Consider the following 106,213-nt stretch of genomic DNA (forward strand, 5'->3'; position numbering starts at 1 on the left):
GCACGGCATTCGAGCATCGCTAGTCTGTCCTTCGTCGTCCGATCTCTCGGACACGGTATCCGGTTCTCAGGGTGCCCCGCGGCGTCCGTCCGTGTGGGGGGTGCGCCGCGCGAGGAAGTAATATACGCCCCCCGGAGGCCTGGGGGAAGGGGTAGCGCGCGTCTACACGGTTCCTGCACATTCGGGCTCAGGCGCCGGCGCGGACCATGCCGCAGGAGGCGTCCAGGAGGCGGTCGCGCTCGCCCTCTGTGGGGGCCTCGGAATAGACCCTGACCACGGGGTCTGACCTCGAAGGACGCATGAGGACCCAAGAGCCGTCGTCGAACTGGAGGCGCAGACCGTCTGCGTGGCTTACCTCAACAGGCCGACGCCCGGCAACCGAACCGGGATTCAGCCCCGGCAACACGTTCCGGAACGCTTGCGTTGCCGCGGGGTCAAGCCGAACGTCTCTGCGCGTATAGCGCATATGGCCGATCTTGTCGCCCATGTCGCTTACCAGCTGACGGACCGTCCGTCCGCTCTTGGCTGCCAGTTCCACCACGAGAAGGCAGGCGAGCAGCCCATCCCGCTCGAGCAGATGAGAAGGGAATGCCAGACCGCCGTACTCCTCAGCGCCTAACACCACGTCTCCCTCGAGCATTTCTCTATATATGCGAGAGAAGCCAACGGGAACCGACGTGAGTTGGCACCCAAGGCGTTCGGCCTGGCGCGCAATTCTTGCGGAGCACGTGAGCGTAACTATTACTCGCCCAGACTCCCCGCGGTTCTCGACAAGGTGGCCAAGGACAAGCGGAGAGAGTTCGTGTGGCAGCAAGATGTTGCCATTCTCGTCCACCACGCCCGCTCGGTCGCCATCACAGTCGAGCAGGAATCCCATATCGGCGCCTGTCGACGAGACGGTCTCTTCGCATTCGTCCGCCCACGGATCGGCGGGTTCCGGGTGAAGGCCGCAGAAGTCTTCACAGGGGCCAGCGTGGATCTCGGTTACGTTGCAACCAAGGCGCTCGAGTGCGTTGGCAAGCACGCCTGTGCCCGCACCGTACATGGGGTCAACTATGACCCTTGGGGTAGCGGCCGCTATGGCCGCACCGTCCACAAGCGTGACGAGGTCATCAAGGTACGGATCTACGAAGTTCTCAACCCGGAGCTCTCCGCAATCCGTGGGAGGCTCCAAAGATATGTGCTGTTCTACGATGTCTAGGAACTCACGCGACACTGGGCCGCCGTCCGCACCGCGAACAATAAGGCCACCATACTCGCAGGAGCGCTCGCTCGCCGTAAGCATAACAACGCCTACCGCGTCATCCCTCCTCGAGCAGCACCACGACACAACGGGCGTGGGGCACGGTCTATCAGAGACAACAGCGCGCAGGCCAAAAGACGCAAGGACGCAGGCAGCCGCACGTGCATACTCTGCGGAGTTGTGTCGCGTGTCATAGCCAACAAGAACTGTGGCGCCGGGATGGGCTTCTGCCCAGAGCAGACCGAGCGAATCGGCAACGCGCCTGACGCCAGCCTCGTCAAAGCCGTCATCCAGGCGCGCCTGCCAGCCATCTGCACCAAAGCGGATTATGTTGGAACGTCTATCCAAGTGCCTTGTCTCCAAATGCCTCATGGAAGGCCTCCGCCGTCTGGGGGCTCTTGAGCGCCATGCGTGCGTTTGTCGCCGCCCAGGCCGCGGGGGTTCCAGTGTCACATCCCTCTGCGGGGTCAACTACCAGCGCGAACATCTCCTCCTCGGCAAGGAGGCGCTGCATGGAATCGGTAAGCTGAATCTCATTGCCGGCACCGGGTGCCTGCGTGGCGAGAAGCTCCATAATGCGCGGAGAGAGCAGATAACGCCCCACAATGAAAAGGTGTGAGGGGGCATCCTCGGGCTTTGGCTTCTCGACAAGCCCTGTCACTTTCCAGACAGCGCCTTCCTCCTCCTCGCCGTCCTTTGCGCCATCAAGATGACCAACGCACTGGCCGGCAATAATGCCATAGCGGCTCACTTGGTCTTCAGGCACCGGCGCAACGGCGATAACCGAAGCGCCATCGTGCTCGCGAGAGACCTGCGCCATGCGCACGCACATCTGCTTGTCTGGCACAAAGTAGTCGCCTAGAAGTACAAAGAACGGCTCGCCGTCGATCTTGTCCGCCGCACAGTGAACGGCGTGGCCAAGGCCACGTGGGTTGTCCTGGTAGACAAAGGAGACCGGCAGAGTGGATGCCTCGTGCACGCGATCCGCCGCCTCACCCTTGCCCCGCTCGCGAAGCATGTTCTCGAAGTCCTCGTCGACAGAGAAGTACTGCTCAATCTGGGGCTTCTCGCGAGAGTTCACAATCACGACGCCATCGACGCCCTCGGGCTCCAGGGCCTCCTCGACAACGTACTGGAGGATGGGCTTGTCGAGGACGGGCAGAAGCTCCTTGGGCATGCACCTTGTTGCGGGCAGGAAGCGCGTGCCGAGGCCTGCTGCCGGAATGATTGCCTTCATAGTGGTCGTGTTCCCTTCAATAGTTTGCACTTGTGGCCAAAAGCGCCAGACACACCATACCCCTGCGTATGCGTCGATTGCCCCGCCTTCTCTTAGCGGCAGACCTCCGCCGGACTGCGGACGTATTCCAGTTCGCCGTCACATGGCGCACACACCTAGTGCATCAAATGGCCATGATGCTAATCGGGAATGGTCACGCCCTGCTTTGCAAGGTAGTCAATCAGACGCGACATGGTGTCGGCAGAGAGCACGTGCTCCATGAGGCATGCCTCCTCGTCCGCACGCTCCGCCTCAACGCCAAGGCCCGCTTCGAGAAAGGCTCGCAGCGCGCGATGAGCGCGCCACACGATGGCGGCGTACTCCTTGCCCTCGGGGGTTAAGGTCACGCGGCCATAGCGGCTTTGGTTGACCATGCCCTCCTCTTTGAGCATAGAAAGCGCCTTGTTAACGCTTGCCTTCGACACCTCGAGCTGCTCGGCAACATCGACGGAGCGAACGCTGCCATCGGAATCACCCGACTCTTTAGACAGCCTGTATATGGACTCGAGATAGTCTTCGCCTGCCCTTGTAAGGGCATGGTCTTGGTTTCCGTCACCCGTTAGAGCCATGAGAAGTCTCCCCCATCTTGCTTTACGCGCCCCCGGCGCGTGTCCTGGAGACATTATCCCCAAGTAATCAATTCTTTGGCGCCGAGGTAGACGAGGAAGCCGTAGATTCGGCAGACTGCGAGGATGTTGTCGCAGTTGATGTGGCCACAGGGGAAGAGTTCGCAGAATCCGTGGCTCCATCTGCGCCGGCATCCGCACTTGTGGACGAGGAGCCCTCATCGACATAGCCGTACTGGTCAACGTCAAGGGACGAGGGGTCCTCGCCCGCATCGATGACCTTCATCATCTCGTCAAGCGCATTCCAGTCGGCAACAACATATGCGACGCCGTCAACATCTTTTGGCTCGGAGGGAACATAGGCGGTGTAAATGTCGCTCTCCGTATCCATGCCTACCATCTCGGATGCCAAGGTCACAATGTCCGAGACGGAGAGGTCGGTGGAGATGACGTCTGCGGTAGCGTCAACAAGGCTCACGATCTTTGTTGGGTCGTTGGTTGCCAGAAGCTGGTTGAGCATGGCTTTGATAAAAGTGCGCTGATGGCGCATGCGGGTGTAATCACCATCTGGAAAGTGGCGGCACCTGCAGTAGAAGAGTGCCTGCGCACCATCAAGTGTCTGGACGCCGGGTTCAAGCTCGGTGACATCGTCAAAGTTCTCGGTGTCTTTCATGTACTGGTCGACGTCAACCGTCACGCCACCCATGGCATCGGTAAGCGTCGAGAGGCCGTCAAAGGCAATCTCTGCATAGTGAGAGATCTGAACGCCACACTTCTCGCTCACAATTTGCACCATACCGGCAGCACCATCGTAGGTGTGGACGCCGTTGATCTTCATGGTCGTTCCCTTCCACTCGACCATGGTATCTCGCGGAATCGAGAGGAGCGTCACACGCTTGTTGGGCGGATCAATGCGGGCGAGGATGATGGTGTCGGCACGGTAGTCCGTCTCGCCGGGACGGCCATCGGTTCCAAGGAGCAGTACGTAATAGGGGTCGTTCGGAGTATCGGGCGTGTTGTCAGCGGAGGCGTCTGCCAGACTCTGCTGAAGCTCGGGGGTAATGACCTGGCTGTTGTTCATGCGGGTCTGGACGTTGTTAATCCAGAAGGCAAACGCAACCCCTCCACCAACGAGAATCGCCACCAAGGCAATGACTATGCCGCGCACGACACTCTTGCGGAGACTGTGCTTACGACGCTTATTGCTGTAGCGCTCAACGTTGTCGCGGCTGTACTCGTCAGGCGCATCGATACCGGAGCCATTCTCCTCGGTCCTCATGTGCTTGCTCATCAGCCGCTCCGTATCCTGTCCGCGCGAGGGAACTAGTCCCTGATCGCATCCTCGTCATCGGGAACCGTGTCGCGCTCTGCCTTGGCACCAAGCGAGACAAGCTTGCTCACGAAGCCCTCATACCCTCGCTCAATATGGTGGATGGCAGAAACGGTTGTGACTCCATCGGCCACGAGGCCGGCCATGACAAGCGCGGCGCCACCGCGAAGATCCGGCGACTTTACCTGCGTGCCCGAGAAGCCCGGCACGCCATGCACGATGGCGTGATGGCCCTCAATGGTAATGTCGGCGCCCATGCGCTGCAGTTCGCTTGCAAACATGAAGCGGTTCTCAAATACGTTCTCGGTGATAACGCACGAGCCCTTGGCAAGCGCGAGAAGGCACATGGTCTGTGCCTGCATGTCGGTGGGAAAACCGGGGAAGGGCAGCGTCTGAATGTCTGTGGGAAGAATGGGTCCCTCGCGCCAGACGGTGCAGCCGTGTGCCTCGCGCTGGACAGCAAGGCCCATCTTCTCAAACTTCTTGAGAACAAGTCCCAGGTGGATGGGGTCGAACCCATTCACGGTAACAGGCTTGCCGCAAAGGCCGCCAATGGCGAGGAAGGTACCTGCCTCGATACGATCGCCCACAACGGTATGAGTGACGGGATGGAGCTCCCCCACGCCCTCGATCTCGATGACCGGCGAGCCCGCACCCTTAACCTTTGCGCCCATCTCGTTGAGCATGTTTGCCAGGTCGACGATCTCCGGCTCGCGTGCGGCGTTGTCAATGATGGTGGTTCCCTTTGCGTGAACCGATGCCATCATGAGGTTCTCGGTGGCACCCACACTCGCAAAGGCAAGCGTAACGGTATTGCCCGTAATTCCATTGGGTGTAGTGGCATGGATGTTGCCGTGTTTGACGTCAAACTGGACGCCAAGCTCTTCGAGCCCAAGGATGTGCATGTCGATCTTGCGGGCACCAATGTTGCAGCCACCTGGCATTGCCACAACAGCCTTGCCAAAGCGCGAGATGAGGGGACCGAGAACTGCCGTCGATGCGCGCATCTGGGCAACCAGCTCGTAGGGGGTCTCCCACTTGTCGACGTTCGAGGTGTCAATTACGAGGGTGTGCTTGTCCAGCACGTCGATAGTGGCGCCAAGACGCTTGAGCACCTTGCCCATAACGTGGACGTCTGCAATGTTGGGGACGTTCTTCAGCGTGGTGACGCCGGGAGCCATAATTGTTGCTGCCATGAGCTTGAGCGCAGAGTTCTTGGCGCCCTCAACCGTGACCTCGCCTGTTATTTCGTGCCCGCCCTCAACCTTAATAACGTCCATGTTCCTCCTGCATACAGCAAGCGACCCCGCTTTCGCGGGGCCGCCTGGGTCTTAGTTCTGCTTATGCTCCGCCGCTTGTTTGAGCAGTAGATTACACCACTTTACCTTGTTCTCCCAATACGCACGACGTCCATCCGATTTATCGAGGCCGTTCAGCGTGTCGAGAGCAGTATCACGGGTCTCACGAACAACATCTGGCTCGATGTCGTCGACAAGTCGCGCGTGATCGGCAAGGATGATGACGCCCTTCTCGTCAATCTGGGCGTAACCGCCCGAGATGACAACCTTAGTGGTGCCGCCGCCGTCCTCCTCGCGAAGGTGCAGGCGAACCACGCCGTCACCCAGCGAGCAGATCTCTGGCGCGTGTCCGGGCCACACGCCCAGCTCGCCAGAGTGGGCGACCAGGATGAGGCTCGCGACGGGTCCCTCATAGAGGAGCCTGTCCGGGCGGACGAACTGACAATTGAGCTCGGCCATGTGTCTTCCTAGCCCTCGGACTTCTCGCCCGCGGCCTGCTGCATCTTCTTGGCACGCGCGCGAACGTCCTCGATGTTGCCGGCGAAGCGGAACGCCTGCTCGGGGATGCCATCGCACTTGCCATCGATGATCTGGGCGAAGGAGCGAACGGTCTCGTCGACGGTGCAGTACACGCCGGGAACGCCCGTGAACTTCTGGGCCACGTGGAAGTTCTGCGACAGGAACTGCTGGACCTTGCGGGCACGCGCGACCGTGAGCTGCTGCTCCTCGGAAAGCTCGTCCATGCCCAGAATCGCGATGATGTCCTGGAGGTCGGAGTACTCCTGAAGGATCTCCTGGACCTTCATGGCAACGCGATAGTGCTCCTCGCCCACGATGGACGGGTCGAGCGCGGAGCTCGAGCTGGCCAGCGGGTCGACGGCAGGGTAGATTCCCAGCTCGGTGATGGAACGGGAGAGAACCGTCGTGGCGTCGAGGTGGGTGAACGTGGTCGCGGGGGCCGGGTCGGTGAGGTCGTCGGCGGGGACGTAGACGGCCTGGACCGAGGTGATGGAGCCCTCCTTGGTGGAGGTGATGCGCTCCTGCAGCTCGCCCATCTCGGTTGCCAGCGTGGGCTGGTAGCCAACGGCAGAAGGCATGCGGCCGAGAAGGGCCGAGACCTCGGAGCCCGCCTGCGAGAAGCGGAAGATGTTGTCGATGAAGAGCAGGACGTCCTGCCCCTGGTCGCGGAAGTACTCGGCGGTGGTGAGGCCGGCCAGCGCGACGCGCATACGTGCTCCAGGCGGCTCGTTCATCTGGCCGTAGACCAGGCAGGTCTTGTTGATGACGCCAGACTCGCTCATCTCAAGGTAGAGGTCTGTGCCCTCACGCGTACGCTCGCCAACGCCGGTGAACACGGAGGTGCCGCCGTGCTGCTGGGCGAGGTTGTTGATGAGCTCCTGGATGAGGACCGTCTTGCCCACACCTGCGCCGCCAAAGAGGCCGGTCTTGCCGCCGCGGACGTAGGGCTCGAGAAGGTCGATGGCCTTGATGCCGGTCTCGAAGATCTCGGTCTGGGTGGTGAGCTCGTCGAACGCGGGCGCGGGGTGGTGTATGGGGTAGTACTGGACGTCGTCGGGGACGGGCTTGCCGTCGACCGGCTCGCCCATGACGTTCCAAACGCGGCCGAGGGTCGAGGGACCGACGGGCATCATCATAGGGTGCCCGGTGTCCTTGACGCGAAGCCCGCGCTGGAGGCCATCGGTGGACGACATCGCGACGGTACGAACGACGTCGCCAGCAAGCTGGGACTCGACCTCGAGAACCGTCTTCACGCGTCCGATGGGGGTGTCGTCGTCGACGAGCAGGGCCGTGTAGATCGAGGGGACCCTGCCGTCGAACTTGACGTCGACGACGGGCCCGACGATGCGGACGATACGCCCTTCGCCGACGCTCTGGTTGAGCTTGTTGTAGGTGGCCTCCTCGAGAGGGGTGCGCACCTGTTCGGTGGTTTCTGCCATTAGTAGCTGTCCTCCAATGCAGCCGCACCGCCAATGATCTCGGTCAGCTCGGTGGTGATGGCGCCCTGGCGCTCGCGGTTATAGGTGCGGCCGAGCGAGCTCAGGACCTCTTTCGCGTTGTCGGTGGCCGACTGCATGGCACGACGACGGGCGGCGTGCTCGGCAGCGGCCGAGTCGAGAAGCGCGTGGAAGATGACTGTCTTGATGTAGGCGGGCATCAGGTACCCCAGGACCTCCTGGGCGGAGGGCTCGAAGGAGTAGTCGGAGATGAACTTGTGGTCGACCTCCGAGAGGGCCTCCTTCGAGCGCGGCGCGTTGGGCATCATGAGCTTCTCCTGCGTGACCGGCAGAAGCTGCTCGGTGACCTGGGTCTGGTCGACGCGGTTCTTCGCGTGCCAGTAGCACAGAACGGCACGGTCGATGCGACCGGAGGCGTATGCGTTCATCACATACGTGGCGATGCGGTCGGCCTCGTCCTGGTTTGGCTCGGAGGAGATGCCCACGAACGACATGACCGGCTTCACCTTGCGGAAGGTGAAGTACTCGGTAGGCTTCCTGCCGCAGGTGATGACCTCGGACGAGACGCCCTTCTCCTTGAGGGTGGCCATCTCGTGCTCGACCGTGCGCTGCTGAAGCAGGTTGAAGCCGCCTGCGAGCCCGCGGTCGGACGCCACGAGGATGAACAGGACGTTCTTCTCGGACGTGCGGCCGCGAAGCAGGGGCTGCGAGTCATCGAACCCAGCGCTCGCGACGTTCGCGAGCATGTTGGTGATAGCGTCCTTGTACGGGGTGGCCTCCTCTGCCCTCTTGAGCGCAGAGCGGATGCGCGCGGTGGAGATCATCTCCATGGTGCGCGTGATCTGCATGGTGCTCTTGATGGAGGACATGCGCCGCTGTATTTCGCGAAGGTTGGCCATAGATTGCTATTCCTGGCCCTTCTCCGCACCGTTGCCACGCATGTCGTCGCCCTCGGGGGCCTCGGTCTTCTCGGCGGCGTGCTCGACGTCGCGGGCCTTGGCCTTGTTGGGGTGCTCGAGCATGAACTGCGCCTTGTAGTGGGCGATGTGCTCCTTGAGACGACGCTCCTGGTCCTCGGAGATCTTGCCCTCGAGGAGAGACGCGCGAAGCGCCGGGTGCCTGTCGGCCATGTACTTTGCGAGCCCGTCGCGGAACAGGCCCACGTGGTTGAGGTCGATGTCGTCGAGGAAGTCCTCCTTGCCGGCGAAGACCGAGATGATCTCGTCGGGCGCCGCGAGGGCTGCGAAGCGGCCCTGCTTGAGGAGCTCCATCATGTGCGCACCGTGGTTGAGCTGGTACTGCGTGGTTGCATCGAGGTCAGAGCCAAACTGCGCGAAGGCCTGCTTGTCGCGGTACGCGGCAAGGTCGAGGCGCAGAGTGCCGGCAACCTGCTTCATCGCCTTGTACTGGGCGTCGCCACCAACCCTGGAGACCGAGATGCCTACGTCGACGGCAGGGCGCTGACCCTGGAAGAACAGGTTGGTCTGCAGGTAGATCTGGCCATCGGTGATGGAGATCACGTTGGTCGGGATGTAGGCGGAGACGTCGCCCTCCTGCGTCTCGATGATGGGCAGTGCCGTGAGCGAGCCGCCGCCGTTCTCGTCGGACAGCTTGCAGGCACGCTCGAGGAGACGCGAGTGCAGGTAGAAGATGTCGCCGGGGTATGCCTCGCGCCCAGGCGGACGGTGCAGCGTCAGCGACATCTGACGGTAGGCCACTGCCTGCTTGGAAAGGTCGTCGTAGACCACGAGCACGTGGGCGCCGGGGTGCGTGGCATCCGCGGGGTTGCCGTTAGCGTCGTTGTACATGAAGTACTCGCCGATGGCCGCGCCGGCCATGGGGGCGATGTACTGCAGAGGCGCGGAGTCTGCGGCGGTGGCGGCAACGATCACCGTCTTGTCGAGGACGCCGTGGCTGGCGAGGGACTCCCTGATCGTGGCGACAGTCGAGGCCTTCTGGCCGATGGCCACGTAGATGCAGAGCATGTCCGTGTCGCGCTGGTTCACGATGGTGTCGATGGCGATGGCCGTCTTGCCCGTCTTGCGGTCGCCAATGATGAGCTCGCGCTGGCCACGACCAATGGGCACCATGGCGTCGATGGCGAGAAGACCTGTGAGCACGGGCTGGCAGACCGGCTGGCGTGCCATGATGCCGGGGGCCTTGAACTCGATGGGACGGCGGTGCGTGGAATCGATGGGGCCGAGGCCGTCAATGGGCTGGCCAAGCGGGTTCACCACGCGGCCGAGCATTGCGTGGCCAACGGGGATGTCCATAACGCGCCCGGTGGTGCGGCACTCGTCGCCCTCCTTGATGGAGTCGATGTCGCCAAAGAGGACGGCACCGACCCTGTCCTCCTCGAGGTTCTGCGCGAGGCCATAGACGCTGCGCCCCGTAACGGAACTCGTGAACTGCAGAAGCTCGCCGGCCATAGCCGTCTTGAGGCCCGAGATGTACGCGATGCCGTCGCCCACCTGCGTGACGACCGACGCCTCCTGGCGGTCGACCGTTGCGTTGATGGCCGAGAGCTGCTCGCGCAGGGTGCTCATGATGCGCTCCGAGCTGATCGGGGCGTCAATTGTGGACTGCTGGTTCTCTGTCACTGCTCTTCACCTCCGATGAATGCTGAGGAGAGCGACTTCCTAATGTGCGAGAGCTGGGCGCGCACCGAAGCATCCATGCGCTTTCCGCGCGCCTCGAGAAGGACGCCGCCCAGGATGCTGGGGTCTACGCGCTCAACGAGATAGACGGGTGCGTTAAGCAGCTTCTCCGACTGGGCGCGCACCTTGTCGCGCAGCGCGTCGTCCATGGGGACGGCCGTGGTGACGGTGACCGAGACGGTCTTGTCCTCGGTGTCCAGTAGCTCCTTGTACTGCTTGGCAACCTGGTCGATGAGGTCTGCATCATCCTCGGCCTGCATGGCGGAGAGGGTCTCCAGCACCTCGGGCGAGAACTTCTTGGCATGCTGCCACTGGACCAGGTCGGCGTTCGCGCGGCCCTCCTGACGGGCGGCCTCGAGCAGCGCCCTGGTGTAGGCCTCCGCCTTCTCTTCGTCGGCTCGCTTAATGCTCATCGGGGGCGCTCACTTCCGCGAGGTACTTCTCAGCAAGCCTGCGCTGCTGGTCCTCGGTAAGGTCGTTGCCAATGATCTTGCTCGCGATCTCGACGGAGAGGTCGACGACGGAGCTAGAGAGCTCGATCGTTGCCTTGCGGCGCTCGGAGTCCACGGCACCATGCGCCTTGGCGATGATGTCCGAAGCCTCGTGCTGCGCCTTGGCGAGAATCTGCGAGCGCTCCTCCTCGGCCTCCTTCTTGGCAGCGGAGATGATCTCCTCTGCCTTGTGGTTGGCCTCGACGAGCTTGTCCTCGTAGCTCTGCGCCTCGGCGGCCGCCTTAGCCTTGGACTTCTCGGCGGAGTCGAGATCGTCCTGAATCTTCTGCTGGCGCTTCTCCATCATCCCGAGGATCGAAGGCCAAGCGAGCTTGGCCATGATGAGCCAGATGACGAGGAAGGCAATGAGCGCGGGGATGAACTCCGCGGGCTTGGGCAGAAGGAGGTCGGCGCCGCTGGGACCTTCGGCGAGGGCGACGGTGGGCAGCGAGAGGACCGTGCCCAGCATGAGACCCGCGACGGTCGCAATGCGCGCGCTCCCCTTCATGTTCCTGTTCATACGTCCCTCCAACTCAGCTTGTACGTCGTGTCGTGCCATGCAGCTAGGCGATCAGCGTCACGACGAAGCCGATGAGGGCCAGTGCCTCGACGAATGCGGAGCCCAGGATGAACACCGTAAACAGGCGCCCCTGGACCTCAGGCTGACGCGCCATCGACGTGGTTGCGCCGTAGGCAGCAAGACCGATACCGATGCCGGCGCCGATAACACCGAGACCATAACCAATGACTCCCACGATTCCTCCTTTGTCACTCGCCTGGACCCAGGCGAACTCTGACGTCGTGCTATGCAAAGCGGTCGTGTTCCGCTAGTTGCCCTGTTACTCTTCCTCTTCCACGAGCTGGATGTAGACGGCCGAGAGAAGCGTGAAGACATACGCCTGGATGACGGCCACCAGAATCTCGACCAGGTAGATGACGATGAGGATGAGCACCCAGAAGACCGAGACGGCCGCCCCGCCGAGCGCCGCCACCGAGAAGCTCTGCAGCAGCGGCTCGAAGAAGAGCGATGCGAGAATTGCGAAGGTGCCCATGACCACGTGGCCGGCGAACATGTTGCAGAAGAGTCGGACGGCCAGGGTGATGAGGCGCAGGAAGGTCGAGAAGAGCTCGATGACCCACACCATGATCGCCATGGGGAGAGGAAGGCCCTTGGGGGCAAAGCTCTTGAGGTAGCCGAGCACGCCCATGCGCTTGATGCCCACGGCGATGAAGTAGACGAACGAGACGAGGGCAAGCGCGGCGGTGACGCCAATGGTGCCGGTGCCCGGGTGGCAACCAGGGATGATGCCCACGATGTTGTTGAAGAGGATGAAGAAGAAGAGAGCCGCAATGAACGGGAAGTGCTTCTTCCAGGTGTCCCCGAGGATGGACTTGCACATGTCGTCCCGGGTGAACTCCACCAGGTACTCCATGCCGTTCACGAAGAAGCCCTGCGGGACGAGGCTCTGGGCCTGCTTCTTCTTGAACACGAACATGACGACAAAGAGCAGCGCGATGGCGACGAACATCCAGAAGATGTACTGCGTGAGGCCGACCGTGGTGTCTCCTACCACGGCATGGGTCATGAAGCCGTCAAGCAGCTCATTCATCGCATCGGGCAACTTGGAAAGCGCGTCCACTATTCGTCCTTCCTTCCACACTTCGCCTCCGCGTGGCCGAGGCAGTCCCTCTCGGGGGCCCGCGGATGTGCGCACGGGTCATATTCTACCCGCCTTATGCAGGGAACCATTCACGGCTCCCCCGTGCGGCAACGAGCCTGCACCCGCTGACGCCGCCGCATCTTTCGCACGCGAGCGAGGCGAATGCCCGGGTGTCCAAAATGCAAAACGGGATATTAGCACTTTGGGAGTATGCGGGAATCAGGTTCCTGCATTTTTTTGAACTTGGTTCAATTAGTTGTCTCTGTAATAGCGTTTACCTGCGATGATGCAGAATCATCGCTTGCCATGGAATTGTGCCGAGACGGCCTTCGCGTCATCAAATCCGCACGGATGACACAATTCGGACTTCTCGGCACTACTACCAATGGAGTAGATACGACCGCCCTATTTGTGGGGAGCCTTTCGCCACGCGAGAAGCCCCGCAACGGTCACGAAGACGAGAAAAGAAAGTGCGGCGGCTCCGCCGAACGGTAGGGTGGCGGCCGGTCGAGCCAGGTGAACGGCAAGCGTGAGGAGCTGAATCCCGAAGAACGACGAGAGGATGCTTCCCAGGCCCGCCGCCATAGATGGCTTGTCTCCCCTCGCGACGCGATGGAGGACGTAAAGGACAGGCGTGGCGGCGAGAAGCCCCGCCGCCACGCCCAGCGCAACCCAGGGCGTCATGCTACTTGGTGCCGTAGATGCGGTCGCCAGCGTCACCCAGACCGGGCAGGATGTAGGCGCTCTCGTTGAGGCATCTATCGACAGAGCACGTGAAGAGGCGTACGTCGGGGTCGTAGTCCAGAACGGCCTTCACGCCTTCCGGGCATGAGACGATGGTGAGGCAGCGGATGTCCTTCACGCCGGCCTCGCGAAGGAACTGGATTGCCGCCGTGAGCGAGCCGCCCGTGGCAAGCATGGGGTCGACGACGAGGCAGGTGCGGTTCTCGACGTCGGGCGGGAACTTGCAGTAGTACTGATGCGGGACGTGGGTCTCGGGATCGCGGTACATGCCAACGTGGCCCACGCGCGCGGAGGGAACGAGAGTGAGGATGCCGTCGACCATTCCCAGGCCAGCGCGCAGGATGGGGATGATGGCGACCTTCTTGCCGGCAATGCGCTTGCAGGTGGTCTTCTCAAGCGGGGTCTCCACCTCGACGTCCTCGAGCGGGAAGTCGCGCATGGCCTCATAGCCCTCGAAGATCGCGAGCTCCGTCACGAGCTCGCGGAACTGCTTGGTTCCGGTCCCCTTGTCCCTCAGGATGCTCAGCTTGTGCTGGACCAGGGGGTGGTCGACAACCGTGAGCCTGCTCTCGTCGTAATCTGCCATGTGTGTCCCTTCTCGTAATGAGACAAGGGGACTGCCCCCTTGTCTCATGGTCTTCCCCGAAAGACCTTAACACTTAGGAACGAGACAAAGGGACTGCCCCTTTGTCTCGTTCGCCCCGCTAGAGCTCTGGATAGAGGGGGTGGGCCTGCAGGAGCTCCTTGACCTCGCCGGCAACGCGCTCCTGAATGGTGTCGTCCCCCAGGTTGGTCACGACGTCGCCGATGAGCTCGCCGATGCGCTCGCACTCCGCCTCGCCAAAGCCGCGGGTGGTTGCCGCCGCAGAGCCCACGCGGATGCCGCTCGTGACGAAGGGCGAGCGCTGCTCGCCGGGAATGGTGTTCTTGTTGACGGTGATGCCCACGGCGTCGAGCGCGGTCTCGGCATCGCGGCCAGTCACGTCACCGGCGGGCGTGAGGTCAACGAGGAGCAGGTGGTTGTCGGTGCCGCCGGTCACGAGCCTCAGGCCGCGGGACTCCATGCCGCGACCGAGCGCCTTGGCGTTGGCGAGAATGGCATCGGTGTAGGCGGCGAACTCGGGCTGCAGCGCCTCGCCAAAGGCGACGGCCTTGCCGGCGATGACATGCTCGAGCGGTCCGCCCTGCGTGCCCGGGAAGACCGACGAGTTGATCTTCTTGGAGATGGCGGGGTCGTTGCAGAGGATGATGCCGCCACGCGGGCCGCGCAGGGTCTTGTGCGTGGTGGAGGTCACGACGTCTGCGTAGGGCACGGGCGAGGGGTGGCGGCCGGTGGCCACGAGGCCGGCGATGTGGGCCATGTCCACCATGAGCGCCGCGCCGTTGTCGTGTGCGATCTGCGCGAAGCGCTCGAAGTCGATGGTGCGCGGGTAGGCAGAGGCGCCGGCGATGATGAGCTTGGGCTGGTACTTCTCGGCCTTTGCCGCCACGTCGTCGAAGTCGATGCGCTCGGTCTCGGGGTCCAGGCCATAGGAGACCACGTTGAAGAGCTTGCCCGAGAAGTTCGCGGGCGAGCCGTGGGTGAGGTGGCCGCCGTTGTCGAGGGCCATGCCCATGATGGTGTCTCCCGGCTTGGCGAAGACCGCCTCGGCGGCGTAGTTTGCCTGGGCGCCCGAGTGAGGCTGGACGTTTGCGAAGCCAGCGCCAAAGAGCTTCTTCACGCGGTCGCGCGCGAGGTTCTCGACCTCGTCGACCGCCCAGCAGCCGCCGTAGTAGCGGTGGCCCGGAAGGCCCTCTGCGTACTTGTTGGTGAGCGGGGACCCAACGGCCTCCATCACAGAGAGCGAGACGAAGTTCTCGGAGGCGATGAGCTCGATGGAGTTGCGCTCTCGCGTGAGCTCGTCGCCGATGGCGGAGGCAAGCTCGGGGTCGGTGGCGCTCAGGTGCTCGAGGTACATGGCATTCTCCTTCTTGGGCCGGATGGTCCGCGACAACGATGGCTGGCAGATGGTTACTACATGCGTGCTACAGGCCGAACTCCTCGGGGACGCCGGTGAACGCCGGATCGTCCTCGCGCATGATCTTCTCGACGCGGGCGGCATGACGTCCGCCGGCGAACTCGGTGGTGAGGAAGGTGTCGACGATCTGCTCGTTTGTCTCGAGCGAGACGAAGCGGCCCGAGAGGCCTATGACGTTGGCATTGTTGTGCTCGCGAGCAAGCTGGGCGAACTGGACCGTCTGGACCGGCGTGGCGCGGATGCCGGGGACCTTGTCGGCCGTCATCGAGATGCCAAGACCGGTGCCGCAGATGACAACGCCGCGCTCGGCCTTTCCGGAGGCGACATAGCGGCCGACCTTGTCGCCAAAGTCCGGGTAGTCGCAGCGCTCGCCCGATCTTGGGCCAAGGTCGATGACGTCGTAGCCCTCCTCGCGGAGGTGCCGCACGATGGGCCCCTTCTGATCGAAGCCAGCGTGGTCAGAGGCAATGGCAACGCGCATGGAGGCTCCTCTCTGCTCTGCGTGGACGCCCGCGCGGGACACCCTGTCTAGAGGATAGCGCGAGGGGACGCGCTGCGCGGCAACCATTCGTCCATGCGAAACACGCCTTTGCGAAACGTTGCGAAAACGGCCACTTCTTTGGCTGCCGGAGAGAGGGATTTAGCGCCGAGAAGGCCTAGACCTCCGCAACGCGCATGACGTCCTTCTCGGCAATCGCGCCCTCGCGAAGGACGCGGGGGACGGACCCCGTGCAGTCCACGATGGTGGACGCCACCGCGATGGGCGCAGGGCCGCCGTCAAGGGTGAGGTCTACGGCGTCGACTATCTGGGGCTCGATCGAGGCGCCGGAGGTTGCCGACGGCTCGCCGTGCGTGTTTGCGCTGGTCTGGGCAAGGGGTCCCACGCGGCGGGCCAGCTCGCGCACAAGCTGGGAGTTGGGGCAGCGGAGCGCAACGGTGCCGGTTGGCGCAAGGTACTCCGCAGGAAGGGCATCCGTGGCGGTGACCACCAGGGTGAGCGCGCCCGGCCAGTAGGCATGGGCGAGGGCGAAGGCCCAGGAGGGAATGGTTGCCGCGAAGCGCAGAAGGTCCTCGGGGTCTGCCACGAACAAGGGGAGCGTCTGGGTGGCGGGACGGTTCTTGATGGCAAATATGCGCTGGTGGGCAGGGTTGCCTGTCGTCGCCGCGCACACGAGGCCGTAGACGGAATCCGTGGGCGAGACAATCACGCCACCGTTCTTGAGGATCTCGGCCGCGGCGTCAAGCGCCTCCGCCGAGGGGTTGTCCTGGCTTGCCTGCATCACACGACCCATGGTTTCTCCTCCTGTTTGACGTGGCTTGCGCCGGAATGACCGGCGCGCGGCAGGCCACCGCGATGTCTGGGCGGGCGTCGGCTTTACCCCCCCCGCAGGTCGACATCCTACCCCTCGCGCATGGCGACAAGGACGCGAGGACGGTGCGTGAGGTCTTCTCGCACCTCGGCGCTAGCCCAGCCGCCCTGGGCGCGCACAAGCTCGGCAGCGGTTCCCACGTTGTCCTCGAAGAGCTCACAGCAGAGCATGCCGCCTGGCGCCAGCGCCTGCGGCGCCAGCTCGAGGATGCGCCGGAAGACGTCCAGGCCGTCCTCGCCACCGTCGAGCGCAAGACCCGGCTCGTAGCCGATGACCTCCTGCGGAAGCGTGGGCACCACGGCAGAGGGGATGTACGGCGGGTTCGAGACCAGCACCGAGAAGGTGCCCATGAGGTCCGGGTCCACAGCGGAGGCCAGATCGCTCTCGACCACGGTGACCGCATTCTCGAGACCCAGGGCATCGCGGTTGCGCGTTGCAAGCGCCACGGCCTGGGACGAGAGGTCCGTTGCCACCACGCGGGTACCGGGGCGCTCGCTCGCGATGGAGAGCGCGATGCAGCCGGTACCGGTGCCAATCTCCAGCACGCGGCAACCGGGTTCCACCAGCACTGGGGGTTCTGCGGGTTCTGCCGGCTCGGCGGATTCTGCCGGGTCGGCGGGTTCGGCCGGGTCGGTGGGTTCTGCCGGGTCGGTGGGTTCTGCCGGCTCGGCGTCCGACTCGGCGGAGGCACTTTTCTCGAAAGATGCGCCGCCCGAAGGCGAGGCGCCCTTGACATCCTCGCCCACGGCCTTGTTCTTGGTCGACTCGGGGACCTCCCCAAGAATTGCCGGGAAGGTTACCGGGGCAGCATCCACCCCCTCGAGAGCGGCATCGACGAGGACCTCAGTCTCGGGACGCGGGATAAGCACGCCGCGCTCGCAGTGCAGCACGATGTGGCGGAAGGGCATCTCGCCGGTCACGTACTGCAGGGGCTCTCCGCGGCCCCGTCGAACCACGGCATCGTGCATGGCATCGAGCTCGGCCGGGGTGAGCGGCTTGTCGAAGTTCATGTAGATCTGAACGCGAGAGAGCCCTGTGACGTCGCTTATCAGCCACTCCGCAGAGAGACGCGGGTGCTCGTCGCCCTTGCGCTCGAGGTACCCGCGCGTCCACTCAAGCATGCGCTTGACGGTCCAGGTCTCCTGTCCAGTTTGGGACACTCTTCCTCCCTGATCGCGTGTTAAGTCCCCGAATCATAGCGCAACGAAGGAAAAGGGCCAGACGGGGACCCCTCTTGCCGCCTACGGAGGATGCGCGTGCACAGAATTTGCGGTTGCCGGTCCATTTTTGGCGAATCGCCGAGTACGATAGCTCTAACTTTTTGCGGAACCGCAGGTAGGGAAATGGCACTAGCGGGGTGATACTAGGCGAAACCCTGAAAAACGACCGGCAACCGCAAATTTTGGGCAGAGCAGCAGGACGCAACAATGTTATCCGCTCAGGTTCCCACCGGCTGCTGTCCGCGAAGGCACACGACCAAAGACAGGGTCTTGCTGGCCGTGCTGGGCATGCGCCCCACACACAAAGCGCGCCAGCAGACTCGGTCCAGCTGGCACGCAAGTTGATGCTCTTTGATACGAAACTTCAGAGGGAGTGGGAGCCTCCGCCTTACACCGCCTGCGCGAGCTTCTCGGCGCGGTCAGCCGCAGCAAGGGCATCAATCACGGTGCCTAGCTGGTCACCGAGAAGCACGCCGTTGTACGTGGAGTTGAAGCCAATGCGGTGGTCCGTGACGCGGTCCTGCGGCTGGTTGTACGTGCGGATCTTCTCGGAGCGGTTGCCGTGGCCGATCTGCGAGAGGCGCTCGGCACCCTGCTCTGCCTGCTGCTTCTCGAGCTCGGCCTCGTAGAGGCGGGCGCGCAGCATCTGCATGCAGACCTCGCGGTTCTGGATCTGGGAGCGCTGCTCCTGCGACTGCACCACCGTGTTGGTGGGGATGTGCGTGATGCGCACGGCCGAGTACGTCGTGTTGACGCCCTGGCCGCCGGGGCCGGAGGAGCAGTACGTGTCGATGCGCAGGTCCTCGGGCTTAATCTCGATGTCGATCTCGTCAGCCTCGGGCAGCACCGCGACGGTGGCCGTGGAGGTCTGGATGCGGCCTTGACTCTCGGTCTTGGGCACGCGCTGGACGCGGTGGACGCCACTCTCGTACTTCATGACGGAGTAGACCTTCTCGCCCGTAACCTTGAACTCGATGGTCTTGAAGCCGCCTGCCTCGCCGGGGCTGGCGTCGAGAACCTCAGTCTTCCAACCGCGAGACTGAGCAAAGCGCTGGTACATGTTAAAGAGGTCGCCGGCAAAGATGGCCGCCTCGTCACCGCCCACGCCCGCGCGAATCTCGACGATGGTGTCCTTCTCGTCATTGGGGTCACCGGGGATGAGCATGTACTTGACGTCTTCCTCGAGGGCGGGAAGCTTGGACTCGTTCTCGGAGATGTCCGCCTGGAGCATCTCCTTCTCCTCGGCGTCGGACGCCTCGTGGAGCATCTCCTTTGCGGCCTCGATGTCATCGAGGGCCTGGAGGTACTCGCGGGCCTTGGCCACGAGGGCAGCCTGGTCGGCGTGTTCCTTTGCGATGCGCGCGTACTCCTTGGGGTCGGAGACGACGGCCGGGTCGACCATCTTCTGCTCCAGCTCCTCGTACGCGGCAATGATCTTCTCGAGCTTGTCGCGCATGGCAGTTCTCCTTGCAGGTGGGCCGCGGCGCACGGCGGACGTGCGGTGACGCGGCATGATTAGTCAGCATTGCAAAGTCTACCACCGCAGGGGTGTTTCGATTCAGGCGGGCTCTCCCCACACGCGCGGCGCACATGAGACAAAGGGGCAGTCCCTTTGTCTCATCGCTCGACGAACTCGTAGCCGTAGCGGGAGCGCAGCCAGGCAACGGTATGGGGCGTAGCGCCCTCGCTGAGGTAGATGGTCGTATCCGCAGAGTCCTCGTCGGGCGTCGTTGAGGAGAGGCTCACACTCGCAAGGTACGGGGTATCCACCGTTGCCCCCAAAGAGTTGCTCGTGGTTGTCGAATACTGATACGTGCCGGCGGAGTCATACAAGCTGGTCGTCAGCTGATACAACGGCATCGCGCATGCCGCACCATGCTCGTCAATGTCCTGGTTGAGCGCATTGCGGAGGGCAGCGTAGTCCGCAGGCAAGATCTCCTCGCTGCGCCAGGGAGCGTCCTCCTGGGAATCTGGCGCGTATTCCTCATAGGCAATCGTCACAGACGACAGGTCTGCGTCGAGAAGGACCGCGTCAACCTGGGAGCGGAGCGCCTCCTCGGTTGCAGGGTCGCGGGCGAAATCCATGAGTGCCTGAGCAGCCTTACTGCCAGCGCTTGGCTCGCCGTCACTGTTGAGGGGAATGGCGTACTGGCGAGAAATACTGGTACCGTCCTTCATCTGGTACGAAATCATCTCTGAGTAGATGTTTGATGGCACTGGCTCGTCGCCGGAGCAGGGGGAGCCCATCAGTGTGCTGTGCAGCTGGGTCACGCGCTCCACGCCCTTCTCGTCTTCGAAGGGTACGGAGACGCAGGAGACGGCTGCGCGTTGGACGTCTACGGGGTTGGGCACGTAGGCCGCAGCATCCGCAGCGAGGCCCACACAGACAATGCTCGCCACAAGCGCGACACCTGTTGTTGCCACAAGCGCCGGGACGCGTTTGCGCAGGGCCTTGACGCCGTGGCCCATGATGGCCTCGACAATCGCAAAGGTCAGCGCCGAGAAGACCACCGGCAAGACACATGCCAGCTGGGGAGAGACGCCATAGAGCATCGCGGCCATCTGTGCAGGGATTTCATGGCGGTTCGAGAGCAACGTCGCCAGCACAAGGTCCGTGGCAGCAAACCCAACAAGGGCGCTGACAAACGCGTTCACCACGGTTCGCACGGCGGGGCTCACGTAGGCGTCTCCGGCCCGCTCGAGGTTGCGGCGGGAAAAGGCCAGCATCGCCAGCGCCGTGCAAGCAAGGCCTACGATTGCATAGATGACAAGGACTTGCGTCAGGGCAGCTTCAAGATTGGAAACGGGGAAGGGAAAGGTAGTCGCCCAGGAGGAGACGAGCTGCACAAGGCGTATGAGCGGGCTTGCCCAATCGAGCGCCTCGACAGACGCAAACGACACCGACGGTGCTACGAGACTGTAGAGGGCCTCCGCAAACTGTCGCGCAGCAAACGCGTAGAAGTTGACGAGCAGATAGCACAGCAGGGCAAAGACGGTCCTCCCGACCAGCTGCACGCACAGGGCAGAGATGCCGCCGAAGGCCACAACGAGCAGGGCGTGCCCCGCCATCCAGGGAAGAATCGCTGCCGCGTCCTGTCCAAACCCGAGAACCGCGGCAAAGACAAAGCCGGAGATGCCCACGGCAATCAGAAGCGGAACCACGCCCGCCAGGATAAGCGCCAGGAAGATGGTCCCCCTCCGAAGCGGGAGCAGGCCGTAGAGCTGTATTGCCTTGCGATCGTAGATCCACGAGAATGCGCCGCTGACCGCAACAAACGAGACGGCCGCAGAAAGCACCACGACAGCCATGCCAGATTGTGCAAGCTCATGCGCGGGGTCTGCGGGCGGGGTTGGCCCGGCGATTCTCAGCGCCAGCGGGACAAGCCAGAAGAGCCAGACGATAAGGTAGCCCACCCCCAGGTACGCGTACCGCTGGCAGGTGTCGAGAAAGAGCCCGAACGCCGGCAAGGGAGCGCGGCGCCCCTCCTGCATCTCACATGATGCCATCGTCATCGCCTCCAAGCTCGCAGATGAACCTCTCCTCAAGCGAGAGCGGCAGGACCTCGAGGTAGGACGGGTGCAGAGCGGCGAGCGCCTCTCGCACCTCGCCCGCACTCCCGCGCACGAGCAGCGTGAGCACACGACCCTCATTGGATTGCCGGATAACGTTGAGGCCAACGGGCGGGACCATGCCCTCGGGCAGGACCACCTGCACCTTTGCGACGCCATCCGAGGGCTGGGAGAGGTCGACCTCCTCGCGCATTGTGCCCTTGGCCATGATGCCCAGGTGGTCGCAAACGCCCTCGAGCTCGCGCAGGTTGTGGCTGGTCACGAGCACCGTGAGGCCGCGCTCGGCTACCTCTTCGAGCACCAGGCGCCACATGCGCCTTCTGGCGAGAGGGTCGATGCCGTCCATGGGCTCGTCGAGCAACAGGACGTCCGCGCGAATGGAGAGCGCAAGCCAGATGGCCGCCTGCGCCCGCATGCCGCGGCTGAGCTTGCGGAGCGGCTTTGTGTGATCAACCTCGAAGTGCTTCTCCAGCCCTAAGTAGCGCGAAAGGTCAAAGGTGGGAATCATCACGCGGTAGAAGCCCGCCATGCCGTCTGCGCTCTCCGAGCCAATGAAGTAGGGCTCGCTGGGGACGCAGGCGATGCGCACCTTGACACCGGGATTCTCGAAGACCTTCTCGCCCAAGACAAGGACGTCGCCCGAGGTAGGGCGCATGACGCCGCTCAGGTGCGAGACGAGCGTTGACTTGCCGCAGCCGTTGGGCCCAACGAGCCCGTAGACTGCGCCTGCGGGGACGGTGAGACTCACCCCGTCGAGCGCGGGCGTACCGTCGAAGACCTTCCGCAGGTTTCTTACCTCAATGGCCGATGCCATCACCCCTCGCCTCCCCCAACTCTTTGCCCAAGCTCCTCGGACGTCACGCCCAGGGACTCGAGCTCTTGGACAAGCTGGTCGAACTGCTCCAGAAGCTCGCGCCGGCGCGCCTCCGCGGCGCCCGACACGTCTGCGACGAAGCTCCCCTTGCCCCGCACCGAGGAGATGCAGCCCTCCTGCTCAAGCTCGCGGTAGGCGCGCTGGATGGTGTTGGGATTCACGGCAAGGCGAGACGAGAGCTCGCGAACAGAGGGGAGTTGCTCTCCCGGTGCGAGCACGCCCGCGAGGATCTGCTGGCGGTACGCGTCGCGCACCTGCTCGTAGATGGGGCGCGGGTCCTGGTAGCTGATATGGATCACGGCACCTCCCGTCCCTCGATGGACAGACGGACGGCAGCACGGGCGAGGTGCTCGGACGCTTGCATCCGTCCTAACTGTACTAGTTAGTTTAATACAGTTTGGGATGAGAAAAACATCGCCGCGCAGCGCACCGGCAGGCGGTGGCTACGCAGCGGCGAATGAGACAAGGGGAAACTCCCTTTGCCTCACCTACTTGTCCCTGTCGGCGAGGTTCTCGCCCATGAGCAGACCCATCACGGAGGCCATCATGAGGCCGCGGGTCCAGCCGGAGGAGTCGCCCAGGCAGTGGAGGTGCTGGACGTTAGTATCGAAGTTCTCGTCCATCTGGACTCGGTTGCTGTAGAACTTGACCTCCGGCGCGTAGAGCAGCGTCTCGTACGAGGCAAAGCCCGGCACGACCTTGTCGACGGCCTTGATGAACTCAATGATCTCGACCATGGGGCGCATGGGCATGGCTGCGGTGATGTCGCCGGCCTCGGCGTCGGGGAGCGTGGGCACCACGTTGGACTGGGCGAGCTCCTTGGGCCAGGTGCGCTTGCCGTCGAGAATGTCACCAAAGCGCTGCACCAGGATGTGGCCCGCGCCCAGCATGTTGATGAGCTCGCTCACGCGCTGCGCGTAGGCGATGGGCTGGTTGAAGGGGTGCTTGAAGTTAAGCGTGCAGAGCACCGCCACGTTGGTGTTGGGGCTCTTGCGGTCCTTGTACGAGTGGCCGTTCACCACTGCCAGGCCACCGTCGTAGTTCTCCTGGCTCACAAAGCCGCCGGGGTTCTGGCAGAAGGTGCGCACCTTGTTCTTATACGGATTGGGATAACCGATGAGCTTTGACTCGTAGAGCACGTCGTTCACGCGCTCCATGACCTCGTTGCGCACCTCCACGCGCACACCCACGTCAACCGGTCCCGCCACGTGCCCAATGCCATGCTCCTCGCACATGGAGTCGAACCAGCTGGCGCCACGACGGCCGGTGGCGACGATCGTCTCGCCGGCCTCGACGCGCGTCTCGCCGTCACGGTTGCGCACCACAAGGCCACGGCACACGCCATCCTCGATCACGACCTCCTCGCACTCGGTCTCGAAGAGGATGTTCACGCCGGCGTCAAGCAAGTGCTTCTCGATGCGCGCGTAGAGCTCCTGGGCCTTCTCGGTGCCAAGGTGGCGGATGGGGCAGTCCACGAGCTTGAGGCCCGCGCTAATGGCGCGGCGGCGAATCTCCGCAACCTCGTCGGCGTGGCCGAGGCCCTCGACGTGCGGGTCGGCGCCAAAGTCGAGATACATCTGGTCGACGCGGTCGATGGTGTCCTGCGCAAACTGATGGCCGATGAGCTCGGGCAGGTCGCCGCCCACCTCGCGCGAGAGCGAGAGCTTGCCGTCCGAGAAGGCGCCGGCGCCCGAGAAGCCCGTGGTGATGCGGCACGGCTGGCAGTGGATGCAGTGGCCCACCTTGGCCTTGGGGCAACTGCGCTTCTCGACAGGCAGCCCCTTCTCGACGATGGTGATGGAGCGCGTGTCCCCCTTGCCGAGAAGGCCCAGCGCAGTGAAGATGCCAGCCGGACCAGCGCCGACAATCGCGACGTCTGTGTGGATGGTTGTGGTTGTGTCCGCCATGTTCCCCTTGTTCCTCTCCGCAAGGGGCCCGTACCGTGGGCGCATCCCTTGCGTGCTCATTTTGCCCCAATTGGGGGAAGAAGTCTTCGCTGCGGGGCCACCCTGACAAACCTCGGCTTTGTCCGGCAACTCCGCCCCTATAAAAGTCAAGCTTCGCATCAATCGGCCATCCACCGAGAAGCCCTAGTGCCTAGTAAATGGTTGGCGCGCTATAGTTCCTTAGGCAGGTTCTTGTATACACCCTGCCTGTGCCCCACCCGAACAACCTCAATGAGCAGCTTCCCCTCGTTGATTGTCGCCAGAATCCTGTAGCTACCAACCCTGTATCTCCAGCCATTCTTCGTTCCCTGGAGCGCCTTGGATCCAGGAATTGCTTTGGGGTTCTCGCAACCTGCAAGGTTGTCCTCGACCCATTTGAGAATCATTAACCGCTGTTTTTTCTCGATGGAAAGCAGCTCCTTTGCAGCGGAACGCGACCACTCGACCTCGTAGCTCATTCGGCTTCCATAGCCATGCGCTTGACTTCATCCATCGAGTAGCGCATGCCATCATCTACGGACAGAGCGTCCTCATACGCCTGGCAGTCAGCAGCGTCTTCGACCATTTCAAGAGCAGCCTCGCGCACCACATCAGAGAACGTCCTGCCGACAAAGTCGGCATACGCCTGAATCCAGGACTTCTCCTCCGGCTCGAAGCGGATTGTTGTTGCTTCCATTGCCATAGTCGCTCTCCTCCAATCGTATTTCGCTGTAATACGATTATACCCAGCCGTACTCCGCTAAACGTAAGCTTTAGCTGAGGCGAATGAGCCGATCGTATCAACTAGGGAATTGGTACCGAGGGACGTCCTCTTGTAGAGACGTTAGAAAGATGGGCATACTGGCCAGAAGTCAGCCGCGCGCACGAGTCAGTCGCGCAGTCAGGAGGATTCATGACCATCCAGAAGCCCGAGCCGCTTGTCATTGGGAACAGGGCGTTCTACACCCTTACCTCGTATGGGCCGGTAGACGTTGAGGTGCGCGTTGTTCGCACGACAGACGAAGAAGTCGAGCTTGCAGTCCAGACGCTGGTGCGCGAGGCGGGCGGCACCGAGAAGGACCTTGCCAATCCCGCGTGGGTTGCAAGCCACTTTGACGGCCTCGAGAACGAGCAGCGCCTACGCGAGCAGACCCGCGCATACCTCAGCTCCCTGAGCGAGGACTCCGCCGAGGAGCAGAAGGCCAACGCATGTCTCGACGCACTTGCCGAGCGCCTGTGCCAGTCGGTACCGGCCGCGCAGGTCTCGCAGGTGAAAGACGCGCTGTTCCAGGACATTGCGCAGCAGATTGCGACGACCGGTCAGCCGGTGGAGGCGGTTCTCGCACAGATGGGCATGCGGCCAGACCAGCTTGACGCGATGCTCCAGAACGAGGCCGTGAAGGAGGCCGAGCACGAAGCGGCGCTCGACGCGTACGCAAGCGAGAAGAAGATCAAGGTCGACGAGACCGAACTGCCTCACCTGCTGCAGCTCTCCCCCACCGACGCGCAGGCGCTCATCTCCCGCGCGAAGGCGGCCGGGCAGATGGACCAGCTTCTCGACGCCGCCCGCCGCACCAAGGCACTTGGGGCCGTGGTGTCCGAGTGCAGCTGCACCTACGTGCAGGAGACCGAGGCAGAAGCCAAGAAGCGCCTGGGCGAGGTCGCGGCGGTCATGCAGCACCGAGAGGAGCTGGCGCGCAAGGCGGCCAACGCGGCCGAGAAGGACAGCCCTACTGGCAGCGGCGCAAACGGCGACTCCGGGCTCAAGCTCGTGTAGCGCGCGTCCAGCACCGACAGCGGTAACGCAACGGGGAGGCCGACCGATGTCGACCTCCCCGTTTTTGTTGCGCTATGAGCGAGTGCTACTCAGCTGCGGGAGCCTCGGCAGCGGCCTCAGCGGCCTCGGGCTCTGCAGGAGCCTCGGCGGCCTTGGCGGCAGCCTTGGCAGCCTCTGCCTCGGCCTTCTTGGCGTACTCAGCGGCACGCTTGGCCTTCTCGGCAGCCTTGGCCTCCTTGGCGGCCTTGCGGGCAGCCTCGAGCTCCGCGGCCTTCGCGGCCTTGGCAGCCTTGGCGGCCTTCTCGGCATCAAGCCTGGCCTGCGCGGCGCCACCGAACTTGTTGGCAAAGCGCTGGACGCGACCGCCGGTGTCGACGAGCTTCTGCTGGCCGGTGTAGAACGGGTGGCACTTGTCGCAGAGGTCGATGACGAGCTCGGGCTTGGTGGAACGCGTCTTGAACGTGTTCCCGCAGGTGCAGCGGACGGTGCACTCCACGTAGTTAGGATGAATTCCTTGCTTCATTGCAGGACTCCTTTTGTCGGTCCTGGTTTCCGACCAGGACAGGGGTGGTGATGTCTTGGCGCGGATAGCTCCGTCCAAGACGGTCAAGCTCTCGGAGTATAGCAAATCGCGCGTCGACGGTGTGTGGAGAATCGCTGACCACGGGCGGAGCGCGGCCGCGGCGTTGGGTTTCTCGGCGCGCGGGCTCCGGTACCCGTCGCGGCACCGGGGTCTCGCCTACGGACCCCAGCGCCTGCCACGGCGTTGGACTTCTCGCCTTCCCATGCGCGGAGAATAGCCCCTTTTCTTAATCTTGCCCGACGTTTGCCCAGGTAGCGCTTATCGCCATTAAGAAAAGGAGCTAAACTCCGCGACGAGGGGCCCGCAGGTGGGAGCAAGGCCCCCCAAGCCGAGATCCTGCCGCAGCGCCCCTCCAAAAGTGAACACGTTTTCAATCCGTGGGCCACCGGCGCGACGTTTCCCCAGGGGTCGCAAGGCACCCATTGAAAACGTGTTCACTTTTGGGCGAGGGGAAAGGGGCGGGAGCAAGGGCGAGCGGGGGCGGGCCGTAGCGCGCCGGGGGGGCACCGCGTGCGGGGCAATCGCGAGCAGACCGGCCCCGCGTGTGTTCTAATGGCATCGGGGATCAAACGCGCCGTGAGCCGAGATGTGCCCGCTGCCGCCCCAGCAGCTCTTGCCAGGAAGGACGCCCATGTTTCTCGCGATTGACGTTGGCAACACCCAGACCACACTCGGCCTCTTTGACGAGGACGGCAGCGTGGCGCACGGCTGGCGCATGGCGACGAGCCACACGGACACCTCGGACATGATCGACGCCCGTCTGCACGGGTACTTCAACAAGGACGGCCTGGACCAGGCACGCGTTACGGCCGCGGGCATTGCGTGCGTTGTCCCCGTGCTCACGCGCGCCTGGTACAAGTGCCTGCTCGACCGCACGGGCACAGAGCCGCTGGTCGTGACCCCCCAGACGGACTCCGGCATGCGCATCGACATGCCCGACCCCACCCAGGTGGGCGCGGACCGCATTGCCAACGCCGTGGCCGCGCGCCGCACCTACGGCGCGCCGGTCATCGTGGTGGACTTTGGAACGGCGACCAACATCGACGTCGTCGATGCCGCGGGCTCCTATCGCGGCGGCGCCATCTCCCCGGGCCTTATGCTCTCGGCAGCGGCGCTCTTCTCGCGCGCCGCAAAGCTCTCCAGCGTGCCCATCGAGGCGCCCGCCCACGCCCTTGGCGAGACAACCGAGACGGCCGTGCAGTCCGGCATCGTCGTGGGTGCGGCCGCCCAGGCGGAGGGCCTGGTGGCCCGCATTAAGCGCGAGCTGGACATACCAGACGCACCCGTGGTGGGAACCGGTGGCCTGGCCCGCACCGTAAGCGCGGCAACGGACCTCTTCTCGGCCGTGGACCCAGACCTCACGCTCCGTGGCATCCGCGAGATCTGGCTGCACCAGCAGGGGTAAAATTCACCGCAACCGCGAAGGCCCGTGAAAGTTCTTCTCCCACGGGCCGTATTGATTAGCAGATACCACAGAATAAGTCGTTTACGCCCAACCTATGCGTGGATGCGCGTGCCAGACAGGCCAGCCATGGCCTCTGCAGCCTTCTCAAGAGAGCCAATAATGCAAGTGCGCCCTGGCCTGCTCCCCGCGAATTTAACGGCAGCGCGAACCTTTGGCTCCATAGAGCCTTTCCCAAACTGCCCCTCCTCGAGGTAGCGATTCGCCTCGTCGACCGAGATGTCGACAAGGTCTTGCTGGTTGGGCTTACCAAAGTTGATGGCAACGTGATCCACTGCAGTCAACAATACCAACCTGTCTGCATGGCAGTCCTCAGCAAGCAACTCGCCGCCCATATCCTTATCGATAACTGCGGCGACCCCCTTGTATGCACCCTTGTCGGAATAGTCCCTGACAACGGGGATTCCTCCGCCGCCACAAGCGATAACAATGAACTCATTGTCGAGCAGGTTCAGGATGCTCTCGCTCTCGACGATCTTCTTTGGAACGGGGGAAGCAACCACCCTGCGCCAGCCGCGTCCGGAGTCTTCAATGAATGTCCAGTCTGGATGTTTCGCATTCTCCGTCATGGCTTCCTCATGGGAGAGGAATGCTCCGATGGGTTTTGTGGGCTTCTCAAAGGCCGGGTCTTCGGGATCGACCTCAATTTGAGTTACAACTGTCGCCACGTGCCACCGCTTGTACGCCTTGTGCATCGCTGCGCCAATTGCTTGCTGAAGCTGGTAGCCTATGTAACCCTGGCTCATGGCTCCGCACTCGGGCAGGTCCATATCTGGAATCTTCTGCGGATTGTCCTTGTGGGCTAGTTCGAACGCGCTCTCAATCATCCCAATCTGAGGGCCGTTCCCGTGGGTAATGATAATCTCGTTGCCCTGTTCAATCACGCGAAGTAGCGTAGGGGCAGCAGCACGCAGGCGAGTCATCTGCTCTTCCGGCGTTTTACCAAGCGCGTTGCCGCCTAAAGCGATCACCACACGGTTGACTGGCAGGTTCCAGCTCATCTCTTTTCTCCCCTTCCAGAGCACTGCCCTTGTTGGGCTCACCCCGATGAGCCCAACAAGAATATCTACGATCTAGAAACACAAACGAACGGCCGATAATCAGTTATCGGCATCGAAAACAGACCGATTAATTCCATCGCTGTAGTCGGCCGCAACCATTAGGGCGCAGTACACATCCGAATTCACGTTGAGAATCGTTCGTATAGCACCCACTGGATAAGTAAGCCCAGCGAAAATGCCAATACTATCAAGCGGCAGCCCAAGTTGCGGAACAATCATGGTCAGCGAAACCAAGTCGGCACCAGGTGCAACGGCATTTGCAAGCGAGAGAAGCGTGCAAATTACCGTTAGCGCAATCAGGTCTGCTCCCGCATAAGTAACCCCGTAGATCTGCGCAATTGTCAGCGATGTCACCGCAAGATGGATTGAGGCACCATTGGAATTGAGTGGCATGCCAAGAGGAAGCACAAGGTCTGCGATGTCCTCGCGAAGGCCGAGCCGTTCTTTGGCATCCTGCATCTCAATGGGAAGCGTCACGGCACTCGACGTAGTGGAGAGCGCCATTACGCTCATACGCCACATCTTTCGAATCAGGCGCGCCGGGGACAGCCTGCATCGCACGCACACGAGCGCGATCCACAGAATCATAAACACGAGGACCGCACCGCCAAGGACGAGCAGGTACCGCAGGAGCGGTATAACGACCTCGGCACCCATGGATCCCACCATCGCGGATACGTAACAGAAAATGCCAACGGGGGCGACCTTCATGACCACTCGGATGATGTTGAGAATAAGAGCCCCGAGCTGAACAGTGAAGTCATAGACCACGCACTTGTTGTCATGAGCCTGCCGCCAGCCAGAGCAGACCAGACCCAGAGCGATTGCAAAGACAATGCACTGGACCATCGAACCATTGCCCATCGATGCAACGATATTGGATCCGAAGAAGCCAGAAACGGTGTCCTGCCAAGTTCCGCTCGATGCTTCTGCCGTAGTCATCGCATTCTGGACCAGAGCAGAGTCAGCTAGACCGGCACCCGGCTGAAATAGCAGCGTGCAGGCAATACCAAATGCAGACGCCAGAATGGATGACGCAGCAAACCAAATGATGCCCTTTATTCCAATATCAGAAAGGTCCTTTGCGGTAAGACCACCGATGGCCTCGATGATGGTACACATGACAAACGGTACGATGCCCATCTGTACCAGGTGGAAGAAGATGTCGCCTATGAACTTAACGTTGTTCATCGGGTTACCGACAAGTAGACCCACGATGAAGCCGGCGACCATCGATATGACAATGAGAAGCGTCGGGGATACTCTCTTGGACTTTTCAGCAGCCATGGCTCACTCCTTCTTGTAATCGAAGGGGAGAGGCGCGGTGCCCCGTCGCACCTCTCCGTTACACACGCTCTCCCTCCTCGGGGACCCGCGTACTTTCCTATGCCTCGACCTGAGGCTCAGAGCTCTCCTTGTCGTAGAAGATTTCGGGATGGAGCTTGCCCTCGCTAGCAGAGACCATCAGGCAGGTGTACACATCGCCGTCGACATTGAGGATGGTGCGAAGTGCACCGGTGGGGTACTCAAGACCAGCAAAGATGGCAATGGACTCCATGGGCAGACCAAGCTGAGGAACAATCATGGTCATAGAGACCAGAGATGCGCCCGGAGAAACTGCGTTGGCCAGGGAGAGCAGGAAGGAAACAATCCACACGTAGACAAGCTGGCCACCGCTGAAGGTCACTCCATAAATCTGAGCAATCGTCAGGGCCGTCACGGCAAGGTGAATAGCAGCGCCGTTGGAGTTGAGCGGCATGCCAAGAGCCATAAGGAGGTCGGCGATTTCAGGATCAGCGCCAAGCTTGGACTTGGTATCCTCGAGGGCAGTCGGCAGGGTTACGGCAGAGGAGATTGTGCCCAGCGCAAGGGCGCTCATGGGCCACATCCTCTGGATAAGACGGATGGGATTGTACTTGCAACGGACAGCCACGAGGGTAATCCAGATGGCGAACATGATTGCAACTGCAATGGCCATGACAACGAGATACATTGCAACAGGAATGAGGACGGCAAGGCCAAGGCTGCCAATCATTGCGCTCACGTAGCAGAAGATGCCAATGGGGGCGATCTTCATAACCGCTCGGATGATGTTAAGGATGAGCTTGGAGAGCTGGCTGCAGACGTCGTAGACAAGGCACTGGTTGTCATGGGTCCTACGCCAAGCTGAGCACGCAAGGCCAAGTGCGATGGCGAAAACGATGCACTGGACCATCGAGCCGTTGCTCATAGAAGAAACGATATTCGAGCCGAAGAATCCGCTAATCGTGTCCTGGAAGGTAACACTTGAAGACTGATAGTCGACAGAAGCAGTTGCCGCCTCAATGCCTGCGCCAGGCTGGATAAGGATTGTAAGGACGAGACCGATGCCAGCGGCGAGAAGCGACGAAGCGGCAAACCAGCCGATGCCCTTCAGCCCATAGCCGGAAAGGGCCTTTGCATCAAGAGCACCAACTGCCTCGATAATGGTGCACATCACGAAGGGAATGATGCCCATCTGAACCAGATGGAAGAAGATATCGCCTATGAACTTTACGTTGTTCATCGGCTCACCGACAATGAATCCGACAACAACTCCTAGCACCATAGAAATGACGATGAGCGTCGTCGAGCTAACTCCCTTTTTCTTCTCTGCCATCGTTCTCACTTTCCTTTCACATGGTCTGTCGTACATGTCTTATGTGCCAAATGCGTCTGGGGGCCGAACAACCTCCTCCCAGCTCAGCTCTCAACGCGAGCTCAAGACCCCAAAGTCCGTCGGCTCCCGAGGTGTGCCCGACCGCGAGGAGCCGCCTGATTGTTCCCCCAACCAACGCTCCATTCTTCAACCCGCTTGCCAGCTCGATGAACTCTTGATTCGCATATCCTTCGCTCGTCGCCCTGAGGTATGCCGCACTGACATCAGTGGTGCGTTCAAGGTCCTCCCCGGCTATCGCCTCGCAGAATTCGTTGCCAACCCCTCCCATGAGAAGGCCGATGCCATAGCCCACGAGCACGTCATCTCCCGAGGGAGTAAGGCCGAGTCCACGACCCAGCAGATACGAGATACTGGCCTGGCGTAGTTCGTCGGTATCCGCCCCTTCTGACAGGACTCGCGCCACTCGCTCTAGCGTTTCGTCTGCCGGTAAGCCTAGGCGTCCTTCAAGCGAAAGCCCCTCGAGCTTGCAGAGCAGATCACCTCTCTGAACGACATCCAGATACGGGACGCGACAGGGGACAACCTGTAGCGCGCCCAGGTGCACCTGAAGAACAACTCCTGCTCCATACACTCGCAGGACACCATCGCGAACCGTTGCTCTTCCACCAACTTGAGCGCATCCCAACAGCGAATGCAGGCATTCCTCAGGCAGGGCAATCCCAAGAACCGAAAGTCCATCTCTCGTAAGCCCAAGGTGAAGAAGCAAGCCCGGCAGGCTCACGTTCAGACTCGACGAGAACACACTGTGCACTGACCCGCTGATCTGACCTCTCATGCGGGCGAGGGCGTAATCGCTGACGGTGCCCTCGCCCGTCCAATCTATGAGCCCGGCGCTCACGCGTTACTCGATACCGAGCTTGGCACAGTACGCTTCAAGCGCCTTCTCGAAGCATGCGAGGGGAGCCCTCACGGTACCTGCGCCGACCTGTCCGACACCGGCGTTCTTATGGGCGATGCCCGTATTGATGAGGGGCGTAATGCCCGTTGCCACAACCTTTCGAATATCAATGCCGAGACACGTACCCTTGAAGTCCCATGTGGGAATTGTCCAGTTGGGGTTGTGAGTCACGCAGATGCGCTCCATTTCGTTGGAAATGTTCAGTGCGTCCTCAAACCCGCCTGCGCCCACGAATCGGGTTACGCCAGGTGCCGCCACCATCGCCATGCCACCAACGCCAACGGTCTCGGTAATCGAAGAGTCGCCATTATCCGGGCAACCGTCTTCCTCACTAAATCCAGCGAAGTAGAGCCCGCGCGGCGTGTTGACCGGAGCGGTGAACCATTCGTCACCGCAGGCGCCAATGCGCACGCCAAACTCGTATCCATTGCGAGTCATCGTGGTGACAACGCAGCTCTCCTCGTCCTTGCGTGCGTAGTCGACGATGGATTTACCCGTAGCCATCATCACATTGAGGAAGAATTGATCAGTGTCGGCTAGGAACTGAATCACGCGCTGCTTGGCATCCTCGGGAACATCAGTCTTGACAATGAGGGGGGCAACTTCCTTTAGGAAGTTGAGGGATGCTGCCATGTTGCGCTGGTGGAATTCGTCTCCCTGCGTAATTGCACGCGCGATAAGGGCGCTGAGGTTGATGCCGCCCTCCTTAAGCTTAAGCGCCTTGGAAAGAACCGGGCCGAGCTCATCCGCCATCCAGTGGAGCCTGTCGACGACCTCCTGGCTATATGCGCCGAAGCGAAGAACCTTTCCAATTCCCTCGTTCATAGTGCAATACGCAACCGTATCATCAACCATGTTGCGGACAACGAGAACGGCCATGTTCGCCGAGGTGATGCCACCCATAGGGCCAACGGCATGGACGTGATGACAGGGGATAAACTCGACCTCGCCGGACTCGAGGAGCTTTAGCGCCTCGTCCTCAGTCTTTGCCCAGCCCTCAAACAAAGCCGCGCCGATGCAGGATCCCCTCATCGGCCCCATCATGTGTTCCCAGGTGATGGGAGGACCAGAGTGCAGCAACGTCTTCTTCTCCCTGTTGAGCTCAGGAATCACGGTCTTGGCGGGAACCACATCGACGAGGAACGGCTGAGAGTTCTTGAACCTCTCGACCATACGAGCATTTGCTGCATCAATCTCATCGCGGCGCTTATCCAGCTCGTCGAGCAGGTGAATCATGCGCTTGTTGCCGCCCGCAAGAGGCTTCCAGTTAAACTGCACCGTCTCTGCCCCATAGGTGCGCAACGACTCATTGAAGCTCTTAACGCCAACATTGATGATGCGCGGAGTAGTGTCAAGCAGTTCGGTCACCTGCGCGCTGGGCTTTGGCAGGGGCGACGGATCCTTTATCTCGTACGGGACGACATCGCGGTCCTTCTCAGTAAAGTGAATGCCCTTAAGCTCAAGTGCCAGACGAATAGCACGTGCGTTTGAGGTCTCCATAATGGCGCCGGCCTCACGAAGCTCCTCAAAGGACTTTTGGTAGTCCTGCGGATCGTTCTCGGTACCGGTGACAGAGCCAACGAAGTAGAGTTCCCTGCCCTCGCTCTTAGCTTTCTCGAGCTGCTCCTTGATTACGGGAGCAAGCGCGCCTGCCATATCCGGATGACAGCCGTAGCCAAGCATGCAGTCAAAGAGAATGACCCCCGTGGACTCCATGGCAGCGTACTTTCGGATGTAATTGATACGAACCTCGGGATCGATCATGGGGTGAGGCTTGCCCTGCGTATAGATGTCATCACCAAGATCAATCACGTCATAGCCCTTGGCGTGAAGGATATAGCCATCCTCCTTGACAACACCGCCCAAGTCGAGTGCCTCAGAAACAAGCATTCCGGCTTCGTTTGCCAGGGTTCCGCCAGAGTAGAGACCAATGACCGTCTTGTTCTCGGGAAGAGGCTTGTCGCACGTAAAGTCCAGAGGCTCGAGGTAATTCTTCTTCACGGGATCACCGTTCGCAAGGTCAACGGCAATGCGCGCAGTCTCCTCGAGGGTATGGGCGAGATAGACCTTGCCAAGGTGATGCTCGGGCTTCTCACCTAAGAAGATGGCAACAACGGGCTTTGTACACTTCTCCAGAAGATCAACAACCTCATCGCGAACCTCCGGCGCGGGAGGCTTGGAGATGACACAGATGACATCGGTCGGCTCGTGGTTCTCAAGGCCCACGATGGCATCCTTCACCGTGATGGCCCCAACCTCGGCGCTAAGGTCACGACCGCCGGTACCGATGGCATGGATGAGACCGCCGCCAAGGCGGTCGATGATGGCGGCGACCTCTTGGATACCGGTTCCCGACGCGCCCACGATACCAATGTTGCCAGGTTTCGAAACGTTCGTGAATGCAATGGGAATAGACGAGATGACACCGGTGCCACAGTCCGGCCCCATGAGCATGAGGCCCTTCTCATGGGCCTTGCGCTTAAGACGCACCTCATCATCAAGTGAAATGTTGTCCGAGAACGAGAACACGTTGAGCCCACGGTCGAGTGCCTTCTCAATCTCGGGCGCAGTGTATTCTCCGGGCGTGGAAAAGAGAGCTAGATTGGCATCTGGGAGTGCCTTCAGGGCATCGTCCCAGTTGGTAACCTCCTTCAAATCAGGCTCGTCCTTCTTAACTGACAAATCCGAAAGGAATTCCTCCGTCTTCGTGAGAACCGCATCAAGAACGCTGGGATCTTCGGAATCAACGACGACAACCATGTCGCTGGGGTTAGCAGCTTCTGCCTCTGGCGTGAGCAGCCCCGCATTTTTGAAAATGTCTTTGTTTGCGTCTGTCCCCATCATGATCTGACTCTTCGTCACACCATCGAGGGAATTGATCTTGTTGGTAAGCAGCATCAGGTTGATGGAATCCTGGTAGCTATTCTTCTTGACCACCGTTTGGAGCATGAGGACCTCCCTGAAATAGCGGTTCTTCATCATGCTGAGGTTGTGGTCCGGCCGGAGCCCACGACCTCCCTTGACGTGACGCCTCAAGTTTCTCGTTGGTGGTCGAAATGGTCTTGTGCTGTTGCGGATAAGGTTTTGCGGATTCTTTTTCCCGAATTGGAAAAGCTCTGATAAACATCCCCGACTATTCTGCAAGTTAAACTCACGAATCGAACTGTTAGTTGGGAGGTCATATGGCGGAATCAGCTCGGCCACAAAGTAGACGGCAAATGATAATGAGAGATGTTTTGCGTCTACCTTCTTTGGAGGGAGCAGAGGTTCTCGCCGGCAATTCCGGACTTGATCGTGAAGTCACGAATGCAATGGTTATGGAAGGCCCCGATATCGAGAAATGGGGAAGACCAGGCCTCGTCCTTGTCACAAGTCTCTTCGCGCTCATACCCCTTGACCCCAACGAACGGCTTGAGTTCTTTGACAAGGTCGCAGGCATTGGCATAGCAGGGATTATTTACAAGCCAGGCAGAACGCCGGTGGAGCTTCTCCAGCCTTCTCTCGCCGCCTGCGAAGCTCGCTCGATCCCATTTGTCCAGATGAAGTCAACTGTCAACTTCGAGGCAGTACTCATGGATGTCATGGGTACCGTCATTGATTCCAACGCACAGCTCCTCGACAGCTTCTATGAAACCCACCGGAAGACCATGCGCCTTGCCCTCAAACAGCCAAGCATCTACGAGGTTGTCTCTCAGCTAAAAGAGCGAATGGGTTGTGAGGTCAGTTTCTTCAATAAGATCGACGAGGCACATGTTGGAACCGAGAACAACGTATGCAATTTCGAGTCGATGGAGCTTTCTGAGTTTCGCTACCAGCGCTACCAAACAAACCGCTACTACAATGCGACGCTCCGTTATTCGGACTCATATTCCGAACGCGCGTTGGCAGTCAATATCCCCAGTCAATCGATCAGCTCTTGCTATCTCGTCGTGCACACAACGCCAGAAGATGTATCAGCGTTCCAGCGCATGACGATAGACAACTACGTGAATCTTCTCTCGATTGAACTTCTCAAGCAAGAGGCGCTTAACCAGCAGCTTTACAACAGGAACAATATGCTTGTCCACGACCTCCTCCATGGTCGTTACATTTCGAACAGCGAAGTAGACGGAGCAATTGAGGAGCTTGGCATTGGCACTCACGCCCTCTACCAGGTGATGCTGCTGAGGGTCTCGGTCTCCGATCCCTCCCAGACGGAAAGAATGCGGGACCTGCTGAGGACTTTCCAGCGCAGGATTCACCGGCTGTATCCCAATTCGGTCTTTTTCGAGAGCAACAACCGCCTCTCGTTTATTCGCAATCATACGTCTGGGTCCATCGGGTTTGATGACCGTGAGATAACCACCATTCTCAACGGCATGCACAACGACGATTCCCAGCCGCATTTCTCTCACCTGCTCCTACTTTCAAGCAACGTCGGTCGTTACGACATTCCGGAGGCGAATGCAGAAGTCCTCTCCGTCTACAAATTGTTCGACGCCGACCAGCTTGCCAACCGCTGCGTTAAATACGAGGACCTCGGCCTCCTGAAGTTCCTGATTGACATTGGGGACTCCTCAAAGCTCGCCTCGTATATCGATTCGCGCGTCAGCCGTCTCAGGCGAGAGAGCCCCGAAGGCTTCCAAACCCTCGTAACGCTATGCAAGTGCGAGTGCAGCTATAGTGCCGCAGCAAGCCAGCTTTTCGTTCATCCAAAGACGGTCCGCTATCGCATCGAGCGCATTCGCAATGAGTACGGAATCGACGTCCATAATTCGGACGACTTAATGCAGGTCCTTCTCACGGAGAAAATCGTTATGCTGCTTGGTCCCAACTGGAAACCATTGGCAGATTAGCGTCCAGGGGTACGCTGACGGGAGCATTCTCATGAAACATGAAGAGACATTCACTTGGAATGGCATCGGAGCCGGAATCACGATTTACGAGCCCGACGAAACCCCGAGTGGCTCTCAACAAATGGACCTTTCTCGTTCGCTAATCCTATACTTTCATGGCGGAGGACTCCTCTATGGGGAGCGGAAAGACTTGCCACGGCCCTACGTAGACGCCTTTCTTGCACGCGGATGCAAACTTGCACTTGCCGACTATCCGCTTGCACCCGAATCATCGCTCCGCGACATCAGCACCTATGTCGACGAACTTTGGCGATGGGTTACGGACGCCCTGGCACCGCGTCTCGGAACTGAACAGACTTTCATTTTTGGGCGGTCTGCGGGAGCGTATCTCGCGCTGACCCTTGCATCTCGAATAGTGCAATCCGGATCGGCCCGTCCAACGGGTGTCATCGACTTCTACGGCTACGGAGACATGTGCGACTCACGTCTCGCTGCCCCATCAAAGCACTACCAGAAGTACTCGCCAATCTCGGCAGACACGATTGGCGACATCGTGGAACACGCGCCCGTAACGTCTGGTCCAATGAGCAAACGGTACCTGCTCTACGTATACGCAAGGCAGAACGGATGTTGGCAGTCCATGCTTGGCCTGCAGCCAAATACGGGAGACCCATATGCCCTGACGGCATCGAGACTATCCAGCATGCCTCCAGTTTTCTATGCAGCATCTACCGGAGACGAAGACGTGCCGTACACAGTATCCAAGTCACTCGCACGGGCACTTCACGCAAAGATGTTCACTGCCTATGGGCTTGAGCATGATTTCGATAGAGACACCAGCATACCTGTTGGTCTTGAGGCCTACGAGAAGTGCCTGGATTGGATGGAGGGGCTCGCACGGGACGGGGAATAAACTCCCCCCGTCCCCCGCCCCTACTGCGCCGCGCGCATTGACGCCTGCTCGGGAGAGACCTCGACCTCGCCGCCAAGCTCGTTTCTCACCGTGGCACGCCCCCACACGTCGACACCCGCAAGGGTGCCCCGCATGGCCACGCGGCCGTTGGGATACACCAGCTCGACAGGCTTGCCCATAAGCGCCACGCGGTCGAAGTAGTCCGAGAGCACCGGCGCAAGCGGACCCGCAACGGCACGGCCGGCACCCACGGCAGCGGCCCACGCGTCCACACGGGCGAGAATGGCGCTGCACACGGTGTCTGCGACCTGCTCGTCTGTCGGCAGCGCATCCGCGTGCGCGCCGCCCGCGACGTCGAACGAGAGCGAGCACACCACGAACATGCCCTCGGCGTACCCAGCGCTGGTCCGCACGCGCGCAACCAGGCCCGCACCGTCCTCGCGAACCACGTCCGCCGGCCAGCCAATGCCCACGCCGGCAATGCCCAGCTGCTCAAGCCCCTCGCAGGCGCCAAGCGCCGCAACGTAGGGCACGCCAGAGAGGCTCCCCATACCAACCTGCGGCCGCAGCACGCAGGCAAGCTCAAGCTCCCCCTCCTCGCGATGCGAGAAGAGCTCGCCGTGCGGCGCGCCCTCGCGCGCACGCTCCAAGGCCTGCTCGGCAGCTACTCCCATACGATCTCCCCAAGGTCATCAGTCACGTGGCCAACGCGATCGTCCGGGTCAACCACGTTCACGCCGGAATGGCGCAGGAAGCGCACAGGGTCGTGCATGAGGTCCTCCATGGGCACCAGCACAAAGTCGCGCTCGCCAAGGCCCGGGTGCGGCAGCGTGAGGCGCCTGCCCGCATGGGTCTCGCCCTCGACCCACACCAGGTCGCAGTCGATGGTGCGCGGGCCGTGGCCAGCCTCCTCCGGGTTGCGCTCGCGGCCCAGGGCGTCCTCCACGGCAAGCAGCTGCCCCATGAGCACCAGGGGGTGCAGCTCGGTGCGAATCTCGGCTACGGCGTCCGCAACCGGCGTCTTTATGCCGTAGGCAGGCTCCGTCTCGTACGCGTGGCTCACCGAGACCACACAGGTAAGCGGGATGTCATCGATCATCTGGACCGCACGGGTGATGTTGGCGAGACGGTCGCCCACGTTGGACCCAAGCGCCACAAAGCCCTGGCGGGAATCCTTGTGCGAGACGGCCCAGAACGCGTTCACGGCCTGCGCCGTGCCGGCAACGTCGTGAACGCGCAGGATGCGTGCGCCGTTCTGAATGGAGGAGATGCAGATGCCGTACGTGGCGGGGTCCATCTGGCCCGGCTGCGCGGCACCAGCAATGGCACCCACGAAGCGCCTGCGCGAGACCGCCGCAAGCAGCGGGTAGCCCATCGACGCCATGGAGCGCGTGGCGCGCTGGATGACCACGTCCTCATCGGCAAACTTGTCGAAGCCCGCGCCCGGGTCAAGGCAGATACGGTCGTGCGCAACACCCGCGCGCATGAGGGTGCGCGCCTGGTCGCCGAGAAACCCCATCACCTGGCGCATGATGGGCGCCTCGTCCGGCAGCGTGAAACGGTGCTGCGAGGTCATGGGGCGCGGCGCTGCCGAGCGCGTGGGGCGCGAGTCGTCGAGAAGAACCTCGCGGCGCGGCGCGTGCGAGCCAAGTCCCGCATGCTCCCAATGCATGACAACGCAGCCGCAGTCGGTCTCGGCAGCAACCTGCACCATGTCCGGGTTGGTGAAGCCAGTGGCGTCGTTCACGATCGAGGCCCCAAGGCGCACGCACATCTTGGCGACGTCCGGATGGGTTGTGTTCACCGAGACAATCGCACCCTCGGCAACCAGCGCGCGAATCACGGGCACCACGCGCTCGGCCTCATCGTTGGAGGCAAGCGGCTCCTGGCCGGGGACCACGGGCGCAGCCCCCACGTCGATAATATCCGCGCCCTCGTCAAGCATCTCGAGGCCACGCTCGGCGGCGGCCTTGGTGTCGACGCCACCCTTGCCGTCCGGGAAGGCCTCTGGGGTCAAGTCGAGAATGCCCATGATGCGCGGGCGCGCGAGCGAGAGCTCGTGCGAGCCGACGAGCCAGGTTGCATAGTTCTCTCGGAGCACAGACATCGACCTCCCGTTGACGGCGCCGCGCGAGAGCGCGACGGGGGCGGCACGCGCCGCCTCGCATTCAGGATATTGTAGCGTGTGGCTTTGGCCCCTTGCGGACGGCCGGGCCGAGGGGGAAATAACCCCACCAGCGGCGGCGCCTGGCGCTGGAGCGCAGCCGGGCGGCCCGCCGGGCCCCAGTGCTCGCCGGGCCCAGAGCGCGCCGGGCACCCTAGAAGTCGAACGCCTTTGCAATGTCACAGGCGCACACCAGGTTGGCAGCACCGTCCTGCGGCGTGGGCTGCTTGTTCACGATCACGAGGTCGTCACCCTGGAAGTACTGCACAAGGCCCGCCGCAGGATACACCACGAGCGAGGTCCCGCCCACGATGAGCATGTCGCAAGATTGAATGGCCTCGGCCGCGCCAATCAGGGTCTTCTCGTCGAGCGACTCTCCGTAGAGCACCACATCGGGCTTGATGCGGCCACCGCACTCCTCGCAATGTGGCACGCCCGTGGTGCCCATGATCCATTCGGCCGAGTACACGTGCCCGCAGCTCTGGCACACGTTGCGGTGCACCGAGCCATGCAGCTCGTAGACGCGCTTGGAGCCCGCCGCCTGGTGCAGGCCGTCGATGTTCTGCGTGACCACGGCCGTGAGCTTGCCCTCGCGCTCGAGCTCGGCCAGCTTGTAGTGCGCCTGGTTGGGCTTGGCCCCCAGGGCAATCATCCGCGTGCGGTAGAAGTCAAAGAACTCCTCGGTGTGCGTGAGGTAGAACTCGTGGCTCAGCATCTCCTCGGGCGGGTACTTGAACTTCTGGTGGTACAGGCCGTCCTCGCTCCGGAAGTCGGGTATGCCGCTCGCCGTTGAGACCCCCGCTCCGCCAAAGAACACCACGCGCTTGGCGCGCCCGATTCTCTCGGCCAGCTCTTGGGCTGCCTCGCGCGCATCAGAGACCACCTTTGCACCCGACATGGCGTACTCCCTCGACGAATGGGTAGAAGAACAATTCCGATGCTAGCACCGAGAGGAGTGGTTTCCATGACCGACCAGCCACAACGCGAGGATGACACTGCCGAGCGCACGGCCGAGAAGCCCCAGGCCACCCAGCCCGAGAGCGCCACCGCAGAGGTTAAGGAGACGACGCCGGAGCCAGCTGCCCCTCTCGCACCCCTCGAGAACAACGTGCACGACTGCGCCCTGGTGATCGAGGGTGGCGCTATGCGTGCAAGCTATGTTTCTGGCCTGGTGAACGTTCTGCTCGAGCAGGGCATCTACTTTGACTACGTCTGCGGCATCTCGGCCGGCTCGACCGTCGCCACCAACTACGTCTCGCGCGACATGGTGCGCACCAAGCGCTCGTTCGTGGACTTTGCGGCAAACCCCCAGATGGGAGGCATGAAGTCGTTCCTCAACCGGCACGGCTTCTTCAACGCAGACTATGACTACCTGGGCTGCATCGAGGATGGCTCGATGCCGTTTGACTGGCAGACGTTCCAGGCCAACCCGGCGCGCGTGCGCATCCAGGCGTTCCAGCGCGACACCGGGCGCACCGTTGTGTGGGGGCGCGACCACATGCAGACGCTCGAGGACCTCATGGCATGCGTACGGGCAAGCTCCACCATGCCGGGCATCATGAAGCCCATCGAGGTAGACGGCCAGGTCATGCTCGACGGGTCACTGGGCGCAGGCGCGGGCCTTCCCAACCACATCGCCGAGGACGACGGCTTCGAGAAGCTCTTTGTCATCACCTCTCGCCCCGCGGGGTACCGCAAGTACGAACTCTCTGCCGTCAAGCGCCGTGGCGTCATCCGCATGATGAAGGACCACCCCTATGCGAGAAACGCCATGCTCACGCGGCCCGAGCGCTACAACGAGGAGCTTGCGCACCTGGAGGAGCTGGAGAAGTCCGGCCGCGCGCTGGTGGTGAGGCCGCGCGAGATGCCCGTCTCGCGCACCACCCGCGACGTCAAGGAGCTCGAGCACGCCTACCTGCTTGGGCACGAGCAGGGCATCGCCGAGCTGCCGCGCTGGCGCGAGTTCCTGTTTGGCGAGTAGGACGTAGGGCTAGGGCTCCCAGTCCGACAGCGCGGAGGCGCTCGTCCTCGTAGCGCCGTGTTTCTCGCCCCGTGGTGCTGGGGGTTCTCGCCCAACCACCCCGGGCCTCCCCTATAATCCAGACGGTAAAACGTCTTATGGGAGGCCCTGATGGAGCTTAAGAGCAACGTCTTTAATTGCGCGCTGTGCTTCGAGGGGGGCGGCTACCGCGCTAGCTACACCGCGGGGTTTGCCAACGTCCTGCTCGAGAATCGTGTGTACTTTGATTTTGTCTGTGGGATCTCGGCGGGTGCCAGCCACACGGTCGACTACCTGAGCCGCGACCAGACACGCGTACGCGACGCCTTTATCGCCCTGGCGGACCAGCGCCCCAAGGCGGGCGGCGTGCGCTCGATGCTCATGGGGCACGGCTACTTCAACGCAGACTACGACTATGTGGGTGCGGCGCTCGAGGGCTACATGCCCTTTGACTTTAGGGCCTTTGCTGCCAACCCCGCGCGGCTGGCCATCCAGAGCTTCGAGGCGGACACGGGCAAGTCCGTGGTGTGGGACAAGTCCGTCATGGGCGCGGCCATCCCCATGATGGAGCACGTGCGCGCCAGCTCAACGCTTCCTGGCGTCATGAAGCCCATCGAGGTAGACGGCCACGTGATGTACGACGGCGGCCTGGGCGAGGGCGCGGGGCTCCCCACGCATATGGCCGAGGACGCAGGCTTTGAGCGCCTGGTCATGGTGTGCACGCGGCCGGCGGGCTATCGCAAGGTGGCGCCCACAAACCGCGAGCTGAGGGTCTACCACGTAGTCTCGCACGGCAACGAGGCCGTTGAGGCGGCGCTTGCCACGCGCTGGCAGCGCTACAACGACGCGATGGATCACCTGGAGCGCCTTGAGCGCGAGGGGCGCGCATGGGTCTTCAGGCCGGACGTGATGCCCGTGCGCTCCACCACCATCGACAGGCCCAAGCTCGAGGAGTCCTACGCCATGGGACACGAGCAGGCCGAGAGGGACTTCCCGCGCATGATGGAGTGGCTCCGCGGATAGCAGGGCGGGGTCGACGCTAGGCGTCCTCCGCACCTACAAGCGCGAGCAGATCTGCCGGGCACAGTGCCGGCACGGGGGCGTGGCGGAGTAGGGCCTGGTCCGAGGTCACGAGCCAGTCTGCCTTCGAACGGGTTACTGCTGCCATGACCAGGCAATCCTCGACATCGTGGTGTACACGCAGGTAGCGTTCGGCAAGCCAGAGGTCGGATTCATCTGCCCCAACAGCCGTGGCAATGGTCCGCAGGTTTGCCAAGCAGTCCAGCGAGAAATCCCTAGCAACGGCCGCGGTCTCTTGGTCCACCTGACGTCCCATGCACCTGAACTGCTCTTTTGCGCTTGCCTGTAGAACGTACGCAAGGTCCTGGAGCGAGCCCATCGCATAGAGTAGATGAACCTCCGCCTGCTGGGCATACGTGAGCAGGCGCGTGGCATCTTCATGCCCCATCCTAAACGGCAGGTAGTTGTCGAGCCAGACGTTGGTGTCTAGCAATAGTGCCTGTGGTGATGTGCTCACTGAGCATCGCCGCCAAAGCGCTCGAGCAGCTCCTTCTCGAGCAGCTCTGCATCCGAACTGCGCGGGCCGACGTTCACCATAGAAGCACTAGCATCCAGGCCCAAACGAGCACAGGCGGCCGAAAAGAGTCCCCATCCCTGACTGAGGGGGTTCTCGTCGCTACTTGCTCCTGCGTGCGCCGGTGATGCGGCGCTGGAGGCGAAGAGTTTCTCGAGGGCATTGATGCCCGCAGGCCCAGACGCCGCAAGCCTCCACACGGTGCGCACTGCCTGGGTTGGGCTCACGCCCATAGCTGCCAGACCAGCATCGCCGGCATCTCTCAGTGGCTTATCCATGCGGACGTTGACCTGCACGGATACCGCGGTGTTTGACATACGCACCTCCAGTATCTAGATTGATAGACAGTATAGCACATTGCGCTGCACCAGTTGAACTGCCCATATGTGCTACGCTCTGAGAAGCATTTACGCTACCAGACAAACCCGCGCGGCCATGCGCCGCACGTATCGCAAAAGAGGGCACATCATGGCAGACACCACCCGCAGCCTGCGCTTTGTTTCATGGAACGTCAACGGCCTGCGCGCCGTACTCAAGAAGGAGCCCAGCTTCACCCAGATCTTCGACACGCTGGGCGCAGATATCTTTGCTGTACAGGAGACCAAGCTTCAGGAGGGCCAGGTCGAGCTCGACCTCCCCGGCTACCACCAGTACTGGAGCTACGCCGAGCGCAAGGGCTACTCGGGCACTGCCGTCTTCACGCGAGAGGAGCCGCTGCAGGTCGTGCGCACGATCGGCTCGCCCGTGGCGGACAACGAGGGCCGCGTGTGCGCGCTCGAGTTTCCCAAGCTGTGGTTTGTTGACGTGTACACGCCCAACTCAAAGAACGGCCTCGCGCGCCTGGACGAGCGCATGGAGTGGGACGCGCGCTACCGCGACTTCCTGGCCGAGCTTGCGCGTGACAAGCCGGTTGTAACCTGCGGCGACTTCAACGTGGCGCACGAGGAGATCGACCTTGCCCGCCCGGACGACAACCACGAGAGCGCTGGTTTCTCGGACGCCGAGCGTGAGAGCTTCACCAAGCTGCTTGAGAGCGGGCTTGTGGACACGTTCCGCGAGCGCCACCCCGACCTGGCCGGCGCGTACAGCTGGTGGAGCTATCGCATGCGCGCCCGCGAGCGGGGCATCGGCTGGCGCATCGACTACTTCCTGGTTTCTCCGCAGCTCATGCCCAAGGTGACCGGCACGGCCATTCTCGACAATGTGTACGGCTCTGACCACTGCCCCATCGAGCTGGAGTTGGAGCTGTAGGGCCGGGCGGTGTTCCTGATAACCATTAATTGGGTCTGAATGACGTCCTAGCGCGGGCCTTGCGTCTGTGTGCGAGGCTCCCGCGCGCTATTGAGAATAAATTGGACATTTTGGCCGTGCAATACGCCGTTATGTGTCGATTTCCTTCTCAACAGCAACCGTGGATGCGGCAGCAGGGTCCGCGGAGACGAACGGAGCACCGGCGAGCCGGACAGCCACGCCGCCATGCCCGGACCCGGCGCCGGGTCCGGCCCCTACGCCAGGCCCAGCAGCAGCCCGATGGCGTGCACGATGAACGCGACCACCCACGCCACGCCACACTGGAGCAGCACCACCCCAAGCGCGTAGCGGCCGTTGAGCTCGTTGCGCACCGCAGTTATCGCCGCCACGCACGGCGTGTAGAGCAGCACAAACACCAGGAACACGAAGGCCGTGAACGGGGTGAAGAGCGTAGCCAAGGCGGCCGGCGTGTCGCCCACAAGCACAGTGAGCGTGGCCACGACGGACTCCTTGGCGGCAAAGCCGGTCACCAGGGCAGTGGAGGCGCGCCAGTCGCCAAACCCCAGCGGCGCGAAGATGGGCGAGATGGCCGAGCCCATGATGGCCAGCAGGCTTTGCGACTGGTCGGCAACCATGTTGAGGCGCACGTCAAAGGTCTGCAGGAACCAGATGGCCACGCTTGCCAGGAAGATAATCGTGAACGCCCTGGTGAGGAAGTCCTTGGCCTTGTCCCACGCCAGCCGCATCGTGGTGCCGGCGCTGGGCATGCGGTAGTTCGGGAGCTCCATCACAAACGGCACCGGCTCGCCCTTGAACGCCGTGTGCTTGAGAACCAGCGCCACCAGCACGCCCACGAGCATACCAATCACGTAGAGCGAGACCATCACGAGCGGCGCGCCCTTCGAGAAGAACGCTGCGCACAGCAGGGTGTAGACCGGCAGCTTGGCCGAGCAGCTCATGAACGGCGTGAGCATGATAGTCATCTTGCGGTCGTGCTCGGAGGGCAGGGTGCGCGTGGCCATGATGGCCGGCACCGAGCAGCCAAAGCCCACCAGCATGGGGACAAAGCTGCGGCCGGAGAGGCCAATCTTTCTCAGCAGCTTGTCCATCACAAAGGCCACGCGCGCCATGTAGCCCGAGTCCTCGAGGATCGACAGCAAGATGAACAGCGTCACGATGATGGGCAAAAACGAGATGACCGTCCCCACGCCGGCCATGACGCCATCGATGACCAGCGAGTGAATCACGGGGTTCACGCCTGCGGCGCTTAGCGCGGAGTCGATGGCGCCGGAGGTGGCGCCCACCCCCACGGCGAGGAGGTTCGAGAGGTTGCCGCCGATAAGGTCGAAGGTAAGCCAGAACACCACGACCATGATGCCGATGAAGAACGGGATGGCCGTGAAGCGCCCGGTGAGCACGCGGTCGACGCGGACGGAGCGCTCGTGCTCGCGACTCTCCTGCGGCTTCTTGACGCAGCGCGCGCAGATGGCCTCGATGAACGAGAAGCGCATGTCGGCGAGGGCTGCAAGGCGGTCGGAGCCGGACTCCTCCTCCATCTGGGAGATGATGTGCTCCACCCCGTCAAGCTCGTTCTTCTCGAGGCCAAGCGCCTTGGTCACCAGCTCGTCGCCCTCGATGAGCTTGGTCGCGGCATAGCGGTCGGGCAGGCCCGCTCGTCTGGCGTGGTCTGCCACCAGCTCGCCGATGCCGTGGATGCAACGGTGAACGGCACCGCCATCGGGGCCATCCGGCCGGCAGAAGTCGATGCGCCCGGGGCGCTCGCGGTAACGCGCCACGTGTATGGCATGCTCGACCAGCTCGTCCACGCCCTGGTCCTTGGCGGCGGAGATGGGCACCACCGGAACGCCCAGGAAGGACTCGAGGGCGTTCACGTCGACCGAGCCGCCGTTCTCCGTGACCTCGTCCATCATGTTGAGGGCGATGACCATGGGCACGTCCAGTTCCATGAGCTGCGTGGTGAGGTAGAGGTTGCGCTCGATGTTGGTGGCGTCGACGATATCGATGATCGCATCGGGCTTGGAGTCGATGATGAACTGGCGGCTCACGACCTCCTCACCCGTGTAGGGCGAGAGCGAGTAGATGCCCGGCAGGTCCGTGACCGTGGCCTCCGGGTGACTGCGCATCTGCCCGTCCTTGCGGTCCACGGTGACGCCGGGGAAGTTGCCCACGTGCTGGTTTGAGCCCGTGAGCTGGTTGAAGAGCGTGGTCTTCCCGCAGTTCTGGTTGCCGGCCAGCGCAAACGAGAGGGGCTTGCCCGCGGGCACCACGCCACCCGCCGCACGGGGATGCAGCTTGCTCTCGCCAATGGCCGGGTGGCTCGTCACGCCCGAGGCCACCTGCAGGCGGACCTTCTCGTGCGCGTCATGGACGTTCTCGAGTGAGATCTGTGCCGCGTCAGCCGCGCGGATGGTGAGCTCGTAGCCGCGCAGGCGAATCTCCAGCGGGTCGCCCATGGGCGCGTACTTGACCATGGTGACCTCGGTGCCCGGCGTGAGACCCATATCAAAGATGTGCTGGCGCAGTGACTTCTCTTCGCAATCCACCGAACTGACGATGGCGTCCTTGCCGATCTCGAGCGCGTCGAGTGTCATATCTCTCCTTGCGACTGCCGTGTGCGTGTGCACTACGGCCGATTGGGGCAATCAGTCTGTTCAGGCTAACTTTACCCCGTTTAGAGAGCGCATGCACCGCCGAAGGGATTGCCGAGTAGATCTGGGCTACTCCGCCATGGGGCCTATCGCGGACTCGACGACGCCGACGAAGGTGGCAGCGTCCCTGCAGGCGACAAGCTCCTGCGGGAAGTGGACCTCGTCGAGCAGAGCGTCCACGGCCTCGTGGTGGCCCACGAGCGACGCCACGTGGGCGTCGGAGCCAAACGAGATGCTCACGCCCAGCTCGGCGCAGCGCTCGACGATCTGACGGCAGCGGTCGTATGAGCCCTCGCGCTTCTGTGCGATGAGGCTCGACTCGTTGACCTCGATGAGCTTGCCATGCTCCTTTACGGCGCCAAGCACCGTGTCCATGTCAAAGTCGAGCCCCGTGCGGCCAACGTGCCCCAGGATGAGGACCTTGGGGTCTTCCAAGACATGCAGGTACATCCGCGTGATCTGCTCGCGCGAGGCACCCTCGGTGAAGTCCTTGTTGTGAACGCTCGCAATCACGTAGTCGCACTGTGCGAACGCCATCTTCTTGAGGTTGTGGGGGCGGCGGTATTTGCTGCCGTTTATCGCCTCGTCGAAGAAGATATCGTGCCCGAAGATGTTGCCCTCGAGGTCGACGATGTCCGCCTCACAGCCGCGGAGCAGGCGCACGCCGTGCCACCTGCGCGGCCACGCCCACAGGTTGAGGAAGTACTGCCAGTCCTGGACGGTCTGCCGGGCGTAGAGCATGCTCGAGTAGTGGTCGGTGACGCCGAGAAGCTCCATACCCTGGGAGGCCGCGGCGCGCACGTTCTCCTCGAGCGTCGAGTACGCGTGGCGCGAGAAGAGCGTATGACAGTGCGTGTCGCAGAGGATTTGCCTGCCGGAGGTGGGGCGCTGCGGCGCGGGAGCGGCGGCCGGCGCGGTTGCAGGCGACGGCGCGGCAGCGTTCGGGCGGCCAAGGCCAAACGACGTTCGGGGCGAGGCTTGGTAGGCGTCACAGGCGACGCTGTCCTTCTCGACCGCGCGCATCTTCTCGCCGGGGCGCTCGCACACGTTGCGCGTGCGCACGATGCCCGTGCGCTCCCCAAAGAAGACGCAGTCTCCGCAGGTGTTTCCAGACGTGCGAGACGCCATGCCTTTTCCCTCCCGACAGATTTTACCGAGCGGGCGCGCACCCTACGTGGGAGCGCGCCCGCCACGACGTTTACTTGTAGCTCTCGGCCAGCTTCTTCCACGCGGGCATCGAGTTCACGATGGTCTCGTAGCTCACGCAGTAGCCAATGCGCACCCAGCCCGTGCAGCCAAAGCTATCGGATGGGACGGGCAGCAGCTCGAGGGCCTTCGCGCGCTCGAAGAACGCGTTGGCGTCGGGCTCCAGCGCCTTGACCCACAGGTAGAAGGCACCCTGCGGCTCGATGTAGTGGTAGCCAAGCTCGGAGAGGCCGCGAGTGAGCGCCTCGCGGTTGCGCGCGTAGGCCTCAACGTCCGAGGGCACGTCGCAGCAGTCCGCAACCACGCGCTGGAAGAGCGCGGGTGCACAGACAAAGCCCAGCGAGCGGCCGGCGCCGGCAATGGCGTAGACCAGACGGTCGTGGTCGGGGTTGGTGGGCGGCACCAGCACCCAGCCAATGCGCTCGCCGGGAAGCGAGAGGCTCTTTGAGTACGAGTAGCACACCAACGTGCGGTCGTAAATCGCCGGGACCCAGGGCACCTCCGCACCGTAGGAGATCTCGCGGTAGGGCTCGTCGGCCACGAGGTAGATGGCCGTACCAAGGGCGTCCTCGCGCTCGTGCAGGACGTCTGCCAGCGCGGCGAGGTTCTGCGCCGAGTAGACCGAGCCCACGGGGTTGTTGGGCGAGTTGATCACGACGGCCTTGGTGCGCGGCGTGACGGCGGAACGCACGGCCTCGGTGTCAATCTGGAAGGTCTCCGGATCTGCCATGACCTCGACGCAGGTGGCGCCGGCGGTCTCGATCCACACGCGGTACTCAGGGAAGTACGGGGCGATCACGATGACCTCGTCACCGGGGTTGACCACCGCGTGGAAGCTGATGGAGAGCGACGCCGCCGCACCGCAGGTGAGGTAGAGGTCGCCGGCGGCAGCGGTGTTCTCGCCATAGCGACGGCAGAGCGACGCGGCGAGCTTCTCGCGAACAAAGGGCAGGCCAGCGGCCGGGGTGTAGCTGTGGAGCTGCGTAGGCGGCAGCTGGAGCGAGCGCTCGATGGACTCGCGGACCGCGTCCGGCGAGGGGATCGACGGGTTGCCCAGGCTGAAGTCGAAGACGTTCTCGGCGCCAATCTGCGCCTTGCGCGCGGCGCCATACGCGGCAATCTCGCGGATGGACGACTTCGACGCCCCGTAGGCGTAGTTCTTCTCGTTAATCGTCATTGGTGTTCCTCTCTGTGGGGTCTTGCTCGGGGGCGTCGGGCGCGGGAGCGTCGGGCGTCGCGTCAGCGTCAGAAGCCGCGTCGGCCTCCGGCGCGTCACCGGCCGCCGCGCCATCCGCGGACTTCTCGGGATGCTTGGCCAGGTACTCGTCCCACGTGCCGTCGAGGAGGGCATTCACGGCCTCGCCCTCGACGGTTTCGCGCTGGAGCAGGACCTCGGCCATGGTCTCCATCTGCGGGCGCCTGGCCTCCAGGACCTCGCGGGCGCGGGCGTGGGCCTCGCGCATGATGCGCTCGACCTCGTCGTCGATGCGCTTAGCGGTCTCAGCTGCGTAGTCGTTGTGCTGCGCGTAGTCGCGGCCCAAGAAGACCTCGTGCTGTGCCTCGCCAAAGACCTGCGTGCCCAGCTCCTCGCTCATGCCGTAGCGCGTGACCATCTCGCGCGCCAGCTTGGTGGCGCGCTCGAGGTCGTTGCTCGCGCCGGTGGTGATGTCGTCGCAGAAGAGCTCCTCGGCCGTGCGGCCGGCGAGCAGCACGGCAATCTGGTCGAGCATGCCGTCGCGCGTCTCGAGGAAGTGGTCCTCCTCGGGCATCTGCATGGTGTAGCCCAGGGCCTGGCCGCGACTCACAATCGAGATCTTGTGCACCGGGTCGGAGTTCTCGAGCACGTGGCCGACAAGCGCGTGGCCGCTCTCGTGGAACGCGATGACGCGGCGCTCCTTCTCGGTGATCACGCGGCTCTTGCGCTCGGGGCCGGCAATCACGCGCTCCATGGCCTCCTCGACCTCGTCCTGGCCGATCTTCTCCTTGTGCCTGCGCGCGGCGAGAAGTGCGGACTCGTTCATGAGGTTGGCGAGATCCGCGCCAGTGAAGCCCGGCGTGATTTTAGCGATTGCGGCAAAGTCCACCGTGCTGTCAAAGGGCTTGTTGCGCGCGTGAACGCGCAGGATCTTCTCGCGCCCCTTGACGTCCGGGCGGTCCACGGTCACGCGGCGGTCAAAGCGGCCGGGGCGCAGCAGCGCCGGGTCAAGGATGTCCGGGCGGTTGGTTGCGGCAATGAGAATGACGGCCGAGTTGTCCTCGAAGCCGTCCATCTCTACCAGCAGCTGGTTCAGGGTCTGCTCGCGCTCGTCATGACCGCCGCCCAGGCCTGCTCCGCGCTGACGGCCCACGGCGTCGATCTCGTCGATGAAGATGATACAGGGTGCGGCGGCCTTGGCCTGCTTGAAGAGGTCGCGCACGCGGCTTGCGCCTACGCCCACGAACATCTCCACAAAGTCAGAGCCGGATATCGAGAAGAACGGCACGCCCGCCTCGCCGGCCACGGCCTTGGCGAGCAGCGTCTTGCCCGTGCCCGGAGGGCCCACGAGAAGCACGCCGTGCGGGATCTTGGCGCCCATCTTCTGGTAGCGCTCGGGCTCGCGGAGAAAGTCGCGGACCTCCTTGAGCTCCTCCACCGCCTCGTCGATGCCCGCGACGTCGGAGAACTTGACCTTGGGACGCTCCTCCTCGGTGGTCTGTGCCTTGGTCTTGGCGAAGTCCATCGTGCGGCCGTTCTGCTCGCTCATGCGGCGCATGTAGTAGACGAAGACGCCCACGAGAAGCAGCGTGGGCACAACCGAGAGCAGGATGGTCTCCCAGGCGCTGCCGTCCGAGGTGTCGATGGTGAACGACGTCTCGGAGTGCTTGGCCATGAGCTCTTCCAGCGAGTCTGCGCCCACGTAGTAGCTCTTGAACTTCTGGAGCTTGGACTCGTCGCCCTCATCGCCCTTGCTCGTCCAGTAGTCACCCGAGATGCTGCCGTCCGAGGTCTTGAACGTCACCGAGTTCACGCGGTCGTCCTTGACCGCGGTCACGAACTCGTTGGTTGCCAGCGTGTCTACGGTGTCCGAGGAGGAAAGCGGGCTCTGGCCGGTGGAGAAGGCCAGGTACGCCACAATCGCCACAATGACGAGCAGCGTGACGAGAAAGCTGCGCTGGTTTTGCGGGCCGCGGTTGTCACCTCCCGGCGTGGGGAGCTTGTCGAGCGGGTTGTTGTCTGACACGAAAACGTCTCCTTGCGATTGCTTTCTGGGGCCGGGGCGCTACTTGGTGTAAACCTCAGGCTTGAGGATGCCCACGTAGGGCAGGTTGCGGTAGCGCTCGGCGTAGTCCAGGCCATAGCCCACCACAAAGGCGTCGGGCACGTGCGCGCCCACGTAGCGCGGGGTGACGGCCGGCGTGTGGTTGGGAATGTCCTTGATCGAGAAGGCCGCGATCTCGATGGACGCGGGTTTTCTCGACTGCAGGAGCTTCACCAGGTAGGACAGGGTAAGACCGGAGTCGAGAATGTCCTCGGCCACAATGACGTGGCGCCCCTCGACCTTTGTGTCCAGGTCCTTCACGATGCGCACCACGCCCGAGCTCTTGACGCCGTCGCCGTAGCTGCTCACGGCCATGAAGTCCACCGAGCACGGCACGGTGATGGCGCGCATGAGGTCTGCGGTGAAGACGAAGGCCCCACGCAGGACGGCCACGATGAGCGGGTTCTTGTCGGCGTAGTCCTCGGAGATCTGACGCCCCATGCGGGACACGATCCGGTGGATGTCCTCCTCGCTCAGGACGACGCTCTCCACGTCAGGATGCATCTCTGCCATTGCGATCCTCCACTCCCGACGGGCGCTCGCCGCGCTTCTCGGCCTGCGCGCCGTCTATGCTGTTCGGAGACTCAATTCTAGCAAGTGTGAGGTGCGTGGCGTGCAGCGAGCGCGCTCGTCGGCCCTGATTCCTGCAACCCACACCACGGGGCCGGTGGGCGAGGTGCGCACCACGGGCACCAGCGGGCGCTCGGCCGCCGGGATGCGGGCCTCGTTGAGAAGGTCGGAGACCTTCTTAGACTGGCCGTGCATGCCCAGGGGGCACAGGACGTCGCCCGGGTGCGGGGAGTCGACCCAGAGCCGGCCGCCCAGGTTGGCGTCGATGCCACAAGCAGAAGCATCGAGAAGAACCGAGGTGCCGGCCCACTCGCGGCCGTGCGAGAGGGCAAGCGCCGGGATGTCCGCGCCGTCCGGCGCCGGAAGGAGGCGCGCCGAGAGGTGCGTGGACGCGCGGCCCGGGCGCGGGTCCCCCAGGGGGAGCTCGCCGGGGACCTCGAGCCACCCGGCGAAGTCGCCGGCCTTTGGCGCGTGGGCACGCAGGAAGAGCAGGCCGTACTCGACGCGAGCCTCCGCGCCCATGGGGATGGACGCCGAGCCGGTGCCTGCCGCGACGAGCGAGAGCACCTGGGCGATGTGGCGCGCCTCAAGACGGGCCTCGGGGCAGACCTCGAGGATGGCCGCGCGCACCACGCGTCGGGCGATTGCGACCTCACAGGCAGAGAGGCGCGCGGCGTCCAGCGCGAGGGCGCCCTCCCCCGTGCGGCGCGTGAGGTCGCGCAGGGTGCGCGCGGCGACGGCGGTGAGGTAGGCGTCCTCGTCCGAGAGGATGTCGCAGGTGGTCGAGAGGCTTGCCACCACGCGCGGGTTTCTCCGTTCAAGCACCGGCATAACCTCGTGGCGCACGTAAGCGCGCAGGTAGCGCGTGTCGGCGTTTGTGTCGTCCTCGCGCCACACGATGCCGCGCATGCGCAGGAACTCGCAGAGCTCGTCATGCGTGCGGTCGAGCAGCGGGCGAACCACGCGGTTGCGTCGGCGAGGGATGGACGAGAGACCCGAGGCGCCGGTGCCGCGGATGGCGTTCATCACGAAGGTCTCGGCGCGGTCGTTGGCCGTGTGGGCAGTGAGGATGCGCGCGGCCGAGCGAGGCGTGCCAAGCTGGGCCGAGAGCTCGTTGGCCAAGCGGGTGGCTTCGCTGTAGCGCACCTCTCGGCCGGCATTCTCTACGTTGCCGTCCGGCGAGGCCGCGGCCAGCGCGGCCACGTCCACGCGGCTGATGGTGCAGGGGATGCCGTAGCGGGCGGCGAGGTCGCGGACGAACTCCTCGTCCTCGTCGGCGTCGATGCCGCGCAGGCGGTGGTTCACGTGGAGCACGTGGAGGCGCTCGCGGGCGATGCGGGCGCGGCCGCGGCCGTCCTCGATGTCGAGCGCGGAGGTTGCCGCCAGCACCAGGAGGGCCGTGGAGTCCGCGCCACCGGAGACCATGAGCACCACGGGCGCGCGCAGGGCGTCGTCGGTGCTGCGGGACGGGCGCTCGAAGGGACTGGCGGCACCGGCGTCTCCCGAGCCGTATCTGCGAGCAACACTTGGCATGTGCGGAGTCCTCCCTTCGGGTACGCGCGGCGCCGGCGCGAGCGGCGGACGCGTGGTGGACGGTGCGGTCACGCGGTCACGCGGTCACGCGGTCACGCGCACGATTTTACCCCGTCGCTCCCCACGACCAATTGCGACCGCCCGGCCACCCCCTCAAAAGTGAACACGTTTTCAATCGCAGCGTCTTGGTATTTCTCGCCATCAGCAATTTTGTCGGCTCTCATCTGCCGAGATTGAATTTGTGTTCACTTTTGAGGAGGAGAACGAGGGGCCGCCAGGCGCCAAGCGCCGAGTGCCCGAGGCGCACGACTCAGCAGCAATGAATGTGGCGAAACGATGGTATTTCCCACGCAAGCCACAATGTGCATTCTCTCGCCAGGGGAACCCGAAAGGAGACAAACAATCGTCAAAATGAGCCTTTCAATCTGACGGCTTTGGAGCTTAAGGCCTCTAAAACGCCCCTTCGTGACATTATTTCTCGCCATCGCCGCCTCTTGGCCCCAAGGCGACCCCTCCCAATCTGACGCCAAGAGGGCTCGGGGAAGTGAACACGTTTTCAATCACGCGCGCGAGAATCCCATACGCAACAGGGTTTTTGTTGCATTTCTGACGCGCCGGTTGAAATCGTGTTCACTTTCCGGGGAGGGGTGAGGGAGGGGGTGGGCGTAAGCTCTCGGAACGCACCGAAACGCGCGACAAGCGTGCTGAGAAGTTCTTGCGTTCGCTGTCATCCGGGGAGGTCAGGATGAGAATTACGTTCAACAAGCTCACCGCCCTGCACATCCTGCGCAAATGGCGAAGCTCGGGACGCACGCTCACGGCAGACCGGCGCAGCCTCGAGCCATCCGTGGTCGCGCCGGGGAGGTACTGGACGCGGCGGCGGATCTCCGCGTGCCTGGAGTCCGTTGGCGTCAGTCTTTCCGACGTGCGCGGACGGGTTCAGGTGATGGTCCCGCGGCCTGGCTCGCGCATCCGTTCGCGAACCGCGAGAAACACCGTGTACGTGCGCGGGCTACCGGAGATCCCCATCATCGAACTGAACAGCACAGTTCGAATACCCTGCCCCGAGCTGCTCTTCATTGAACTTGGAGCCATCATGTCTCCAGCCATGCAGCTACTCGCGGGGCTTGAACTGTGCGGGCGATTCTCGCGTGATGCGCGTGACCCGCGTGACGGCACCACCACATTTGGCATCAAGCCAGTAACCACCGCAGATAAAATTCGGTCGTATGTCTCAGTTGCCCGTGATCTTGCGGGGCTTGAGCAAAGTCGCAGGGTAGCGGAATGGCTCATGGACGAAGCGTGCTCTCCGCAGGAGGCGCTTCTCAATGGACTTGCACGCATGCCACTTCACGAACTTGGGTACGAGCTTGGCGAGCTGCAGCTAAATCCCAGGTTTATTGCACGCGGACCGCTTCTCTCGCTTGTTGACAAGAGAAGCCGCGTTCCGGACTCGCTCGTTAAAGACACCAATGTTGGTTTCAACTATGATGGCGGACCTCACTTTGGAGAGGATGGTTCTGGGCTGTCTGATGGCGGACTTCTCGACAGCAATGCGGCCGTCAACATGCGCAAAGCGGTCGTTGCCGACAAGCGCCGCGACCGCGACCTGCTAGTGCAGGGGCTCGCGGTTCTACCCGTGACCAAGGAAGATTTCTACGAGCACGGCGGCATCGACCGCGTAATGCTGCAGGCAATGTCACTTCTCGAACGCACTGGCCAGCGCGACTTCTCGAAGCACCGGCGCGTGCTGAGAAGGCCGAAACTCGCGGAGGAGCGCCAGCGGCTCATTTGGTCACTGCTCCCGGGACGGCGCGGAAGGGAGCTAAGCCAAGAGCTGGCCCGATACGAGCCGCCCGAGGTAACGATCGAGGATTACGACATCACTTTTGAAAACGGCAAGATGACAATAACGCGCCTGTAGGACTAGAGCGCGAGAAGGCCGGCAAGCTACGGCCGGCGGGCCATCTGAGCAGCCAGCCCGCAGCCCAGGCTGTCGCCCGCACCCAGCTGGCCGCTGCGCCCCAAGCCACGATCCCTTGCCGCCTCGAAAAAGTGAACACGTTTTCAATCGCGGCATTGTGGTGCCTCTCGGCAACAGGGCTTTTTCCAAGCCATACCAGCCGATATTGAATTCGTGTTCACTTTCGGGCCTTGGGCGAGGGGGCTGACGGGTTGGCGCGGTGCTGCTACGCTGTCCGCTGCGGCCCGCCCCCGCGAGACGACCCGCAAAACGCACTACCCAACCACTGAGAGGAACCGTCGCATGACCCCACAGATCCACCTGCACGTCCTGGCATCGGGTTCGAAGGGCAACGCTGCCGTAGTCGAAGGCCCCGCAGGCAGCGTGCTCATCGACGACGGCATCGCCCGCCGCACGCTTTTGGCGCGCGCCAGCGAGCTGGGCGTCAACATGGGCGACGTCCGCGCGGTCCTTCTCACCCACGAGCACACCGACCACGTCTCTGGCCTGCAGGTCTTTGCCAACCACTTCGACGGCCCGCTCTTTGCGACGGCCGGTACCATCGCCGCGCGCGAGCGCCTCTCGCAGCTCCCGTTTGAGGTCATCAATCACACGGACGCGCTCGAGCTGTGCGGCATGCACGTGACCGTCTTCCCCACCAGCCACGACGTGGCGGACCCGGTGGGCTTTCGCTTCGCGACCACGGACGAGAACGGCGAGCTTGCGGATGCCCTGGGCTACTGCACCGACACGGGCGTGCTTACCGACGAGGCCGGCCAGGCGCTCACCGGCTGCCGCGTGCTCGCGCTCGAGTCCAACCACGACGAGCGCATGCTTGCCACGGGCCCCTACCCCGGCTACCTCAAGCAGCGCATCCACGGTCGCCAGGGGCACCTCTCGAACGCCCAGGCAGCCGACGCGCTGCAGGACCTTGTGACTAACGAGACCGAGGTCATCGTGGGTATGCACCTCTCGCACGAGAACAACCGACCCAGCGTTGCGGTGCGCACGCTGGCCGCCGCCGTGGGCGCCGAGGCCACCAACGAGACGTTTACGGAGGCGCGCACGCCCGACGGCCACCTGACCGTCTGCGTCTCTGCCCAGGACGCGCCGCTCTCGGTGTGGTAAGTGTGATGTGGTAACGTGCCGCGCAGGAGTCGCGACCGCCGGGGCCGCACCGCGCGACCGCCGCGCGACCGCCGCGACACCACGCAACCACCGCACAACCGGGGAGGCGCCATGCGCATTCTGCTCGTCGAGGACAACGCGGACATAGTCCGCACGCTCACGGAGCTTCTGCGCTCCGAGGGCTACGACGTCGAGGCAACCCCCAGCCAGGACGGCGCCATCGCCCTAGGAGCGCGCGCCGAAAAGCCCTTTGACCTCGTGCTTCTCGACGTCACGCTGGAGCAGGGCAACGGCTTTGCCGTGTGCGGCGCGCTCAAGGAGGCCCGCCCACACCTGCCCGTGGTCTTTCTCACCGCCTCGGACGACGAGTTCAACACCGTCGCCGGCCTCTCGATGGGCGCCGACGACTACATTGCCAAGCCCTTCCGCCCGCGCGAGCTGCTCGCACGCATCCGCACCGTGCTGCGACGCTCGCAGCCCACGCAGCACCTGCTGCACCTTGGAAGCGTCACCGTGGACCCCGCCCGCGCCCGCGCGACAAAAGACGGACGCGAGCTTGACCTCTCGGCCGTCGAGTACCGCCTGCTGCTGCTGTTTGCGAGCAAGGCGGGTGGCATCGTGACGCGCGACATGATGCGCGAGGCGCTCTGGGAGGACTCCGGCGCCTACGTGGAGGAGAACACCCTCTCGGTCTACATCCGGCGCCTGCGCGACAAGATTGAGGACGATCCAGCAAACCCGCAGCTCATCCGCACCGTTCGCGGCATGGGCTACCGCGCGGCGGAGTAGCGCCATGCCACGCGACCCCCGGTTCGTAGCGTTTCTCGGCATAGGCGCGGCGGCGACCGTAGCCTGCTGCGCGGGCGCCTGGCTGCAGGCGGGCCCAGCCGCGGCGGCATGGGTCGCTGCGTGCGGCGTCGCCCTGGTGGCGCTCTACGCTGCCACAACCGCCCTGCGCTACCGCCGTATCTCCCAGCTCTCCGAGCGCCTGGACCGCGCGCTCTCCGGCGAGCGCGACGTGAGCTTCCGCGGCATGGGCGAGGGCGAGCTGGCCATTCTCGCCAGTCAGCTCGACAAGACCGTGACGCGGCTCGTGGTAGCAAACGAGGAGCTCGAGGCCGAGAAGCACGCGCTTGCCGACGCCCTGGCCGACATCTCTCACCAGCTTCGTACCCCGCTCACGTCGCTTGGCATCGAGCTGGAACTCATGCGCAAGTCGGCGGCCACGCCCGAGGACGCCCAGCGCGTGCGCGACTGCGGCCGAATGCTGGAGCAGCTGCAGTGGCTCGTCTCGTCCCTGCTCAAGCTCGCGCGCCTTGACGCCGGCGTGGTGCGGCTTGAGCGCCACCGCGTGGACGTATCTTCGCTGGTCACGGCCGCGCAAGAGCCGCTGGCAGTGGCCGCGGACCTTGCCGGCGTGGCCTTCCGGGCACAGGTGAAGCCGGGCTGCTCTTTCATGGGCGACGCCGCCTGGACCCGCGAGGCCCTGACCAACGTGCTCAAGAACTGCGTGGAGCACACGCCCGCGGGCGGCACCGTAAGCATCACGGCCCATGAGGACGCCGTGGCCTGCCGCATCCGCGTGGAGGACACCGGGCCAGGCATTGCCGAGAAGGACCTGCCCCACGTCTTCGAGCGCTTCTACCACGGCACGAGCAACCCCGCCCGTCGCGACGAGGACGTGTGCAACCCCAGCGGCGTGGGGATTGGCCTCTCGCTCTCGCGGGCGCTGCTTGTTGCCCAGGGCGCCCAGATCACGGCCTCAAACGTGAGCCCCACCGGAGGCGCGCGGTTTGACCTGGTCTTTCCCAAGGTGACGGTTTAGTCACGCGCGCGTCATGGCCGCGTGGGAGCGCGGGCGCACCATGGTGGCACAACCACAGGCAATCGAGGGGAGCTCCATGGACATCCTGAGCATCGAGCATCTCACCAAGGTCTACGGAACCGGGCCCGCCGCCGTACGGGCGCTTGACGACGTGAGCCTTTCCATCGCGGCCGGCGAGTTTGTGGCCATCGTAGGCTCATCCGGCTCTGGCAAGTCGACGCTCATGCACCTCATGGGCGGCGTCGACCGTCCCACCTCGGGCACGGTGCGCATGAACGGCGAGGACGTGTACAAGCGCTCGGACGAGCAGCTCGCCGTCTTCCGCCGCCGCGAGGTGGGGCTGGTGTACCAGTTCTACAACCTCATCCCCGTTCTGGACGTAGAGGAGAACATCACGCTTCCGGTGCGCATGGACGGCCGCAAGGTAAACGAGCAGCGCCTGGCCACGCTTGTCTCGTCGCTTGGCCTTAGGGGCTTCGAGCACCACTTGCCCAACCAGCTCTCCGGCGGCCAGCAGCAGCGCGTTGCCATTGGCCGGGCACTCATGAACTCACCCGCCATCGTGCTTGCGGACGAGCCCACTGGCAACCTCGACTCCAAGAACTCGGCCGAGATCATGCGGCTTCTGCGTGCGTCCAACAAGGACCTGCACCAGACCCTCGTAGTAATCACGCACGATGAGGACGTGGCCCTCATGGCCCAGCGCGTGATTGCCATCGAGGACGGCCGCGTGGTCTCAGACGAGCGCAGGGGGTGAGCGCGATGGGGGTCTTCGCAAGCTACACCCTACGGTCGCTCCGCAAGAACCGCACGCGCACCGTGGTCACCGTGATTGGCGTGATCCTCTCGACGGCCCTGCTCACGGGCGTGGTGGCCACCGCCACGAGCGTCGCCGCAGCCCTTCTCGGCCGCACCATAGAGACCGAGGGCTCCTGGCAGGTTTACGACAGCCTCCAGCCGGCCGAGGCAGACTCGGCCCTTGGCCGGCTGGCGACAGAGACCAACGTGGCGACTGCCATGGATTCCCAGGTGGCAGGCTTTGCCTCGTATGCGAGCGACGCGGACCTAAGCACCACGTTGCTTGCCATCCAGACCGCACCGCGGGTGCTGCGCGGCGGCGCAGACCAGGCGCGCAGCCTCACCGTGATGCCCACGGTGCGCTCCGGCCGCGAGCCCGAGGCGCCGGGCGAGGTCATGCTGCCTGTCACGTTCTCCGGCGTCACGCTCGCAGACGACGGCTCGGGCGCCAGCGCCGCCAGCGACGGCCCCATCGAGCTGGGGTCCACCGTCACGCTGCCGCTTGGCGCCACGCTCGGCGACGGCGACTCCCTCGGCACGCCTACGACCACACGCAGCTTCACCGTGGTGGGCTTCTACGTGCCCCAGCACTTCCTGAGAAACGACTTCACCGCCTTTGAGGAGGCCGGCGCCACCGCGATCGTCTCGCCAAACGACGTCTCGAACCCCGTCTTCACGCGCGTGTGGGTAAGCACGAGCGGCCTCTCCACGCGGGACGCGCTCAAGGGCTGGGCGGCCCCCATCTTTGGCGAGGAGGACTACTACCTCCACGGCCAGCTGCTGGCGCTCCAGGGAATGGCGAGCGACGAGAGCACCGTCATGGAGTCGCTGAGCGGCATGGTCGCCGTGATTGGTGGGGTCATCGTGGTTGCAGCCATCGGGATGATTGGCAACTCATTCTCGATCTCGGTGGCCGAGCGCACGCGTCAGTTTGGCCTGCTCTCCTCGCTGGGCGCGTCAAAGCGCCAGCTGAGAAGGACGGTGCTCTTGGAGGCTGTGGCGATTGGCGTTGTGGGCATACCGGTGGGGCTCGCAGCCGGGCTGGCCGGGGTCGCGGCAATGCTCAGCAGCTCGGCGCGGGCGTTTGACGCCATGTTCCGCAGTTCGCTCTCGGGGACCGCCCAGGGCATTCCTCTGGTGATAAGCCCGGCTGTGGTTGCAGGCATGGCCGCTGCGTCATTCCTTGTGCTTCTCGCCAGCGCCTGGGCACCGGCGTGGCGGGCGAGCAGGGTCTCGGCGATCGACGCCATTCGCCAGCAGCAAGACATCAGGCTCTCCAAGCGGACCGAGCGCGCAATCGAGAAGGCCCAGGCCACCGGGAAGGCGCCGCGGGCGCCGCTGCTCGAGCGCATCGCCGGGCTTCCCGGTCTTCTGGCAAGCAGGAACCTCTCGCGCTCCAGCTCGCGTGGCCGCACCGTCGTGGTGTCGCTCGCGCTCTCAGTTGTCCTCATCGTGCTATCCGGCGCCATCTCGCTCTACATGGGGCGCGCCATGGATGTTGGCAGCGACCTCGGCGCCGTTGGGCGCTCTGATATCTCGCTCACCATCTACAACAGGCAGGAAGCCGACCAGGGCACCGTATCCAAGGCAACCCTGGGCCTTGTGCGAGACGTGCAGGGCATATCAGGCCAGGTAGATGGCCTCACGTCCAGCTCGGCCATCGTGAACGGCGCCCTCGAGGTCACCCTTCCCGCCGGCAGCGTCTCTGCAGACGGCCGCGCGTTTCTCGCAGACTACTACGCTGGCGATAGCGGCGCCGCCGAGAACGGCTCGTACGCCGGTCCCATGCTCGTCTCGTTTGTGGATGACAACACCTGGGCCGAGCTCTGCAAGGAGGCCGGAGCAGGCAGCGCCACGACGACAGATGGCACGAGCATGCCGGCGCTGGCGCTCAACGTGCTGGCATGGACGAAGTCGGGCAGCGTGAGGACGGTTGCCCCGTACGGCACGCCTACCACCGCTACCGCCTACGAGCTGCGCGACGCGCAGTCGACCCTCCTGCTTGACTCCAACGGCGGTGCCTTGGTTCAGACGTGGGAGAACTCGGACGGCGGAGCGAGCGGGTCGCAGCGGCAGACCAGCATTGATGATGCGGCCGTGGATTCTGGCACCATCACCTTTGTGGGAACGCTCGACTCGCTTCCGGACCAGCTCGCCAACACGGGCCTCACGTCTTCCTCGATACTTCCCGTCATCATGCCGCGCTCGGCTCTCGAGGCGCGCCCCAATCTCTTCTCGGCAACAAGCATCGTGGTGCCGTTCTCGCTTGCTGAGGGCGCCGATCCCTTTGACGCGGGCAACGCCCTCGAAGCGGCAGCCGACGCCACGGTCAGCGACAACGCCACGGCATACGTCAACAATAACGTGGCTCAAAACGAGATGACCGAGGCCATCGTTGGCCTCTTCAAGCTCCTGGTGACGATCTTCTCGGTGGTGTGCCTGCTCATCGCCGTTGCTAACGTGTTTAACACGCTCTCCACGAGCATCATCCTGCGCACGCGCGAGTTTGCCGTGCTACAGAGCGTGGGCCTGGGACCCAAGGGGTTCCGTCGCATGCTCGTGGCCGAGTGCGCAAGCTACGCGTTGCGCGGGCTTGGAATTGGCCTGGTCTTCTCGGTGGGCGTGGTTGTGCTCTTCTGGGCGGCACTGCGATCCGCCGTGGGAGTCTCGTTCGAGCTGCCATGGGGCTATGTAGCCGGAGCCATTGCGGGCGTGGTGGCGGTGCTGGGGCTCTCCGTTGCCTACGCACTGCGGCGCAGTCACGCGCTGAACATCGTGGAGGCCCTGCGGGCAGATGCGATCTAGCCCCCTCCCCTCCCCCTCTCCCCTCCCCCCAATCCGTTCTTTAGCGGAATTTGAGAATTGAGATTCTCGCCAACTGGGCAAACGTTGACTCCGATTCTCAGAAACCGCTAAAGAAGGAGGTAGGGGGAGGGGGTAAGGAGGAGGTAAGGAGGAGGTAAGGAGGAGCGAAGAAAGGCCGCGCAACACAAAAGCGCCCCGGCCGAAACCGGGGCGCGTACTTGGGGCCTTGGCGAGGGATGGGTGCCGGCCCGACTGTTGGTTGCAGCTAGTCGATGGAGACCTTGGTGACGTTGGCCTTCTCGGACTGCTTGGGGACGTTCACGGTAAGAACACCGCCCTCAAGCTTGCCCGTGATGCCCGTAGTCGCAGCATCCTTCAGATAGACGCCACGCGTGGCACTCCACTCGCTGGTCTCCTTGTGGAGGTAGTTCTTGCCCTTCTCCTCGTCGGACTCCTTCTTGTCCACCGAAATGGAGAGCCTGCCCTCGTTGAGCTCGACGTCGACGTCCTCCTTCTTGACGCCCGGAAGCTCGGCAGTGACCACGTAGCTATCGCCCGCGTCCTCGACGTTCATCTTGAAGGCAAGGTCGCCATCGGTGGTTGCCAGTGGGGCGAAGAAGTCATCGAACGAGCCAAACGGCCAGCTGGAAAGGGCCCTTGCGTACCTGTCATACGGAATCATGCTTGCCATGATGCTCAACTCCTTGAGACGAGCGGACGCCTCTTTGCGGCGCCCTTGGTGTTCGCTGGTATATGTTCCCGACATCCGATTTATTAAACGCACGAGAAAAGATTTTCTCAGTGTCTACGACTTAGATTTTGTCCCTGCGCACGTCACCGTCACAATGAACGCACACAGCTGGTTAGCAGACCTTACGTGCTCTATGATGTTGGTATTGCCGTGCAGACCGCAACCGGAGGCACGAACACATGAACAACTACGACGACCTGGACAACCCAGGCAACGTTTCTTCTCGCCCGCAGGCTATGCCCGAGGGATCGCACTTCGCCATGCCAGACAACGCGCAGGATCAGCGCCAGGCATCGCTCGACGAGACCGTCATGGCAGACTACTCTGGCGAGAATTCCCCCGCAGCAGGCTTTGACGAGACGCCCGCGCCCAAACCCCAGCAACCGGCTCCCAGGCCGCAGCGCTACACGCGTGCGCGCACGCCTCACAAGACCGTCGCCCCCATCAGCGACTTCGACAACCAGGCGAACGCTGACGGCTTCGAGGGCTTCACGCACGACTCGGACTATGCCAACAGGGGCTCGGTGCTCTCTGGGCGCTCCTACCGCAAGTCGCGCTCAGAGATGCCACAGCTGCGACGCGACCTTCATTACGGCCAGTACCTGGAGATCCCCAAGGGTCGCCGTGACATCTTTGCCTCGCGAGAGCGTAAGATGCGCATCCGCTCGGTGATTGCGCTTATCGCCGTGATCGTGATTCTCGCCGTGATCGTATTCTTTGTCTGGCAGTACATGCAGGTCAACTGGGGCGCAACGGGCTAGCCGGCGCTCCCCCGCGCTCAGCGCAACGCGCAGCTAGTCCCACGGGTCGCGCTCGAAGAGCGGCTCGGGGTGCGGCTGGCGGTCTGAGTACGGATCGTAGCCGTCGTCATCCTCGTTCTCCGCACGAATGAAGGGTTGGTCAGCAGGGTCGATCTTCTCGGCCGCGCGCCTTTCCGCAGGCTCAGGTCTCTTTTGCGGCTTTGCGTCCTTGGGCGCGACGTTCTTCTCGTCCATGCACGTCACTTCCCGTAGTAGTTCGTGATGGCGATATAGCTCGCCAGGTCATTTCCATATTCGCTGAGGTCAAGGCCATCGTAGTGGCTCTTGGGCGCAATGGTCACGATGGCGTTGGTCGCAGACCCGTTGGGGCTCCCCAAAAGGACGCTCCACACGTAATCGCCCTGCTGACCATAGCCGCAGATGAACGAGAGCCCGGTCTTGTCGATGCTGCGCGACGTCTGCACAGAATCGGCCGTACAGGACGAGACGAGGTTGCTCAGGCCGCAGGCATCCATCGCTGTGGTTAGTCCGCTCGAGTCGATCCCCACATCCGAAGCAACCGTAGACGCCGACGCCTGGAGGCGCACGCCGCCCACGGGCTTGCCGCCGGCAAGCGCGCTGGTGCCCGTCCCAGCTCCGGCAGCGTCCGCGGACTCCGGCGAATCCGTGATGGTGATGGTCACGGTACCGTTGGTGTAGACCGCGTATGCGTCGCCGCTGGAGAACACACCGGTAGACGAGACGGAATACCCCTGCTTTGCGAGATACGCGTCCAGGTCGGCCGGCTCGATGTCAAAGTACTCGGCAATGTGGTAGGCGTCGCTCAGCTTGGGCGCCGGTACGTACAGGGTGACCGTGGAGCCCTCGGACACCTGGGTTCCTGCCTCGGGCGAGGTCGAGAGCACGACGTTCTCGTCGCCCTTCTCGTCGCTGTACGAGACGGAATAGGTAAGGCCCGCGTCTTGGAGGGTCTGCTCGGCGTCGGTAAGCGAGAGGCCCACCACATCCGGCACCTTGAAGGGCTGCGCCACCGTAAGCGTAATTTGGTCTGACGAGACAAACGCCTCGCCTTCGCCCGGACTCACCGCAAGCACCGTGCCCTCGGCCTCGCTGGAGTTCTTGTACGCGATGGTGATGTTCTTGGCACCCTCGTTGAGCAGGGCCGTCTTTGCATCTGACTGGCTTAGGCCCACAACCGAGGGGATGGTGCGCGCAACGGCCACGGTGATGGTCACCGAGAGATCGTCACCCGTACGCGTGCCAGCGGCGGGGTCCATCGAGACGACCTTGCCTACGTTGTCATCAGAGAGTACCTCGTTGACGGTAATGCTAAAGCCAAGCGGCGAGAGGGTCGAGCGCGCCTCGGTCTCGGTCTTGCCCACCACGTCTGGCACGGTCTTGCCGCCCCAGTACTCGTTCTCGTAGGTGTACTTCACCACGAAGGCGGCAGCGGCGAGAAGCGCAACAACCACCAGGACTACGGCCCAGGGCCGCACGCGACCGCGATGCTTGCCATCTGACGTGACCGGAGAGTCTATGGCCACGGGCGCGTAGGGGGTCACGCGCGTGAAGTCGGCGTCGTTGATGGGGGCGTAGGGGTCGTCCATGGCGTCGATGCCGTCGGGGCCTTCCTGACCGGCCGAGACGGCATGGGGAACCACGATGGTGGGCATCTCGTCGGCTGCTGCGCCGCCGGAGTCCGCAGACGCGGGCGGCTCGGCCAGCTGGGTGGTGTCCGGATCCGCGGGCTGCGTCGCTCCCGGGTCTGCGAGCACTGTGGCGTCGGGATCCACGAGCTGCGTGGCATCCGGGTCGGGCTGCCCCGCACGTGCGGCGTCCTTATCGAGCTCTGGATCCTCCATGTCGCGACCTCCCCGGAACAGCAGTATCTGCTCAGCTGTTCACCATTGTGCCCCAACAGGGGAAATCACGTTGCGGAGACCACGCTCACGGTGCCGCGGAACACGCAAAACGGCCCCGGAGCACAAGCTCCGGGGCCGCATTAACGCCATGCCTGACGCCGTGGCGCAGCGGCGTCCTTCTCGCCCTACTCCACGGAGTCGGGCTCAACGGGCTCGTCCGTCGAGGCGGACTCACCGGCGCCAGCGCTGGCCTCGGCGGCAACCGCCTCGGCCGCGCGACGGCGGCTCTCCTCGCTCGCCGCGTCATCGCGAGCAGCAAAGAGCCTGTCGTCGTCGCCAACGTCCACCTTCACGGTGTCGCCCTCGCCGACCTTGCCGTCGATGATGAGGTTGGCGACGTTGTCCACAACCTGGCGCTGGATCAGGCGCTTGAGCGGGCGCGCGCCGTAGACGGGGTCAAGGCCGTCAAAGGCAAGAGACTGCTTGGCCGCCGGCGTGAGCTCGAGCGTTATGCGCTCGCGTGCGAGACGCGCGCGGACGTCCTTGAGCTGGATGTCCACAATCTTCTCGATGTCGGAGAGGCCGAGCGCGTGGAAGACCACCACGTCGTCGATCCTGTTGAGGAACTCCGGCTTGAAGGTCTGGCGCAGGGCGTCGTTGACCTTGCGCTGCACCTCGTCCGGGTCGCTCTGCGCATTGGCACCCGCAATGAACTGGCTGCCCACGTTGGACGTCATGATGATGATCGTGTTCTTGAAGCTCACGACACGACCCTGACCGTCGGTGAGGCGTCCGTCATCGAGCACCTGCAGCAGGATGTTGAAGACGTCGGGGTGCGCCTTCTCCATCTCGTCGAGCAGGATCACGCTGTACGGATGCCTGCGCACGGCCTCGGTGAGCTGGCCGCCCTCGTCGTAGCCCACGTATCCTGGGGGCGCGCCGATGAGGCGCTGGACGCTGAACTTCTCCATGTACTCGGACATGTCGATGCGCACGAGGGCACGCTCGTCGTCGAAGAGGCACTCGGCCAGCGCCTTTGCCAGCTCGGTCTTGCCCACACCCGTGGGGCCCAGGAAGAAGAAGCTGCCGATGGGCCTGTTGGGGTCCGAGAGACCCGCGCGGCTGCGGCGCACGGCCGCGGCCACCGCCGAGACGGCCTCGTCCTGCCCCACGACGCGCTTGTGGAGCTCGGCCTCGAGATTCTTGAGCTTGTCCATCTCGCCCTGCATCATCTTGGAGACCGGCACGCCCGTCCACTCGGAGACCACGTCGGCGATCTCCTCGGACGTGACCTCCTCCTTGAGGATGCCGCCGGACTCCTGCTTCTGCGAGAGCGCCTCGGACGCGGCGTCGTAGTCGCGCTGGAGCGAGGGGATGGTCGAGTAGCGCAGCTCGGAGGCCTTGGCGAGGTCGCCGTCGCGCGTGGCGCGCTCCATCTCGCCCTTGGCGTCCTCGATCTGGGACTTGAGGTCTTGGACGTGGTCGATGGCCTGCTTCTCGTTCTGCCAGTTGGCCTTCATGCCGTCAAGCTTCTCGCGGGTGGTGGCTATCTCGCCGCGCAGCTTCTTAAGCCGCTCGCGCGACGCCTCGTCCTCCTCCTTCATGAGGGCCTGCTCCTCGATCTGCATCTGGGTGAGCTGGCGATCGACGGCATCGATGTCGGCCGGCATGGAGTCAAGCTCCATGCGCAGACGGCTCGCCGCCTCGTCCACGAGGTCGATGGCCTTATCGGGCAGGAAGCGGTCAGAGATGTAGCGGTTGGAAAGATCGGCTGCCGAGACGAGCGCGGCATCCGTGATGCGCACGCGGTGGTGCTGCTCGTACTTATCCTTGATGCCACGCAGAATCGAGATGGTCTCCTCGACGCTGGGCTCGGACACCATGACCGGCTGGAACCTGCGCGCGAGGGCCTGGTCCTTCTCGATGTACTTGCGGTACTCGTCGAGCGTGGTTGCGCCAATGGCGTGCAGCGCGCCGCGGGCCAGCGCCGGCTTCAGGATGTTGCCGGCATCCATGGAGCCCTCGGTTGCGCCGGCGCCAACGATGGTGTGCAGCTCATCGATGAAGAGGATGATGCGTCCGTCGGACTTCTCGACCTCCTTGAGCACGGACTTCAGGCGGTCCTCGAACTCGCCGCGGTACTTGGCACCGGCCACGAGGGCGCTCATGTCAAGCTCGATGACGTCCTTGTCGCGGATGGTGGAGGGCACGTCGCCCGAGACGATGCGCTCTGCCAGGCCCTCGACGATTGCTGTCTTGCCCACGCCGGGCTCGCCGATAAGCACTGGGTTGTTCTTGGTGCGGCGGCTGAGCACCTGGATGGTGCGGCGAATCTCCTCCACGCGGCCGATGACCGGGTCGAGCTTGCCCTGACGGGCCAGGTCCGTGATGTTGCGGCCGTACTTGGAGAGGGCCTCGAACTCCGGCTTGGAGTCCTGGCTGGTCACGCGCTCATCGCCGCGCAGAGCCTCGTAGGCCTCCTGCACGCGCTTGCCCGTGACGCCCGCAGACTTGAGGATGCTGCCGGCCTCTGAGCGGTCGTCCGCGAGCGCGCACAGCAGATGCTCGCTCGTGACGTAGGAGTCGCCCATCTTGGTTGCGAGCTTCTCGGCAGCGTCTGCCACGCGCACGAAGTTGGTGCCGGCACCCATCTGCGAGTTGTCGCCCGTGACCTTGGGCGCGTTAGCGATGGCGCGGTCGACCTGCGACTCTATTGCGGCGGGGTCTGCGCCCACGCGCTCCACGATTGCCTTGATGTTCTGCTCGCCGGAGCTGAGAAGGGCCTTGAGCAGGTGGATGGGCTCCACCTGGCCCGCCTCGGCGTCCGTCGCGATGCCGACGGCAGACTGCAGCGCCTCCTGGGCGGTGACTGCCCACTTATCAATTCTCATATGCATCACTCCCTATGGTCCGCACGGCCTGAGGGACGGCGGATTTCTGTTTATCGTGAATGAGTATTCCCACCCCGGGGGCGATGTATACAGAAATCTAAGTCTATCTGATATAGATTTTCGTATGCGTTGGCACGCAGGATTTGCTACCGAGAAAGACCGGGGTCTTGCTTGCGGCTCTACCCTCTCGGCGGCCAAAGCTCAAAAGTGAACACGAAATCAATCCGAGGAAATGCGCAACAACGTTATCCCATATAACGATTTAGCCCGACCGTTTTCGTGTTCACTTTTCAAGCGACGAGCGCGGCGAGATTCAATCGCGAGACCCGGAAGCGCACGGGGGCCTTGGCTCTCGCGAGAGCGTCCACCAAAAGTGAACACGAAATCAATCGCGGATGCCGTGCGGCCTCTTTTTCCCAGGAATCATTTAGCGGTCATTGTATTCGTGTTCACTTTTTACAGCGTGGGTCGAGTCGATGACGGGTGGAGGGGCGTGCCGGGGCACGCGACACCCGGCGGGGATACGCCGCCACCAGACGCGCGGCGCCCGGCGGACATGCGTTGGCGGAGTTTATCGCTTATTTTTAAACGGCGATTGCATTTACCCAGGTCGCCACAGCGAAAATCAAGAAATGGCGATATTCTCTGCGGTTGGCGCAGAGGGATTGGGGGCTGCCGCTGGAACGCCGAGGCCGTCGGGACCGCCAGCACCGTCGGGACCGACGGCGCCAGCGTCGGCCCAGAGGTCCGTCGGCCTCGCGCCCCAACGCTCGCCAAGCCACCATACCAGCGCGCAGCCAGCGACCAGCACGACCGTCGCCATCGCAGAGCCCTCGATCCCAAAGCCGGGGTCGTATGCAAACCCCGCCGTGGGCGTGGTTCCCGGAGTCACGCCAAAGATTGCAAACGGCGTGATGCCGCCGCTATTGGGCAGCCCAAACAGTACGGCCTGTGTGAAATTCCAACTTGCGTGCAGCCCAAACGCCATCCAAGGGCTATCGAGCTTCCACACGGCCAGGCCAAACAGAACCCCGCAGAGAGCCAGGTTAACGAGGGCAAGCGCCGTCAACCCGCTGTTTGCCAGATGCAGCAGCGTGAAGAACACCGTGCTCAGCGCAATCGCAACCACATGGCTTCCCGTAACGCGAGACGTTCGCTGGTAGAGATAGCACCGGCAGACAAGCTCCTCGGCAGAGGACTGCACAAAGACGGCGAGAAAGACCGCGATGATGCCTGCCACGTTCACGCCCACAAGCGAGAGGGAAAAGCTGCCCTCAAGCACCGCGACCAGCACGCACGCGCCGTTGAGCACAAATCCCAGGAGCAGCCCCAGGCCAAGCCGCGCCGGAGTGTTTCCAGCTGTCCGCCGCGTAACGGCTCCCAGGATGGGCCTTACGCGCTTGCTTGCGCGCAGGTGGATGAGAAACACAATCCAAATGCCAATGAAGCTCAGGTAGAACGTCATCGTATAAATCGCGGATGCCGCAGAAGTGGAGTATTCGCCCTCCGCAAGCCCAAGCATTCCCAGACCGTCCTGGCGCGCAAGGACATTCACCATGTCCTGCACGCCCTCGCCCGAGGTCACAGCCCCGTAGGCAAACGCCGCAATGAAAATCGCAACGGCCCCGCCCACGACAGACCCCAGAACAAGCAACGCAAATGCCAGAGCATAGCTACCAACCAGGCCAAGCACGATCTTGGGGGTCGGACGTTCTCCTGCCATCACAGCCTCCGTTTCTGGGGGACGTCCCAGGCGAGAACAGCTAGTCACTCTCGCCCGCGCCGCTATTGCTCTTGTCGCCCGCGCCGCCACGCTCGCCCGCGCCATCACGGTCCGGAAGCCTCCCGGCGCGCCGGAGCGCGTCTCGCAAAACCCACTCCACCTGTGCGTTGGCGCTGCGCATGTCGTCCTCGGCCCAGCGCTCGACCGCGGCCCAGATCTCCGGGTCGATGCGCAGGGGATATTGCTTGCGACGTGTCATGCGCAGATGTCTCCGCGGGCCTTAGTACAGCGACCCGGTATTGAGCACCGGCTGCGCCTCGGACTCGCCGCAGAGAACCACCATGAGGTTGGACGCCATGGTTGCTTTGCGGTCCTCGTCAAAGTCGACGATTCCGCCGTCCGAGAGCTCGGAAAGCGCCATGTCAACCATCGAAACGGCACCCTCGACGATCTTCTTGCGTGCCGCGATGATGGCCTCGGCCTGCTGGCGGCGAAGCATCGCGGGCGCAATCTCGGGCGCGTAGGCAAGGTGCGTGAGGCGCGCGTCGTCGACCTCCACGCCCGCGGGCGCCAGGCGCAGGCCCAGCTCCTCCTTCAGACTGTTCGAGACCTCCTCGATGTTGGAGCGCAGTGTGATGCTGGTATTGGCCGCGTCGTCGTCCTCCATGTGATCGTAGGCGTAGATGCTTGCCACGTGGCGCAGCGCAGTCTCGGTCTGCATGGAGACGTAGGAGATGTAGTTGTCCACGTCGAACAGGGCCTTGGCGGTGTCGGACACGCGCCACACCACGACGGTCGCAATCTCGATGGGGTTGCCCTGCTTGTCGTTGACCTTGATGCGCTCTCCGTTGTGCGTGCGTGCACGGAGCGACACCTTGGTCGAGATGACCGAAGACGCCTTTGCCGCCAGGCCGCCCTTCTTGCCGCCGTCCTCAGCAACCTCCTCGTCCGGGCCGGCCTCGCCCATCTTGCGGCTGTAGAAGGGGTTGGCCCAGTAGAAGCCCGACTCGCGAATGGTCCCAATGTAGTTGCCAAAGAGAAGGCAGACCTTGGCCTCGCCGGGCTTGAGGGCGATAAAACCAGAGCTCAGAATGACCCCCAGCGCAAACAGGAGGAAGCCGACTAGCATCATGGGGCCTGCGAACGGCGGCGCCTCCAGGCCCGCCTCGTCCGCTGAGGCGAGAAGCACGATGGACCACACGAGCCCCGCGCAGCTGGCCACGAAGACAAGCACCGTGATGGCGAGCATTGCCCAACCCGACTTAGCCTTGATGAGTTTCTCGGACGTCATCTTTGCCCCTTTCCGCTTCGGCCTCCATGATACGTGCCGGACCGATTGGTCTCAATGTGATATCACGATAATATGCACATTGGACACATAGCGCAATATCTGTTGGGGTAATGGGTCTGTAAGGACTATGCGAGAGCAGCCGCGCCCGGCGAGCATCTCACCCATTCGGCGTATTGAGTAAATTTACTCAGTACGTTGAGTAAATGCACTCAATAGCAAGGGGGTCTAACGCGAAACGCAGGGGTCGCCTCGTTGGATCCGCCATTGGCGCGCTTTCGGACATCGAGGTCAAAGACGGTGGAGAAGCTCGATAGAGCGGCATGGCGGAGTTCCTCTCCCGGCATCCCGAAGCAAAACGCATTGTGGTTGGCGGAGGCCCCGCAGGAGCATGCAGCTTGGATGACTTCCTCCACGACCGCGTCCCGTTGTTCTTTTGGCCCCGGCAGGCCGCATTTCTCGCCGCCGCCCCCACACAAAAAACGACCCCGCCTACTCGACGGGGTCGTTGTTGCCATTTCCGAGAAGCCCTCGCATGACCTGCTCCGGACTCTGCCCGTCGTAGCGGGCAAGCGCCGTAATCCTCTCGCGCATGTGGTACTCGTGGACCTCGTCCTCGAGCTCGCGCACGCGTGCGCGCAGGCGGTCGATCTCCTCGTCCCGCTCGCGGGCTCGCTCGCGCATGTCCATGATGCGCACCACGCCGGCCAGGTTGATGCCCTCGTCGGTGAGCTTGGAGATGAGGTTCAGACGGTCGATGTCGGCCTGCGAGTATAGGCGCGTGTTGCCGCGCGAGCGTCCGGGGGTGACCAGCCCCTTCTGCTCGTACACGCGAAGGGTCTGCGGGTGCATGCCCGTAAGCTCCGCCGCCACGCTGATCATATACAGGGGCTTGTCCCTGTCGTGGGCGCCGCGTGCGCCACGGTCCTCAGATGCGCCGTCGTTACGAGCCATAGCGCTCGACGTCCTTCCTGTAGTCTCGCTTGTCGGCATCCATCAGGGCGCCAAGGCTGTCGCGCTCCTTCTTTGAAAGCGACGTGGGCACCTTCACACGGATGGTCACGTAGAGCGCGCCACGCGTGCCCTTGCGCTTGACGTTGGGCGCACCCAGGTCGCGGAAGCGGAAGCACTTGCCGTCCTGCGTCCCGGCGGGCACCTTGAGACGAACCTCGGTGCCGTTTGGCGTAGGAACGTCGACCGTCGCGCCAAGCGCGGCCTCGTACATGCTCACCGGCAGCTCCATGCGGATGTCCGCGCCATCGCGCTTGAAGAGCGGGTGCTCCTCCACGTGCGTGGTGATCACGAGGTCGCCGCGCTGACCGCCGTTCGCGCCGTACTCGCCACGGCCGCGATAGCGCAGCTTGCCGCCATCCACGGCGCCGGCCGGAATCTTGACGGTGAGCGTCTGCTCCTCGCCTGTCGAAGGCACGCGATACGACACCTTGCGCGTGGCGCCGTTGAGCGCCTCGTCAAAGGTGACGTCGATGCGCATGGTGAGGTCCCCGCCCTTGGCGGGCCGCTGTGCCTGCTGGCGGCCCGCTCCGCCAAAGATTGACGAGAAGTCAAAGCCGCCAAAGTCGCCACCCATGCTGTTGAAGATGTCGGACCAGTCGCCGTTGCCACCCACGTTGGTGTAGGTGTACGTGCGCCTGGGGCCACCGGAGCCGCCAAAGCCCGCGCCAGGAATGCCACCAAACATGAGCAGCTGGTCGTATTCCTTGCGCTTCTTCTCGTCCGAGAGCGTGGTATATGCCTCGGAGATCTCCTTGAACTTCTTCTCGTCGCCACCGGCATCGGGGTGGTACTTGGCCGCAAGCTTGCGGAATGCCTTCCGGATCTCATCCTGGGTGGCGTCGCGCTTCACGCCCAAGATGTCGTAGTACGTTTTCTTACCATTGGCCATGGTTTCGCACGAGCCCCCTCTCATATCAATGCGCCCGGACCGAGCGGCCCGGGCGCCGTTACGCTACTTTTCCTTTGCGGCGTCGCTGCCCGAGCCGTGGGCCTTGTCGCCGCTGTCCTTGGCCTCGGCGCCCTTGTCGGCCTTGCCGGCCGCGGCGTCCGCCGGACGCTTGGGCCCACCGTAGGTCACGGTCACCATAGCGGTACGGATGACCTTCTTGCCCATGCGGTAGCCCTTCTGGTAGACCTGGTCGACCGTCTCGTCGTAGGCTTCCTTGTCCTCGCGGCGACCAACGGCCTGGTGCTCAAGCGGATTGAACGGCTCGCCAGCGGGGTCGATTGCCTCAACGCCCTCCTTCGAGAGGACGCCCACCATCTTGTCATGCACGGCCGAGACGCCATCCACGAACTGCTTGAACTGCTCGGACGTGGCGTCCTGCTCGACGCCAGAGGCGTGCTCGAGCGCGCGCTCCATGTCGTCGATAACGGGCAGCAGGCTCACCACGAGCTTCTCGGCGGCGCGCTCGCGCTCGTCCAGACGCTCCTGGGCGGTGCGGCGACGGTAGTTGTCCCAGTCCGCCTGGAGACGGACCAGGCGATCGGTGGACTCGGCGGCCTCCTTCTTGGCCTTCTCGATGTCCTCCGTCATGTCGCTGAGCTTCTTCTGGAGCTCGTCGCGCTCGGTGCGGAACTTCTTCGCGTCCTCGACGGCCTCCTGCTCGAGCACCTCGTCCGCCGCCTTCATGGCGGCGGCGCGCATCGCCGCGTCGTCTTCCGGATCTATGTCACCGGGGGCAGAGCTGGCGGTCGTGGATGCCGCGGCCTCCTTGGCTGCCGGCGCATCCTTGGTCGAGGGCTCTGCCTCGCTCGGCTGCGCGGTGCCAGGCTTCTTCTCGTCTGCATCCTCGATTGGCACTTTCACGTCACCCTCCTCATGCGTACCAGAGGGAGCGGCCTCGACGGCCGCCCCCTCGACAGGTTCTCCTGGAGATCCGGCGCCGCAGTGCTGCCGCGACGCCGGTCTCGAGGCTAGTCCTTCTTCTTGTCGTCGTCGACAACCTCGTAGTCGGCGTCGACCACGTCATCGGAGGAGCCGGAGCCAGCGTTGGACGCACCCGCGTTGCCGCCTGCCGTCTGCTCCTGCGTGTTGGAGTACACGACCTCCGCCAGCTTGTGGCTGGCCTCCTGGAGCTTCTCGCCAGCGGCCTTGATGGCGTCGATGTCGGTGCCTTCGAGCGCCTTCTTGGCAGCGTCGACGGCGTCCTGGACGTTCTTGCGCTGGTCCTCGGGCACCTTGTCGCCAAGGTCCTTCAGGGTCTGCTCGGTGGAGTAGCAGAGGGAGTCGGTCTGGTTGCGAACCTCGATCTCGTCCTTGTGCTTCTTGTCCTCCTCGGCGTGGGACTCGGCGTCCTTGACCATGCGGTCGACCTCGTCGTCGGAGAGCGCGGTGGAGCCAGAGATGGTGATCTGCTGGGACTTGCCAGTGGCCTTGTCCTTAGCGGTGACCTTCACGATACCGTTGGCGTCGATGTCGAAGGTGACCTCAATCTGAGGCACGCCACGCGGCGCGGCGGGGATGCCGGTGAGCGTGAACTTGCCGAGGGACTTGTTGTCGGCAGCCATCTCGCGCTCGCCCTGCAGGACGTTAATCTCGACGGACGTCTGGTTGTCGGCAGCCGTGGAGTAGACCTCGGTCTTGCTCGTGGGGATCGTGGTGTTGCGGTCGATCATCTTGGTCATGACGCCGCCCATGGTCTCGACGCCCAGGGACAGCGGCGTGACGTCGAGCAGCAGGATGCCGGAGACGTCGCCGGTAAGGACGCCGCCCTGGACGGCAGCGCCGTCAGCAACGACCTCGTCGGGGTTCACGGACATGTTGGGCTGCTTGCCGGTCATCTGCTTGACGAGCTCCTGCACGGCGGGCATACGGCTGGAGCCACCCACGAGGATGACCTCGTCAACATCGGAGATCTGCATGTTGGCATCGCGGAGTGCCTTGGTCACAGGGGCCTTGCAGCGGTCGAGAAGGTCACGCGTGATGCGCTCGAACTCGGCGCGGGTCAGCGTGTAGTTGAGGTGCTTGGGGCCGGTTGCGTCAGCGGTGATGAAGGGCAGGTTGATGTCGGCCTGCTGCGCGGCGGAGAGCTCCTTCTTGGCGTTCTCGGCAGCCTCCTTCAAACGCTGGAGCGCCATGGGGTCCTTGCGCAGGTCGATGCCGTTCTCCTGCTGGAACTTGTCGGCAGCCCAGTCAATCACGCGCTGGTCCCAGTCGTCGCCGCCCAGGTGGTTGTCACCGTTGGTGGCGAGAACCTCAACCACGCCGTCCGCGAGGTCAAGCAGAGAGACGTCGAAGGTGCCGCCGCCCAGGTCGAAGACGAGAACCTTCTGCTCGGTGCCCTTCTTGTCCAGGCCGTAGGCAAGAGCCGCTGCCGTGGGCTCGTTGACGATACGCTTGACGTCGAGACCAGCGATCTTGCCAGCATCCTTGGTGGCCTGACGCTGGGCGTCGTTAAAGTACGCCGGGACGGTGATGACAGCCTCGGTGACGGGCTCGCCGAGGTACTTCTCGGCGTCGGCCTTCATCTTGCCAAGGATCATGGCGCTGATCTGCTCGGGCGTAAAGTCCTCGCCGTCGATCTCGACAACGGCGCGGTTACCGGTGCCGCTCTTGACGGTGTACGGGACGGTCTTGAGCTCGGAGCCAACCTCGTCGTAGCGACGACCCATGAAACGCTTGATCGAGAAGACCGTGTTCTTGGGGTTGGTGACTGCCTGGTTCTTTGCAGCCTTGCCCACGATGCGGTCTCCGTCGGCGCGGAAGCCAACGACGGACGGGGTGGTGCGGTCGCCCTCGGCGTTCACGATGATGGTGGGCTGACCGCCCTCGAGGACTGCCATCGCAGAGTTGGTTGTACCAAGGTCAATACCGAGAATCTTGCCCATGGTGTACGTTCCTTTCCTTCTGCGCCGTCACGGCGTTTGCCGTGCTCAGCGCTTTGTTCGCTCTTGTACGTCTTGTCTTATGCCCCCTATGGTTCGACTTTATACATTATCTAAGTCTCAATGCATGAGATTTTTTGACGTCGTTTGGCGCAAGGGGTGAGCGCGGGGCCGAGCGACACCCCACAACCGCTCGGGCAGCCACTCCCGCCAGTGCTGTTGAGAAGGAATTGGACAAAATCCAGGCCGAGAAGGGCGAGAAACGTCGAATTCCTTCTCAGCAGCGCGCGGGACCGTCCGCCTTCCCACTGGCAGCTGGCAAACTTCCGGTTGGTGGCAGTTTTGGTGAGAATTCTTATGTGACCGCGGCACAGTGGCAATTCGCTGACCTGCGGTTCATCAGTCGTCGAACCGCTTTGTACTTGGGCTACCCCCGAAAAACTGCCACCAATCGTCGATTCGTGCCAACAGGCGCCCACCGGCGGTAACCCCAACGGCCCAGCACGAGACGAAACTACGCACGGCAGAGGCAGAGACGGACAAAACCCCAGGTCGACACAAACCTTAATCGCGACCGTGCGTAATTCACGGGGCGGCAGCAAGGGGGCAGCCGCTCCTGTGCGCCACGCCTACAATGAGATGAGACACAACCACGGGAGGTACCCATGAAGCTCCTCATCGCATCCGACATCCACGGCGCAGCCGATTGGTGCGCGCGACTCATGGACGCCATTGACGCCGAGAACCCCGACCGCGTGGTTCTTCTCGGCGACCTGCTCTACCACGGGCCGAGAAACGACCTTCCCGAGGACTACGAGCCCAAGAAGGTCATCGGCATGCTCAACGGCATTGCCGAGAAGGTCATCGCCGTGCGCGGCAACTGCGAGGCCGAGGTCGACCAGATGGTGCTCGACTTCCCCTGCATGGCAGAGTGCAACATCCTGCTTGATCCGGAGGCCAACGGCGGAGCAGGAATGACCATCTTCCTCACGCACGGCCACGTGTGGGGACCGGGGATTCACAACTCGGTTGACGTGTGGCCCGAGCTGCCACAGGGCTCGGCGCTGGTATACGGGCACACGCATAAGAAGGTTAACCAGATGAGCGACTCGCACCCCGGGATTACCGTGTTCAACCCGGGTTCGGTTGGCATTCCCAAGGACGGGACTCACAGCTATGGTATCTACGAGGACGGCCACTTTGAGTTCCGCGTGTGGGACGAGTAGGACAAGCGCACTGAGGGGTCGGGCCCGCGACAAATGTTGCGGGCCCGATCAGCTACTATTGCTTTTGCGCCAAGAGCAACGACGCTACGACTCCTTGTAGGCAATCAGTAGGCTAGACGCCACCCATGCGAGAACCGCAATCGTTGCCACGCCCGTAGCGATGTAGAAGAGTGCCATCGCCGCCTGCGCGTTTGCCGTGGCGCTCTGGTAGGCATGCGTGGCGGAATAATTGGTTATCGCGCTGGCGGTTACGTCAGAGAGCGCCTTGGTTGCACTGTCCTGAAGAGAGGCATACACCACGCCAAGAATCGCGGCTGCAATCAGAGAGCCAATGGATACCTTCTTGGCGTTGTCATGCCACTCAACAAGCTTTGACTTTGCTTCTGCCATGGTGGGTCACCTTTCTCTACAGGCATGTGAAGCAGACTGGGAAAGACTACTTTGCGGAGTAGTAGTCATCCCCTATCGAGAAGGCCTGCACCTCAGCCTTGACCTTCGCGGCATCAGTAGTGGAAACAGAATCGAACACTGCGCTCTCGCCCGCAGCCCATGAGCTGGCGCTCACGTACGTCTCGTCCACGCGCGTACCAGAATCATCGTAAAGCCCAAGGGTGACGCTCACGTTGCTGAGGTCTTGGTCAGTCGTGTTGGCAATCGTGGCGGTGTACTCGTACATGCCATAGCCCTTGTCGGCCTTCTCGAAGCTGGCCCCATCGAAGAGCGCTTGGACCTTGTCGACCATCTGCTGCTGCGGGGTTTCGACGTTCTCGTCCAGCTGGTCCGCAACCATGCCGGGAATAGCAACGTCCACGCCGAGGGCCGACGTGTAGTGATACTGACCAGTGCAGGTGCCGTAGACGCCGAGCGCCTGCCCCTCCTGAAGGTGATTGCCTCCAAGCACTGAATTGTCAATCTTCACGTACACCATGTCGTCGTAGCCGGACACCCCGGTAGCAAGGCGAATGTCCGTCTCGTTGCTACCCTCCATGACCTGGGCAACGCTTCCCACAAATAAGAGCTTCTGGTCCTTGTAGTCATCGGGGGTCTTGGCGACCTTGGCATAATCTACCTGCTGGTAGTTTGCCGGATCGAATGGCTCGGAGGACGGCTTAGACGAGTTGCCGCCAATGGCTGCCATTACGATGAATACCGCCAGTACCACAAGAATGGCAACAAGGACCTTCTTGCCGCGATGCTTCTTCGGCTTCTTGCCCTCGTCCTTCTCCTGGGCAGCGTCTTCGTCCCGCTTCATATGGAGTTCCTCCTTCTTCATCGACGCCCCCGAGAGGCCAGGTTCGTTGTCGGGAGCTGAATGCATCCTAGGAGGGCGCCCCCCAGCCTTCATTAGCTCCCAGCTAAATCACTGTGGGCGGTCTTGCGAGCGGCAGTCGCCGCAGGACTTCCCGGGCATGATCGTTCGCTCGCCGTGCTCCCAGAGGAGGTCATCGCACTGCTCGACGCCCATGCCATGATGGAGCGCGAACGCAACGATGATGTCACGGCGACGGTCGGGCCGCAGACGGCACATCCCACCACGTTCGAGCAGCTCAGAGGCATCGGGGATATCCAGCCGCATCCCAAACGCAAGCTGAATTAGCTTGTCGCGCGAGGCGTGCCTGGTTCCCGCAAGAATCTGATATGCAAAGGTCTGGTTGAGCCGGCTGCGATGGATGGCTTCGTTTCTCGGCATGCCCTCCGCCGCCATACGCTCCGACGCCCAAGGGGCAAGGCCCCGCTCGTCAAGGGGCGCACGTGACAGCACCTCATCAAGGTCTGCACCGCGCATTAGTTCATGTAAGGAATCTTCCACGTCCGCCTCCATCCGCAATGGATGGTGGCAAAACGCTGCGCCGCTTTCATTAGCTTGCTGCTAAAAGACGCTCGCCTCGATTGGACGCGGCGAGCGTCGGCGAGAAAACCGCTAGCCCGCGGGAGTCAGGGTCACAATCAGCGTGAGGGCGGCGCAGAACGCCGCAAGTACCGCCAGGCCCATAAGCGCTCGCTTTGCCAAAAGACCGGCGCGAGCAGAGCCACGCTTGAACTTCATGGCAGCATACGGACCCGCGGCCAAGAGCGCCGCCGGGAGCTCCTCCATTGCCAGAAGCACAAGGAAAGCACCGACACCCAGAATGAGCAGCGTAGACTCAACGGGATGGTCACCCACCATGGCGCCTCCGGTGTAGAACGCCGCATACACAAAGAGGACGCCCACGAACAGCCCGAGAACTTCAAGGGCCACCGCAAGCAGTTGCGATCCCGCCCCTGCAGCCAGGAGCGCCTCTCGCATCTGCGCGGGTTTGACCAGCTGACGAGGGACGTCCTCGTGCTTTCCGGCATGGTCGCGAGCGAAGCTGGCAGCTCTCGCTGGATTCGCCTCCGGCACTGCCCGCAGCACGGCATCGCGCAGCGCACCCGCGCTCTGGTAGCGCTCGCTCGGCTCGAAGCTGCAGGCCTTCTCGACAATGCGTCGCAGCTCAGGTCGCACAATGGCCGAATCCGCAAGCGCCGCCGCATACCCCTCGGCGTCTGGGGTAACACCCGTGAGCATATAGCCCAAAAGGCAGCCAATGGAGTAGACGTCAGAGCGACCGTCGGTCTGGGCAAACCCGTACTGCTCGGGGGACGCAAAACCCCAGGTACCAAGCCGCGTGGTGTCACGCTGCGCGCCCTCGACGTAGGTACGCGCTATCCCCAGGTCGATGAGGACTGCCCCGCGCGGAGAGAGAATCACGTTCCTAGGCGACACATCGCGATGAACAATTCCCAGCTCATGGAGGGTGGCGACCGCATCGCACACGTCGGCGACCACATGCGCTGCCGCAACCTCGCCCATGCAGCCGGCCTCTGCCACGCACGAGGCAAGCGATGCCCCATAGACGTACTCGCGGACAATAACCACCTGGTCAGGCAGGTCATAGGTCTCGACCACGCGCGGCAGGTGCTCGCCGCCAACAGACGAGAGGCGCGAGAAGACCTCGGCGTTCGCAACATCGCGCTTTATGCGCTTGCGCACCAGCGGCCCCTCGCCCAGGTGCTCCGCGCCAGGCCTGCTCACGACCTCGGTCGAGCCGGCCTCCCCGTGTGCGAGCACGCGCTCCACGCGGTAGGACTCGTCCTTCTCGAGCGCAGCCATGAGCTGCGTGTCTGAGGGCGCGTCCACTACGCCTCCCCGTCGAGCAGGGTCTTCTCGCCCAGGCGCCACAGCTCGTCATCCGTCTGCGCGCGGTCCATGCCGTGCTCGAGACAGAAAATGATGATGGCGTCGCGGCGGTTGCGCGACCACAGCTCGGAGGCGCCGGCAAGCCGCAGCAGGCGCTGCGCCTCAACGAGCGAGCAACCCAGCCCAAAGGCCAGCATAATCGCGCTGTCGCGACCGGGGCGCCGCGTGCCCTCGAAGATCTGGTAGCAGAACGTGGGGTTGAGCCCGGACGCACGGATGACCTGCGATTTCTTGAGCCCGTGCGCTTCTCGCACAGCCTCTGCGTACTCCGCGAGCGAGCGCTCCTCCAGGCTAGCGCGCGCAAGGTACTGCTCGGGCGTCGCCGACGCCAGCAGCTGCTCCAGAAGCTCCGCGGTGAGGCACACGGACCCGCCCGCAGCCTCGCCCTGCTCCCCCAACATCAGAACTTGTCGACCATGCCGTTGGCGCCTGCGTGGAGCTGCTGGATGGTCTGGGGAATGAGGTCCAGGTCGTAGGGGGTCATCTGGTAGACCCAGTTGAGCCAGTTGCGGTAGAGAAGGTTCGCGTGCGCACGCCACGTGAAGATGGGCTGGCTCTCGGGGTTGTCATCCGGGAAGTAGTTCTCGGGCAGGCGAATGGGCAGCCCCTTGTGGAAGTCACGCCAGAACTCATCGGAGAGCGTGTCGCGGCCGTACTCAAAGTGGCCGGTCACGTAGATCTCGTGGAAGTCTGGCGTGGCGATAATGGCTGGACCGCTGGTAAAGCCCTCCGAAAGCACGTGCAGCTCGGGGTGACGCGCAAGCTCGTTGGTATCGATGGCGGCGTGGCGCGAGTGCGGCATGTAGTGCACCTCGTCGAAGCCGTTCGTGAGGAAGTTGTACTCGTCGCACAGGCGCTGGGGAAAGACGCCAAAGAGCTTGGAGCCCAGTTGCTTCTTGGGAATGCGGTACAGATGCCAAAGCCCGGCCATGGCACCCCAGCACAGGTACATAGTGGAGAGCACGTGCTCCTGCGACCAGTCGATGATTCCGCAGAGCTCGTCCCAATAGTCAACGTCCTCGAAGTCCATCTGCTCCACCGGCGCGCCGGTGATGATGAGGCCGTCGTAGTTCTTATCGGCAAACGAGTCAAACGTATCGTAGAACTTCACGAGGTGGTCCTGCGAGACGTGCGTGGCCTCATGCGTCGAGACGCGCATGAAGTCGCAGCTCACCTGCAGCGGCGACTTGGATATGAGGCGCAGAATCTGGGTCTCGGTCTCGATCTTGGTGGGCATGAGGTTGAGGATGGCCACTCTCAGCGGGCGGATCTCCTGGCGCTCGGCAACCTCTTCCTCGAGGGCGAAGATGCGCTCTTGATGCAGGATCTTCTTGGCGGGCAGGCCGTCTGGGATGTTGATAGGCATGCATGTCTCCTTGAATAGCGCGAACGGGCAAGACGGACGGGCGCCGGTGGCGGTTGCCGCGACGCAGCTAGCGCATTCGACACATTCGCGCCGTGAGTGGAGCCATGTTTGCCCTGTTCCAGCTCATGCAAGGTCCTTCTCGCCACGCGCACCCCATATGGCACGCACGCTCTCACAGTATAGTAAAGAGCGCGTTGACTGTCCCCGTTTTCATGCGGCGATATTGTCGTGAAGGTGGAAAAGCGCACGTACATGCCCCATACTGTGCAGCATGAATACATCATTTGCCGAGCTCGGGCTAAACGAGCAGATCCTCGCCGGGGTGGAAGCCCTTGGCTTTGAAACCCCCACCCCCGTCCAGGCGCAGGCCATCCCCGTTGTCCTTGAGGGACGCGACGTGGTTGCGTCCGCGCAGACGGGAACCGGCAAGACTGCTGCGTTTGCCCTGCCTGCGCTGCAGCTCATCCAGGGCAAAAAGGCGCCCAGCAAGGAGCCCCTCGCGCTGGTGGTAACGCCCACGCGCGAGCTTGCCGCGCAGATTGACAACGTGGTGAGCGTGGTGTGCAAGGAGACAGACCAGCGCGCCGTCATAGTGATGGGTGGCGCCAAGTTCGACAAGCAGATCGCGCAGCTCGAGAAGGGCTGCGACCTTTTGGTTGCCACGCCCGGCCGCTTGCTCGACCTCATGGAGCACAACCACGTGAGCCTCTCCAAGGTGCAGGTCTTGGTGCTGGACGAGGCGGACCGCATGCTCGACATGGGGTTCTGGCCAAGCGTGCGCCGCATCATGCACGCGCTGCCCGAGAAGCACCAGACCCTGCTCTTCTCGGCAACCATTCCGCCAAGCATCAAGAGCACCATCGACGCGCTGCTGAGAGACCCCGCCTACGTGGAGATCGCGCGCGTTGGCCAGACGGCCGACACGGTTGAGGAGCACCTCTGCCCCGTCACCCAGGGCCAGAAGACTCAACTTCTGGAGGCACTCATCAAGACCGGTGGAGGCACCGGCGTGCAGCCAGAGCGCGTGCTGGTATTCTGCCGCACCAAGCACCGCGTAGACGATGTCTCGAAGCTCCTCAAGAACGCCGGCCTCAAGGTGGACGTTATGCACGCCGACCGTCCGCAGAAGGCGCGAGAGAAGGCCCTCGACCGGTTCCGCGATGGCAAGGTCCAGGTGCTTGTTGCTACAGACGTGATGAGCCGCGGCATCGACGTCGAGGGCATCGACGCGGTGGTCAACTTCGACGTACCCATAGACCCCGAGGACTACGTACACCGCATTGGGCGCACCGGCCGCGCCGGCGCCACGGGTCACGCGTACACGTTCATGGCGCCCGACGAGGTGAGCCCACTTCGCGAGATCGAGTACTTCACCAAGAAGCTCGTGCCGGTGTGGGACCTTCCTGGCTTTGCCTACGACGAGGGGCGCATCATCCCGCAGTCCGGACGCTCGACCACCAAGCCAACGCGCACGATGTTCTCGGGCTCTAAGGCTCGCGGACGCGGTTTTGGCGGCGGCCGATACGGTCGGCACTTCTAGGGCCGCCAGCTCTGCGCGCGTTTGACCACCGTCCACCAAAGGGATCCCCATGAAGCAGAAGCGTCCATATCCGCAGGTCGTTGTCACGAGAAAGGCCGCCCGCGCCCTTGCTGCCGGGCATCCCTGGGTCTTCGAGGGCGAGGTCTTGCGCATGGAGCCATCACCGGCAGATGGACGAGACGCGCAGAACGGCGACGTGGTGGACGTGGTCGAGGAGAACGGCACGTGGCAGGGCGTGGGCCTTCTCTCCGAGCAGAGCAAGATTCGCGTACGCGTGGTGAGCCGCAACGCTAACGACCGCATCAACGAGGCCTTTTGGTCTCGCAAGCTCCAGTGGGCATGGGGGTATCGCAAGGCCACCATGGGGTCGCGTGCGCTGCCGGGCTGCGAGCCGGACACCAACTGCTGCCGCGTGCTCTTCTCGGAGGCGGACGGGTTTCCGGGACTTGTCGTTGACCGCTACGAGGACGTGCTTGTCTCGCAGGTGGGAACCGTTGGCATGCAGCGTCTGCGTCCCACGCTCTACCCGCTGCTGCTCGACGTGCTGCGCGCAGACGGTCAGGACATACGTGGCATCTACGAGAGAAACGACGCGCCTTCCCGTCTCAAGGAGGGTCTTGTGCAAGAGAAGGGCTGGTGGGTCGAGGGCGACCGGCCTGTGCCGGAAAGCGCCCGCGTGGTTGCATGCGAGAATGGCATTGCCTACGACCTTGACCTCGAGAACAGCCAAAAGACCGGGTTCTTCCTCGACCAGAAGTACAACCGTCGCGCCGTGCGCGAGCTGGCCCGTGGCCGCCACGTGCTTGACTGCTTCTGCCACGTAGGACCGTTTGGCCTCAACGCTGCGGCGGGCGGCGCCGCGTTCGTGCGCGAGGTCGACGTAAGCCAGACGGCCATCGACCTTGCGCGCGAGAACGCGCACCTCAACGGCCTTGACGCAACGATGGACTTCACCTGCGCAAACGTGCTGGAGTACTTACCTGCGCTTGTCTCGGACAAAAGGCGTCTGCGTGAGGAGGGCGGGCCCTTCGACCTTATCGTCCTGGATCCCCCGGCGTTCACCAAGAGCCGTGGAACCGTCGACCATGCCACCCACGGTTATCGCGAGATTAACGAGTGGGCCATGCGTCTCCTGCCGCGCGGCGGCTACCTTGCCACCTGCAGCTGCAGCCACTTTATGACGCGCGACCTTCTCGCCCGCGCCATTGCCGAGGCCGCACACAACGCCAACGTCCAGCTGCGTCAGATCGAGGAGCGCCAGCAGGCGCCGGACCACCCCATTCTCTGGGGCGTTCCCGAGACCCACTACCTGGACTTCTTTGTGTTCCAGGTGGTATAGGGGAATTCTCAAGCGTCGCCTACCACGATGACCCGCGCAGGTACTCCGCCATGTGTGGGGTCGATAGGCGCACGTATCCCTTGCCGTCCGCCTCGATGACGTGCTCTTTTATGAGGCTTGCACGGTACTTGCTCACCCAGCTCGAGCTCCTGTTGCACCTCCGAGCGATGTCTGCCACCGCAGTGGAACCGGGAGCGTCGACGGCAACGGCCTTTACGAATTCTCTTTGCGCAGGCGTGAGCCCGTCCATGATTGGCGCGCAGACCGCCTCGCCAAACGCTACCACGGCATCGCTGATACCACGATCAACGTCGGCACACTCAATGATCCGTGACCCTCTCCGGTCCGCGGACTGCCACATGTAGTAGCCAACGAGCTGTACCATATAAGGGTAGCCCGCTGCAGCCTGCGCCGCAGTCAGGGCGTCTTCCTGGCTGATTTCCTTGCCGGACTCCCTGACCACGTCCACATATGCCGCGCGAACATCACTGAGAGGGACCTCGGCCAGAATCTGCTGCTGGCTGCGACGCAAGAAAGTGAGAACCTTGTTGTTGAGCACCTCGTCAACCATCGAGGGCAGGGCCGCGAACACAAACGCCACCCCGTGCTTCTTGGCGTCCGAGACATCCCGCATGTCCTCGTCCCTCAGGACGTGCTGGATTGCCGTAGCCACGGCAACCAGGTCTTCCTCCGAGGCCGCCTGTGCCTCGTCGATGGTGAAGAGAATGCCCTTGCCATCTGGCATTCGCTTGAGCCTGGCTTCGATGGCCTCTCTCAGCGTAAGCGCTGCGTTACTCGGTGAGATGCTGACGCTCCCCAGGCTGGCAGAGACCATTCCTCCTACCCCCACAGAGGGACTGATCGTCGCCCCGCCAAACCTAAGACTGCCGGAGGAGAGGGCCGTTACCAGACGCTCGCACAGACCATTCGACGCCGTGTCGGAAACCACGACCCAGTCGTGATTTTTTGCAACGCGCCCAAGCTCGGTGAGCATGACCGTCTTGCCAAACCCTCGCTGTCCCGAGACGAGCATCAAACGGCCTGGGGCACCAGCACCGTTATCCAGGGCCTCCTCAAAATCTCGTATGACCGACTCCCTCCCAATGAGGATGGGCGGCATCTTGCCAGCAGTGGGCTTGAAAGGGTTCATCGGGCATACCCTCCCTGCGATTTCACACCGTCTTACACGAACTTATACCGTCTTACACGATTTTATACTGTCTTGTACTGCTCCGTGGTCCCAGGGCCGGCCGCGCATCGCGTCACCACTAGCCCCTGCTCTTGCGGCGCGCGCGGAAGAACGTGCGCAGCTGCTCGGCGGCCTCGTCCGCAAGCACGCCCGACGTCACCTCAAACGCATGGTTGAGTCTCTCGTCATGGCTCACGTCGAAGAGCGTGCCCAGCGCACCGCCCTTGGGGTCCGACGCGCCATACACGCAGCGATCCACGCGTGCGTTAACCATGAGACCCGCGCACATGAGGCAGGGCTCAAGCGTCACATAGACTGTGCACCCGGAGAGCCGCCAGCGGCCAAGCGCGCGGGCCGCCTCCTCCATGGCGAGAAACTCTGCATGCGCGGCCGGATCGGCATCCTCCTCACGACGGTTGTGCGCACGAGAGACGACCTCGCCACCGCACACCACCACCGCACCTATTGGCACCTCGCCCTCTTCTGCGGCAGCAGCTGCCTCCTCCAGCGCAAGACGCATGAACCGGAGGTCTTCTGCAGCGGTTTCCTCGCTGTTGTCCTGCTCGTCTCGGCTCATGCTCACCCTTCTCGCGTGGTCTCGAATCGACTTTTCCGGCGTATGCGCTAGGATATATCCACGCACCCACGGAGGGGTGGCAGAGTGGTTGATTGCAGCGGTCTTGAAAACCGCCGGGCGCCTTGCGTCTCGAGGGTTCGAATCCCTCCCCCTCCGCCTCACGCGTCCCGTCATGAAGCACCGCACGTCGTCCACGTCTCTCGTACGCCCGCTACGGTCCGCCCGCTTGAAGGGAGCCTCCCATGGCCGCAATCATTGTTGTCATCGTTATCGTCGTTGTTCTTCTCGTCTGGTTTGTGAGCATCTACAACGGCATTGTTCGCAAGGACAACCGCTGCGACAACGCCTGGCAGACCATCGACGCGCAGCTGCAGCGCAGGAATGACCTCATCCCCAACCTGGTAGAGACCGTCAAGGGCTACGCCGCGCACGAGTCGGGCACGCTCTCGGCCGTCACGCAGGCGCGCGCCGCCGTCATGTCCGCAAAGACGCCCGAAGAGAAGATGGCCGCGTCCAACGTGCTCTCCGACACGCTGAAGTCGCTCTTTGCCGTCTCCGAGGCGTACCCCGAGCTCAAGGCCAACACCAACTTCCAGCAGCTGCAGTCCGAGCTCTCTGACACCGAGAACAAGATCAGCTACGCGCGCATGAGCTTCAACGACTGCGTGCTTGAGTACAACAACGCCATCGAGACCTTCCCCGGCAACGTAGTGGCCGGCTCCAAGTTCAAGGAGCGCCAGGGCTTCGAGGTTCAGTCCGAGGCCGCGCGCCAGGCGCCGCAGGTCAAGTTCTAGTCTTTTCTCGGCCGAGTCTCTTCTCGGCGACAATAGCAGGTCCAGCGCCGGTGGGGTAACGCCGTCCCACCGGCTTTTTGCTGCCGCGGGGGCGAAGCGTCGAATCCTCGAACGACCCCAGGAGCCAACCCGGCGCCAGCCCTCCGCACCCTAACGTGGAGATTAACGAATCGTTACCCAAACGCGATGAGACCAGCAGCCCAGTGCCACAAGCCCTCGTGTACAATGGCCTGTGCGCATGGCCAAGCGTGCCGCGCGCGGTCATCAAAGGTCAAAGAGAAAGGCTTCCATGAAACCCCGACCTCACAGTCGATGACCCCTCCGGCGTGCTATTGGCAGCCCGCCGCATGGGGTGCCGTTCCACCAGATATGCCGAGTGCGTAGCCTTACCCGGGTGCACGCCGGCAGAGAAGGAGCACGCATGATCTACCTCTCCCAACTCCTGGGAAACCCGGTTCTCGACCTCAACGGCGAGAAGATAGGCACCGTTTCTGACCTGGGCATCGCCACTGGCGAAGTCTTTCCCCGCGTCACCAGCCTTGCGTTCATGGGCCCCGGCCACACCCCGTTCATGATCAGCTGGCGCAAGTACGTCGACACCTACGACGAGCACGAGGTGCACCTTAAGGTCGTCGCCACCGACATCCGCTTCTCCTACCTGCAGCCCAACGAGGTCCTTCTCGCGCGAGACATTCTCAACAAGCAAATTGTTGATACCCGCGGCATGCGCGTGGTGCGCGTTAACGACCTCAAGCTCTCGGACACCAACTCCTCTCAGCTGCGCCTCCTTGGCGCCGAGGTGGGCATCCGCGGCATCCTGCGCTCGCTTTCCCCCGGCATCGAGCGGCTGGCGCTGCGCATTGCGCACACGTTTGGCAAGCAGCTTCCCGAGAAGATCATCGCGTGGAGCTACATGGACCTCGTCGAGCGCGACCTCTCCGACGTCAAGCTCTCGGTCTCGCACAAGACCCTCGACGACATGCACCCCGCCGACATCGCAGACATCATCGAGCGCCTTGACCCGCGCCTGCGCGGGCAGGTCTTTGCCCAGCTCGACGACGAGCAGCGCGCCGGCGCCATGGCCGAGCTGGACGACGACGCCATGGCCGCACAGATCATGGGCAGCATGGACGAAGCCGATGCATCGCGAATCCTCTCCGAGATGGACCCGGACGACGCAGCCGAGCTTGTTTCGGAGCTCGACTACGACAAGGCCGAGAAGCTCCTCAAGCTCATGGGCGTCAACGAGCAGAAGGCCATTCGCCAGCTTTTGGGCTACCGCGAGGACACCGCCGGCCGCATCATGACCTCCGAGGTGGTCTCGCTTCCCGAGGACAAGACCGTTGCCGACGCCGTCGAGCGCCTGCGCGGGCTGGACGAGGACTTCGAGAGCGTGCGCTACGTCTATCTCACCGACGAGGACGAGAAGCTCTCCGGCGTGATCACGCTGGGACGCCTTATCGTGTCTGACCCGGACACCCACCTGGAGGACATTGCCACCACTGAGCTCAAGACCGCCAGCCCCGAGGACGACCAGGAGGACGTGGCCCAGGACATCGCCAAGTACAACCTGCTGGCCATGCCCGTTGTCTCTGACGAGGGCAAGCTGCTGGGCATTGTCACCGTCGACGACGCCCTGGACGTCCTGGAGGAGGAGCACGCCGAGGACCTGCAGATTGCCGGCGGCACCAGCTCTGACGCGGACGGCACCGAACACGCGCACGACCTGGTGTGGCTGCTTCGCCGAAACGCCTGGTTCTTCTTCTGGATCGTTGCCACGGCCATCATTTCCTTTGCGTTCAAGACCGACACCAGCACCTTCACGGTGGCGCTTCTCGCCTGTGCGGCAATGCCGCTCGCCCTTGTGGTGGCCGACGACTCCGTGAGCTATGTCACCAACTTCTTCCTGGAGAACGACCCGGACGACGAGGACTCGCCCTCTACGCTTGGCTTCACGCTGCGCAGCATTGGGACTGGCCTTGTCTTTGCCTTCATCTGCACGCTGCTGGTGCTTGCCTTTGTGAGCCTTGCGCTGCCGGACGCCTCCGACGCCGCGCTGGCACATGCGCTTCGCCTGGGATTTACCGCCGCGGCCATCTCGGTGCTGGTCTCGTTCGCCCTTACGCCCATCTACCTGGTGATTCTTCGCAAGCGTGACGAGAGGAACCAGGAGACCTCGGGTTTTGCGCTCGCCCTCATCTCTATGATCGTCGCCGCCGTGGTGTTTGCCATCGCCATCGCCGTGACCGGCACGACCGGAATCGTCCTGGGGTAGCCCATGGCAGAGGCAAAGAACAGCACTAAGAAGACAACCAAGCAGGCCGGACGCTTTGCGATTCTCGCAGCCATGGGGCCGGGCCTTCTCACCGCCATGGCCGGCAATGACGCTGGCGGCATCGCGACGTACTCCTCGACCGGCGCCACATACGGCTACGGCATGCTCTGGACCGTGCCGCTCATGTGCATCCTGCTCATCGTGGCGCAGGAGACCGCCGCGCGTATGGGCTGCGCCACGGGCAAGGGCTTTGCGGCTCTCATCCGCGAGCAGTTTGGCGTGCGCGTCTCGGCCATTGCCATGCTTGCGCTTATCATCTCCAACTTTACGGTGACGCTCTCCGAGTTTGCCGGCATTGCCTCGGGCATGGAGCTCTTTGGCATTCCGCTGCAGGTGAGCGTGCCCATCGCGGGCATTGCCACCTGGCTTCTCACGCAAAGCGGCTCCTACCACCGCGTCGAGAAGATCCTGCTGGCGCTCTCGTGCGTGTTTCTCACCTACATCGTGAGCGGTATCATCTCCAACCCCGACTGGGGCCTGGCCCTAAAGGACACGGTGGTCCCGCAGTTCTCGAGCGACCCCGGCTACGTGTCGCTGCTGGTGGCAAACGTTGGTACCACCATCTCGCCGTACATGCTGTTCATGGTGAGCTCCAACGTGGTCGAGAAGAACCTCAAGGGCTCCGATATCCCCGGCCAGCGCGCCGACAACGTCTCTGGCGTGATTGCGGCGGAGATCACCACCTGGTTCATCATCCTCACGACCGGCACCGTGCTCTACCCGGCAGACGTCACCGTGAACAGCGCGGCCGACGCGGCGCAGGCGCTCGTGCCGCTTGCGGGCCAGTACGCCTCGGCGCTCTTTGCGGCCGGCCTTGCGGGCGCGTCGTTCCTGGCAGCATGCGTGCTGCCCGGCATCACGGCAAGCGCCGTGTGCGAGGCTTTCGGCTGGGAGCGCGGCGTCGACCGCAGCTGGAACGAGGCGCCGGCGTACCGCGCCATCATCACCGGCATCACGATTCTCTCGGCGGGAATCGTACTTATCCCCAACGTTGACCTCTTTGGCATTATGATGCTGGCGCAGGTCATCAACGGCGTGCTGCTGCCGGTACTCATGGTGTGCATGGTTCTTATCGCCAGCGACAAGCGCGTCATGGGCCAGTACGTGAACGGCCACGTGTGGACGGTTCTCACGTGGTTCACCATCGTGGTGGTCATTGTGCTCACGATTATCATGTTTGTGCTGCAGGCAATGGGGTTGTAGGGGCTCCGCAACAGCGAACGCCGGCGCCGCAACAGCGATTCTCAGCGCACACGATTGCGAAAACGCTCCCTTCGGCGAGATTCTGGCGCCGGAGGGAGCGTTTTGGAAGCAATCACGTACAAAGGGGGCCTTCCGGCGCCGACTTCTCGCCGGAAGGCCCGTTGTCGCAGTTACGGCGTACGAAACCTTCGCTGCGGCGTCACCGGCCGCCGCCGGGAGCAAAGCGCCGCAGACCTACAGCTCGTACGGAGCCGAAAGCAGGCCATTCTCGGTAATGATGCCCGTAATCAGACTGTGGTCGGTGACGTCGAACGCAGGGTTGAAGACGTCGACGCCCTCGGGGGCCATGCGCTCCTTGTACCACATCTCGGTGACCTCGTCGGGATCGCGCATCTCGATGGGAATCTGTGCGCCGGTGGGGGTGTCGTGGTCGATGGTCGAGCTCGGGGCGCACACGTAGAAGGGCACGCCGTAGTGCTTGGCGAGAATAGCCACGCCCGAGGTGCCAATCTTGTTGGCCGCATCGCCGTTTGCCGCAACGCGATCGCAGCCAACAAAGACCACGTCAATGCGGCCCTGCTGCATAAGCATAGAAACCATGTTGTCGCACTGGAGCGTGGTGGTGATACCGGCATTGTAGAGCTCGAACGACGTGAGGCGCGCACCTTGGAGCAATGGGCGGGTCTCGTCGCAGTAGACATGCATATCGGTACCGGCCCAACCCTGCTCGAGCGCCGTGTACATGGGCGCCGTGGCCGTGCCGTACTTGGCGGTGGCCAGCGTGCCGGCGTTGCAGTGGGTGAGGATGCCCACGGGCTGGCCCGGCTTTCTCACCTGCTGCATGATCTTGAAGCCAATGGCGCCAATGTTGCGGCTAATCTGCACGTCCTCCTCGCGGATGCGCAGCGACTCCTCGAAGAGCTCCTGCTTGAGCTGGTTCACAGGCAGGCCAAGGTGGTCTCGGCAGAACGCGTCCATGCGGTTGAGCGCCCAGAAAAGGTTGACGGCCGTGGGACGGGAGGTTGCGAGGTAGTCCGCAATCTCCTTGAACTGGCGATAGAACTCCTGCTGGTCCGTGGTATCAATCTTGTTGGCGAGAACCGCGAGGCCCTCGGCAGCTGCCACGCCAATGGCGGGTGCACCGCGGACGCGCAGCTTCTTGATGGCCTCCCAGAGCTCCTCCTTGGTGTGGAGGTTGATGCGCTTCACCGTGCCAGGAAGTACCGTCTGGTCGATGATGTCCAGCGACTCCCGATCCTCCGGCAGCTTCACCGAGATCACGCGGTCGAAGAACTCCTCTACGTTCATGTGATGCTCTCCCCTTCTCCCCGGGCACCCGGGCGAGCAACGTCGCCACAGGATGGCCCAATGACTACTTGCTTGCCTTGTCGAACTCGTCCTTGAACGAGCCAAACATCTTTCCCATGCTTCCAAGGCCACGACCCAGGGCGCGGGCGGCCTCGTCCCCGGCGCTGTGGCCAGCCGCCGACTTCTTGGCCTTGGCGGTCGCGGTGGGCTTGGCTTTGGATGCGGTACCAGCGGCGGGCTTCTTCACGGCGTAGGTTGTAGGGCGAGAAGACGTGGCAGCGCGCTCCTTGGCACCGGCCTTCAGCGTGGCTGTGGGCTCGGATACGCGCACGTCGGCCGCCTCGGTGGCGGGAAGCTGGTTCTTCTCGGCGGTGGCACGCAGCTCTTCGGCCTTCTCGCGGGCGCGCTCCTCCTCATCCTCGGCGCGGGCGTCATCTATGGCGCGCTTGGCCTTGCCGAGGGCCTTGCCCAGCGCAAACGACCCCTTGTCAACGGCCTCGCTCGTCGCCTTGCCGGCCTTCTCGCCAAACTCGGCACCACGGATCTTTGCCTTTGCCGTGGCCTCGCCCGCCTTAGCGGCAAGGCCACCGTTGAGCTCCAGCTTGGAGGCCTCGTCCTTCACGATCATGCGGCCCTTGGAGTACCCCACGAGCATGCTGGGGGGAATCTCGACCGAACCCACCAGCGCCGTTGCCATGCCACCGTCACCCACCAGGAACTTTGTCACCCTGCCCGTAGCATTGTCGAACTCGGCGTCACCCACGTAGCCCATCTCGCGGCCGGACTCGGTGCGCGCGTCCATGCCGGCCCACATGATGCAGGAGTCCCAATCCACGCCCAGACGAGCGCGCGCCTTGTCGTCGAAGGCGTTTGCCTCGTCCACCACGCGAAAGCCCTTCTCGCAGGCAGCCAGCGAGTCGTACGCCACAAAGACGTCTTCGCGCTTGACCATGCCGGCCACGTCCGGGCGAGCCACCAGGTAGCCCACCATGGAGCGGCCGTCAGGCGTGAACACGGCCATGTGAATCTTGCCGAGCTTGGAAAGACGCACGCCGCTCTGCTCGTCTTCGGGTGCCTTCTCGCCCTTCTTGGGCTTCTTGGGTCTGGCCTTTTTGGCGATAAAGACCTTCTTGCCCTGCATATCGCTGATCCTGGTCACGGTATCACTCCCCCTACCGCCTGCGTGCCGGTACGGCGCGATGGCCCGCCGTGCTACGAACGGGTCACCAAACAAGCTAGCGGGGCACCCTCGGGCACCCCGCCATGTTGCGTACCCATACGCCGCTCTCGCATGAGTTCTGGCGAGACGGACGGCCTACTCTGCGGGCTTCTCCGCATTGTCGACAACCTCGACGTGCACGGACTGTGCGGCCGACTCGTTGGCGGCAGCCGCGTCGCCGGCCATGCTCGAGACGCGGTCGGTCACCGTGTTCACGGCATCCGAGACCTGCGCCGACGTGCTGGAGACAGCCTCGGAGAGCGAGTCGCGGAGCTGGTCCATGCGCTCGCGGGCGAGGTCGACCTTTGCGCGAAGCTCGTCGGTCTTGGCATCGACACCAGGGCGGACGTCGCCCAGACGGTCCGAAACGCTGCGAGCGCCGCGCTCGTAGGTGTCAACGGCAGAGTCCCATGCGTCGTTCATGGCGTCGGCGGCCATGGCGCGGCTCTCCGCACCGGGGCGAGGAGCCAGCATCATGCCGGCAACGACGCCTGCAGCAGCACCAAAGACGCTGCCAAGGATGAAACTAGCGGTCTTGCTCATGACATCCTCCTGTCGTTTTGGGACGCAGATGCGACCCTCTTGCTTCCAACCACAAGTTCGGCCAACAAGTGGCGCGAGCGGGGATACCTTTTGGGACGAACTACCTCACCGGACGGGGGCGCGGCATGTTCGCCATGTCCCAGTCGCCGTCATCTTGCGCGGCAGCTTCCGGCTGGGGCTCCGGCGCAGGCTCCTCGGCGACGTCGTCCGGCTCGTCGAGCTCGTCGTCTGTCACTGGAGAGTCACCCGGCACGGACACAGGCGAGACAAGCGTGGACTCGGGGCTTGCGGTGGCCATGGGGTCTTCCGGCTCCTCGGCAGGAGCGGACTCCTCGGCGAACGGAGCCTCCTCGCTGGCGGACGGCTCTTCATCTGTCGGCTCCTGCACGTCTTCTTGGATGGGTGCGTCCTGCTCGGCGCCCTCATCGCCCTCATCAACGGGACCAGAGACGCTTTGCACCAGACCAACAATGCCATCGACAATGGCGTCTACGTCGGGCTTTGGCTCGCCGCCACCGGTGAATGCCCACTGCAGAATCCACGCGGCACTCGAGAGCGCCGACGTCACCAAAACGTCATCGGAGCAGGGGAACACCACGTCGAAGGCACGCTCGTTGCCGGCAACGGGATACGTACGCCCGCAGGTAATGTCACCTGCGATGTTTGTACGTGCGAGAAGTTCAACGGTCATGTGCTCGAGCAGGTGGGCAAGCTCGGTGTGGCCCATGCAGTCACGGAAGAGTCGACCAGAGTCCCCCATGCATACGTGGTCTGCCAACTCGGGCATGAGATGGAAAACGCGTGCGGTGGCCTCAATGTCCTCGCTGGTCATAAGCGGGGCATTGGGGGCAATCTCCACGAGGGCGTCGAGATCCCTCGGCCCTACCGTGACCTTTTTGATTTCCACGAGCTGGGCCATCGTGCGGCTCCCCTTCTTTTGCGCCCGCATGTGCGGACAGGCGGTCAAGTCTAGGCTCCATTGTAGTTAAAACCCAGACTGAACCTTTGGTGCATGGCCGGACGGCGCATGCCGAGCGGCAGCGCGGGGCGGGGTCCGGTCAAGGCGCGGCCAAACGGTGCCCTTAGGCGCCTTGTTCCCCTTCTTCGCTGTGCGATTCGCCCGAGTCGCCCTTATGTTGCGACTTTTCACGCAATTTGGCGACGCGGGACTGAAGCAGCGCGGGTGGCGCAGGCTTGTCGGCGGACTCGGCGGGCACGACAGGGGCATCGCTCTTCTCGGGTGCCTTGTCCTTGTCGCCCTCGGAGTCGCTGGCCTGCTCACCTGTGCCTAGCTCCTTCTCTTCCGTAGGCTCCGGAGCCGTCACGCGCAGCATGGCAATGCGACGGCCTCGCATGGACTGCACGCGGAAGGTGTAGCCGTCCTTGGTTATCACGTCACCGGGATGCGGGAGCTTGTCGGCCATATCGGTGATGAAGCCGGCGATGGTCTCATACTCCTCGTTGTCCTCTACCGGCCAGCCAAGATCGATGGCGTCATCCAGCGAGAAGCGCCCGTCGACGAGCCACTCGCGGTCCGAAAGCTTGGTGAGGTACTTGTTGTCTGGGTCGAACTCGTCCTCGATCTCGCCCACAATCTCCTCGACGATGTCCTCGATCGTGATGACGCCAGCCGTGCCACCGTACTCGTCCACCACGATGACCATCTGGTCGTGGCTCGACTGCATCTCGGAGAGCAGCGGGATGATGTCCTTGGTGTCAGGCACAAAGTCCGGCGTGCGCATGTGGCGCGAGATCTTCTCGGCACCACGGCCGTCATCGATGATGGGCGAGATGAGGTCCTTGATGTGGGCGATGCCCACGATGCGGTCCACATTGCCGCGATAGATGGGGATGCGGCTGAAGCCGGTGCGGCGCATGACGGAGAGCACCTCGTTGAGCGCGGCGTCCTCGCGCATGGCGCACATGTCCACGCGCGGCACCATGACCTCGCGGGCGATGGTGTCGCCCAGGTCGATGACCTCGTGAATCATCGACTTCTCCTCGTCGGAGAGCTCGTCGGAGTCGGTGACCATGTACTTGATCTCGTCCTCCGAGACCTCCTGGCGATCCTCGGTGGACTTCACGTGTAGCAGGCGCGCGATGCCGTTGGCACTTGCGGAGGTGAGCCAGATCAGCGGTTTGACGGCGTGCGAGAAGCCGCGCAGGAAGCCGGCGACGCGTTTGGAGACGCCTTCGGCGTCGGCCATGGCGATGCGCTTGGGCACAAGCTCACCCACCACGATGGAAAAGTACGAAACGATGAGGGTAATGAGTACCGTGGCCAGGCCGTTTGCGATGCCAAGGTCCATGCCAAAGCCAGAGAGCCACATGCCAAACGGCTCGGAGAGGCTGGTAGCGGCAAACGCGGACGAGAAGAAACCAACGAGCGTGATGGCAACCTGGATGGCGGCGAGGAACTGCGTTGGATCCTCGATCATGTCCGCTGCGGTGGCTGCCCTGGCGTCACCCTCCTCTGCGTCATGATCTAGCAGCACCTTCCTGGCGGTGGAAAGTGCCATCTCCGACATCGAGAAGTACCCGTTCACAAGGGTGAGCAGAAACGTGACGAGAATCGATAAGGCTATGTCCATGCGCGAGTGCGCAACCTCCTTGGACGACGCGGATGCGGCTGCAGTGCCTGGTGGTGGCAGTCGCGACGGTTTCCTAATTCTATAAGAATTACCCAGTTCACGCGGAGTTGCGCACAAGACGTAACTCAATCGGCGCGAGCCACGCATCCGCGAGGGCATCACACGCGGCTGATACCATCTTGGGCTCAACAGGCCACGCCAAGGGAGGGAGCGCAGTGTCCGAAGACGCCAGCGATAATGCCCGGGACCCATTGGATCCCATTCCAGACGTCGACTGGGCAATGGAGATGGGCGATTCCACGGCTGGGTTGGGACCAATCTCGTACGGCGAAGCCCCAACCGGCTCGGTGGGGTCGAACGCAGAGTCCGGGCACACGCGCGTCATGCCCGCGGCTTCTGGGGGCAAGCGAACCGGCAACACGCAGCCGAGCCTGTATCGGCGCGAGACCCCCAGCAGCAGGTATGTTGCGGAGAGCAGACGTGTGCACGGCGGCGCGTACGAACCCGGCGGGCGCGCCGAAACCCGCGAGCAAAGGCAGCGTCACAGGCCAAAGCATGCACGTCACGGATTCCTGAGCCTCATTTTGTGGCTCGTGATTCTCGCGTGTTTGGCACTCATGGTAATTAGATGCCTGCCGGCCTCGTACTCTGACGGCCGCGCGGTTCCCGAGCTTGTGTCGTTCGTGCCGGTCCTGTTTGCACCGGTGTTGGTGTGTCTGGTGATTGCCGCGCTATGGCATCGCCGGATTCTGCTCGTGGTGAGCGCCGCCGCCCTCGGAACACTGGCAGCGTGGCACATTGGGTATTTCATGCCAACGTCGCGCGTGAGCTCGTCGGCTGTGACGAGCGTGGAGGCATCGGCGTCCACCAGCGACAACGCAGCGCGCATCGTGACGCTCAACACGTATAACGGAAACGCCTCGGCGGCGGAAATCGTGAGCCTGATCAAGCGCTACAACGTGGAGGTGCTCTGCCTCGAGGAGCTTACGAATGCCGAGGTGCAGGCGCTCAGCGCGGCGGGGCTCGACCATATTCTGCCGTACCACGTGGTTTCGGATGCCGCCTCCGAGATCAGCAACGGAGGGCGCAATGGTATCTGGACGGCGGCTCCAATGTCGAACATCTCCACCAACCTGCTGCCCATCAACACCAGTTCGATGCCCGCTGCGGATATTGTCGTAGGTACAACGACCGTGCGCATCGTGGCGGTGCATCCCAACTCCCCCGTTCGCGGCGCCCAGGACGAGTGGAGCGAGGGGCTTTCCGTCATCCAGTCGCTTTCGGGATACAACCACGCCTACCTGATTTGCGGTGACTTCAACTCGACGTGGGACCACGCCCGCTTCCGCGAACTCCTGGGCGACACGTTTGTTGACGCCGGGGAGCAGAGCGGCCAGGGGTTCCACATGACGTACCCCTCGAGCAGCAAGATTCCCTCGCTTATTGAAATAGACCACTTCGTGTACTCGAAGTCCTCGGGAATCGTGGTGAGCAATCTCGAAGCAGTGGAGGTCAGCGGATCGGACCACAAGGCACTCATCGGGATACTGGAAGCCCAGTAGCCCGCCGCCCCTTTTGCGATGCCCGCTGGATGCACCGTCGCTACGCGAGGGCGTCCAGCCCCAGCCATGGAAGCACCATCGAGAGCGTGCCGGGGAACCATGCCGAGAAGTCGCTGGGCGCATCCTGCACCTCTCGCATTACATCGGGCAGCGCAACCCAGCGCGCATCGACCGCCTCCGTGGGATCGAGCGCGGGGCTACCCGACCACCGTCCCAGATACACGTGGTCATATTCGTACTCCGTGATCCCGTTCTCGAATACGGCGCGGTAGCAGTAGGTGCCAACCTCGCTGCACTCGACCCCGCGAATGCCAAGCTCCTCCTCCAGGCGCCGTGCCACGGCATCCTCAAGAGACTCCCCCGCACGCGGGTGCGAGCAGCACGCGTTGGTCCACAGGCCGCCCGAGTGGTACTTGGTGGGCGCCCTCTTTGTTACAAGGAGACGCTCCCCGTCAAAGAGAAACACCGAGAATGCCCTGTGGAGCAGCCCTTTCTGATGGCACCCCATCTTTCCGCACGACCCAATTGCGTTGTCGAGAAGGTCTACCAAGATAAGCTGGTCAGCGCTGTTGTCCACCGACTTCATCTCCATCTCGCAATTGGGCGATGAGGGCATCGGTCGCCGCGTCAATGTTCTTGCCAAGGATCGACAGCTCTTCTCCCGTGGCGTTGTCGACATGGACGCCACAGGTGACGCTCGCGCTCTGCTGAGTTGCGATCACGATCTTCCGCGCCACCTGTTGCGCAGCCTCTGCATCCTTGTGGCCCGGCACGGTCATCGACCAAACGTCCACCCTAGAGAGCTGTTTCCCGTGAAGCGTCGGCCCGGGAACGGCAAGCACGGCCCCGCCCACGTGAGGCAGAGTCCCGCCATAAAGAAAGCACGAGAGGCCCTCCCCATCGGTCACGACAGCCTCCAGGGTAATTTGGAAGCGGCCCTCACCCGCACTTACACATACGTGACGCATTTCTACCCCCACGTCTCCCGGAGCCCTCCTCCTCTGTCCGCCGGCAAAATTGGCAGGCTCTTGGCCGGTCCGCAGCCAAGAGCCTGCCGGCCGGCGTTAGTCCAAGAGATTGTATGAGAGGCTTCCCATCGAATGCAAAATCTCGTGCAGACTTCCCATGAAGTCCTCCATCAAGGGAGTAACCTTGATGCTGCTGGGATAGGCAAATCCGATCGTTGTAAAAATGGGGTCCTCGAACGGAACCGCGAGGATGTCTGCAGACAGGTATGCCTCCACCATTCTCCGCGGCAGGACCGTGATGCCCAAACCATTTTGCACCGCCCGAAGAAGAATGCGATGCCTGGACGTGTGCAGCGGAGTATTGGGATAGAAGCCCGCCTCCATGCACTTGCGTACAAACAGGCGTGTAACATCGGACTTGCTTTCGAGCAGGATGAACCGCTCGTTTCTAAGAGCTGCAATGGGCACGCTTCGCTTGCTCGCCAATGGGTGGTCTGGCGTACATGCAGCTACGAGCTCATCCGCAAGGAGCGGGTTTAGGACCCATCTCTGGTCGTCGTGGAGTAAGTCGACTCTCAGCAGCGCCAAGTCGATCTGTCCCGTGTCGAGCTTCCGCATAAGGTCGCGTTGGCTACGCTCGATGTACTCAATCTGCACGCGTGTGTGGCTTGCCCAATACTGCCCCAGTGCATCTTCGATTCCGTACTCCTCCGATAGGGGAAGCGAGCCAAACCTAAGGACGTCCTTCCCCGATTCGGAATAGTTGCTAAGCCGGTTGAGCGCCAACTTATAGTTGTGGACAGCCTGCCGCGCATACGAGTAGAAATCCCAGCCTGCCTGAGTGAGCTCCACGCCATTTCTCGTCTTTACGAAGAGCTTTACCCCGACCTCTTCCTCAAGCTTCGACATCTGCTTGGAGAGTGCGGACTGGGAAATATAGAGCTTTGCGGCAGCATCAGACAGCTTCCCCGTTGATACCACTTCGAGGAAAGCGCTCATCTGATCGAGGTCCATGGTCACCCCCTTCGCACTAGGCGTCGACTCCCTGCCACGCCTTGAACTCAGTTGGTTCGAGCCCAATTTGTCTAAGTACTTTACCAACGACATGATTGATTTCGTCATCAAGCGTTACTGGGCCGTTGTAAAACGTGAGCATGGGGGGAACCAGCACGCACCCCAGCTCGCTTGCGGTGAGCATGTTGCGGATGTGCACCTTGCCGAGGGGCATCTCACGAGGCACGAGTACAACGCGCCGGCCCTCTTTGAGGCACACATCAGCTGACCTCGCAATTAGATTACTAGCATAACCGGATGCGATAGCCGCGAGCGTCTTCATGGAGCACGGGCAGACTATCATGCCATCGGTCACAAACGAGCCGCTCGAGATGCAGGCGGCCATGTTGCGGTCATCGTGCACCACATCGGCGAGCGACAGCAGCTCGTCAAGGGGCTTGTCCGTTTCGAGCTCCCACGTTCTTTCTGCCCCATCGCTCACGACAAGATGTGTCTCGACATCTTCGTGACGATGGAGCTCGCGCATGAGCGCCAGGGCGAGAAGCGAGCCTGATGCGCCGCTCACGCCTACTATCAGCCGTCTTTTCGCCATTGCAGAACCTCCCAAACCTCCCTATTGCGCTAGCGCCAAAGGGGCGGGAGTCAGAAGCCCTGACCCCCGCCTCAAATCCGAGCCTGCGAAAGGCTCACAGCAGGCCGAGCAGCATGAACCAAGGCACCATCACGCAGACGCAAACGACGAAGACTGCGATGATGAGCGGTGCTCCAAGCTTCAGGGTCTCCTTTTGCGTGTACATGCCGGTATCGGGGCTTGCACCAACCAACGTGTTCAGATGCTGGAACGGGAACATGTAGTGCGAGGCAACAGCCATGTAGCAGATGAGGGTCCAGGCGATGGCTGCAGACTGGCTGATGTCACCGCCAACCGTAAAGGTAAGAATGGCGGGAACGGCCACGCCCATGACGGCAATGACGGAGCCGAGCAGCATGTGGATGATGATGGAAATCGCAACCACCATGATAGCCAGGACAAAGATGTTGTCGGGAACCGTCGCGGGAAAGATCGTCTTGGCAATCCAAGCGTTCATGCCGGTGGTTCCGCCAACCTTGCCGATTGCCATGGCAGCGGTCAGGAAGATAAGGACGTGCACGGGCACGGCCGACCAGTCCTTGGGACCAATGATGTTGCCAATGACCGGGAACGAGATGAGCATGCCAATGATGAAGGTAATCCAGGCGATATCCACATGGTGGATGGAGTCGGTCATCCAGAGGACGATGGCGATGACCAGCCAGACGACAGCCTTCTTCTCGTTCTTGCTCATTGAGCCCATCTGCTCGAGCTTGGCCTTGATCTCCTCCTTGTTGATTGAGTACTGCTTGGAGGGCTTAAACAGAGCCAGGAAGAGCAGCATGGTGATGAACGTCATGATTATCGAGGGCGGTCCCATGTAGATGAACCACTCCACGAACGACGCGCCACCAAAGTACGATGCGGCAAGGGGGTTAATAACGGCATCGCCGGTGATGAAGATCAGAGAGGCGGGAACCGATGCCGCAAACACCGAGAAGCCGATCTTCACTGCATCCTCGTGCTCGATGTGAGAGCTCTCGATGATGATGCTCATTACCGCCATGATGAGAAACGCGCGCGGCCAGGGGTGCGGGATGAGCAGCGACAGAATCACGGTGAGCACAAAGGAGCCAATGATGATGCTGCGGAAGTCAGTTACAAAGCGCAACATGTAGTTGTAGGCGATTCTCTCGCCGAGGCCCGAGGTCTTGACCGCGTTCGCGATGAGGTACGCACCAATGACGAGCCACATGGTGCCGCCGGACCAAGAGTAGAAGATGGTTGACGGCGTCTCGATGCCCATTACCGCAAGCAGGCCAAGGTAAAGGCCGGCGGTATAGCCGTTCTGTGCCACGCCAGTAGCCCAGAACACAACAGTCATGAGCGAAAGAGCAAGGCATGCCTTTGCGGTGGAGGTACCAAACACATCCACAACGGTATAGTCGACACCCTTTGTCAGACTGGAATCAAGTCCTGAAACATCGCCGATGTGCACGGCTTTGCCAACGACCTCAAGGCCGGGGATCGGGATGAAGTACAGGAGCAGGAAGACGATAATGCCAGCAATGAGGCCGATTTCGCGTTTGCCCAGTTTTTTCTGGGCTGCCGTCTCAGCCATGACATCCCCTTTCGTGAAAAACGCGCCCGGAACAGGCCTCTGTCCCGGGCGCTATGCTTTGTGCGTCCTAGTCCTCAAGAGGCGGAACCGCAGGAATTACCTGCAGGTTTGCAATCTTCTCGGGGGTCAGCTTGAAAACATCATCCACATGGGGAGTCTCGGTCGAGCGCCAGCTGTAGTAGCAGCGGTCGCACTCGTAAACCTCCCACGCGCCAGCGACTGGTGACTTCGCAATAGTCGAGATGTGCTCATCTCCGCAACGGGGGCACTTCATCTTGAATCCTCCTACAGACTCTTAGTTACTTGTTCTGCGCCATCAGATCGGCGATGATCTTCGAGTACTCCTGCGTCTTTGCGGGATCCCTGAGCAGCTCGACGGTGCGGTGGTTGGGCTCGGGGTCAACAGGCGTGGTGGCGTCGATGATCAGCTTGGCCGTCATGCCAGGAACTTCCTCGGAGGGGTTAAGCGGCATTCCCGCGCAGTTCGGGATAACCTTGACGTCCTTGTCCGGACGAACGCGCGTGGACAGCGCCCACATAACCTGGTTGAGGTCGAAGGGGTCGACCACGTCATCAACGAGGATGACGTTGTGGCAGTACGGCATGCCGTGAGGCGTCGAGAGGAGTCTGAAGGCGGCGCCGGTTGCCTGGCCACCATAGCGAGGCTTGATGGAGACAATCTCAGTGAAGCCGTGGGTGTACATTGCGTTTACCGCAACGACCTCGGGGATGTCGGCCTTGACCTGCTTGTAGATGGGAACTGAGGTGTTCAGTGCCATCAGGTAGTCAATCTCGGACCAGGGCATGCCAAGGTAGAGGTTCTCGAAGATCGGGTCGGTTCGATACGTGATGTGCGTGATCTTCGCCTGGCACTGCGCGCGGCAGCCGGAATAGGAGCCGGGGAACTCGCCGAACGGGCCCTCGCAGGTACGAACGCGCGGCTCGATGTAGCCCTCGAGGACGACCTCTGCGCCGGCGGGCACGTACAGGTGATCATAGAGATCGGACTTCACGATGTCAGCAGGCACGCCACCGTTGAGGGCGCCGACGAACTCGTACTCGTTCTGGGTGTAGCCGATTGGGGTGGAGGCCATGAAGGTGACGAGGGGGGCGTTGCCGAGCGTGATGCAGATGGGGAACTTCTCGTTCTTCTTCTCTGCCTCTGCGAGCTGCTTGGCGATGTCGTGCATGGCGAGCGCCTGGACGCCGACCTCGTCCTTGCCCTTGACCTGGATGCGGTACGTGCCGACATTCATCTTGTCGAAGTTGCCGGGATCGCTGGGGTCGCCAGTGATGATCGAAGCCTTGGAGATGAAGAATCCGCCGTCCTGCTCGTTGATGCGATAGAGCGGGAGCAGGTTGAACAGGTTGACCTCATCGCCGTCGAGGGAGTTCTCCTTGCAGGGGGCGTCCTCGCGAGCGACGACGTTGGGCTTCACGGGGAAGAGGTCCCAGCGACGGTTGAGCTCGAAGAACTGCTCCTTGGTGGTAGCGGTCTTGGGCATTCCCATCATCAGGGCGTGGTTGGCCCAAGAGCCGTGCACGTTGGTAACAACCCTGTGGCCAGGGCCGTAACCCTTGATGTTTTCAAACATCACTGCGGGGCCGTTGGGAAGGCGGCTAGCCGCACGACCTGCAGAACCGATATCCGGCTCGGGAAGCACCTCGTCGGTAACGTGAACGAGCTGCCCCTCCTCTTCCAAAGTCTTGAGGAAGCCGCGGAGATCCTGATAAACCTTTTGAGCCATCTTCCTTCTCCAATCCTTATGGCCCTTACCGACAAGCCATAGTTTCGCAAGGAGCTGGAGCGGCTACCTGAATCCGGTTTCCGGTCGACTTTCCCAAAATGAATAACCCAAGAGAATTCGTCTTGGGTATTCCTGAGGGTAAACGCCACTTTCCAACAAGGCTTGGCCTTACAAAAGGACAGTCGCATCTGGCAATGACGCGGGAGACGCATGACGTGCCCCCCTGAACGGCCTCGAAGTTGAGCGTTTAAGGGTCCATGAGTGGTTAGTTAGAATACCGGGCTTCTTGGGTGGGGCGCCACGGGCGCCCCACCCGCCCGCGCGTTGCGCGGGCGGGTGGGCGGGTGGTTTTGCACAAAATGCCGCTATCGTACGGGATTTTGGGAATCGCTGCACAAAATGCCGATATCGTACGCCTCCCCTCGAGCCGTCATATCAATCGTTTAATATTTTTTGCATAATTTTGCATATTTTTAATTCTGTTTCCAAATTCATGCAATTATTGTTGCAAGTTTGATTGAGGCTCCCGGACGAGGCCGTTCGATATCGGCTTTTTATGCGCCCGTCGCGAAAATCCCGTTCGATAGGGCACTTTTATGCGCGTTGCAACGCCAGCCATGGCCAAGAATCGGCGTCCGGAAGTCACAATCGATTGGCCCCGCCTTTGTTTGAACTGCGCCCCAAAACTTGGACGCGATAAATCCTAACCGCTAGGTGGCGGCCCGAAGGGCCTGTCTCCGGAACTCCACCGGGGTCAGGCCCTTCAGCTTGACCTGGCGCCTCGTGTTGTGTTTAGTCAAGCCTGACTTTCGGTTTGGGGGTGGTACCGGAAATCCGTACCAAACGATGAGGCTTGGAGGATTGCGTGTACACCCTTGAACAGAGGACCAGGGCGGTCGAGCTCTACATCA

Annotated in this window: 95 protein-coding genes and 1 tRNA gene; 22 read left to right on the forward strand and 74 right to left on the reverse strand. The window is 62.8% G+C overall.

Annotated features, from left to right (window positions below):
- Positions 1-187: 187 nt before the first annotated feature.
- From BT122_RS08530 to relB, 26 genes are all read right to left on the reverse strand, one after another.
- Positions 188-1,591 carry a phosphohexomutase domain-containing protein gene (locus BT122_RS08530; RefSeq protein ID WP_286130349.1) on the reverse strand — a complete coding sequence of 468 codons (1,404 nt, stop codon included), beginning with the start codon at positions 1,589-1,591 and terminating at the stop codon, positions 188-190.
- Positions 1,584-2,480: a UTP--glucose-1-phosphate uridylyltransferase gene (locus BT122_RS08535; RefSeq protein WP_072355520.1), complete on the reverse strand. Its 897-nt coding sequence runs from the start codon at positions 2,478-2,480 to the stop codon at positions 1,584-1,586. Before BT122_RS08535 ends, BT122_RS08530 begins: the two co-directional genes overlap by 8 nt.
- Positions 2,481-2,659: 179 nt before the next feature.
- The gene (locus tag BT122_RS08540; RefSeq protein WP_072355521.1) at positions 2,660-3,088 is read right to left on the reverse strand and encodes a metal-dependent transcriptional regulator; all 429 of its coding nucleotides are present in this window, start codon (positions 3,086-3,088) and stop codon (positions 2,660-2,662) included.
- 67 nt (positions 3,089-3,155) lie between these two features.
- Positions 3,156-4,376: an LCP family protein gene (locus BT122_RS08545; RefSeq protein WP_072355522.1), complete on the reverse strand. Its 1,221-nt coding sequence runs from the start codon at positions 4,374-4,376 to the stop codon at positions 3,156-3,158.
- A gap of 32 nt (positions 4,377-4,408) precedes the next feature.
- Complete coding sequence (gene murA, locus BT122_RS08550) at positions 4,409-5,695, reverse strand: UDP-N-acetylglucosamine 1-carboxyvinyltransferase (protein ID WP_059052402.1); 1,287 nt, start codon at positions 5,693-5,695, stop codon at positions 4,409-4,411.
- Positions 5,696-5,746: 51 nt separating this feature from the next.
- The gene (gene atpC / locus BT122_RS08555) at positions 5,747-6,172 is read right to left on the reverse strand and encodes an ATP synthase F1 subunit epsilon (RefSeq protein ID WP_072355523.1); all 426 of its coding nucleotides are present in this window, start codon (positions 6,170-6,172) and stop codon (positions 5,747-5,749) included.
- An 8-nt stretch (positions 6,173-6,180) separates the two neighbouring features.
- Positions 6,181-7,671 carry a F0F1 ATP synthase subunit beta gene (gene atpD, locus BT122_RS08560; protein ID WP_072355524.1) on the reverse strand — a complete coding sequence of 497 codons (1,491 nt, stop codon included), beginning with the start codon at positions 7,669-7,671 and terminating at the stop codon, positions 6,181-6,183.
- Positions 7,671-8,588 carry an ATP synthase F1 subunit gamma gene (gene atpG / locus BT122_RS08565; protein WP_072355525.1) on the reverse strand — a complete coding sequence of 306 codons (918 nt, stop codon included), beginning with the start codon at positions 8,586-8,588 and terminating at the stop codon, positions 7,671-7,673. Before atpG ends, atpD begins: the two co-directional genes overlap by 1 nt.
- A gap of 6 nt (positions 8,589-8,594) precedes the next feature.
- A complete protein-coding gene (gene atpA / locus BT122_RS08570; protein WP_072355597.1) occupies positions 8,595-10,235 on the reverse strand; it encodes a F0F1 ATP synthase subunit alpha in 1,641 nt (546 codons plus the stop codon).
- A gap of 50 nt (positions 10,236-10,285) precedes the next feature.
- Entirely contained in the window at positions 10,286-10,759 is a 474-nt protein-coding gene (locus BT122_RS08575) for a F0F1 ATP synthase subunit delta (RefSeq protein ID WP_072355526.1), read from the reverse strand.
- Entirely contained in the window at positions 10,749-11,357 is a 609-nt protein-coding gene (gene atpF, locus BT122_RS08580) for a F0F1 ATP synthase subunit B (RefSeq protein WP_072355527.1), read from the reverse strand. Before atpF ends, BT122_RS08575 begins: the two co-directional genes overlap by 11 nt.
- 43 nt (positions 11,358-11,400) lie before the next feature.
- On the reverse strand, positions 11,401-11,592 hold the full coding sequence (gene atpE, locus BT122_RS08585; protein ID WP_032109993.1) for an ATP synthase F0 subunit C: 192 nt from the start codon (positions 11,590-11,592) through the stop codon (positions 11,401-11,403).
- Between the two features lie 84 nt (positions 11,593-11,676).
- On the reverse strand, positions 11,677-12,477 hold the full coding sequence (gene atpB / locus BT122_RS08590) for a F0F1 ATP synthase subunit A (protein ID WP_072355528.1): 801 nt from the start codon (positions 12,475-12,477) through the stop codon (positions 11,677-11,679).
- Positions 12,478-12,903: 426 nt separating this feature from the next.
- A complete protein-coding gene (locus tag BT122_RS08595) occupies positions 12,904-13,182 on the reverse strand; it encodes a hypothetical protein (RefSeq protein WP_072355529.1) in 279 nt (92 codons plus the stop codon).
- Position 13,183: 1 nt separating this feature from the next.
- Positions 13,184-13,828: a uracil phosphoribosyltransferase gene (upp, locus tag BT122_RS08600; protein ID WP_072355530.1), complete on the reverse strand. Its 645-nt coding sequence runs from the start codon at positions 13,826-13,828 to the stop codon at positions 13,184-13,186.
- Between the two features lie 118 nt (positions 13,829-13,946).
- The gene (glyA, locus tag BT122_RS08605; protein ID WP_072355531.1) at positions 13,947-15,200 is read right to left on the reverse strand and encodes a serine hydroxymethyltransferase; all 1,254 of its coding nucleotides are present in this window, start codon (positions 15,198-15,200) and stop codon (positions 13,947-13,949) included.
- A 67-nt stretch (positions 15,201-15,267) separates the two neighbouring features.
- Positions 15,268-15,741, reverse strand: a complete 474-nt coding sequence (gene rpiB, locus BT122_RS08610) for a ribose 5-phosphate isomerase B (RefSeq protein WP_072355532.1) — start codon at positions 15,739-15,741, stop codon at positions 15,268-15,270.
- A 175-nt stretch (positions 15,742-15,916) separates the two neighbouring features.
- Positions 15,917-16,552 carry an L-threonylcarbamoyladenylate synthase gene (locus BT122_RS08615; RefSeq protein WP_072355533.1) on the reverse strand — a complete coding sequence of 212 codons (636 nt, stop codon included), beginning with the start codon at positions 16,550-16,552 and terminating at the stop codon, positions 15,917-15,919.
- Positions 16,553-16,659: 107 nt separating this feature from the next.
- Positions 16,660-17,790: a N5-glutamine methyltransferase family protein gene (locus tag BT122_RS08620; protein ID WP_286130350.1), complete on the reverse strand. Its 1,131-nt coding sequence runs from the start codon at positions 17,788-17,790 to the stop codon at positions 16,660-16,662.
- 448 nt (positions 17,791-18,238) lie between these two features.
- Positions 18,239-19,306: a peptide chain release factor 1 gene (gene prfA, locus BT122_RS08625; RefSeq protein WP_072355534.1), complete on the reverse strand. Its 1,068-nt coding sequence runs from the start codon at positions 19,304-19,306 to the stop codon at positions 18,239-18,241.
- Between the two features lie 161 nt (positions 19,307-19,467).
- Complete coding sequence (locus BT122_RS08630; protein WP_143190025.1) at positions 19,468-21,357, reverse strand: ABC transporter permease; 1,890 nt, start codon at positions 21,355-21,357, stop codon at positions 19,468-19,470.
- Positions 21,344-22,234, reverse strand: coding sequence for an ABC transporter ATP-binding protein (locus tag BT122_RS08635; protein ID WP_072355536.1), 891 nt, complete (start codon positions 22,232-22,234; stop codon positions 21,344-21,346). The genes BT122_RS08630 and BT122_RS08635 overlap by 14 nt, the downstream gene beginning before the upstream one ends.
- The gene (locus BT122_RS08640; RefSeq protein ID WP_072355537.1) at positions 22,234-22,593 is read right to left on the reverse strand and encodes a GntR family transcriptional regulator; all 360 of its coding nucleotides are present in this window, start codon (positions 22,591-22,593) and stop codon (positions 22,234-22,236) included. Before BT122_RS08640 ends, BT122_RS08635 begins: the two co-directional genes overlap by 1 nt.
- A 189-nt stretch (positions 22,594-22,782) precedes the next feature.
- Positions 22,783-24,201 (reverse strand): NAD(P)/FAD-dependent oxidoreductase, encoded by a 1,419-nt coding sequence (locus tag BT122_RS08645; RefSeq protein ID WP_072355538.1) that lies wholly within the window; start codon positions 24,199-24,201, stop codon positions 22,783-22,785.
- A gap of 209 nt (positions 24,202-24,410) precedes the next feature.
- Positions 24,411-24,698 (reverse strand): type II toxin-antitoxin system RelE family toxin, encoded by a 288-nt coding sequence (locus BT122_RS08650; protein WP_072355539.1) that lies wholly within the window; start codon positions 24,696-24,698, stop codon positions 24,411-24,413.
- Complete coding sequence (gene relB / locus BT122_RS08655) at positions 24,695-24,916, reverse strand: type II toxin-antitoxin system RelB family antitoxin (RefSeq protein WP_286130351.1); 222 nt, start codon at positions 24,914-24,916, stop codon at positions 24,695-24,697. Before relB ends, BT122_RS08650 begins: the two co-directional genes overlap by 4 nt.
- 216 nt (positions 24,917-25,132) lie before the next feature.
- Between relB and BT122_RS08660 the strand changes: the two genes are divergently transcribed.
- On the forward strand, positions 25,133-25,996 hold the full coding sequence (locus tag BT122_RS08660) for a trigger factor (protein ID WP_072355541.1): 864 nt from the start codon (positions 25,133-25,135) through the stop codon (positions 25,994-25,996).
- Positions 25,997-26,081: 85 nt separating this feature from the next.
- On the opposite strand, the gene rpmE is transcribed toward BT122_RS08660, so the two are convergent.
- The gene (rpmE, locus tag BT122_RS08665; RefSeq protein ID WP_072355542.1) at positions 26,082-26,519 is read right to left on the reverse strand and encodes a 50S ribosomal protein L31; all 438 of its coding nucleotides are present in this window, start codon (positions 26,517-26,519) and stop codon (positions 26,082-26,084) included.
- Positions 26,520-27,210: 691 nt separating this feature from the next.
- Here rpmE and BT122_RS08670 point away from each other — a divergent pair.
- Positions 27,211-27,984 (forward strand): type III pantothenate kinase, encoded by a 774-nt coding sequence (locus BT122_RS08670; RefSeq protein WP_072355543.1) that lies wholly within the window; start codon positions 27,211-27,213, stop codon positions 27,982-27,984.
- Positions 27,985-28,076: 92 nt separating this feature from the next.
- Here BT122_RS08670 and arcC read toward each other — a convergent pair whose 3' ends face one another.
- From arcC to BT122_RS08695, 5 genes are all read right to left on the reverse strand, one after another.
- Positions 28,077-29,042, reverse strand: coding sequence for a carbamate kinase (gene arcC, locus BT122_RS08675; RefSeq protein ID WP_072355544.1), 966 nt, complete (start codon positions 29,040-29,042; stop codon positions 28,077-28,079).
- Between the two features lie 99 nt (positions 29,043-29,141).
- The gene (locus BT122_RS08680) at positions 29,142-30,389 is read right to left on the reverse strand and encodes a dicarboxylate/amino acid:cation symporter (RefSeq protein ID WP_072355545.1); all 1,248 of its coding nucleotides are present in this window, start codon (positions 30,387-30,389) and stop codon (positions 29,142-29,144) included.
- Positions 30,390-30,486: 97 nt separating this feature from the next.
- Complete coding sequence (locus tag BT122_RS08685) at positions 30,487-31,740, reverse strand: dicarboxylate/amino acid:cation symporter (RefSeq protein ID WP_072355546.1); 1,254 nt, start codon at positions 31,738-31,740, stop codon at positions 30,487-30,489.
- A gap of 16 nt (positions 31,741-31,756) precedes the next feature.
- A complete protein-coding gene (locus BT122_RS11290) occupies positions 31,757-32,575 on the reverse strand; it encodes an oxamate carbamoyltransferase subunit AllH family protein (RefSeq protein WP_353612549.1) in 819 nt (272 codons plus the stop codon).
- A 66-nt stretch (positions 32,576-32,641) separates the two neighbouring features.
- On the reverse strand, positions 32,642-35,647 hold the full coding sequence (locus BT122_RS08695) for a bifunctional FdrA/YlbE family protein (protein WP_072355599.1): 3,006 nt from the start codon (positions 35,645-35,647) through the stop codon (positions 32,642-32,644).
- Positions 35,648-35,880: 233 nt separating this feature from the next.
- Here BT122_RS08695 and BT122_RS08700 point away from each other — a divergent pair, with 233 nt between their 5' ends.
- Together BT122_RS08700 and BT122_RS08705 are read left to right on the forward strand one after the other, a co-directional pair.
- A complete protein-coding gene (locus BT122_RS08700; RefSeq protein WP_072355548.1) occupies positions 35,881-37,533 on the forward strand; it encodes a PucR family transcriptional regulator in 1,653 nt (550 codons plus the stop codon).
- Between the two features lie 31 nt (positions 37,534-37,564).
- Positions 37,565-38,446 carry an alpha/beta hydrolase gene (locus BT122_RS08705; RefSeq protein ID WP_072355549.1) on the forward strand — a complete coding sequence of 294 codons (882 nt, stop codon included), beginning with the start codon at positions 37,565-37,567 and terminating at the stop codon, positions 38,444-38,446.
- A 20-nt stretch (positions 38,447-38,466) separates the two neighbouring features.
- Here BT122_RS08705 and BT122_RS08710 read toward each other — a convergent pair whose 3' ends face one another.
- From BT122_RS08710 to BT122_RS08720, 3 genes are all read right to left on the reverse strand, one after another.
- Positions 38,467-39,120, reverse strand: a complete 654-nt coding sequence (locus tag BT122_RS08710; RefSeq protein ID WP_072355550.1) for a hypothetical protein — start codon at positions 39,118-39,120, stop codon at positions 38,467-38,469.
- Positions 39,111-40,547 (reverse strand): 2-amino-4-hydroxy-6-hydroxymethyldihydropteridine diphosphokinase, encoded by a 1,437-nt coding sequence (gene folK, locus BT122_RS08715; RefSeq protein ID WP_072355600.1) that lies wholly within the window; start codon positions 40,545-40,547, stop codon positions 39,111-39,113. The genes BT122_RS08710 and folK overlap by 10 nt, the downstream gene beginning before the upstream one ends.
- 217 nt (positions 40,548-40,764) lie before the next feature.
- Positions 40,765-41,508 (reverse strand): NAD-dependent protein deacylase, encoded by a 744-nt coding sequence (locus BT122_RS08720; RefSeq protein WP_072355551.1) that lies wholly within the window; start codon positions 41,506-41,508, stop codon positions 40,765-40,767.
- A 66-nt stretch (positions 41,509-41,574) separates the two neighbouring features.
- Between BT122_RS08720 and BT122_RS08725 the strand changes: the two genes are divergently transcribed.
- Both BT122_RS08725 and BT122_RS08730 read left to right on the forward strand, forming a co-directional pair.
- The gene (locus BT122_RS08725) at positions 41,575-42,591 is read left to right on the forward strand and encodes a patatin-like phospholipase family protein (protein ID WP_083432418.1); all 1,017 of its coding nucleotides are present in this window, start codon (positions 41,575-41,577) and stop codon (positions 42,589-42,591) included.
- A 150-nt stretch (positions 42,592-42,741) separates the two neighbouring features.
- Positions 42,742-43,632: a patatin-like phospholipase family protein gene (locus BT122_RS08730; RefSeq protein WP_072355552.1), complete on the forward strand. Its 891-nt coding sequence runs from the start codon at positions 42,742-42,744 to the stop codon at positions 43,630-43,632.
- A gap of 16 nt (positions 43,633-43,648) precedes the next feature.
- Here BT122_RS08730 and BT122_RS08735 read toward each other — a convergent pair whose 3' ends face one another.
- Both BT122_RS08735 and BT122_RS08740 read right to left on the reverse strand, forming a co-directional pair.
- Positions 43,649-44,146 carry a type II toxin-antitoxin system VapC family toxin gene (locus BT122_RS08735; protein ID WP_072355553.1) on the reverse strand — a complete coding sequence of 166 codons (498 nt, stop codon included), beginning with the start codon at positions 44,144-44,146 and terminating at the stop codon, positions 43,649-43,651.
- Positions 44,143-44,520, reverse strand: coding sequence for a hypothetical protein (locus BT122_RS08740; RefSeq protein ID WP_072355554.1), 378 nt, complete (start codon positions 44,518-44,520; stop codon positions 44,143-44,145). Before BT122_RS08740 ends, BT122_RS08735 begins: the two co-directional genes overlap by 4 nt.
- 151 nt (positions 44,521-44,671) lie before the next feature.
- Between BT122_RS08740 and BT122_RS08745 the strand changes: the two genes are divergently transcribed.
- Positions 44,672-45,454 (forward strand): exodeoxyribonuclease III, encoded by a 783-nt coding sequence (locus tag BT122_RS08745; protein WP_072355555.1) that lies wholly within the window; start codon positions 44,672-44,674, stop codon positions 45,452-45,454.
- 254 nt (positions 45,455-45,708) lie between these two features.
- Here BT122_RS08745 and feoB read toward each other — a convergent pair whose 3' ends face one another.
- From feoB to tilS, 6 genes are all read right to left on the reverse strand, one after another.
- Complete coding sequence (gene feoB, locus BT122_RS08750; protein WP_072355556.1) at positions 45,709-48,066, reverse strand: ferrous iron transport protein B; 2,358 nt, start codon at positions 48,064-48,066, stop codon at positions 45,709-45,711.
- A gap of 126 nt (positions 48,067-48,192) precedes the next feature.
- The gene (locus BT122_RS08755; protein WP_286130352.1) at positions 48,193-49,251 is read right to left on the reverse strand and encodes a phosphatase; all 1,059 of its coding nucleotides are present in this window, start codon (positions 49,249-49,251) and stop codon (positions 48,193-48,195) included.
- A 70-nt stretch (positions 49,252-49,321) separates the two neighbouring features.
- Positions 49,322-50,506 (reverse strand): pyridoxal phosphate-dependent aminotransferase, encoded by a 1,185-nt coding sequence (locus BT122_RS08760; protein ID WP_072355557.1) that lies wholly within the window; start codon positions 50,504-50,506, stop codon positions 49,322-49,324.
- Complete coding sequence (gene ftsH / locus BT122_RS08765) at positions 50,496-52,550, reverse strand: ATP-dependent zinc metalloprotease FtsH (RefSeq protein WP_083432419.1); 2,055 nt, start codon at positions 52,548-52,550, stop codon at positions 50,496-50,498. Before ftsH ends, BT122_RS08760 begins: the two co-directional genes overlap by 11 nt.
- Positions 52,551-52,589: 39 nt before the next feature.
- On the reverse strand, positions 52,590-53,141 hold the full coding sequence (gene hpt, locus BT122_RS08770; protein ID WP_059052450.1) for a hypoxanthine phosphoribosyltransferase: 552 nt from the start codon (positions 53,139-53,141) through the stop codon (positions 52,590-52,592).
- Between the two features lie 54 nt (positions 53,142-53,195).
- A complete protein-coding gene (gene tilS, locus BT122_RS08775) occupies positions 53,196-54,731 on the reverse strand; it encodes a tRNA lysidine(34) synthetase TilS (protein WP_177242219.1) in 1,536 nt (511 codons plus the stop codon).
- A gap of 745 nt (positions 54,732-55,476) precedes the next feature.
- Here tilS and BT122_RS08780 point away from each other — a divergent pair.
- The 6 genes from BT122_RS08780 to BT122_RS08805 all read left to right on the forward strand — a co-directional run bounded on the left by BT122_RS08780 (position 55,477) and on the right by BT122_RS08805 (position 63,250).
- A complete protein-coding gene (locus BT122_RS08780; RefSeq protein ID WP_072355558.1) occupies positions 55,477-56,655 on the forward strand; it encodes a hypothetical protein in 1,179 nt (392 codons plus the stop codon).
- Positions 56,656-56,997: 342 nt separating this feature from the next.
- Positions 56,998-57,822, forward strand: coding sequence for an MBL fold metallo-hydrolase (locus tag BT122_RS08785; RefSeq protein WP_072355559.1), 825 nt, complete (start codon positions 56,998-57,000; stop codon positions 57,820-57,822).
- Positions 57,823-57,933: 111 nt separating this feature from the next.
- Complete coding sequence (locus BT122_RS08790) at positions 57,934-58,611, forward strand: response regulator transcription factor (protein ID WP_072355560.1); 678 nt, start codon at positions 57,934-57,936, stop codon at positions 58,609-58,611.
- Positions 58,612-58,615: 4 nt separating this feature from the next.
- Positions 58,616-59,647, forward strand: a complete 1,032-nt coding sequence (locus BT122_RS08795) for a sensor histidine kinase (RefSeq protein WP_072355561.1) — start codon at positions 58,616-58,618, stop codon at positions 59,645-59,647.
- A gap of 76 nt (positions 59,648-59,723) precedes the next feature.
- Positions 59,724-60,404, forward strand: a complete 681-nt coding sequence (locus tag BT122_RS08800) for an ABC transporter ATP-binding protein (RefSeq protein WP_059053996.1) — start codon at positions 59,724-59,726, stop codon at positions 60,402-60,404.
- Positions 60,405-60,409: 5 nt separating this feature from the next.
- Positions 60,410-63,250, forward strand: coding sequence for an ABC transporter permease (locus BT122_RS08805; protein ID WP_072355562.1), 2,841 nt, complete (start codon positions 60,410-60,412; stop codon positions 63,248-63,250).
- 265 nt (positions 63,251-63,515) lie between these two features.
- On the opposite strand, the gene BT122_RS08810 is transcribed toward BT122_RS08805, so the two are convergent.
- Complete coding sequence (locus BT122_RS08810; RefSeq protein ID WP_072355563.1) at positions 63,516-63,941, reverse strand: Hsp20/alpha crystallin family protein; 426 nt, start codon at positions 63,939-63,941, stop codon at positions 63,516-63,518.
- Positions 63,942-64,180: 239 nt separating this feature from the next.
- Here BT122_RS08810 and BT122_RS08815 point away from each other — a divergent pair, with 239 nt between their 5' ends.
- A complete protein-coding gene (locus BT122_RS08815) occupies positions 64,181-64,762 on the forward strand; it encodes a hypothetical protein (protein WP_059052464.1) in 582 nt (193 codons plus the stop codon).
- A gap of 33 nt (positions 64,763-64,795) precedes the next feature.
- On the opposite strand, the gene BT122_RS08820 is transcribed toward BT122_RS08815, so the two are convergent.
- The 10 genes from BT122_RS08820 to dnaK all read right to left on the reverse strand — a co-directional run bounded on the left by BT122_RS08820 (position 64,796) and on the right by dnaK (position 77,371).
- On the reverse strand, positions 64,796-64,996 hold the full coding sequence (locus tag BT122_RS08820; RefSeq protein ID WP_059052466.1) for a hypothetical protein: 201 nt from the start codon (positions 64,994-64,996) through the stop codon (positions 64,796-64,798).
- Between the two features lie 5 nt (positions 64,997-65,001).
- Positions 65,002-66,624 carry a PASTA domain-containing protein gene (locus BT122_RS08825; protein ID WP_072355564.1) on the reverse strand — a complete coding sequence of 541 codons (1,623 nt, stop codon included), beginning with the start codon at positions 66,622-66,624 and terminating at the stop codon, positions 65,002-65,004.
- A gap of 185 nt (positions 66,625-66,809) precedes the next feature.
- Positions 66,810-69,515: an ATP-dependent chaperone ClpB gene (clpB, locus tag BT122_RS08830; protein WP_083432420.1), complete on the reverse strand. Its 2,706-nt coding sequence runs from the start codon at positions 69,513-69,515 to the stop codon at positions 66,810-66,812.
- Between the two features lie 625 nt (positions 69,516-70,140).
- Positions 70,141-71,238 (reverse strand): CPBP family intramembrane glutamic endopeptidase, encoded by a 1,098-nt coding sequence (locus BT122_RS08835; protein WP_072355565.1) that lies wholly within the window; start codon positions 71,236-71,238, stop codon positions 70,141-70,143.
- A gap of 40 nt (positions 71,239-71,278) precedes the next feature.
- The gene (locus tag BT122_RS08840) at positions 71,279-71,497 is read right to left on the reverse strand and encodes a type II toxin-antitoxin system antitoxin (protein ID WP_072355566.1); all 219 of its coding nucleotides are present in this window, start codon (positions 71,495-71,497) and stop codon (positions 71,279-71,281) included.
- A 21-nt stretch (positions 71,498-71,518) separates the two neighbouring features.
- The gene (locus BT122_RS08845) at positions 71,519-72,529 is read right to left on the reverse strand and encodes an SPFH domain-containing protein (protein ID WP_072355567.1); all 1,011 of its coding nucleotides are present in this window, start codon (positions 72,527-72,529) and stop codon (positions 71,519-71,521) included.
- Positions 72,530-73,018: 489 nt separating this feature from the next.
- Entirely contained in the window at positions 73,019-73,480 is a 462-nt protein-coding gene (locus BT122_RS08850) for a heat shock protein transcriptional repressor HspR (protein ID WP_072355568.1), read from the reverse strand.
- Complete coding sequence (locus tag BT122_RS08855; protein WP_072355569.1) at positions 73,470-74,429, reverse strand: DnaJ C-terminal domain-containing protein; 960 nt, start codon at positions 74,427-74,429, stop codon at positions 73,470-73,472. The genes BT122_RS08850 and BT122_RS08855 overlap by 11 nt, the downstream gene beginning before the upstream one ends.
- Before the next feature lie 63 nt (positions 74,430-74,492).
- Entirely contained in the window at positions 74,493-75,350 is an 858-nt protein-coding gene (locus BT122_RS08860; RefSeq protein ID WP_072355570.1) for a nucleotide exchange factor GrpE, read from the reverse strand.
- 107 nt (positions 75,351-75,457) lie between these two features.
- Positions 75,458-77,371 (reverse strand): molecular chaperone DnaK, encoded by a 1,914-nt coding sequence (dnaK, locus tag BT122_RS08865; RefSeq protein WP_072355571.1) that lies wholly within the window; start codon positions 77,369-77,371, stop codon positions 75,458-75,460.
- Between the two features lie 662 nt (positions 77,372-78,033).
- Between dnaK and yfcE the strand changes: the two genes are divergently transcribed.
- Positions 78,034-78,594, forward strand: coding sequence for a phosphodiesterase (gene yfcE, locus BT122_RS08870; RefSeq protein WP_072355572.1), 561 nt, complete (start codon positions 78,034-78,036; stop codon positions 78,592-78,594).
- Positions 78,595-78,678: 84 nt separating this feature from the next.
- On the opposite strand, the gene BT122_RS08875 is transcribed toward yfcE, so the two are convergent.
- The 6 genes from BT122_RS08875 to BT122_RS08900 form a co-directional block, all read right to left on the reverse strand.
- A complete protein-coding gene (locus tag BT122_RS08875; protein WP_072355573.1) occupies positions 78,679-78,984 on the reverse strand; it encodes a hypothetical protein in 306 nt (101 codons plus the stop codon).
- 46 nt (positions 78,985-79,030) lie between these two features.
- Positions 79,031-79,846, reverse strand: a complete 816-nt coding sequence (locus BT122_RS08880; RefSeq protein WP_072355574.1) for an FxLYD domain-containing protein — start codon at positions 79,844-79,846, stop codon at positions 79,031-79,033.
- A 108-nt stretch (positions 79,847-79,954) separates the two neighbouring features.
- A complete protein-coding gene (locus BT122_RS08885) occupies positions 79,955-80,404 on the reverse strand; it encodes a hypothetical protein (protein ID WP_177242220.1) in 450 nt (149 codons plus the stop codon).
- Positions 80,405-80,515: 111 nt separating this feature from the next.
- Positions 80,516-81,754, reverse strand: coding sequence for a serine/threonine-protein kinase (locus BT122_RS08890; RefSeq protein ID WP_072355576.1), 1,239 nt, complete (start codon positions 81,752-81,754; stop codon positions 80,516-80,518).
- A complete protein-coding gene (locus BT122_RS08895) occupies positions 81,754-82,215 on the reverse strand; it encodes a hypothetical protein (protein ID WP_072355577.1) in 462 nt (153 codons plus the stop codon). The genes BT122_RS08890 and BT122_RS08895 overlap by 1 nt, the downstream gene beginning before the upstream one ends.
- Positions 82,215-83,180: a homoserine O-succinyltransferase gene (locus tag BT122_RS08900; RefSeq protein WP_072355578.1), complete on the reverse strand. Its 966-nt coding sequence runs from the start codon at positions 83,178-83,180 to the stop codon at positions 82,215-82,217. The genes BT122_RS08895 and BT122_RS08900 overlap by 1 nt, the downstream gene beginning before the upstream one ends.
- Before the next feature lie 271 nt (positions 83,181-83,451).
- Between BT122_RS08900 and BT122_RS08905 the strand changes: the two genes are divergently transcribed.
- Entirely contained in the window at positions 83,452-84,720 is a 1,269-nt protein-coding gene (locus BT122_RS08905) for a DEAD/DEAH box helicase (protein WP_072355579.1), read from the forward strand.
- A gap of 49 nt (positions 84,721-84,769) precedes the next feature.
- On the forward strand, positions 84,770-86,059 hold the full coding sequence (locus tag BT122_RS08910; protein WP_072355580.1) for a class I SAM-dependent rRNA methyltransferase: 1,290 nt from the start codon (positions 84,770-84,772) through the stop codon (positions 86,057-86,059).
- Positions 86,060-86,078: 19 nt separating this feature from the next.
- Here the strand turns inward: BT122_RS08910 and BT122_RS08915 are convergent, their stop codons facing one another.
- Both BT122_RS08915 and tadA read right to left on the reverse strand, forming a co-directional pair.
- On the reverse strand, positions 86,079-87,209 hold the full coding sequence (locus BT122_RS08915) for an ATP-binding protein (protein ID WP_072355581.1): 1,131 nt from the start codon (positions 87,207-87,209) through the stop codon (positions 86,079-86,081).
- A 118-nt stretch (positions 87,210-87,327) separates the two neighbouring features.
- Entirely contained in the window at positions 87,328-87,825 is a 498-nt protein-coding gene (tadA, locus tag BT122_RS08920) for a tRNA adenosine(34) deaminase TadA (RefSeq protein WP_072355582.1), read from the reverse strand.
- A gap of 70 nt (positions 87,826-87,895) precedes the next feature.
- Here tadA and BT122_RS08925 point away from each other — a divergent pair.
- From BT122_RS08925 to BT122_RS08940, 4 genes are all read left to right on the forward strand, one after another.
- Positions 87,896-87,981 (forward strand) — tRNA-Ser (locus BT122_RS08925).
- 86 nt (positions 87,982-88,067) lie between these two features.
- Positions 88,068-88,619: a LemA family protein gene (locus tag BT122_RS08930; protein ID WP_072355583.1), complete on the forward strand. Its 552-nt coding sequence runs from the start codon at positions 88,068-88,070 to the stop codon at positions 88,617-88,619.
- Between the two features lie 421 nt (positions 88,620-89,040).
- Positions 89,041-90,894 carry a magnesium transporter MgtE N-terminal domain-containing protein gene (locus BT122_RS08935; protein ID WP_072355584.1) on the forward strand — a complete coding sequence of 618 codons (1,854 nt, stop codon included), beginning with the start codon at positions 89,041-89,043 and terminating at the stop codon, positions 90,892-90,894.
- Between the two features lie 3 nt (positions 90,895-90,897).
- Entirely contained in the window at positions 90,898-92,157 is a 1,260-nt protein-coding gene (locus tag BT122_RS08940) for an Nramp family divalent metal transporter (protein WP_072355585.1), read from the forward strand.
- A 234-nt stretch (positions 92,158-92,391) separates the two neighbouring features.
- On the opposite strand, the gene mtnA is transcribed toward BT122_RS08940, so the two are convergent.
- From mtnA to BT122_RS08965, 5 genes are all read right to left on the reverse strand, one after another.
- Positions 92,392-93,465 (reverse strand): S-methyl-5-thioribose-1-phosphate isomerase, encoded by a 1,074-nt coding sequence (gene mtnA / locus BT122_RS08945; protein ID WP_072355586.1) that lies wholly within the window; start codon positions 93,463-93,465, stop codon positions 92,392-92,394.
- Positions 93,466-93,529: 64 nt separating this feature from the next.
- Positions 93,530-94,624: a PRC-barrel domain-containing protein gene (locus tag BT122_RS08950; RefSeq protein WP_083432422.1), complete on the reverse strand. Its 1,095-nt coding sequence runs from the start codon at positions 94,622-94,624 to the stop codon at positions 93,530-93,532.
- A gap of 156 nt (positions 94,625-94,780) precedes the next feature.
- Entirely contained in the window at positions 94,781-95,227 is a 447-nt protein-coding gene (locus tag BT122_RS08955) for a YtxH domain-containing protein (protein ID WP_072355587.1), read from the reverse strand.
- A 100-nt stretch (positions 95,228-95,327) separates the two neighbouring features.
- Positions 95,328-96,146: a cyanophycin synthetase family protein gene (locus BT122_RS08960; RefSeq protein ID WP_072355588.1), complete on the reverse strand. Its 819-nt coding sequence runs from the start codon at positions 96,144-96,146 to the stop codon at positions 95,328-95,330.
- Between the two features lie 163 nt (positions 96,147-96,309).
- Positions 96,310-97,818, reverse strand: coding sequence for a hemolysin family protein (locus tag BT122_RS08965; protein ID WP_083432423.1), 1,509 nt, complete (start codon positions 97,816-97,818; stop codon positions 96,310-96,312).
- A 215-nt stretch (positions 97,819-98,033) separates the two neighbouring features.
- Here BT122_RS08965 and BT122_RS08970 point away from each other — a divergent pair, with 215 nt between their 5' ends.
- Entirely contained in the window at positions 98,034-99,380 is a 1,347-nt protein-coding gene (locus BT122_RS08970) for an endonuclease/exonuclease/phosphatase family protein (protein ID WP_072355589.1), read from the forward strand.
- Positions 99,381-99,420: 40 nt separating this feature from the next.
- Here BT122_RS08970 and idi read toward each other — a convergent pair whose 3' ends face one another.
- The 7 genes from idi to BT122_RS09005 form a co-directional block, all read right to left on the reverse strand.
- Entirely contained in the window at positions 99,421-99,957 is a 537-nt protein-coding gene (gene idi / locus BT122_RS08975) for an isopentenyl-diphosphate Delta-isomerase (RefSeq protein WP_286130353.1), read from the reverse strand.
- Complete coding sequence (lpdD, locus tag BT122_RS08980) at positions 99,941-100,348, reverse strand: prenylated flavin chaperone LpdD (RefSeq protein WP_072355591.1); 408 nt, start codon at positions 100,346-100,348, stop codon at positions 99,941-99,943. Before lpdD ends, idi begins: the two co-directional genes overlap by 17 nt.
- A 96-nt stretch (positions 100,349-100,444) precedes the next feature.
- Positions 100,445-101,362, reverse strand: coding sequence for a LysR family transcriptional regulator (locus BT122_RS08985; RefSeq protein WP_072355592.1), 918 nt, complete (start codon positions 101,360-101,362; stop codon positions 100,445-100,447).
- Positions 101,363-101,378: 16 nt separating this feature from the next.
- Positions 101,379-101,954 carry a UbiX family flavin prenyltransferase gene (locus BT122_RS08990; RefSeq protein ID WP_072355593.1) on the reverse strand — a complete coding sequence of 192 codons (576 nt, stop codon included), beginning with the start codon at positions 101,952-101,954 and terminating at the stop codon, positions 101,379-101,381.
- A gap of 94 nt (positions 101,955-102,048) precedes the next feature.
- Positions 102,049-103,554 (reverse strand): SLC13 family permease, encoded by a 1,506-nt coding sequence (locus BT122_RS08995; RefSeq protein WP_072355594.1) that lies wholly within the window; start codon positions 103,552-103,554, stop codon positions 102,049-102,051.
- Positions 103,555-103,621: 67 nt separating this feature from the next.
- Positions 103,622-103,828 (reverse strand): non-oxidative hydroxyarylic acid decarboxylases subunit D, encoded by a 207-nt coding sequence (locus tag BT122_RS09000; protein WP_072355595.1) that lies wholly within the window; start codon positions 103,826-103,828, stop codon positions 103,622-103,624.
- A 25-nt stretch (positions 103,829-103,853) separates the two neighbouring features.
- Positions 103,854-105,302 (reverse strand): non-oxidative hydroxyarylic acid decarboxylases subunit C, encoded by a 1,449-nt coding sequence (locus BT122_RS09005; RefSeq protein ID WP_072355596.1) that lies wholly within the window; start codon positions 105,300-105,302, stop codon positions 103,854-103,856.
- Between the last annotated feature and the right edge of the window lie 911 nt (positions 105,303-106,213).

This window comes from Olsenella sp. kh2p3 (genome assembly GCA_900119625.1).
Classification (GTDB): Bacteria; Actinomycetota; Coriobacteriia; order Coriobacteriales; family Atopobiaceae; genus Tractidigestivibacter.

What these genes read in the sequence shown, in the direction of transcription:
- BT122_RS08680 (WP_072355545.1), bottom strand. Translation starts at nt 30,389, where the DNA reads ATGGCTGCTGAAAAGTCCAAGAGAGTATCCCCGACGCTTCTCATTGTC.
- atpG (WP_072355525.1), bottom strand. Translation starts at nt 8,588, where the DNA reads ATGGCCAACCTTCGCGAAATACAGCGGCGCATGTCCTCCATCAAGAGC.
- BT122_RS08595 (WP_072355529.1), bottom strand. Translation starts at nt 13,182, where the DNA reads ATGACGCCCTGGGTTGCGCTGGGCGTGGCGGCGGGGCTTCTCGCCGCC.
- BT122_RS11290 (WP_353612549.1), bottom strand. Translation starts at nt 32,575, where the DNA reads ATGAGAGGTCAGATCAGCGGGTCAGTGCACAGTGTGTTCTCGTCGAGT.
- BT122_RS08730 (WP_072355552.1), top strand. Translation starts at nt 42,742, where the DNA reads ATGGAGCTTAAGAGCAACGTCTTTAATTGCGCGCTGTGCTTCGAGGGG.
- BT122_RS08545 (WP_072355522.1), bottom strand. Translation starts at nt 4,376, where the DNA reads ATGAGCAAGCACATGAGGACCGAGGAGAATGGCTCCGGTATCGATGCG.
- BT122_RS08785 (WP_072355559.1), top strand. Translation starts at nt 56,998, where the DNA reads ATGACCCCACAGATCCACCTGCACGTCCTGGCATCGGGTTCGAAGGGC.
- BT122_RS08685 (WP_072355546.1), bottom strand. Translation starts at nt 31,740, where the DNA reads ATGGCAGAGAAGAAAAAGGGAGTTAGCTCGACGACGCTCATCGTCATT.
- BT122_RS08990 (WP_072355593.1), bottom strand. Translation starts at nt 101,954, where the DNA reads ATGGCGAAAAGACGGCTGATAGTAGGCGTGAGCGGCGCATCAGGCTCG.
- BT122_RS08615 (WP_072355533.1), bottom strand. Translation starts at nt 16,552, where the DNA reads ATGGGTCGTGTGATGCAGGCAAGCCAGGACAACCCCTCGGCGGAGGCG.
- hpt (WP_059052450.1), bottom strand. Translation starts at nt 53,141, where the DNA reads ATGGCAGAGATGCATCCTGACGTGGAGAGCGTCGTCCTGAGCGAGGAG.
- BT122_RS08835 (WP_072355565.1), bottom strand. Translation starts at nt 71,238, where the DNA reads ATGGCAGGAGAACGTCCGACCCCCAAGATCGTGCTTGGCCTGGTTGGT.
- BT122_RS08740 (WP_072355554.1), bottom strand. Translation starts at nt 44,520, where the DNA reads ATGTCAAACACCGCGGTATCCGTGCAGGTCAACGTCCGCATGGATAAG.
- BT122_RS08575 (WP_072355526.1), bottom strand. Translation starts at nt 10,759, where the DNA reads ATGAGCATTAAGCGAGCCGACGAAGAGAAGGCGGAGGCCTACACCAGG.
- BT122_RS09000 (WP_072355595.1), bottom strand. Translation starts at nt 103,828, where the DNA reads ATGAAGTGCCCCCGTTGCGGAGATGAGCACATCTCGACTATTGCGAAG.
- BT122_RS08540 (WP_072355521.1), bottom strand. Translation starts at nt 3,088, where the DNA reads ATGGCTCTAACGGGTGACGGAAACCAAGACCATGCCCTTACAAGGGCA.
- lpdD (WP_072355591.1), bottom strand. Translation starts at nt 100,348, where the DNA reads ATGCGTCACGTATGTGTAAGTGCGGGTGAGGGCCGCTTCCAAATTACC.
- BT122_RS08755 (WP_286130352.1), bottom strand. Translation starts at nt 49,251, where the DNA reads ATGGCGTCTCGCACGTCTGGAAACACCTGCGGAGACTGCGTCTTCTTT.
- BT122_RS08725 (WP_083432418.1), top strand. Translation starts at nt 41,575, where the DNA reads ATGACCGACCAGCCACAACGCGAGGATGACACTGCCGAGCGCACGGCC.
- murA (WP_059052402.1), bottom strand. Translation starts at nt 5,695, where the DNA reads ATGGACGTTATTAAGGTTGAGGGCGGGCACGAAATAACAGGCGAGGTC.
- prfA (WP_072355534.1), bottom strand. Translation starts at nt 19,306, where the DNA reads ATGCGCGACAAGCTCGAGAAGATCATTGCCGCGTACGAGGAGCTGGAG.
- BT122_RS08810 (WP_072355563.1), bottom strand. Translation starts at nt 63,941, where the DNA reads ATGGCAAGCATGATTCCGTATGACAGGTACGCAAGGGCCCTTTCCAGC.
- BT122_RS08850 (WP_072355568.1), bottom strand. Translation starts at nt 73,480, where the DNA reads ATGGCTCGTAACGACGGCGCATCTGAGGACCGTGGCGCACGCGGCGCC.
- BT122_RS08720 (WP_072355551.1), bottom strand. Translation starts at nt 41,508, where the DNA reads ATGTCGGGTGCAAAGGTGGTCTCTGATGCGCGCGAGGCAGCCCAAGAG.
- mtnA (WP_072355586.1), bottom strand. Translation starts at nt 93,465, where the DNA reads ATGAACGTAGAGGAGTTCTTCGACCGCGTGATCTCGGTGAAGCTGCCG.
- BT122_RS08630 (WP_143190025.1), bottom strand. Translation starts at nt 21,357, where the DNA reads ATGGCATCATGTGAGATGCAGGAGGGGCGCCGCGCTCCCTTGCCGGCG.
- BT122_RS08895 (WP_072355577.1), bottom strand. Translation starts at nt 82,215, where the DNA reads ATGTTGGGGGAGCAGGGCGAGGCTGCGGGCGGGTCCGTGTGCCTCACC.
- BT122_RS09005 (WP_072355596.1), bottom strand. Translation starts at nt 105,302, where the DNA reads ATGGCTCAAAAGGTTTATCAGGATCTCCGCGGCTTCCTCAAGACTTTG.
- tadA (WP_072355582.1), bottom strand. Translation starts at nt 87,825, where the DNA reads ATGAGCCGAGACGAGCAGGACAACAGCGAGGAAACCGCTGCAGAAGAC.
- feoB (WP_072355556.1), bottom strand. Translation starts at nt 48,066, where the DNA reads ATGACACTCGACGCGCTCGAGATCGGCAAGGACGCCATCGTCAGTTCG.
- BT122_RS08535 (WP_072355520.1), bottom strand. Translation starts at nt 2,480, where the DNA reads ATGAAGGCAATCATTCCGGCAGCAGGCCTCGGCACGCGCTTCCTGCCC.
- BT122_RS08880 (WP_072355574.1), bottom strand. Translation starts at nt 79,846, where the DNA reads ATGAAGCGGGACGAAGACGCTGCCCAGGAGAAGGACGAGGGCAAGAAG.
- BT122_RS08845 (WP_072355567.1), bottom strand. Translation starts at nt 72,529, where the DNA reads ATGACGTCCGAGAAACTCATCAAGGCTAAGTCGGGTTGGGCAATGCTC.
- BT122_RS08825 (WP_072355564.1), bottom strand. Translation starts at nt 66,624, where the DNA reads ATGGAGGATCCAGAGCTCGATAAGGACGCCGCACGTGCGGGGCAGCCC.
- BT122_RS08800 (WP_059053996.1), top strand. Translation starts at nt 59,724, where the DNA reads ATGGACATCCTGAGCATCGAGCATCTCACCAAGGTCTACGGAACCGGG.
- BT122_RS08905 (WP_072355579.1), top strand. Translation starts at nt 83,452, where the DNA reads ATGAATACATCATTTGCCGAGCTCGGGCTAAACGAGCAGATCCTCGCC.
- BT122_RS08940 (WP_072355585.1), top strand. Translation starts at nt 90,898, where the DNA reads ATGGCAGAGGCAAAGAACAGCACTAAGAAGACAACCAAGCAGGCCGGA.
- BT122_RS08995 (WP_072355594.1), bottom strand. Translation starts at nt 103,554, where the DNA reads ATGGCTGAGACGGCAGCCCAGAAAAAACTGGGCAAACGCGAAATCGGC.
- BT122_RS08745 (WP_072355555.1), top strand. Translation starts at nt 44,672, where the DNA reads ATGGCAGACACCACCCGCAGCCTGCGCTTTGTTTCATGGAACGTCAAC.
- BT122_RS08855 (WP_072355569.1), bottom strand. Translation starts at nt 74,429, where the DNA reads ATGGCCAATGGTAAGAAAACGTACTACGACATCTTGGGCGTGAAGCGC.
- BT122_RS08815 (WP_059052464.1), top strand. Translation starts at nt 64,181, where the DNA reads ATGAACAACTACGACGACCTGGACAACCCAGGCAACGTTTCTTCTCGC.
- BT122_RS08780 (WP_072355558.1), top strand. Translation starts at nt 55,477, where the DNA reads ATGAGAATTACGTTCAACAAGCTCACCGCCCTGCACATCCTGCGCAAA.
- BT122_RS08840 (WP_072355566.1), bottom strand. Translation starts at nt 71,497, where the DNA reads ATGACACGTCGCAAGCAATATCCCCTGCGCATCGACCCGGAGATCTGG.
- clpB (WP_083432420.1), bottom strand. Translation starts at nt 69,515, where the DNA reads ATGAGAATTGATAAGTGGGCAGTCACCGCCCAGGAGGCGCTGCAGTCT.
- BT122_RS08670 (WP_072355543.1), top strand. Translation starts at nt 27,211, where the DNA reads ATGTTTCTCGCGATTGACGTTGGCAACACCCAGACCACACTCGGCCTC.
- BT122_RS08700 (WP_072355548.1), top strand. Translation starts at nt 35,881, where the DNA reads ATGGCGGAATCAGCTCGGCCACAAAGTAGACGGCAAATGATAATGAGA.
- rpmE (WP_072355542.1), bottom strand. Translation starts at nt 26,519, where the DNA reads ATGAAGCAAGGAATTCATCCTAACTACGTGGAGTGCACCGTCCGCTGC.
- BT122_RS08900 (WP_072355578.1), bottom strand. Translation starts at nt 83,180, where the DNA reads ATGCCTATCAACATCCCAGACGGCCTGCCCGCCAAGAAGATCCTGCAT.
- atpA (WP_072355597.1), bottom strand. Translation starts at nt 10,235, where the DNA reads ATGAGCACCCTGCGCGAGCAGCTCTCGGCCATCAACGCAACGGTCGAC.
- BT122_RS08760 (WP_072355557.1), bottom strand. Translation starts at nt 50,506, where the DNA reads ATGACGATTAACGAGAAGAACTACGCCTACGGGGCGTCGAAGTCGTCC.
- BT122_RS08710 (WP_072355550.1), bottom strand. Translation starts at nt 39,120, where the DNA reads ATGGGAGTAGCTGCCGAGCAGGCCTTGGAGCGTGCGCGCGAGGGCGCG.
- BT122_RS08635 (WP_072355536.1), bottom strand. Translation starts at nt 22,234, where the DNA reads ATGGCATCGGCCATTGAGGTAAGAAACCTGCGGAAGGTCTTCGACGGT.
- upp (WP_072355530.1), bottom strand. Translation starts at nt 13,828, where the DNA reads ATGGCAGATTACGACGAGAGCAGGCTCACGGTTGTCGACCACCCCCTG.
- BT122_RS08955 (WP_072355587.1), bottom strand. Translation starts at nt 95,227, where the DNA reads ATGAGCAAGACCGCTAGTTTCATCCTTGGCAGCGTCTTTGGTGCTGCT.
- BT122_RS08660 (WP_072355541.1), top strand. Translation starts at nt 25,133, where the DNA reads ATGACCATCCAGAAGCCCGAGCCGCTTGTCATTGGGAACAGGGCGTTC.
- tilS (WP_177242219.1), bottom strand. Translation starts at nt 54,731, where the DNA reads ATGCCAAGTGTTGCTCGCAGATACGGCTCGGGAGACGCCGGTGCCGCC.
- BT122_RS08795 (WP_072355561.1), top strand. Translation starts at nt 58,616, where the DNA reads ATGCCACGCGACCCCCGGTTCGTAGCGTTTCTCGGCATAGGCGCGGCG.
- atpC (WP_072355523.1), bottom strand. Translation starts at nt 6,172, where the DNA reads ATGGCCGAGCTCAATTGTCAGTTCGTCCGCCCGGACAGGCTCCTCTAT.
- rpiB (WP_072355532.1), bottom strand. Translation starts at nt 15,741, where the DNA reads ATGCGCGTTGCCATTGCCTCTGACCACGCTGGCTTCGATCAGAAGGGG.
- atpF (WP_072355527.1), bottom strand. Translation starts at nt 11,357, where the DNA reads ATGAACAGGAACATGAAGGGGAGCGCGCGCATTGCGACCGTCGCGGGT.
- BT122_RS08965 (WP_083432423.1), bottom strand. Translation starts at nt 97,818, where the DNA reads ATGGACATAGCCTTATCGATTCTCGTCACGTTTCTGCTCACCCTTGTG.
- BT122_RS08645 (WP_072355538.1), bottom strand. Translation starts at nt 24,201, where the DNA reads ATGGCGGACACAACCACAACCATCCACACAGACGTCGCGATTGTCGGC.
- BT122_RS08790 (WP_072355560.1), top strand. Translation starts at nt 57,934, where the DNA reads ATGCGCATTCTGCTCGTCGAGGACAACGCGGACATAGTCCGCACGCTC.
- BT122_RS08695 (WP_072355599.1), bottom strand. Translation starts at nt 35,647, where the DNA reads ATGCTCCAAACGGTGGTCAAGAAGAATAGCTACCAGGATTCCATCAAC.
- BT122_RS08820 (WP_059052466.1), bottom strand. Translation starts at nt 64,996, where the DNA reads ATGGACGAGAAGAACGTCGCGCCCAAGGACGCAAAGCCGCAAAAGAGA.
- BT122_RS08650 (WP_072355539.1), bottom strand. Translation starts at nt 24,698, where the DNA reads ATGAGCTACGAGGTCGAGTGGTCGCGTTCCGCTGCAAAGGAGCTGCTT.
- yfcE (WP_072355572.1), top strand. Translation starts at nt 78,034, where the DNA reads ATGAAGCTCCTCATCGCATCCGACATCCACGGCGCAGCCGATTGGTGC.
- BT122_RS08805 (WP_072355562.1), top strand. Translation starts at nt 60,410, where the DNA reads ATGGGGGTCTTCGCAAGCTACACCCTACGGTCGCTCCGCAAGAACCGC.
- dnaK (WP_072355571.1), bottom strand. Translation starts at nt 77,371, where the DNA reads ATGGGCAAGATTCTCGGTATTGACCTTGGTACAACCAACTCTGCGATG.
- BT122_RS08875 (WP_072355573.1), bottom strand. Translation starts at nt 78,984, where the DNA reads ATGGCAGAAGCAAAGTCAAAGCTTGTTGAGTGGCATGACAACGCCAAG.
- atpD (WP_072355524.1), bottom strand. Translation starts at nt 7,671, where the DNA reads ATGGCAGAAACCACCGAACAGGTGCGCACCCCTCTCGAGGAGGCCACC.
- BT122_RS08985 (WP_072355592.1), bottom strand. Translation starts at nt 101,362, where the DNA reads ATGGACCTCGATCAGATGAGCGCTTTCCTCGAAGTGGTATCAACGGGG.
- BT122_RS08915 (WP_072355581.1), bottom strand. Translation starts at nt 87,209, where the DNA reads ATGAACCCTTTCAAGCCCACTGCTGGCAAGATGCCGCCCATCCTCATT.
- relB (WP_286130351.1), bottom strand. Translation starts at nt 24,916, where the DNA reads ATGGAAGCAACAACAATCCGCTTCGAGCCGGAGGAGAAGTCCTGGATT.
- BT122_RS08910 (WP_072355580.1), top strand. Translation starts at nt 84,770, where the DNA reads ATGAAGCAGAAGCGTCCATATCCGCAGGTCGTTGTCACGAGAAAGGCC.
- BT122_RS08960 (WP_072355588.1), bottom strand. Translation starts at nt 96,146, where the DNA reads ATGGCCCAGCTCGTGGAAATCAAAAAGGTCACGGTAGGGCCGAGGGAT.
- arcC (WP_072355544.1), bottom strand. Translation starts at nt 29,042, where the DNA reads ATGAGCTGGAACCTGCCAGTCAACCGTGTGGTGATCGCTTTAGGCGGC.
- BT122_RS08705 (WP_072355549.1), top strand. Translation starts at nt 37,565, where the DNA reads ATGAAACATGAAGAGACATTCACTTGGAATGGCATCGGAGCCGGAATC.
- BT122_RS08930 (WP_072355583.1), top strand. Translation starts at nt 88,068, where the DNA reads ATGGCCGCAATCATTGTTGTCATCGTTATCGTCGTTGTTCTTCTCGTC.
- BT122_RS08935 (WP_072355584.1), top strand. Translation starts at nt 89,041, where the DNA reads ATGATCTACCTCTCCCAACTCCTGGGAAACCCGGTTCTCGACCTCAAC.
- glyA (WP_072355531.1), bottom strand. Translation starts at nt 15,200, where the DNA reads ATGTACCTCGAGCACCTGAGCGCCACCGACCCCGAGCTTGCCTCCGCC.